Raw genomic sequence first — 115,343 nt, 5'->3', positions numbered from 1 at the left:
CGGCATCGACGTCGCGCGTGCCGCGCACGCGGCCGGTCTGCCCGCGATGTTCGTGACCGGCGAATGTCCCGAAGGTGGCCGCGCCGTTGCGGTGGGGTGTCTCGCCAAGCCGTATGTGCAACGCGATCTGCTCGCCGCGATCGACGCGATCGAGGCGACCCTTGCGGGCAAGGCGCCGAAACGGCTGCCGAGCGGTTTCACGCTGTTCCGGCCGGTGTGAAGTCGCCGCAAGTATCGATCTAAGCATCTTGCCGCTGGAACCATGATCTCGTAAGTCTCGGTCGCGATGTGGGGACATCGCGATCCGGGGGGATACATGCGACACGGACTATTCGCGGCGGCGCTCGCCGCCTGTCTTCTGGCGGGCGTGCCCGCGGGCGCGCAGGAAAAGTCCGGCAGCAAGCCGGGTTTCACCCTGCCGCCCGGCTCGGCCAAAATTCTGCTGATCCGCCCCAGCATCACCGTCGGCGCGCAATCGACCGGCGGCATGTTCGAACCGAACGCGGACTGGACCGCGCAGGCGCGCGACAATCTCGGCGCGGCGCTCGCGGTCGCGCAGCAAGGGCTCGGCAATGCGGTGATCGTCGCCGAGGAGCCGATCGGCCCGGCCGCCACCACCTTGGCGGGATACCGCGCGCTGTTCTCGGTGCTGGCCGATTCGGTGATCCGATATCAGTTCTTCCCCGGCAATCGCCTGCCCACCAAGAAGCGCAAGGGCGCGTTCAAGTGGACGATGGGGCCGGGGGTCGCCGAGATCGCCAAGGGCACCGGCTGCGATTACGCGCTCTTCATCTTCGATGAGGACCAATACGGCTCGACCGGCCGCAAGCTGCTCCAGGTGTTCGCGGCGATGGCCTATGTCACGGTCAAATCGGGCGAGCATCGCGGCTATGCGGGGCTGGTCGATCTGCGCAGCGGCGATCTCGTCTGGCTCAACGCCGATCAGCAGATGGGCGGCGACGTGCGTACGGCGGACGGCGCCCAGAAGCGTGTGCGCCAATTGCTCGAGAATTTTCCGGGCAGCACGCCCACCGCCGCGCCGGCCGCGCGGTGATGCCGCGGCTGCGCCGGTTCGCGCTGCTCGGCGCGGCGGCGGTGCTCGGTATCGCGGCGAGCGTGCCCAGGCCGCCGCTGCCGCCCTATGCGGGTGCTTACGAGCCGCAGAGCGTCGACGAGCGCGGGCTGTGGATGCAGCTCGACGAGGCCGAGCGAACGCTGCGCGATTCGGCGTTCGTCGTGAAGGACGCTACGCTCACCGGCTACGTTCGAGCGGTGTTGTGTCGGACGGTTGGGGTCGAACGCTGCATGGGTACTCGCGTCTATGTGATTCGCGATCCCGAGTTCAACGCCTCAATGACGCCAAACGGCACGCTGGTCGTGAACACGGGATTGTTCATGCGGGTACGCGACGAAGCCGAACTGGCAGCGGTGCTCGGGCACGAATTCGCACATTTCGAGCAGCGCCACGGTTTGCACCGCTTCCAGCACAGCCGATCGATGACCGATGTCGCAGCATGGATGGGTGTGATCGCCGCCAGCGGCGCCTCCTACCAAATCCGCAGCGCTGCGGTTGACGTGAGCCATTCCACGATCGGATCGATCTTCGCGTTCAACCGCGACGAAGAACGCGAGGCCGACATGCTCGGCGCGAAATACATGCTCGCCGCCGGCTATGACCCCAAAGCGCTCCCCGATATCTGGACCCGCGCGATGGACGAGGCCGATGCGACATCGTTCGGGCGCAAGCAGAAGAGCCACCGCTACGATCGGCTTTCGTTCTTCGCCAGCCACCCCACCAATCTCGAACGCGCGACCTATCTGCGCGGGCTCGTAGCGGGAATGGGGCAGGGGGATACCGGCCACGACGCGCTGCGCACCGCAATCAAGCCGCTGCGCGGCGCGTTCATCGCCGATCAGCTCAAGCTCAATGATTTCGGCGGCACCGAATATCTGTTCGGCCAGCTTGCCGGCGACGCGTGGGACGCGGAACTGCTCCGCGCGCGCGGCGACCTGTACCGCGCGCGCGGCAATCCGCGCGATCTCGTCTCGGCCGCCGGCTTCTACGCCCAGGCGATCGCGCTCGATCCGGCCGATGCCGATGCGTATCGCGGCCTCGGCCTCGCGCGGCTCCGCGGCGGCGACGCGCAAGGCGCCGAGGCGCTCAAACGCTATCTCGCGCTGCGCCCCGACGCGCCCGACCGCGCGATGATCCAGGCCCTGCTGCCATGAAGGTTCGAGTCATGACCCTGAGAAAAGCCGCCCCGGTCCTCGCGCTCACCGCGCTGCTCCTGTCCGGCCCGCCCGCGCACGCCGGCAACACGCTGATCGCGAAGGCGCAGGCCGTCGCCGTCGCCAAATCGGCGCTGACGATCACGCCCGATCGCGAGTGGAACAAGATGGGCGCGCGACCGGGGCGCAATTCGGAGACATGGACGCTCGACGGCGACGGCCTCAACGACGTCACCTTCTACGGCGGCATCGAGACCGATCGCACCCTGTTCCGCGAGGTCAACAAACGGGTGAAGCCGCTGCCGCGGTTCAGCGCGACGATGCTGTTGCCCGATATCCCCGCGCTGCTCGAAAACAGCTATCGCATCGCGCTCGCCACACCGCTGATGACGATCGAGAGCGTCGCGCCTTGCACCTTCGCCGGCGCGAAAGGCGTAACCTTCACCTACCGCTTCACGCGGCCTGACGAGGAAGTCCGCCGCAAGGGCGAGGGATATGCCGCGATCATCGCCGGCAAGCTCTACATGGCGACCTTCGAAGCGCCGGACATCTATTATTACGACCGCGACATCGCGAGCTTCCGCGCGCTCGCCGCCAGCGCGCGGATCGGGGCGACGCCGAACCCGTGAAGGTCATGACGGGGCGCGTTACTGCGCGTCGCTATCCTGGTTCTTCACGACGCCGCCGGTGCCGCCGACGCCGTCGGCCTCACCCTGCCGCGCCAGCGGGTCCGGCTCGGGGCCGCCTTCGCCGCGCTCGACCGCGTCCTTGCGCGCCTCGACGATCTGCTGGATGTCGCTGCGCTCATCCTCGCGGGGCGGATAGGCATCGGGGGATTCCGGCGCGCCGCTCATGCGAAATCTCCAAGGTCGGTCGGCTGGCCGGGCGCGACGGCGGGGTCGCTGGTCGGCATCGGCGCCGGCACGTCGATATCGGGCGTGGTCGGTGTCACCTCGGGCGGCGGGGTTTCGGGTGTGCCCGGTTGGGTCGGCTGCGGGGGCAATTCGGTCGGGGGCGTGGTGGCCATCGGCTTTCTCCTCGTGTTCGGTATCAAACGAACCGGCCGCCCGCGAAGTTTCACGAAGATTTCACGGGCGTGACGGCGTGGCTTGCTCCGCCGCCGATCCTTGCTATAGACGCCCCCCACACCGGCGGTGTCCCATGCGGGCGTGGCGGAACTGGTAGACGCAGCAGGTTTAGGTCCTGCCATCGCAAGATGTGGGGGTTCGAGTCCCTTCGCCCGCACCAGTCGCCGCCGCGTGTGCAAGGGCCACCGCGATTCCGATTCGTGAAGAGGCCTGAGAAGACCCATGCAGACTGTCGAGACGCTCAACGAGGGGCTCAAGCGCGCCTACACCCTCACCATCACGGCCGCCGAGATCGATTCGAAGGTCGATGCCGAGCTGAAGCGCGTCGCACCGCAGATCCGCATGCCCGGCTTCCGCCCCGGCAAGGTTCCCGCCAACCTCGTGCGCAAGATGCACGGCCCCGCGCTGACCCAGGACGCGCTCAACTCGGCGATCCAGGAAGGCATCCAGACGCTGATAGCCGAACAGCGGCTGCGTCCGGCGATCCAACCGTCGGTCTCGCTCGACGAGGGTTTCGAGATCGGCAACGATGCCGAGGTCAAGGTTTCGCTGGAAGTGCTCCCCGACGTGCCGGCTCCCGCGATCGACGGCCTCAAGCTCGAGCGCCTGACCGTGCCGGCCGGTGAGGCCGAAGTCGATGCGCAGGTCGCCAAGTTCGCCGAGCAGCAGAAGAAGTGGGACGACGCGCCCGAGGATCATGAGGCCGCGCAGGGCGATCTTGTCACCGTGGATTTCGTCGGCAAGACCGCCGACGGCGTCGCCTTCGAGGGCGGCACCGGCACCGACATGGGCGTCGAGATCGGCTCGGGCCGGCTGATCCCCGGCTTCGAGGACCAGCTCGTTGGCGTGAAGCAGGGCGAGGAGCGCGTGCTCAACGTGACCTTCCCGGCGGATTATCCGGCCGAGAACCTCGCCGGCCAGCCCGCGACGTTCGAGATCACCGCCAAGAAGGTGCAGACTCCGGGCGAGACGGTCATCGACGACACGCTCGCCACCTCGCTCGGCCTGGAAAGCCTCGATCAGCTCAAGGGCTTGCTCAAGGGCCAGATCGAGCAGGAGCTCAATGGCCTCACCCGCACGCACATGAAGCGCAAGCTGCTCGACCAGCTCGCCGAGGGCCATGATTTCGAAGTGCCGCCGACGATGGTCGAGGCCGAGTTCGACCAGATCTGGCAGCAGCTCCAGCACGAAGCGACCCACGAGGCCGATCCGGCCGCCGCGCTTGAGGAGATGGAGAAGGAGCGCGACGATTACCGCAAGATCGCCGAGCGTCGCGTCCGTCTCGGCCTGCTCCTGTCGGAGATCGGCCAGGCCAATGGCGTCGAGGTGACTCAGCAGGAAATGAACCGCCTGATCGCGCAGGCCGCCCAGCAATACGGCCCCGAGGATCGCCAGCGCTTCCTCCAGTACATCCAGCAGGAGCCGATGGCCGCAGCCCAGCTCCGCGCGCCGCTGTACGAGGACAAGGTCGTCGACTTCCTGTTCGAAAAGGCCGAGATCACCGACCGCGAAGTCACGCGCGAGGAGCTTCAGGAAGCGATCGAGAGCGAGGACGGCTTCGCGAGCGGCACGCACATCCACGACCATAACCATGACCATGACCACGGCGATCATGACCATGACGGCCACGACCATCACGACCACGATCACGCCCATGGCGACGATCATGGCCATGACCACGCCGACGCGACCGAGCTGAAGGCCGACGATTCGGCCGATCCCGCCCCGGCGGAAGCCACCGCCGAGGAACCGGTCAAGAAGGCCGCGACCAAGAAGCCGGCCGCCAAGAAGGCAGCGCCCAAGGCCGAAGGCGAAGCGGGCGAAGCCGCCGCCGAGCCCAAGAAGCCGGCCAAGAAGGCTGCCGCCAAGAAGACCGAAACCGAGGCGTGAGCCCCGACAGCCCCGCCTGCATATTTACGTGCGGGCGGGGTAGGCGCTTTACCGTCGGGACTCTGGTCGCCCCGGACGCGCTCCCGGGGTGACGGTTGTGGTCGGGGCGGCGTCTCGATTATCCTGACGCTTGATTTGCTTCAGCCTCTGGAGGGCGCGCTTGCCAGAACCCCGCATCGCCGTCCTGCTCCCCTGCTATAACGAGGAAGCCGCGATCGCGGCGACGGTGGCCGGGTTCCGCGCCGCGCTGCCCGGCGCGGACATCTACGTCTACGACAACAACAGCCGCGACCGCACCGTCGAGGTCGCGCGCGCGGCGGGCGCGATCGTCCGTACCGAGCGCATCCAGGGCAAGGGCGCGGTGGTGCGGCGGATGTTCGCGGATGTCGACGCCGACGTCTATGTGATGGCGGATGGCGACGCGACCTATGACGCCGCCTCGGCGCCGGCGATGGTCGCACGGTTGCTCGGCGAACAGCTCGACATGATCGTCGGCGCGCGCATCACGCAGATCGAAGCGGCGTACCGGCGCGGCCACCGCTTCGGCAATGCGGTGCTGACCGGCATGCTCGCGCGGCTGTTCGGGCGTAGCTTTACCGATATCCTGTCGGGCTACCGCGTCTTCTCGCGCCGCTTCGTCAAGAGCTTCCCCGTGCTCTCGGCGGGGTTCGAGATCGAGACCGAGATCAGCGTCCACGCGCTCGAGTTGCGCATGCCCGTCGCCGAGGTGGCGACACCCTATTACGAGCGGCCCGAAGGCTCGGCCTCCAAGCTCAGCACCTATCGCGACGGCTTCCGCATCCTGCGCACCATCCTAACGCTGTACCGGATCGAGCGCCCCGTGCTGTTCTTCGGCGCGATCGGCGCGGTGCTGGCGCTGCTGGGGCTGCTGCTCGCGGTACCGCTCGTCATCACCTACATGCACACGCATCTCGTGCCCCGCCTGCCGACCGCGGTGATGGTGACCGGCCTGATGATCCTGGCTGCGCTGTGCCTGTTTGCGGGGCTGATCCTCGACACCGTAGTGCGTGGCCGGCGCGAGATGCGCCGGCTCGCCTACCTCTCGCACCGCGCGCCGGGCGTTGAGAGGCGCGAGGGCTGAAACTTCACATACCGTTCGCCCTGAGCTTGTTGAAGGGCGTGCCAACCAGCGCGGCGTGCTGGACACGTGCTTCGACTGCGCTCAGCACGAACGGCAGGGCACACTTGCCAAGTCCCGGCGGAGTGCCGATGTAGGCGACCGCAAGGGCATAAAGGACGTACAGAACATCATGCGCAACCCGTTCGACACCGGCGATTTCATGGCTCCCCTCAGCGCGGCGGGGCTCGTCGCCCAGCAGCCGACTCAGGCCGGCCTCGTTCCCATCGTCATCGAGCAATCCAACCGCGGCGAGCGCAGCTTCGACATCTATTCGCGGCTGCTGCGCGAGCGGATCATCTTCGTGACCGGCGGGGTCGAGGATCACATGGCCTCGATCATCACCGCCCAGCTTCTGTTCCTGGAATCGGAAAACCCGAAGAAGGACATCTTCATGTATATCAACTCGCCGGGCGGTGTCGTCACGGCGGGCATGGCGATCCATGACACGATGCAATATATTCGCCCGCGCGTCGGCACGGTTTGCATCGGCCAGGCCGCGTCGATGGGCAGCTTCCTGTTGTCGGCGGGCGAGCCGGGGATGCGCGTCGCGCTCACCAACTCGCGGATCATGATCCACCAGCCTTCGGGCGGCGCGCAGGGCATGGCGAGCGACATCGAGATCCAGGCGCGCGAGATCCTGCGGATGCGCCATTTCCTCAACTCGCTCTACGCCAAATACACCGGCAAGACGCTCGAGGAGATCGAACGCGCGATGGACCGCGACAACTTCATGTCGGCGGAAGAGGCCAAGGCGTTCGGGCTGATCGATCAGGTGTTCGACAAGCGCCCGGCGATCGCCGACGACGGCGCCACCCCGCCGGCGCTGCCCGCCGCCTGAGAACCGGGGTCGCTAGGCGCTCCGCCGCCGGTTGGCGGCGGCGGGGCGTCGCGTCCGTTCGGGATATGATCCGCCCGGATGGGCGGTGCCGCGCCGCTTGTTACGCCGCAAACTGTGCCCATATCACCTCTCATCAGGCCGTAACCGCCGGGGCAAAGCGATATTCGGCATTGCCCGATAGCCGGAAACGCGCCTAGTCTGTTATGCTTTCGTCCCCACAAGGGGCATTGGGACACGAGATTTTATGACCAAGCTGAGTGGCGGCGACTCGAAAAGCACGCTGTATTGCTCCTTCTGCGGCAAGTCGCAGCACGAGGTGCGCAAGCTGATCGCCGGGCCGACCGTGTTCATCTGCGATGAGTGCGTCGAGCTGTGCAACGACATCATCCGCGAGGAGACCAAGTCGGCGCTGGTGTCGAAGAAGGATGGCGGCGTGCCGACTCCGCAGGAGATCTGCGATGTCCTCGACGATTATGTGATCGGCCAGAAGCGCGCCAAGCGCGTGCTGTCGGTGGCGGTCCACAACCATTACAAGCGGCTCAACCACGGCCAGAAGGGCGCCGACGTCGAGCTCGCCAAGTCGAACATCCTGCTCGTCGGCCCGACCGGATGCGGCAAGACCCTGCTCGCGCAGACGCTGGCGCGCATCCTCGACGTGCCGTTCACGATGGCCGACGCGACCACGCTCACCGAGGCCGGCTATGTCGGCGAGGATGTCGAGAACATCATCCTCAAGCTGCTTCAGGCCTCGGACTACAACGTCGAGCGCGCGCAGCGCGGCATCGTCTATATCGACGAGATCGACAAGATCAGCCGCAAGGCCGAGAACCCCTCGATCACGCGCGACGTGTCGGGCGAGGGCGTTCAGCAGGCGCTGCTCAAGCTGATGGAAGGCACCACCGCGAGCGTGCCGCCGCAGGGCGGGCGCAAGCATCCGCAGCAGGAGTTCCTCCAGGTCGATACGACCAACATCCTGTTCATCTGCGGCGGCGCGTTTTCGGGGCTTGAGAAGATCATCGGCGATCGTCTGCAGGGCAAGTCGATCGGCTTCGGCGCCTATGTCGCCAGCCCCGAGGAGCGCCGCACCGGCGAGACGCTCAAGTCGGTCGAGCCCGAGGATCTGCTCAAGTTCGGCCTGATCCCCGAATTCGTCGGCCGCCTGCCGGTGATCGCGACGCTCGAGGATCTCGATGTCCCCGCGCTGGTGACGATCCTCACCGAGCCGAAGAACGCTTTGGTCAAACAGTATCAGAAGCTGTTCGACATGGAGACGGTCAAGCTCGGTTTCACCGAGGACGCGCTCACGCAGGTCGCCAAGAAGGCGATCGAGCGCAAGACCGGCGCACGCGGGCTGCGCTCGATCCTCGAAGGCATCCTGCTCGATACGATGTTCGATCTGCCCGGCATGGACGGCGTCGACGAGGTGATGATCGACAAGGACGTGATCGAAGGCCGCAAGGAACCGATCCGCGTCTATGCGAAGAAGGACAAGGCGGGGGCGGGCGCGGCCTAACCCGCCCTGCCTTCGAAGCCCTTTGGAAGAGCGGTCTGCCGGCGCAGGCCGCTCTTTTCGTTTCCTTGGTATCGGCTCCAACGCGGGTCGCGAAATCCGTGCTTCGACTTCGCTCAGCACGAACGGCGGGTGGCGAAACGTCACCTTTCTTCACCGTTCGCGGGCAGTCAAACGTGAGCCTCCTTCACCGTTCGTGCTGAGCGAAGTCGAAGCACGTGTCACGAGCGCGCCGCTTTCAAAGGCACGCACTTCGACTTCGCTCAGTGCGAACGGTGGGGACATAGTGGCATCACTGCGCCTTGCGCTGCGCGTCCCGCCACGCTTGATACGCCTCCACCGCCGCCGAGCGCCGCAACACCCGCGCGTCGGGGTCGATCACGACATGCGCGCCGGCGGCCACCGCGATGCGGCCGGTGCCATTCGCCATCGCCAGCCGGACCGTCCGCCCGGCGACCCGCACCGCCAACGGCATCGGGAAGGGCCGCCCGCCCGGTGCCGCCCAATGCAGGTTCAGCGCGCCGTCACGCCGCTCGCTCAGCAGATCGGGCAGCGCGGCCTGGCGCAAATAGACGTCGAAGAACCAACCGTAATCCTTGCCGGTCACGCGCGTGACGATCGCCTGATAGTCGGCGCTCGTCACGAAACGCGGGGTGAAATTGCCCGGCTTGGGATCGCTCCGCCCATAGACCGCCAGCCGGGTCACATCGCGAAACGCGCGGTCGCCGATCAGCCAGCGCAAGGTGTGGAGCATCCACGCGCCCTTGTAATAGATGTCCTGCCCCGGGCCGCCGCGATCGATCCGGTAGACATCCTCTTCGGTGCGGGACGCGCCCGAAACCATCGGCCGCAGATTGGTGATCTTGTTGCGCTGGTCGTCGAGCATCGTCGCGTAGCGGGCATCGCCCTCGCGCCACAGGCCGTAGAACGGCTGCATGTAGGTCGCATAGCCTTCGTGCAGCCAGAAATCGTCCCAGTCGCGCGCGGAAAGCTGGTTGCCGAACCATTCGTGCGCGAGCTCGTGCTGGAACAGCCAGTCGAAACCCTCCGGCGCCTTGGCATAGCCGTTGCCATAGGCGTTGATCGTCTGGTGCTCCATGCCCTTGTGCGGGGTCTCGACCACGCCGAGCTTTTCGTCGCCGAAGGGGTAGGGGCCGATCTCGCTTTCGAAGAAGTCGAGCGTCGGCGCGAACTCGGCGAACAGCGCGCGCGCCTGCGTGTCCTCGCCGGGCAGGTACCAGTAGAAGAGCGGGATCGTGTTGCCGAAGCGGCTCTTGTAGCTGCCCGAGAGTTGCTCATAGGGGCCGACGTTGAGCGCGATGCCGTAGGTCGTCGGGTGTTTGACGCGCCAGTTCCAGGTGGTGCGGCCGTCGGCGAGCGTGTCCACGCCGAGCAATTTGCCGTTGGAGGGCGCCTTCAGGCCCGCAGGCACGGTGATGTGCAGCGTCGCGACGCCAGGCCGCCCGGTCGGGAAGTCGAGGCACGGCCAGAACAGGTCGCAGCCATTGCCTTCGGCGGTGGTCGCCACCCACGGGTGGCCGTCGGGGGTCTTGGCCCAGACGAAGCCGTCGTCCCACGGCGCCTTCACCGCGACATGCGGTGTGCCTGCGTAGGTGATGCGCGCGCTCACCCGCCCGCCCGCCGCCACGCGATGCGGCAGCGTGATCGTGAGCTTGCCCTCCGGGTTGCTCCAGGCGCGCGCCGGTAGCGCCACGCCGTCGATCGCGACCGCACTGACCGGCAGGTTGCGGTCGAGATCGATCAGCAACCGATCGAGCGGCGCGCGCGCGGTGAAGCTCAGCGTCGCCACGCCGGCGATCCGCTCCGCTTCTGGGAACACTTCGAATCGCAGATCGGCCGCGTCGAAAGACAGTTTCGCCTGCTCCGGGTCGATCGGGCCGCCCGAACGCGCGGTCTGCGGTGTCAGTGCGGGTTCGCCCGGACCGGGCAGATCGGCCGCGCCGAGCAGCAGCGCCGCCGCCGGCAGGACCGCGGTGGGTATCCTCATGCCCCGTTCATCGGCGAACGGCGATTGATGGAAAGCGCGCACACACCATATAAGGAAGAACAAGGCGCGTCGTTCGCGTTCCCCGGAGTTTCCATGACCCAAATCTACCCTGTTCTGCCGCTACGTGACATCGTTGTCTTCCCGCACATGATCGTGCCGCTGTTCGTCGGCCGCGACAAGTCGGTCGCGGCGCTGGAAGCGGCGATGGCCGCCGACAAGGAGATTTTCCTGGTCGCGCAGCTCGATCCGGCCGAGGACGACCCCGATCGCGACGACCTCTACGACATCGGTGTCACCGCCACCGTGCTGCAATTGCTCAAGCTGCCCGATGGCACGGTGCGCGTGCTGGTCGAGGGCAAGAAGCGTGCGAAGTTCAGCGATCTCGCAACGTCCGAGGGCCATCTGACCGCCTCGGTCGATCTGCTGGAGGGTGATGCCGGCGCCGACGATCTCGCCGAGGCGGAGAAGCAGGTGACGCATGAGGTCGCCGCGCTGATGCGCTCGGTGATCGATCAGTTCGAGAATTACGCCAAGCTCAACCGCAAGCTGCCGGCGGAAACCGCAGTACAATTGAGCGAGATCGAGGAGCCGAGCCAGCTCGCCGACTCGGTCGCGGCCAACATCTCGGTCAAGGTGTCGGACAAGCAGGCTTTGCTGGTGGAGACCGACCCGGCCAAGCGGCTGGAGATGGTGTTCGCCTTCATGGAAGGCGAGCTCGGCGTCCTCCAGGTCGAGAAGAAGATCAAGAGCCGGGTCAAGCGCCAGATGGAGAAGACCCAACGCGAATATTACCTCAACGAGCAGTTGAAGGCGATCCAGCGCGAACTCGGCAACGAGGGCGAGGAAGGCGAGGGTGACGAGATCGCCGAGCTGACCCAGAAGATCGCGACGCTCAAGCTCTCGAAGGAAGCGCGCACCAAGGCGACCGCCGAGCTCAAGAAGCTCAAGACGATGGCGCCGATGAGCGCCGAAGCGACCGTCGTGCGCAACTATCTCGACGTGCTGCTCGGCCTGCCGTGGGGCAAGAAGTCCAAGATCAAGCGCGACATCTCGGCGGCGCAGGCGGTGCTCGACGAGGACCATTATGCGCTGGAGAAGGTCAAGGATCGGATCATTGAATATCTCGCGGTGCAGGCGCGCACCAACAAGCTGAAGGGGCCGATCCTGTGCCTCGTCGGGCCGCCCGGCGTCGGCAAGACCAGCCTCGGCAAGTCGATCGCCAAGGCGACCGGGCGCGAGTTCATCCGCCAGTCTTTGGGCGGGGTCCGCGACGAAGCGGAAATTCGCGGCCACCGCCGCACGTATATCGGCTCGCTGCCGGGCAAGATCGTGACCAATCTCAAGAAGGCCGGCACCAGCAACCCGCTGTTCCTGCTCGACGAAATCGACAAGCTTGGCCAGGATTTCCGCGGCGACCCGGCCTCGGCGCTGCTTGAGGTGCTCGATCCCGAGCAGAACAGCAAGTTCAACGACCATTATCTGGAGATCGACATCGATCTGTCGGACGTGATGTTCGTGACGACCGCAAACACGCTCAACCTGCCGCAGCCGCTGCTCGACCGCATGGAGATCATCCGGCTCGAAGGCTATACCGAGGACGAGAAGGTCGAGATCGCCGAGCGTCACCTGATCGGCAAGCAGATCGAGGCGCACGGGCTCAAGGACGGTGAGTTCACGCTCACCACCGAAGGGCTGCGCGCGCTGATCCAATATTACACGCGAGAGGCGGGGGTGCGCACGCTGGAACGCGAGATCGCCAAGCTCGCGCGCAAGGCCCTGCGCCGCATTCTCGAAGGCAAGGACGAGACCGTCACGATCACGCCCGACAACATCGCCGACTTCGCGGGCGTGAAGAAATATCGTCACGGCCTCGGGGAAGAGGAGAATCAGATCGGTGCCGTCACTGGTCTCGCCTGGACCGAGGTGGGCGGCGAGTTGCTGACCATCGAGAGCGTCACCGTGCCGGGCAAGGGCGCCGCCAAAGTGACCGGCAAGCTCGGCGACGTGATGAAGGAGTCGATCGAGACGGCGTTCAGCTTCGTCAAGGCGCGGTCGCCCAGCTACGGCATCAAGCCGAGCCTGTTCGCGCGCAAGGACATCCACATCCACCTGCCCGAGGGTGCCGTGCCCAAGGATGGTCCGTCGGCGGGCGTGGGCATCGTCACCTCGATCGTCTCGACCCTCACCGGTGTTGCGGTGCGCCGCGAGGTGGCGATGACCGGCGAGGTGACGCTGCGTGGCCGCGTGCTGCCGATCGGCGGCCTCAAGGAGAAGCTGCTCGCGGCGCTGCGCGGCGGCATCACCACGGTGCTGATCCCGCAGGAGAATGAGAAGGATCTCGCCGAGATCCCGGCCAATATCCGCGCGGGGCTGAAGATCGTGCCCGTCAGCCATGTCGACGAGGTGCTGCGCCTCGCGCTCACCGCGCCGATCGAGCCGATCTCGTGGACCGAGGAGGATGATCTCGCCGCGCAACCGCCGGTGGGCGTCGCCCCGATCGGCGGCGAGCGTCGACATTGATCGTTAACGCGGCGGAAGAGACGGAATTCCGCCGCGTTTTGTCGGGGTTGAACGCAAATTGCTTTGACAGCCCCGGCCCGCCTGTCGTTACTGGAATACCGGCTTTTTGAGCCGAGAATCAGTTTCCATTGTAACGGGGGTTCCGCGGGCATGAACAAGCAGGAGTTGATCGGCACGGTTGCCGACGCATCCGGTCTCGGCAAGGGTGATGCGAGCAAGGCGGTCGAGGCTGTGTTCGACGCGATCTCCGAGGCGTTGAAGAAGGGCGACGAGGTGCGTCTGGTGGGTTTCGGGACGTTTTCGGTGAGCAAGCGCAAGGCATCGACCGGCCGCAACCCGCGCACCGGCGAGCCGATGACGATCAAGGCGTCGTCGCAGCCCAAGTTCAAGGCGGGCAAGGGCCTCAAGGATTCGGTGAACTGACGACGGGAATGTGCCGGAGGGGCTGGACAAGCCCCGATGGCCTGTCTTAAGAGGCACGGAACAGGGCGGCGGCGAGCCGCCCTATTTCGTTGGCGAAAGCCGATGAAGCATCGCGGCCCCACCGGGGTAGAGGCGATGGGCGCGTAGCTCAGCGGTAGAGCACACCCTTCACACGGGTGGGGTCACAGGTTCAATCCCTGTCGCGCCCACCATGCCGAACGGCATGGTGATCCGCCGCCGCAGCGCGTGCGGAAAAGGTTCACACGACCGACCTGTGACTGTAACACATCTTTCCTAGCGGGTGCGCACGGTTGCCGGGGTGGTCTGTTCAGAATGCGATTGGTTCTCGATCCGCGCGCACGGGCGCTGTCGCGCCGGCTACCGCGGGTCACGGTCTATTCGGCGGCCGAGCTGGCGCTGATCGCGGTGCTGGCGGTGCAATGCGCGCGGCTGGCGTGGGCGGTCGTCACCCCGGTCGCCCCGCTCGGTGACTGGCGGCCGGCGGGAGTCTCGGTGCCCGGCGCGCCGGGCGACGTGCTGCGCGGCTTCGATCCGTTCTTCCGCCTCTCGGGCGACGACGCGCAGCCAGCGACCGTCACGTCGCTCGAATTGACATTGTTCGGCACGCGGATCGACGGCGCGATGGGCGGCGGCTCGGCGATCATCGCCGGGCCGGACGGCGTGCAGAAGAGCATCGCGGTCGGGCAGGAGGTCGCGCCCGGCGCGACGCTCAAGGCGGTCGCGTTCGATCATGTCACGATCGACCGGGGCGGCGCGGTCGAGGATCTGTTCCTCGCCCAGGGCGATGCCGGCGCCGCGCCGCCGCCCCCGCCCCCATCCGCACCGCTGCTCGCGCCCGGTGCGCCGGCGGCGGGGCTGACACTTTCGCAGCTTCGCGCCGAGACCGGCATCATCCCGCGTGTCGATGGCGGCCGGGTCAGCGGCCTCGTCGTGCGCCCGCAGGGCGGCGCGACCGCGTTCCGCCAGGCGGGGCTCCGCGACGGCGACGTCGTCACCGCGATCAACGGGCGGCCGGTCGGCGGAGCGGGCGATCTCGAACGTCTCGGCGGTCAATTCGCCGGGGGCGGCACACTCTCGGTCACGGTCGAACGGGGCGACCAGACCCTGCCGCTCGCCATCACGATAGCAGGTCCATGAAGAAACTGATTCTCGCTCCCTTGCTCGCGCTCGCCTGCGCCGGCCCGATTGCCGCGCAGACGACGATGAACGTGCGCGACGCCGATGTCCGCGCCTTCATCGCCGATGCCGCGCGCGTGACCGGCCGGACCTTCATCATCGACGCGCGTGTGCAGGGGAAGGTGACGGTCGTCACAGACCGGCCACTCACCCGCTCCGAATATTTCGAAGTGTTCCTCTCGACGTTGCGCGCCAACGGCCTCGTCGCGGTGCCGACCTCGAACGGCGCGTTCCGCATCCAGCCGATCGACAATGCCGCGTCGCAGCCGAGCCGGGTCGGAACCGGCGGCGCGGCGCGCAACAGCCTCGTCACCGAAATCGTCCGGCTGCGCTCGATCGACGCCGCCTCGGCGGTCGATACGGTGCGCGGCCTCGTCAGTACGCAGGGTTCGGTCACGGCAAATCGCGGCGGCAATTCGGTCGTCATCGTCGATTTCGCCGACAATGTGCGCCGCGTGCGCGAGGTGCTGCGCCGGATCGACACGGACACCGCGGCCACGCGCGTGATCGCGCTCAAGAACGCCGGCGCGCGCGAGATCGCGAGCGCGCTCCAGGCACTCACCGGGCAGGGGAGCGGGGCCGGCGGGTCGGCGCAACCCGGCAGCCCGTCGGCGGTGAGCGTCGTCGCGGTCACCAGTTCGAACGCGGTCGCGCTGCGCGGCGACGCGGCGAGCGTCGCGCGGCTGGCGGCGGTCGCGCAGGATCTCGATGCGCGCGCCAAGAACGGCACCGAGATCAAGGTGGTCTTCCTCGAAAATGCCGATGCCGAGCAATTGCTGCCCGTGCTCCAGCAGCTCGTCGGCCAGGCGCCGACGCCGGTGCAGACCCAGCAGCTTTCGCAATCGACGTTCGGCGGCACCGGCGGCGGCGGGTCGAACGGCTTCGGCGCGGGATCGCCCAACACCAACATCGTACCCCCGCAAAGCCAGCCGGTGCAGACCGGCACCGCGCCGGCCCAGGCCGCCGTCACCGCCGAGGGCGGCAAGACCGCCGCGGTCGTCACGCGCTTCGCCGGCGCCAATGCGATCGTCATCGCCGCGCCGGCCGAGGTGCAGCGGCAATTGTCCGAAGTCGTGCGCCAGCTCGATACGCGGCGTGAGCAGGTGCTCGTCGAGGCGATCGTCGCGGAAGTGTCGGATGCGACCGCGAGCAAGCTCGGGGTGCAGTTCCTGCTCGCCGGCCTGCCCGGCAGCGGCATCCCCACCTTCGCGACCAGCTACAGCAACTCCGCGCCCAATCTGCTGACGATCGCGGGCGCGGTCGGCGCGCGGTCGCTCAACACCACCACGACCACCGTCAACGGCAACACCACCGTCACCACCACCAACAATGCGGTGAGCGACGCGCTCGCCCAGTCGGCGCTCACCTCGATCCTCGGCGCGACCGGCGGGTTCGGCGGCGGCGTCACCAACATCGGCAAGAACGCGATCTTCGGCGCGATCATCAATGCGGTGAAGTCCGACACCACGTCGAACCTGCTGCAAGCCCCGTCGCTGACCACGCTCGACAATCAGGAAGCGCGCATCCTCGTCGGCCAGGAGATTCCGATCACGACGGGCCAGGCGCTCAGCCAGAATTTCGACAATGCCTTCCGCACGGTCCAGCGCGAGAATGTCGGCATCCAGTTGCAGGTCCGCCCGCAGGTCAATTCGAGCGGGTCGATCAAGCTGATCCTTCACCAGCAGGTCAGTTCGGTTGCCGGTCCGGTCTCCAGCGACAATAGCGATTTGATCCTCAACAAGCGTGAGGTCGAGACGACGATGACGGTCGATGACGGCCAGATCGCGATCATCGGCGGCCTGCTCAGCGACGATGAGCGCCGCACGATCGAGAAGGTGCCCCTGCTCGGCGACATTCCCGCGCTCGGCCAGTTGTTCCGCTCCAAGGCGAAGCAGCGCACCAAGACCAATCTGATGATCTTCATCCGCCCGACCGTGCTGCGCACGCCCGAGGACACGCAGCGGCTCACCTCGCAGCGCTACGGCTATCTGCGGCTCCAGCAGGGCCAGCAGAACCCGGTGGATGAGCCCTCGATCGACGAGCTGGTGCGCGATTACATGGGCGCCGCGCCGCCGATCCCGAGCGCGCCCGTGCCCGGCAACATCGAAGACCCGCGCATCGGCGTGCCCGTGGTCAGAAACTCGACGCAGATCGTCCGACCGGAGAAATGAAGATGGCCTCGGTGCTCGACCTTGCCGAACCCGCAGCCCTGCCCGCCGGCGTCGTCACCATCCCTTATGCGTTCGCGCGGCGCTTCGGGGTGGTGCTCGGCGATGCCGCCGACGGGCATCTCTCCGTCGCGATGCGCGAGGGCGGCGATCCCAGGGTGCTGCTCGAACTGCGCAGGCATCTCGCCCAGCCGTTCGACATCGGCATCGTGCCGGCGGATGCGTTCGATCGCCTCCTGTCCGATCGTTACGCGATGGACGGGCAGGCGGCCGCGATGGCGGCGGGCGGGATCGGCATGGCCGGCGAACTCGACATCCTCGCCGGCGACCTGCCGACCGCCGACGACCTGCTCGACACCGCCGACGATGCGCCGGCGATCCGGCTCATCAACGGCATCATCGCCGACGCGGCGCGCAACGGCGTGTCCGATATCCACATCGAGCCGTATGAGACCGGCCTCGTCGTGCGGATGCGGATCGACGGCGTGCTGCGCGAGACGCTGCGGATGCCGCCGCACGTCGCGCCGGTGGTGGTTAGCCGCGTGAAAGTGATGGCGCGGCTCGACATCGCCGAGCGGCGCATCCCGCAGGACGGACGCATCGGGCTGACGCTCGGCGGGAAGCTGCTCGACGTGCGCGTCTCGACGCTGCCGAGCCGGGCGGGAGAGCGTGTGGTGCTGCGCATTCTCGACAAGGAGAACGCCGGCATCACCCTCGACGTGCTCGGTATGACCGATGCGATGAACGCGATGCTCAAGGCGACGCTGACCGAGCCGAACGGCATCGTGCTCGTCACCGGGCCGACCGGATCGGGCAAGACGACCACGCTCTACGCCGCCTTGCGCCTGCTCAACGACGGCAGCCGCAATATCCTGACCGTCGAAGACCCGGTCGAATATGCGATCGACGGTGTCGGCCAGACCCAGGTCAACCCCAAGGTCGGGCTCACCTTCGCGGCGGGGCTGCGCGCGATCCTGCGGCAAGACCCGGACGTGGTGATGGTCGGCGAAATCCGCGATCGCGAGACCGCCGAAATCGCCGTGCAGGCGTCGCTGACCGGTCACCTCGTGCTCTCGACCGTCCACACCAACGACGCGGTCGGCGCGATCACGCGGATGCGCGACATGAAGATCGAGCCGTTCCTGCTCGCCTCGACGCTGCGCGCGGTGATCGCGCAGCGGCTGGTGCGGCGCTTGTGCGAGCAATGCCGGCGGCCGGTGCAGGCATCGGGCTCGGTCTCGGCGCTGCTCGGCTTCGATACCGGCACGGTCGTCTATGAGGCGGTCGGCTGCGACGAGTGCGGGCATAGCGGCTTCAAGGGGCGGATCGGCGTGTTCGAGGCGGTACGGATCGACGAAACGCTGCGCCGCCTCATCAACGACGGCGGCGACGAATCGCTGATCGCGCGCCACGCCTTCCTCCACGCGCAGAACCTCGGTGCGGCGGCGCGGCAATTGGTGCGCGAAGGCAAGACCACGCCCGAGGAAGCGGTACGCGTGTCGCGGCGCGACATGGCGGATGTCGAGGCGCCGCTGGTGGTTGAGCCAGAAACGGTCGATCGTGGCTAACCTTCCTTCTTGCTCCCCTCCCTGGAAGGGAGGGGCTGGGGGTGGGTCGGTTCGGGGCCGGCGCTGCGTTCCAACGAGAGCTACCCACCCCCGACCCCTCCCTTCCAGGGAGGGGAGGAGATAAGTGCCTGACTTCGACTATCTCGTCGTCGACACCAAGGGCCGCGAGGTGCGCGGGCACGTCGCCGCGCCCTCGCTCGACTCCGCGCGCGCCATGCTCGATCGCAAGGGGCTGTACGTCCTAAAGCTCGAACCCGGCTCATCCCTGCCGCCGCGCGGCAAGGCGCTCTTCTCGAACGTCCGCATTGGTCGCCGGCGGATGAGCACCAAGCAGCTCACGCTGTTCACGCGCCAGCTTGCAACGCTCAACCGCGTCTCGCCGCTCGAAGAGGCGCTGCGCACGATCACGCGCCAGACCGAGCAGGACCATGTCCGCGACATCGTCCATGCGGTCCACGCCGGCGTGGTGGAGGGCCGCCGCCTCGCCGATTCGATGGCGCGCGAGCCGAAGAGCTTCCCGCCGCTCTACCGCGCGATGGTCGCGGCGGGCGAGCGGTCGGGCGCGCTTCCCGAGATCCTCGAACGGCTCTCCGCGCTGCTGGAGCGGCAGGCCGAGATCAACGGCCGGATCGTGACCGCGCTCGCCTATCCGTGCGTGCTCGCGCTGGTGGCGACCGCGGTCGTCACCGCGCTGATGATGTTCGTCGTGCCGCAAGTGGTCGAACAGTTCGACACCGTCGGCCAGCAATTGCCGCTGCTGACGCGGATCGTGATCGGCGTGTCGCACGCGCTGGTGCGCTGGTGGTGGCTGATCGCGCTGATGATCGTGCTGGGCGGCATCGGCTTCTGGCAGGGGATGAAGCGCCCGGGCATCAAATATGCGTTCGACAGCCGGCTGCTACGCCTTCCTCTGCTCGGCCGGCTGCTGCGCGATCTCCACGCGGCGCGGATGGCGCGCACGCTCGCGACGATGGTGTCGAGCCGGCTGCCGCTGCTCGACGGGCTGGTGCTGACCTCGGGCACGATCCACAACGCTCGGCTGCGGCGCGCCACCGACGAGATCGTCGAGTCGATTCGCGGCGGCGGCAGCCTGTCGGCGGCGATGCTGCGCGCCGGCGTGTTCCCGCCGCTGCTGACCTATCTGGTCGCCTCGGGCGAGGCCGCTGGGCAGCTCGACGAGATGCTCGCGCGCGCCGCCGATTATCTCGAGCGCGAGTTCGACCGTTTCACCGCGACCGCGCTGTCGTTGCTCGAACCGCTCATCATCGTCGTGATGGGGGGTGTCGTCGCCACGATCGTGCTATCGATCCTGCTGCCGATCCTCCAGCTCAACACGCTGGCCGGCCAGTGACACGAATGAGGACCATCATGAATCGCAAGGCCCCGATCCGCAAGCGCCGCCCCATGCAGGAGGGCTTCACGCTGGTCGAACTGATGGTGGTGATCGTCATCATCGGCCTGCTCGCCGCGATCGTCGTCATCAACGTGTTCCCGAGCGGCGACAAGGCGCGCATCACCCGCGCCAAGGCCGATATCGCCACGATCGAACAGGCGCTCGAACTCTACAAACTGTCGAACGGCGCGTTTCCGTCGACGTCCGATGGTCTGAACGCGCTCGTCAATGCGCCGGCGGGCGTCGATGCGTCCAAATACCAGAAGGGCGGCTATCTCAAGAAGCTGCCGCTCGATCCTTGGAACCGCCCCTATCTCTATGCCTCCCCCGGCCAGCACGGCGAAGCGGATGTCTGGACGCTCGGCGCGGACGGCAAGGATGGCGGCGAGGGCGTCGATGCCGATATCGGTAGCTGGGAGTAACCGGCACGCCACGCGCGAGCGCGGCTTCACGCTGGTCGAACTGATGATCGTCGTCACGGTCATCGGCCTCGCCTCGGCGGCGGTGGCGCTGAGCCTGCCCGATCCGCGCGGCCGGCTCGCCGACGAGGCGGCGCGTTTCGCGCTGCGCGTGCGCGCGGCGCACGATCTCGCCATCGTCCAGGCGCGTCCGGTCAGTATCTGGGTGACGGCGGCGGGCTATGGCTTCGACGTGCGGCGCGACGGGACATGGCAGGCGATCTCGGACAAGCCGCTGCGGGTGACGCAATGGGGCGCGGGCACGCAGGCGGCGACCGGCATCGCCGGACGCGACCGAATCGTGTTCGATTCGACCGGCCTCGCCGACCGCCCGTTCGACGTGCGTCTGCTCCGCGACGGGCAGGCGAGCGACGTGCATGTCGGCGCGGACGGGACGGTGCGGGTCGGTGGATAAGCGCGTCGCCCCCCGTTCGTCCCGAGCGAAGTCGAGGGACAGGCGTCGGGCGCAGGTGTCTCGACTTCGCTCGACACGAACGGTTGGAGAGCGGGGCTTCACCCTCATCGAGATGATGGTCGCGCTCGCGGTATTCGCCCTCGCCGCGCTCGCGCTGATCCGGCTCGAAGGCGCGACGATCCGGGGTGCCGGCATTCTCGACACCACGCTGACCGGGCAGATCGTCGCCCGCAACGTCGCGATCGAGGCGGTGACGGACGCCAAGCCGCCCGCGCTCGGCATCGCCAACGGCGTCGAGCAAAATGGCGGCAGGGCGTGGAACTGGACCCGCACCGTCGCCGCGACCGGGGATGCGCGAATCCTGCGCATCGACGTGACCGTCACCGACCGCGATGGCCGCTCGGCGGGCAGGCTGACGATGATCCGATCGGGGCGAGGCGCGTGACGATGCGCGTTTCGTCACGCCGGACTGGTTCCGGCAGCCGCCGACCCGTAGGCGCGGTGGCGTCCGATCGTGCGGAGCCGTGGACCCCGCAACCCGTCTGGGATGACAACCGGGGCCAGTCCGGCTTCACCCTCGTCGAAGTGATGATCTCGCTGCTGATCTTCGGCATGCTCGCCGCTGCCGGGGTCGCGTTGCTGTCGTTCAGCGTGCGCGCGCAGGGCGTCATGGCGGGCAAGCTCGATGACACGTCGGCGCTCAATCGGCTCTCCGCGATGCTGCAGGCCGATCTCGCGCAGGCGTCGCTCCGCCAGACCCGCAATGACCGTGGCGATCCGGTGCCCGCCTTCACCGGCGAGCGCGATTGGGGCGCCAGCCCGATGCTGCGGCTGGTGCGCGGCGGCTGGAGCAATCTCGACGGCGCCCGCCGCGCCGGCTTGCAGAAGGTCGAATACCGGCTCGACGGCGACACGCTCACCCGCGTCGCCTATCCGATGCTGGACGGCGCCGCGCCATATCCGGCGACGGCGATGCTCTCGGGAGTCCGGCGGGTCGCGCTGCGCTACCGCATCGACGGCGCGTGGAGCGACCGCTGGGAGGGATCGCCGCGCGCCCCGCTGCCGCAAGCGCTCGAAATGCGACTGACGCGCGGCGACGGCACCGAATATCGCGAGCTCTTCCTCGTCGGCACCGGCTATGGCGAGCGTGCCGGTGGCTGAGCGCAAACCTTCCGAGACCGGCGCGGCATTGCTGACGGTGCTGCTCCTGGTCGCGGTGATCGCCGTGCTCGCGGCGACCGCGCTCGAGCGGCTGCGCATCGCCACCAGGCTCGGCGGCAATGCCGTCGCGCTCGATCAGGCGCGTGCCTTCGCGGAGGCGGGCGAGGCGCTGGCGGTCGACCGGATCAGCGATCTGCTCGGGCGGGAGGGCACCCGCGTGTCGCTGGCCGGCGACTGGAGCGACACGCCGATCCCGCTGCCGGTGACGGGCGGCGTCGCCACGCTCCGTATCACCGACGGCGGCAATTGCTTCAACCTCAACGGCCTCGTCATCAAACAGTCCGATGGCAGCTATGTCGCCAATCCGGCGGCGGCGGTGCGATTCGCAACGCTCATCCGCCTCGTCGGCGCGCCCGCGCGCTCGCCGGAAGGGATCGCGGCGGCCGCGACCGACTGGATCGACAGCGACACACAGGCGCTGAGCGGCGGCGCCGAGGACGGCGACTATGGCGGGCTCGAAACGCCGTACCGCACCGCCAACACGCTGATGGCCGACCCGAGCGAACTTCGCGCGGTGATGGGGGTCACGCCCGAAATCTATGCGGCGCTGCGCCCGTGGGTCTGCGCGTTGCCGGTCGCGGAGCCGGCGCGAATCAACGTCAACACGGTGCTGCCCGAACAGGCGCCCTTGCTCGCGGTGTTGATGCCCGGCACGCCCAATGTCGCGGCGGTGCGGCGCGCGCTGCTCGGCAGGCCCGCCGCCGGCTATGACGATACCGCCAAGTTCTGGCATTCGTCCGCGTTCGGCGCGGCGGGCGATATCGGCGATGCGCCGTCGACGAGCGCGGTCACGACCCGATGGTTCGCGCTGCGCGCGGATGTCCGCGTCAACGGTACCGATCTTCAGCAAAACAGCCTGATCGACGCATCCACGCTTCCCGCACGGCTCGTCTCCCGGCAATGGGGTGAGCTGTCATGAGCGAAACCCTCATCCTCTTCCTGCCGAGCGGCACCGCGCCGTGGCGGTGGCTTCGCGTCAGCGGCGGCGTGGTCGCGGCGCGGGGCGAGGGGGTGCCGGCGCTCGCGCCCGAAACCACGCCGCTGGTGGTGACGCCCGCCGACGCGGTGACGTTGCATTGGGCCGAACTCCCGGATCGCTCGGCCGCGCAGGCGGTGACGGCGGCGCGCATCCTCGCCGCCGAGGCGAGCGCCGCGCCGCTCAACGATCTCCATGTCGCGGTCGGCCGCGAGGGGAGCGGCAGCGAGCGGCCGATCGGCGTCGTCGCGCTGTCGCGCATGCGCGGCTGGCTCGACATGCTCGCGGCGAACGGTGTCGACGCCGGCGCGCTCCTGCCCGCCCCGCTGCTGCTGCCGCGCCCCGAAAGCGGCTTCGTCGCCGCCGATCTGGGCGGCGAGACCATCGTGCGCGGCGCGACCACGGGCTTCGCCGACGAGGCCGGGCTCACCGAACTGCTCACCGGCGGGATCGCCCCCGAGCGGCTGGAGGGGGCAGAGCTCGACGCGGCGATCGTCGCGGCGGTGGCGGCGCCCGCGCTCGATCTGCGGCAGGGCGTGTTCGCCCGCCGCGCGCGGTTCGCGATCGATTGGGCCTTGGTGCGGCGGCTCGGCTGGCTCGGTCTCGGGATTCTCGGCGCTAGCTTGGCGATCTCGGTCGTGCGGATCGTGAAGTATGATGTCGCCGCCGCCGATCTGGAACAGCGCGCCGATCTCGCCGCGCGCGCCGGGCTGCCGCAGGGCGAAACCGTCAACGACGCCGCCCGTCAACTCGACGCGCGCCTCGTGCGGCTGCGCGGGCCGGGGCTGGGCTTCAGCCGCACCGCCGCGACCGTGTTCAGCGCGGTGCGCGCGGTGCGCGGCGCGGAGGTGACGAACCTCGCCTTCGCGTCCGATGGCACGCTTCGCGTCGGCATTGCGGCGGAGGGCGAGGGGGCGGTGACCGATCTCCAGCAGCGGCTTCGCGCCGCCGGCCTCGCGGTCGATCCCGGTGCGGCGCTCACCGCCTCGGGCGGGCGCGTCACCGGAACGCTCACGGTGAAGCCGCGATGATCGCCGCCCTCAAGCTCTGGTTCGACGCGCGCACGCTCCGCGAGAAGCGACTCCTGATCGCGATGGCGGCGCTGTTCGTCATCACGATCGTCTGGGCATTGTATCTGCCGATCGGCGATGCGCTGTCGTCGGCGAAGACCCGCTATACCGATGCGGTGATTCGCTTCGGGGAGACGCAGACGCGCGTCCGCTCGGTCGAGGCGCTGCGCAGGAGCGGCGGCGCACAGCTTGCCGGCCCGCTCGACACCGTCATCCGCGACCGCGCCAGCGAGGCGGGATTCGATCTCGCCAGCGTCGGCCCGGCCCCCGGTGGCGGGGTGCAGGTGGCGATCGCCAAGGCCAAGCCCGCCGCGCTGCTCGGCTGGATCGCTGCGCTCGAAGGCGGCGGCATCCTCGTCGAGTCGCTGTCGGCGACCGACAATGGCGACACGACGGTGGCGGTGCAGATGACGGTCAAGGCGCAAGGCCAATGAAGCGTATCCGCCTGACGACCGGCCCGGTCACGATCTTCGGCGCGGTGTTCGTGGTGGCGGCGCTCGCCTTGCTGCCGATGCGCGTCGCGCTTGGCGCGATCGGGGTGGGCGAGCAGGGGTTGAGTGCGCGCGCGGTGGAGGGCAGCGTCTGGAGCGGCACGCTGCGCGAGGCGCAGGTCGGGCGCGTGGCGCTCGGCGATCTGCACGTCGCGGTGTCGCCGCTCGCGCTGCTCGTCGGGCGCGCGCGCGTCGCGCTGAGCGGAAAGACGACCGATCTCGGCCGCAGCATCGACGGCGCGATCGAGATCAGCCGCCATAGTTTTGGCCTCTCCGGCATGACCGCGACCGTTCCCACCGGCAATATCTTCGCGCCCGCGCCGATCTCGGGGCTCGATCTCGACTCGGTCGATGTCCGCTTCGAGGGCGGCGACTGCGTGCGCGCGAGCGGCCGCGTGAAAGCGTCGCTCGACGGCGAAATCGGCGGTGTGGCGATGGGGCAGGGCATGGCGGGCGAAGCGCGCTGCGACGCGGGGGCGTTGCTGCTCCCGCTCGCCAGCCCAGCCGGGGCCGAGAGCGCCGTGCTGCGGCTGTGGCAGGACGGGCGCTATCACGCCGATCTGACGATCCGTTCCGATGATCCGGCCGCGGCGGACCGGCTCGCGCGCGCCGGATTTCTGCGCGGCGACAAAGGATATGTGCTTTCGATCGAAGGCAGGCTTTGATGGCCTTGACGGCGCCCCCCCGCGCCCGCTAGGAGCGCGCCTCTCACGGCGACCGTAGTTCAATTGGTTAGAGCGCCGGCTTGTGATGCCGGATGTTGCGGGTTCAAGTCCCGTCGGTCGCCCCATTTTCCCGCATCGGGTTCAGCGCTCCAGCAGGCGCGGCATCAGCTCCACGAAGTTGCACGGCTTGTGCCGGCTGTCGAGCTGGTCCTTTAGAATGCCGTCCCATCCGTCCTTCACCGCGCCGGTCGAGCCCGGCAGCGCGAAGATGTAGGTGCCGCGCGTCACGCACGCGCATGCGCGCGATTGCACGGTCGACGTGCCGATCGTCTGGTAGCTGAGCCAGCGGAACAGTTCGCCGAACCCGGGGATCATCTTTTCGGCGACGCGCTCGATCGCCTCGGGGGTCACGTCGCGTCCGGTCACGCCGGTGCCGCCGGTGGTGATGATGCAATCCACCTGCGGATCGTCGATCAGCGCGTGGAGGCGCGCGACGATCGTGTCAGCATCATCCTTCACGATCCGCCGCTCGGCAAGGACATGCCCGGCCTCGGTCAGCCGCGCGACCAATGTGTCGCCCGATCGGTCGTCGGCGGGCGTGCGCGTGTCGGAGATGGTGAGAACCGCGATCCTGACCGGCAGGAACGCGGCGTTCAAATCAATTGGCACTGGCGACCGAGACCGGCCGCACGCCCGACGAGGTCATCCGCACCGCCGTCGCGCCCGGCAGGCCGGGGAAGCGCGGCCACAGCCCCTGCGCGAGCGCGGCGCGGCTCGGCGATGCCTTCTTGCCGGTCTGCCCCTCATAGACCCAATAGTTGCGCAGCACGGTCGTCACGTACCCGCGCGTCTCCCAATACGGGATCGATTCGATGTAGAGCAGCGGATCGCCGCCATCGCGTGCCTGTGCGTTCCAGAGCGAGACCGGCAACGGGCCGGCATTATAGGCGGCGATCACCTTGGGCAGCAGGCCGCCGGTGCAGGACTGGTCGCGCAATTGCTCGAGATAGGATTGGCCCACCTCCATGTTCGCGCCCGGCCGCGAGAGCGCGGCGCGGTCGTAGCTGCGGCCGTGCTTGCGCGCGATGTCGCTCGCGGCGGCGGGCATCACCTGCATCAGCCCGAACGCGCCGGCCGGGCTGGTCACGGTGGTGCGGAAGCGCGATTCCTGGAGCGTGTGCGCGAACACCAGCGCCTTATCGACGCGCCAGCCGCCATCGGGCGTCCAGTTGGGCGAGGGGAAGCGTGCCTCGACCGGCGGCGTCGCGCCGACCGGCCCGTTATGCGACAGCCACACCAAGGTCGCGGGCAGGTTGAGCGCCTCGGTGAAGCGCACCAGCGCGGGGAATTCGGACGGATCGCCGATCCGCGCCTGCTGGCGGATCACTTCGTCGGCGAGGTCGTTCTCGCCGATCTCGGCGAGCGCGGCGGCGACGTGGATGTTGGGACGGCGCGAGAGCACGTCCCAATCGCGTGCCAGCGTCGCCGTGCCGGCGCGCGGCAGCGGGTCGCGCATCCCCAGCGCCTGCCGCGACAGCAGCCCGTAGAAGGTCTCGCCATATTGCGCGGCGCTCTTCAGCCGCGCCTCGATCCGGTCGGGCCGTGCGCAGACCATGTCGGCACGCGCCGCCCAATACAGCCCGGCGGCACGCAGCTCGACATCGGACGCCCGCGCGGCGACGGTTTCGAAGCCGGTGCCGGCGGCGGTGCAGTCATGCTGGCGCCACGCCGCGAGCGCACCGACCCAATTGCCCTGTACCGCCCATTCGCCATAGCCCGAGGCGGCCTTGGCCGCCATCGCGCGCGCGTTTACGTCGTCGCCGGCAAGATAATACATCCACGCCACGCGCTGCTGCCATTCGGTCGTCGCGTCGCTCGACAGGCCCTGCATCGATTCGAGCAGGGCCTGCGCCGAGGCGCCGTCATCGGCCTTCACGAACGGCTGCATGCGGATCGCGAGTTCGCCGGCGACCATGTCGCTCTTGATCGCCTTAGCGCGCTGGCGCTGCGGCGCGCCGTCGATCCAGGCGAGCTTGCGCGCCAGAGGCAGCGCGGGCAGCCCGACGCCGCCGCGTGAGGAGGCGAGCGTGTAGATCTGCTGCGCCTGCGGCAGTTCGGGCGCATCGGCGAGCAATTTCATCAGCGGATCGAGATCGGCCTTGGGCGATCCCTTCGCGGTGACGAGTTCGGCGCGGGCGATCGCATGGAGCGGGCCGGGCTTCATCGCGTCGAGCTGGAGCCGCGCGTCCTGCCATTTCTGCGCGCGGATGCTGGCGAAGACCGCGCTGTAGCCGGCGCGCTGCTCTGCATCGAGCTGCGCGGGAACGGCGGCGAGGGGGCTCGCGGCGGCGCTCGCCGTGGTGGGAAGCGCCGGTTCGGCGAAGGCGGCGACGGGCAGCAGGCTAAGCGTACAGGCGAGAATGAACTTCGCGGTCACGATCCGGTTCCCCCGATCAACATCTGTAAATCTCTCCAGGCTTCCGCTTTTTGCGCTGGCCTTTCGAGCAGGAGGCGGGGATGGAAGCTCGCCACCGCCTCGGTCCTCTGCTCGTCTATGGCCGGAAAATGGTTAACACGGCGTAAACTGCCCCGCGCGCGCGCGACATCCATCGCAAGCAGCGCTCGGCTCGTCGCATTGCCGAGGATTAGCAGCCGCTTAGGCGCAACCAAAGCGACATGATGGCGTGCGATCTCGGCGAGCCGTTCCTCGACTTCGGGCGCGATCCGCCCCGCCAGCGGCCGCACGGTGCAGAGCGTCGCGAGATACACCGTGTCGCGATTGTGCCCGATCGCGGCGAGCATCCGGTCGAACAAGCGCCCGGCCGCGCCGTCGAGAAGACGATCGACATCGTCGCGTTCGGGCGTATCGACCAACACCATCAATTCGGCGCCCGGCGATCCCTGCGCGGCGATCGGGGTGCCACCGGTCCATCCCGCCTCCGGGGCATCCGGCCCGGTTCGCCACGCTAGGAAGGCGTCGAGCGTGGTGGGGAGCGGAACAACGACCGGCGCGACGGGTTGATTGGCGACGACGCGTTTGACGGCGGGCGGCGGCGCGGGCGCGGCGAACCAGTCGCGCGAGCTCTCGTCGGCGAGTGCCCCGATGCCGGCGTCTTGCCACCATTCCAGCGCGCTCGCGACCGCGTCCTGCCACATGATATTTTGGTCGGCCCCCATACCGCCTTAGACTAGCATGTTGACGTAAAGGTCAATTCGCTGGCACGCGCAAATGGATAAGGCGTTGCGGCGGCGCGACGAGCACGCCGGAACGGCGCCACGTGAGGGAGATGATGATGAGCGAACGGGAGTCGATGCCATATGACGTGGTGATCGTCGGCGCGGGGCCGTCCGGCCTGTCGGCCGCGATCCGGCTGAAGCAACGCGCCGCCGAACAGGGTGCCGAGCTGTCGGTCTGCGTGCTCGAAAAAGGCTCGGAGGTCGGCGCGCACATCCTCTCGGGCGCGGTGATCGATCCGCGCGCGCTCGACGAGCTGATCCCCGACTGGAAGGAGAAGGGCTGCCCTCTCGCCGAGGTGCCCGTCACCGACAATCAGCACTGGATTTTGTCCAAGACCGGCAAGTTCGCGGTGCCGCACGTCATCACCCCCGGCTTCATGCACAACAAGGGCACCTATACCGGCAGCCTCGGCAATCTGTGCCGCTGGCTGGCGGCGCAGGCGGAGGAACTCGGCGTCGAGATCTTCCCCGGCTTCGCGGTGGCGGAAATCCTGTTCGACGAGAGCGGCGCGGTGAAGGGCGTCGCCACCGGCGACATGGGCGTCGCGCGCGACGGCACGCACAAGCCCGATTATACGCCGGGCCTCGAACTCCACGCCAAATACACCTTCTTCTCCGAAGGCGTGCGCGGGCATCTCAGCAAGGAGATCATCCGCAACTTCGATCTCGCGAAGGACGCGCAGCCGCAGGTGTACGGCCTCGGCATCAAGGAATTGTGGGATATTCCGGCGGAGCAGCATGTGCCCGGCCGTGTCATCCATACGCAGGGTTGGCCGCTCAAGGAAACGCCGGGGTCGAACGGTGGCGGTTTCCTGTACCATCAGGCGGGCGGACAGGTCGCGCTCGGCTTCGTGACGTGGCTGAGCTACACCAACCCCTATCTTTCGCCCTTCCAGGAAATGCAGCGGTGGAAGACGCATCCCGAGATCGCGGCGATCCTGAAGGGCGGCAAGCGCGTCTCCTATGGCGCGCGTGCGATCAGCGATGGCGGGTTGCAGTCGCTGCCCAAGCTGGCCTTCCCCGGCGGCGTGCTGATCGGCGATAGCGCCGGCTTCCTCAACGTGCCGCGCATCAAGGGCACGCACACCGCGATGAAATCGGGCATGATGGCCGCCGAGGCGGCGGTCGATGCGATCCTGTCGCAACGGCAGCATGACGAGCTGAGCGCCTATCCCGAGGCGTTCGAGCGGAGCTGGGTCAAGGCGGAACTGTCGGTCGTCCGCAACGTCGTGCCGCTCGTCGAGAAGTTCGGCGAGACGCTCGGCGCGGGCCTCGCCAACGTCACGATGTGGCTGGAAAGCTGGGGCATCAAGATGCCCTTCACGATGAAGCACCACCCCAACCACAAGAGCCTGTGGCGCAAGGATCAGGTCAAGCCGATCGACTATCCCAAGCCCGACGGCGTGCTGACGTTCGACCGGCTTTCCTCGGTGTTCCTGTCGAATACCAATCATGAGGAGGACCAGCCGGTCCACCTAACGCTCAAGGATCCGAACGTGCCGGTCGATTACGATCTGCCGATGTATGACGAGCCGGCGCAGCGCTATTGCCCGGCGGGCGTATATGAGATCGTCGGCGTCGAGGAGGGCGACCCCAAATTCGTCATCAACGCGCAGAATTGCGTCCACTGCAAGACGTGCGACATCAAGGATCCGACACAGAACATCAACTGGGTGGTGCCGGAGGGGGGCGGCGGCCCGAACTATCCGAATATGTGACGCGCCGGGCGAGGCGCAGCGCCGCTGCGCCTCGCCGTAAGGTGCGTCCGGCCGGCCGCGCTCCAGCGCCGACCGACGGCGTGGCTTCGCCACGCCGCGCGCTTCGTCACCGCCGGACTTGCTCCAAAGACCACTGTCCCGCAAAAGCCGCAGCATGACCCAGACGATCGTCGAAACGGCCCCCGCGAAGATCAACCTCGCGCTCCACGTCCGCGCGCGCCGGGCGGACGGCTATCATGAATTGGAAACGCTGTTCGCCTTCCTTCAGGACGGCGATGAACTCCGCTTCACCCCCGGCCGGAGCACCTTCGAAGTCGAGGGACCATTCGCCGCCGCGCTGAGCGGGGAAGGCGACAATCTCGTCCTGCGCGCCGCGCGCGGTTTCGCGGGGGCGTTCGGCGTGCCGGCGGAAGGCGCGTGGGTATTGGAGAAGAACCTGCCGGTCGCCTCCGGCATCGGCGGCGGATCGGCGGATGCCGCCGCCGCGTTGCGGCTGCTCGCGCGCGTCCACGGCGTCGCGCGCGACGATCCCCGCCTGTTCGCCGTCGCCGACGCGCTCGGCTCGGACGTGCCGGCCTGTCTGCTCGGGCGCCCGGCGCTCGGCACCGGGCGCGGCGAGAAGCTCGAGCCGCTGGAGGATCTCGGCGCGGTTCCGGTGTTGCTGGTCAATCCCGGCATCGCCGTTTCGACCGGACCGGTCTTCAGGGCGTGGGACGGGGTCGATCGGGGCGCGATCCCGGCGGGCGGGACGATCGCGCGCGCGCGCGCCGGGCGCAACGATCTCGAAGCGCCCGCGCGCGCGATCGCGCCAGGAATCGGCGACGTGATCGATCTGCTCGCCACGACCGGGCCGATGCTCGCGCGCATGTCGGGGTCGGGCGCGACCTGCTTCGCGCTCTACGAGGCTGAGCAGACACGCGCAGCGGCGGCCGCCACTGTCCGGGCGGCGCAGCCCGGCTGGTGGTGTCTCGAATCGCGACTGTCGTGACACTTTTCCGTCCCGCGACGGTACGCCATCGGTTCAACACCGGAGCGGATTAACGCGAATCCGCCACTGGCATCGGACTTGCTACGCTGACGCCGACCGGGTCCGCCGCCTACGCGCGGCGCGCCCGCCGATGGTCCTCGGTCCGTCCGCGCGCCATTGCTGGGAGGCGGCGGACATGGTTCCGCCGCCTCTTGGCGCCCGCTTTTCACGCGGACCGCGCAACAGACTTGCGCCCGAGGCCCATCCCGCGACATAGGGCGCGCATCATGAGCAATGTTTTCGACAAATCCCGTCTGCCGAGTCGCCACGTCTCGGTCGGTCCCGAACGCGCGCCGCACCGCAGCTATTATTATGCGATGGGCATCCCCGAGGAGGATATCGCCAAGCCGTTCGTCGCGCTGGCGAGCGCCGGCAACAACAGCGCGCCCTGCAACACCACGCTCGATGCGCAAGCGGACGCCGCCCAGCGCGGGGTGATCGCGGGCGGCGGACTGCCACGCCGGTTCAACACCATCACCGTCACCGACGGGATCGCGATGGGCCATCAGGGCATGAAGTCCTCGCTGGTCAGCCGCGAGGTGATCGCCGATTCGGTCGAACTCTCGGTACGCGGCCATTGCTATGACGCGCTCGTGGGATTTGCGGGTTGCGACAAATCACTGCCCGGCATGATGATGTCGATGCTGCGGCTCAACGTGCCGTCGATCTTCGTCTACGGCGGCTCGATCCTGCCCGGCCGCTTCCATGATCGCGACGTGACCGTGGTCGATGTGTTCGAAGTCGTCGGCAAATATGCCGCCGGCACGTGCCCGCTGAGCGAAGTCCACGAACTCGAAAAGGTTGCGTGCCCCGGCCACGGCGCCTGCGGTGGCCAGTTCACCGCCAACACCATGGCGTGCGTCGGTGAGGCGATCGGTTTGTCCTTGCCGAACAGCAACATGACGCCCGCACCTTACAGCACGCGCGAACAGATCGCGGTCGCCGCCGGCGCGCAGGTGATGGAGTTGATCGCCCGCAACCTCCGCCCGCGCGACATCTGCACGCGCGAGGCGTTCATCAACGCCGCGCGCGTCGTCGCCGCGACCGGCGGCTCGACCAACGCCGCGCTCCACCTGCCCGCGATGGCCAATGAAGCGGGCATCGACTTCGACCTGTTCGATGTCGCTGAGGCTTTCAAAACAACGCCTTACATCGCCGACCTCAAACCCGGCGGCAAATATGTCGCCAAGGATATGTACGAGGCGGGCGGTGTCTACATGCTGATGAAGACGATGCTCTCGGGCGGGTTCCTCGACGGCAATTGCATCACCGTCACCGGCAAGACGCTGGGCGAGAACATCGACGAGGTGACGTGGAACCCCGACCAGAAGGTCATCTACGACATCACCACGCCGATCACCCCGACCGGCGGCGTGGTCGGCCTGCGCGGCAGCCTCGCCCCCGACGGTGCGATCGTGAAGGTCGCGGGCATGCACCGGCTCGTGTTCGAAGGCCCGGCGCGCTGTTTCGATTGTGAGGAGGATGCCTTCGCCGCCGTCGAGGCACGCGAGATCAACGAGGGCGAGGTGATCGTCATCCGCTACGAAGGCCCCAAGGGCGGCCCCGGCATGCGCGAGATGCTCTCGACCACCGCTGCACTATACGGACTCGGCATGGGCGAGAAGGTCGCGCTCATCACCGACGGGCGGTTCTCGGGCGGCACGCGCGGCTTCTGCATCGGCCATGTCGGCCCCGAGGCCGCCGAGGGTGGCCCGATCGCGCTGGTCGAGGATGGCGACGCGATCCGCATCGACGCCGAGGCGGGCACGATTGACCTGCTCGTCGCCGAGGATGTGCTCGCGGCGCGCAAGGCGGCGTGGCGGCCGCGCACCAATGATTATCAGGCGGGCGTGCTGTGGCGCTATGCGCGCAACGTCGGCCCGGCCTATAAGGGCGCGGTGACGCATCCGGGGGCCAGGGCCGAAACGCATGTCTATGCGGACATCTAGCGCGATATTGCTGCCGCTCGCGCTCGCCGCCTGCGGTGAACGCACCGCCGACACGGACACCCTCGCCACGGTCGAGGCGCAGCAGCGCGCCGCCGCCGATGACGACGGTTTGATCGAGTGCGCGCCGAAGGGCGCCGGCAGCTTCACGCGCGCTTGCACGGTCGATCGCACCGAGAGCGATCAGGGGCTGGTGCTGACGGTGCGCCACGCGAGCGGCGCGTTCCACCGTCTGCTCGTCACGAAGGACGGGCGCGGCGTGGTCGCCGCCGACGGCGCCGAGCCGGCGGTGGTGACGATCCTCGGCCCCGGCCGGATCGAGGTCGCGCTGAGCGGCGACCGCTACCGCCTGCCCGCGACCGTGAAGGGCGCGGCGAAACCGTCATGATTCGACCCGAAGGCCAGCCGATCCTCACCGCCGCCGCGATGCGCGCGGCGGAGGAGCGCGCGATCGCCGCCGGCTCCAGCGTTACCGCGCTGATGGAGCGCGCCGGCGCCGGCGTCGCCGAGGCGGTGCGCCGGCTCGCGGGCGGTGCGCCGGTGCTGGTGCTGTGCGGGCCGGGCAACAATGGCGGCGACGGCTATGTCGCGGCGCGCGTGCTCAAGGCGCGCGGCGCGGAGGTACGGGTGGCGGCGCTCGCCGACCCCAGGACCGAGGCGGCGAGCGCCGCGCGTGCCGCCTGGGGCGGCCCGGTCGCGCCGCTCGCCGAGGCGGGCGATGCGCCGATCGTCGTCGACGCGCTGTTCGGGACCGGGCTGACCCGCCCGCTCGACGATGCCGTGGCGGGGGTGCTCGGCCGGGCCGTGCGCGCCGCACGCTTCGCGGTCACGGTCGATCTGCCGAGCGGCGTCGCCACCGACACCGGCATCGAACTTAGCCCGTCGCCCGATTTCGCGCTGACGCTCGCGCTTGGCGCGCTCAAGCCCGCGCATCTGTTGCAGCCCGCCGCCGCACGGTGCGGCGCGGTGCGGATCGTCGACCTCGGGTTCGCCCCGTCGAGCCGCGACGGCGTGCTGGCCAAGCCCGAGATCGCCGCGCCGACCGCCGCCGATCACAAATATTCGCGCGGGCTGGTGGTCGTGATCGGCGGCGAGATGCCCGGTGCCGCCCCCCTTGCCGCCGAAGCGGCGATGCACGCCGGCGCGGGCTATGCGCTGCTGTTCGGGGATCACGCGGTATCGGCGCCGCACGCGCTGGTTCGGCGCGAATGGTCGGCGGATGCCTTCGCCAAGGCGCTCGAGGGCAAGCGCGCGGACAAGACCGCGATCGTCGTCGGGCCGGGGCTGGGCAGGGGCGACACGGCCGCCGCGCGGCTCGCCGCCGCGCTCGCCAGCGCATACAAGCTCGTCATCGACGGCGACGCGCTGCACCTGCTCGACGATGCGGCGTTCGCGCGTATCAAGGCGCGCGCGTGCCCGGTCGTGCTCACGCCGCACGCGGGCGAGTTCGCGGCGCTGTTCGGCGCTTTCGCCGGCAGCAAGATCGACGCCGCGCGCGACGCTGCCGTGCGCTCGGGCGCGATCGTCGTGTTCAAGGGGCCGGACACCGTGATCGCACACCCCGATGGGCGCACCAGTGTCGGCTTCGGCGCGAGCCCGTGGCTGTCGACCGCCGGCACCGGGGACGTGCTCGCCGGCACGATCGCGGCGATGCTGGCGGCGAACACGCCCGCGCCCGCCGAGGCGGGGGTGTGGATGCACGGCGAGGCCGCGCGCCGGCTCGGCGCCGCGTTCATCGCCGACGATCTCGCGCATGAACTTTCGGCGGTAAGGGCATCGCTATGAGCGAGCCGATCGTGCGCGTCGCGGCGCGCGGCGAGGGCGTGACGGCAGACGGCCGCCACGCCGCTTTCGCCGCACCCGGCGACACGCTGACCGACACGGGCGAGATCGTTCCCGGCCCGCACCATCAGACCCCGCCGTGCCGCCACTTCCCCGCGTGCGGCGGCTGCCAGCTCCAGCATCTCGACGATACCGCCTATGCGCGGTTTATCGTCGATCGCATCGCGGGTGCGCTCGCCGCGCAGGGGCTGGAGGCGCCGATCCGCGCGCCCTTGCTCTCGCCGCCGCGCAGCCGCCGCCGCGCCGCGCTGCAGGCGGAGGCGCGCGAGGGGCGGGTGCGGATCGGCTTCAGCGAAAATGCCAGCCACGCGATCGTCGATCTCCAGGAATGTCATATCCTGTTGCCGGAAGTGTTCGCGATTCTCGCGCCTTTGCGAAAACTGCTCGCACCTTGGCTGAAGAAGGGGCGCCGCGCGCGCCTGCATCTCACCGAGGCCGATCAGGGTATCGACCTGCTCATCGAGGGCGTCGAGGCCGAGGGGCTGGCGGCCGCCGAGGCGATCACCGCCTTCGCGCAGGCGAACGGCGTCGCGCGGCTTTCGATCGATGCGGGGCTGGGGCCGGAGACGCGGTGGGAGCCCGAGCCGCTCACCATCACGCTCGGCGGCGCGCCGGTGCCGATGCCGCCCGCCGCCTTCCTGCAAGCCACGCGCGAGGGCGAGGCGGCGCTGGTCGCGGCGGTGCGTGAGGGTGTCGGCGAAGCGCGCACGATCGCCGATCTGTTCGCGGGGCTCGGCACCTTCGCTCTGTCGCTGCGCGGCAAGGTCTATGCGGGTGAGGCCGCGCGCGACGCGATCCTGGCGTTGAAGGCCGCCGCCGCGCGGGCGGGGCGCACCGTCTTCGCCGATCACCGCGACCTGTTCCGCCGTCCGCTCACCAGCGCCGAGTGCGACCGGTTCGACAGCGTCGTGCTCGATCCGCCGCGCGCGGGCGCGCGCGAGCAGGTGGCGCAACTGGCCGCGTCTCGCGTGCCGGTGATTGTCTATGTTTCCTGCAATCCCAGCAGCTTCGCGCGCGATACCGAGATTTTGTGTCAGGCGGGATATCGGATCGATTGGGTGCAGCCGGTCGGCCAGTTTCGCTGGTCGACGCATGTCGAACTGGCCGCCCGGCTGAGCCGATAACTTCGTCCCGGCGGGGGGCTGGCGATGGTCAATAATCCGCGCGCAGGAAGTACAGTCCGTCCGAAGGCGCGTTGAATCCCAGTGCGGTGCGGTCGCGGGCTTCCAACGCGGCGGTGATGTCGTCGGCGGTCCATTTGCCTTGCCCGACCAGCGCGAGGCAGCCGACCATCGAGCGCACCTGATGGTGCAGGAACGACCGTGCCGAGGCCGACACGATGATCCGGTCCCCGCTGGCGCTCACGTCGAGCCGGTCGAGCGTCCGCAGCGGGCTGTCCGCCTGGCAATGCGCCGAGCGGAAGGTGGTGAAATCATGCCGCCCGATCAGCCGCCGCGCCCCATCCGCCATCGCGGCGATGTCGAGCGGCTGCGGGATGCGCCAGGCCAGCCCGCTCTCGAACGTCAGCGGCGCGCGGCGGGTGACGATCCGATAGGCGTAATGGCGCGCCACGCAGGAGAAGCGCGCGTGCCAGTCATCCGCGACCACGTCACAGGCCAGGATCGCGACCCGATGCGGGCGCAGCTTGGCGTTGAGCGCCTCCATCAGCCGGAACGGCGCGATCTCGCGCGTGATATCGAGGTGCGCGCGCATCCCCGTCGCATGAACGCCGGCGTCGGTCCGTCCGGCGGCATGCACCGCGACCGTCTCCCCGGTGATGGCGTGCGCGGCGGTCTCGATCGCCTCCTGAACGCTCGGTCCATGCGCCTGGCGCTGCCAGCCCATGAACGGGCGCCCGTCATATTCGACGGTGATCGCGAAGCGCGTCATGCCGTGTCGCCCCGACGTGGGCCGGATAGGAGGCGATCGGCTCGTGAAACCATGCAGCGGCCCCGGCCTGCGCGGGGGCGACGGATATGGATCATAAGTGTGTGCCCGCCGGAATCGGGAAGCCGCGCAGAAACTCGTCCGCCGTCACTACGCCGCGCCCCGCACGCTGGAGCAGGGTAGGCCGGATTTCACCCGCACCGCAGGCGATGGTGAGCGCGGTATCAACCACAACACCGTCGCCCCGGCGAAGGCCGGGGCCGCTGCCGTCTGCCGGCGCGCTTTCCTCAAGGCGGCCCCGGCCTGCGCCGGGGCGACGAACCTCGCACGCCAGCACCTTCACCCGCTCGCCCGCCACTTCGAACCACGCCCCCGGCGCCGGATTGAACGCACGCACCTGGCGCTCGACCTGTTCGGCGCTCTGCGACCAGTCGATCCGCGTCTCGGCCTTGTCGATCTTGGCGGCATAGGTGACACCATCCTCAGGCTGCGGCACCGCCGGATAGGCGTCCATATCCGCCAGCACCGTCACCATCAGCCGAGCGCCCATCGCGCTCAGTTCGTCGGTCAGCACGCCCGCCGTCTTGTCCGCGATCGGTGTGCGCTCTTCCAGCCGCACCGGGCCAGTGTCGAGGCCGGCCTCCATCTGCATGATGCACACGCCGGTCTCGGGATCGCCGGCGAGGATCGCACGCTGGATCGGCGCGGCGCCGCGCCAGCGTGGCAGCAGCGACGCATGGACGTTGAGGCAGCCGCCGCGCGGCGCATCCAGCACCGTACGCGGCAGGATCAGCCCATAGGCGGCGACCACCCCGACATCGGCATCCAGTGCGGCGAACGCGGCCTGCGCCTCGGCGTCGCGCAGGCTCACCGGTGTCCGCACCGCGATCCCCAACGTTTCCGCCGCGCGCGCGACGGGGGTGGGCGTCAGCGCCTTGCCACGCCCGGCACGGCGCGACGGCTGGCTATACACCGCCGCCACCTGATGCCCCGCATCCACGATCGCGCGCAGCACCGGCACCGAGAAATCCGGGGTTCCCATGAAAATGATCCGCATGGGCGATGCTGTGGCCGCTTGTCGGGGGGCACTGCAACCCCCTATCTGTTCCGTGATGGCCTCTCCCGAAATCGACGCGCTCACCCAGGCGCTTTCCCGCCTGCCGGGTCTCGGCCCGCGCTCGGCGCGGCGCGCGGTGCTGCATCTGCTCAAGAAGCGCGAGGGCGCGCTCGGCCCGCTGCTCGCCGCCTTGACGGCGGTCGAGGCGCGGCTCACCGATTGTCACATCTGCGGCAATGTCGATACCACCGATCCGTGCGGCATCTGCGCCGACCCGCGTCGTGACGCGCGCGCGTTATGCGTGGTCGAGGAGGTCGCGGACCTGTGGGCGCTCGACCGGTCCCGGCTGTTCCCCGGGCGGTATCATGTCCTCGGCGGTCGGCTCTCGGCGCTCGAAGGTGTCCGTCCCGAGGATCTCGCGATCGACAGTCTCGTCCGCCGGATCGAGGCGGGCGGCATCGACGAAGTCGTGCTCGCGATGAACGCGACGTTGGAGGGGCAGACGACCGCGCATTACATCGCCGAGCGGATTGAACGGTTCGCGGTGCGCGTCACGCAATTGGCGCACGGCCTGCCCGTCGGTGGCGAACTCGATTATCTTGATGAGGGAACCTTGGCGCAGGCGCTGCGGGCGCGGCGGCCGGTGGCATAGCGCCAAAACGAAAGGGGGCGAGCTTTCGCCCGCCCCGAAACGCATCAGCAGCCGTTGCGGCGGTTCTGCGCCGCGTCATGCTTCTTGTCGAGGTGACGGCCGAGCAGCGCACCGCCCACGCCACCGGCAACCGTGCCGAGCACGCCGCCGCCGAGCACGTTGCCCAGCACCGCGCCGCCCGCGCCGCCCGCGATCGCGCCGGTCGTACCCGACGAGCGGCGGCAGTCCTGGTAATAGGTACGGTGATGCCGCTTGTACCGGCGCGCATCGGCGGCCGACGGCATCGCGATGCCCGAGGCGACCAGCGACACGGCGCTCAGCGACATGAGGATTTTACGCATTTAACACTCCCATCTGACCTTGGTACGGCTACGAAACGTCCGCAGCCGACCAAGGTTTCATGAAGTAGCGTAGATTAATCGGAGCTGGCGCGTCCGTTAATCGAAGTTCGCGCCCCAGCGGCGCTTGGTGCGGGTCTTCCACAGGCCGCGATGATAGGCGTCGGACGCCAGCAGCGGCATCACCGAGCCGGCTTCGGCGAACACCATCTGTTCGATGCCCGTGTTGACCTTGCCCCAGCTCGCCGCTTCCTGCAGCGTCGAGGACGAGCAGGCGCCGTCACGCACGTCCGCAACGGTGATCTGCACCGCATATTTGTGGACCTGCACGTCGTCGTGACCGAGGATTTCGGCGCAGACCACGGTATCCTGGATGAAGTTCTTCGGCACGCCGCCGCCGATCATCAGCAGGCCGGTGGTGCCAGCCTTGATCTTGATGTCGGTCAGCTCGCGGAAGTCGGCGATCGCGTCGAGCACCATGTACGGCTTGCCCTCCTTGGCGCGATCGACCTGATGCTTGACCAGACCGAAGCCCGCCGACGAATCGACGAACGCCGGGCAGAAGATCGGCACGTCATGCTCATAGGCGAGCTTGACGAGGCTGTTCTCCTTCTTGCCGTTCGCGACGAGATACTTGCCCATCTCGCGGATGAACTCGCGGCTCGAGTACGGGCGCGGCTCGAGCGAATTGGCGATCTCGTAGATCGTGTGGTCGCAGTCCTGAAGCTGCTCCTCGTCGATATACGTGTCGTAGATCCGGTCGATCAGCAGCGAGCGCAGCGTGTCGTCGTCGGGCACTTCAAGCGCCTGATAATGCTTGTGGCCAAGCCCTTCGAAGAAATCCATGTCGACGATCGACGCGCCGGTCGCGACGACGCCGTCGATCATGTTGTTGCGCAGCAGCTCTGCATAGAGGTCCATGCAGCCGCCCGCCGAGGTCGACCCGGCGATGACGAGGAAGATCGAGCAATCGGGATCGGCGAGCATCTGGTTGTAGATGTCGGTCGCGCGGCCGAGATCGCGGCTGGTGAAGCTCATCTTCTTCATCGCGTCGACGATCGGGCGCGCGTCGAACTTGGTGATGTCGATATGCTCGACGGTGGTGGAGAGCAGCTCCGCCTTGCGGTTGGTGTTGAGTGGTTCGGTCATGGGGACTCCCAATCGTCTCATGAACCGCCGTCGTTGAAGGGGACGCGGAAACCCATGCGGAGGCGGCACGCCGAAGCGTGCCGCCCCTAACCGGTTAAATCTATGAAAAGCCTGTTACAGCTTGACGACGTTCGACGCGACCTGTGCGGGCGCTTGATCGTAGAGCGAGACCATCGGCTCGTCCGCCACGATCACCGTCTCGTCCGATCCGAACCCGTTGAAGGCGGTCCGCATCGCCGAACCATAGGCGCCGAGCATGCCGATCTCGAAATAGTCGCCGGCCTTGATGTCGGCGGGAAGATAGAACGGTCCCGCCATGTAATCCATGTCGTCGCAGGTCGGGCCATAGAAGCTGAACGGCATCAGCTTGGCATGGCTGTCGGGCTCGCGCAGCAACTGGGTCGGGAAACGCCAGTCGATATGCGCCGCGTCGAACAGCGCGCCATAGGCACCGTCGTTGATGTACAGTTCATCGCCACGACGCTTTTCGACGCGCACCAGGATCGAGCTGTATTCCGCGCACAAGGCCCGGCCCGGTTCGGCCCACAGTTCGGCCGAATAGCTGACCGGCAGCGATTCGAACGCACGGTGGATCGTCTCGAAATAGCGCTCGAGCGGCGGTGGCTCCATGCCCGGATAAGACGAGGGGAACCCGCCGCCGACGTCGATCACGTCCACGGTGACCGCCGCTTCCACGATCGCCGCACGAACGCGCTCCATCGCGTTCGCATAGGCTTCCGGGGTCATCGCCTGAGACCCGACGTGGAAGCAGATGCCCAGCGCATCGGCGACCTGACGGGTGCGGAACAGCAGTTCCTTGCTCTCGCTCGGGCCGACGCCGAACTTCGAGGCGAGGCTCAGCTTCGAATGTTCGGACGAGACGCGGATGCGTACGCACAACGTGAGGTCTTCCGCTCCTCGTGTCGCGCGGACGATCTTGTCCAGTTCCTCGATCGAATCGAGCGAGAAGGTGCGGACGCCGTGCGTGAAATACGCCTCGGCGATCGCTTCCTCGGCCTTGACCGGGTGCATGAAGCACAGGGTCGCGCCCGGCAGCGTGCGCGCGACGAGCCGCACCTCGGCGATCGAGGCGACGTCGTACTGCGTGATGCCGCTATCCCACAGAATCTGCAGGAGTTCGGGCGAAGGGTTCGCCTTCACGGCATACATCGAGCGGCCCGGAAACTTCTCGACGAAGAAGCGGGCGGCACGCGATGCGGCGTGCGGACGAACGAGCGTGACCGGCTGGACCGGCCCGTGCTTAGCGATATCGACTCCGGTGACGGTGGTCGAGTTGGTGGTCGCTAACCCCAGCGCGCGATGATGCTTGTGCAACTCAAGGGACCTCCAATGTCGTGAGACAAGACGAAAAAAGCTGCCTTGCGGTTGGAAGTCCCATGGGGCAGCGGAAGCGCGAGATAGGGTCGGCGTTTTGGGATGTAAAGCGGTTTTAGACGCTCGGAGATAATATGTGACGATTTTACGACAGCCGACCCGCGCCGGGGTGCGCGACGCCGCCGCCAAAGTGGCCACGGTGGTACCGCCAACGCCGTTGTTTGTGACCGAAGTTCAAGGAGTTGCGGTGGCTTTCAAGGCCGAATCGCTGCAGCCGATGGGTGCGTTCAAACTGCGCGGCGCATGGCACCGGCTGACCGCGATCGACGCCGAATCGCGCGCGCGCGGGGTGGTCGCCTTCTCGTCGGGCAATCATGCGCAGGGGGTCGCATGGGCGGCGAAGCGGCTGGGCATGCCGGCGCTGATCGTGATGCCGGCGGATGCGCCGCGCTCCAAGCGCGAGGGCACGCTCGCGCTCGGCGCGGAGATCGTCTCCTATGACCGCGCCACCGAAAGCCGCGAGGCGATCGCCGCGCGACTCGCCGAGGCGCGCGGTGCCGTGCTGGTGCCGAGCTTCGATGATCCGTGGATCATCGAGGGGCAGGGCAGCGCCGGCATCGAGGCGGCGCAGCAGATGGCCGAGCGTGGGCTGGGGCCGGTGACGCAAGCGCTGGTGCCATGCGGCGGTGGCGGACTGGCGGCGGGTATTACGCTCGCGCTGCCCGACGCGAAGATCACCGTGGTCGAGCCCGAGGGCTGGGACGATATGCGCCGCAGCCTGGAGGCGGGCTGGATCGAACCGGTGGGCGAGGGCGCACCGCCGACGGCGTGCGATGCGCTCCAGACGTTGCGTGTCTCTCCGCTGACCTTCGATGTGCTGTCACGGCGCGGCGTGGAGGGCGTGGCGGTCAGCGAGGCGGAGATCCGCACCGCGCAACGTTGGGCGGCGGAACGGCTGCGGCTGGTGGTCGAGCCCGGCGGCGCAGTCGGACTGGCCGCGCTGCTCAGCGGCAAGGTCGCGCCGGTGCCGGGGATGCTCGTGGTGCTGTCGGGCGGCAACGTCGATCTGGCTGCCTATGGGCGGGTGCTCGCGGGGCTGGATTAGGCAAGAGCCGCAGCGTCATATTCTCCCGCCCGTCGCCCCGGCGCATGCCGGGGCCGCTGAGTCATGGAGGGTGCGGGCAGTCACGTAGCGGCCCCGGCCTACGCCGGGGCGACGGGGTTCGATCGTACGCCGGGACAAAGCTCAAGCCGCGTCCCGGCTTTCAAAAGGTAGCAAATCGGCGGTCCCGATCCGCTACCGCGCCTCACCGGATCGGCGAGTTCGGATCGAGCCGCATATCGAGATATTTGTCCACCGATCCCATCAACTCCGGCATCTCATGCTCGAAGAAGTGGTTCGCCTTGGGGATCGTGTCGTGGTGGATGGTGATGTGCTTCTGCGTGCGCAGCTTGTCCACCAGCTTCTGAGTCGCGGCCGGCGGCGAGACCTCGTCATTCTCGCCCTGGATGATGATGCCGCTCGCCGGGCAGGGCGCGAGGAAGGTGAAGTCGTACATGTTCGCGGGCGGCGCCACCGAGATGAAGCCGCGGATTTCCGGGCGGCGCATCAGCAACTGCATGCCGATCCACGCGCCAAAGCTGAAGCCGGCGATCCAGGTGGTCGAGGCTTCGGGATGGAAGCTCTGCACCCAATCGAGCGCGCTCGCCGCGTCGGACAGCTCGCCGACGCCATTGTCGAACGTGCCCTGGCTCTTGCCGACGCCACGGAAGTTGAAGCGCAGCGTCGCGAAGCCGCGCCGCTGGAAGGTCTTGTAGAGTTCCTGCACGATGCGGTTGTTCATCGTGCCGCCCGCCGTCGGGTGCGGATGCAGGATCATCGCGACCGGCGCGCGCGGGCGCGGGGCGGGGGAGAAACGGCCTTCGAGGCGGCCGTCAGGGCCGGGGAAAATGACTTCTGGCATCGAACCTGCTGACAAAAAATCGGGGCGCGTGCGGACACGCGGAAGTTGTGCGCTATATAGGCACGACGCGCCAAGGCGCAATCATTGTGAACCGGAGCCTGACTTGGCCGACCGCCTCTATCTCGATCACGCCGCCACGACGCCGATGCTTGAGGCGGCGCGCGCGGCGGTGGTCGAGGGGATGGCAGGCTGGGCCAATCCCTCGTCGCCGCACGCCGAGGGCCGTGCCGCGCGCGCCGCGCTGGAACGTGCGCGCGGCCAGATCGCGGCGGCCTATGGCTGGCGCGGCGAGACGCTGCTGACCAGCGGCGCGAGCGAAGCGCTAGCGATCGCGCTCGGCCGCTCGGTGCCGGCACGCCGGCTGATCGGCGCGACCGAGCATGACGCGGCGATCCGCGCCGCCCCCGGCGCGGCGATGATCCCGGTGACGGCGGACGGGCTGATCGACGGCGCGGCGCTGGCGGAGCTGTTGGCGTCACCAGCGCTGGTCGCGGTGCAATGGGCGAACAGCGAGACCGGCGTGCGCCAGCCGATCGCGGAGATCGCCGCGATCGTCCACGCGGCGGGCGGGTTGCTGCTGGTCGATGCCGCGCAGATGCCGGCCGGGGTCGACCCCGCGCTTGTCGAGCACGCCGATTTCATCGCGATCTCGGCGCACAAGCGCGGCGGCCCGCCCGGCACCGGCGCGCTGCTGGTGCGCGACCTCGCGACACTGACGCCGGTGGGCGGGCAGGAGCGCGGCTATCGCGCCGGTACCGAGAACCTGCCCGGCGCGCTCGGTCACGCCGCGGCGCTCGCCGTACCGGAGCCGGTCTCGCACTATGCGGCCCTGCGCGAGAGGCTGGACGATGCGATCACGCGCTCGGGCGGCGATGTCGTCGCGCGCGCCGCGCCGCGCCATCCCGCGATTGGATCATATCGGATGCGCGGTCTCGCGGCGGCGACCCAATTGGTGCGCTTCGACATGGCGGGCATCGCGGTCTCGGCGGGCAGCGCCTGTTCGTCGGGCAGCATGAAGCCGAGCCATGTGCTGACCGCGATGGGCTGGACCGGCGAGGCGACGCGCGAGGTGATCCGCGTTAGTTTCGGGCGCGCCACCACGGCGGAGGACGTCGACCGTTTCGTCGCCGCCTGGCGCGACATCGCGCGCGGCGTACGCGCGTTCGCGGCGTGATCTACCTCGATTATCAGGCGACCACGCCGCTCGCGCCGGAGGCGTTCGACGCGATGCTGCCGTGGCTGCGCGAGGATTTCGCCAACCCGCATTCCGCGCACGCCGCCGGCCGCAAGGCGCGGGCGGCGGTGGAGGCCGCGCGTGCCGAGGTCGCCGCGCTGCTGCCGCCCGGCGGCGGCGTCAGCTTCACCAGCGGCGCGACCGAGGCGCTCAATTGGGCGATCAAGGGCACCGCCGGCGACATCGTCACGCTCGCCACCGAACATGCGGCGGTGCTCGATACCGTCGCCTACGCGCGGTCGCAGGGGCGCAAGGTCACCGTGCTCCCGGTCGGCGGCGACGGTCTGGTCGATCTCGATCGCGCCGCCGAGGCGATCATGCCGGGCACCGGCCTCGTCGCGGCGATGCTCGTCAACAACGAGATCGGCGTGATCCAGCCGGTCGCGGCGCTCGCCGATCTCGCTCACGCGGCCGGCGCGGTGATGCTGTGCGACGCGGTGCAGGGCTATGGCCGGGTGCCGATCCCCGCGCATTGCGATCTCCTCGCCGTGTCCGCGCACAAGATTCACGGGCCGAAGGGGATCGGCGCGCTGTGGATGCGCGACGGCATCGCGCTGGCGCCGCTGCTGCACGGTGGCGGGCAGGAGGCGGGTGGACGATCAGGCACGCTGTCCCCCGCCTTGTGCGCGGGCTTCGGCGTCGCGGCGCGGCTGGCGCGTACCGGTGGAGCGGAAGACGCCGCGCACGTGGCGCGGCTGTCCGCCGCCGCGCTGGCGCGGTTCGATGCGGCGGGGTGGGCGCTCAACGGCAGCGCCGACCAGCGTTACAAGGGCAATCTCAACATGCGGCGCGATGGGGTGGATGTCGCGCGGCTGATGTCGGAGCTGCGCGACATCGCCTTCTCCGCCGGGTCCGCCTGCGCCAGCGGTTCGGGGCGGTCGAGCCATGTGCTGCGCGCGATCGGGCTGAGCGATGCGCAGGCGCGCTCGAGCATCCGCCTCGGCTTCGGCCGGTATACGCGGGAGGACGATGTGATCTTGGGCGTGGATCGCATCATCGCCGCCGCGCGGGCGCAATGGGGCGCGGCATGATCACGGTCACCTTCATCGGCGCCGATGGCGCGCGCGCCACCGCGCAAGCCGCGCCCGGCGATCGGCTGCTCGAAGTCGCGCAGAATGCCGGCCAGCCGCTCGAAGGCACGTGCGAGGGGCAAATGGCGTGCTCGACCTGCCACGTCATCGTCGATGCCGCCGATTTCGCGCTCTTGCCGCCCGCCAGCGAGGAGGAGGAAGACCTGCTCGATCTCGCGAGCGGGGCGACGCGCCACAGCCGGCTCGCCTGCCAGATCACGCTCGAACGGCCGATCACGGTCACCATTCCGGGTGAATCGCGGAACATGCAGGGCCGCTGATCATTTCGCTCCCGTGCCCTCAAGGCATAAAGGAGCGAATGCCATGAAGTTGAAGCTGATCCTGTCGGCGTGCCTCGCCGTCGCCACGCTCGCCCCGGTCGCCGCCACCGCGCAGACCCACGAGCGCGTCGTCCGCGAGCGGACCGTCGTCCGGCATAGCGTGCGCCATAATGATCGCCGCCCGGGCTGGCGCCACCAAACCCGCCGCGTCTGCCGGATGGAATGGCGCCACCATCGCAAGGTCCGCATCTGCCGCACCGTGCGCTGGTAATTCCGCGCCACCACGGGCGCGCCGCGAGAGGCGGCGCGCCCGATCCGGCGATCCGCACTTGATCCCGGCGCGTTACCCCGCCATATGCGCGGCGGGAGTCGGGCGGACGTGGTCGTCGCCAACTTGGTCAGGGCCGGAAGGCAGCAGCCACAACGATTTCGCCACGGGTCGTCCGGCTCCTACCACATCTCTCTCCAAACGGTTGAACAGCGCTCTTCCGGGTGCGGCGCGGCGGGCCTATGGCCGGCCAGCATCTTTCCCGAAGGACCAGCCGTGGCGATCACCCCATCCACTTTGACCAGCGCCCTGGCGGAGCGTTTTTTCCTACACCTCTCCGCTCCGGACGCGCTCGCCCTGCTGGATCGTCCGTCCTCCGAATGGACGGCTTTCGCGACATCCTGGGATCGTCTCGGCCCCGATCGCTACATGGCCGACGGCGGCCGCTACCGCCGCCGCCGCCACGCGACGTTCGAGGTCCGCGCCGGCGCGCTCCGCCGCAAGCCGCACCAGCCGCACTTCCAAAGCCGCGATTACAACCCGCTCAACGGCGACGTGCAGCGCTGGTTCGATCCGATCGAGCCCGCCATCGCCGACAGCGCGATCCTGCGCGCGATCTTCGAGCGCTTTACGCCGGTGTTCGACACGCTCGACGAGCGTGGCGCGGGCGCGGCATGGCACAGCGAAGTCCACCAGTTCCGCATCGAAACTTCGCCCGCCGAACTCGGCCGGCCGACGCCCGAGGGGCTGCACCGCGACGGCGTCGACTGGGTCTTCGTCATGCTGATCGCGCGCGAGAACGTCGCCGAGGGCGTCACCGAAATCGGCGATAATGAAGGCAATCCGCTCGGCCGCTTCACACTCGGCGCACCCGGCGAGTCGGTCGTGCTCGACGATCGCCGCATCCGCCACGGCGTCACCCCGATCGTCGCCCGCGACGGCACGCCCGCCCACCGCGACGCGCTCGTCGTCACCTGGCGCGCCGACTGACACGAAGCGGCAGGAACGGAGCCGGTGCCCGGCGGTTGTGACGATGCCCCTCGCGACGGGCGGCGCACAAATGGGGCAAAGGTGGACAGACAAGGGCGCGATGCCGTCAATCCGTGGCACATGCCGTTCGCGGCCTGGCGCGCCGTCGCGCAGCGGACCTGGGGCGAAGCGGGATCGGACAATATCGGCCTGATCGCCGCCGGTGTCGCCTTCTACGGGTTCCTCGCGCTGGTCCCGCTGCTCGGCGCGACCGTGCTCGTGTACGGCATCGCCGCCGATCCTCCAGCGGTGACGCACGACATCACGAAGCTGGCCTCGGTGATGCCGGCGGACATCGCCAGGTTGATCGGCGAGCAGTTGATGAACGTCGTCGAGACCTCCGACGGCAAGAAGGGGCTCGGCCTGCTCATCGCACTCGCGCTCGCGTTGTTCGGTGCGCGCAATGGCGCGGGCGCGATCATCACCGCGCTCAATATCGTGTATGAAGAGAAGGAGACGCGCAACTTCATCCACGTCAACCTGCTGGCGCTGATGATGACGACGTTGGCGGTCATCATCGCGATCCTGGCGCTGGCGGCCATCGCGACCCTCGGCTACCTTGAGGCGTTCATCCCCGACGCGCCCGGTCTTCTGGTCGTTGCCGGCAAGATCGTCGTCTGTGGCCTCCTCATGCTGGTCGGGGCGGCCGTCGCTGCGAGCTTGTATCGTTACGGCCCGGCACGGCGTCGCGCGCGGTGGATATGGCTCACGCCGGGGTCGCTTCTCGCGGCCTTGATGTGGCTGGCGCTCACGATGGGCTTCGGCATCTACGTCGCCAACTTCGGCAACTACAATGCGACCTATGGATCGCTCGGCGCGGTCGTGGTCACGCTGACCTGGCTGTACGGGTCGAGCTATATTCTGCTGTTTGGAGCGGAACTCAACGCCGAACTCGAACATCAAACCGCGCGCGACACGACCGGCGTGGGCGCGCCGATCGGCGAGCGCGGCGCGTGGGTGGCGGATCACGTCGCCGACGACGGGTGTACGGGCGATGATACGACCGAGGCCCGCATGGTGGGCATTGTCACGCGGGAGCCGTCGTGGAACCCATCGTCGGTGCCGAGCGCTATCGTCGTCAGCCGGATCGCCGCGCGGGCGGGCGGCTTTGCCGGGTTGCCGAACGGCAGCCTTGCCACGACGGTAGCTGCGACCGTCGGCCTGTCCCTGCTGCGCAAAGGAAAGGCGTGGCCGAGTATGGCGGTGCTCGGCGGCACCGCCGCGCTCGTCTGGCTGCGCCGCCACCGACCAAGGACCATGCGATGATCAAGGCGATCTTCTTCGATGTCGACGGTACGCTCGTCGATAGCAACGAGCAGCACGTCACCGCATGGCATGATGCGTTCGCGGAACAGGGGCTTCGGATCGCGCGCGACGCGATCCGTGGACAGATCGGCAAAGGCGGCGATCTGTTGGTCCCCGCGCTGGTGCCGGACGCCAGTGACGCGTTGCGACAGACGCTCTCGGAGCGCCACGGCGCGCTGTTCAAGCGCGCGCACCTCGATGACGTGAAGCCGTTTCCGGCCGCCGCGGCGTTGGTCCGGCACGTCCACGAAAGTGGCCGGCAAGTCGTGCTCGCATCCTCCGCCGACGCGAAGGAGGTCGCGCATTACGTCGAACAGCTCGGCATCGGGAGCGCGCTGCACGCCACGACCACGATCGACGACGCCGAAACATCGAAGCCGGCAGGCGACATCTTCGCGGCTGCATTGGAGAAGGTGAAGCCGCTGACGCCGGACGAGGTGATCGTCGTCGGCGATACGCCCTATGATGTCGAAGCGGCGGCCAAATGCGGGATTCGAACGGTCGCGGTGCGATCGGGTGGCTTCCCGGATGCTGCGTTGCGGGAAGCGGGCGCGATCGCGCTGTATGACGATGTCGCCGAATTGCTCGCGCGCTTCGACGAGTCACCGCTGAACCGGTGAAGACAGGCCGCCGATCGACCACTCGATTGTCGATCCGGAGCCGGCTAGGGGCTCCGCGGGGAAATCGGGAGATCAGGGTGTCTGACGCGCGGTGTATCGGTCGCAAATGTTTCGAAATGGCGGACCAGGAAACGTTCGCGCGGCTTTCGGGGGATCGCAATCCGCTCCACCTCGATCCGCTCGCGGCGCGACGTACGCAGGCCGGTGTCGTGGTGGTGCATGGCGTCCACGCGATGCTCTGGGCGCTCGATTGCTGGTTGGAAGCTGTTCCCTCTGCCTCCGTGGCCGCGATCGGCGCGCGCTTCGACAAATTCGTGGAAGTCGGCGCTCGGATCGAAGCGCGCGCGAGCACGACTCGCAACGGCACGCGCCTGGAGATATATTCGGGCCGGTCGCGGCTTGCCGTCTTCAACGTCCGACACCAAGCGCCGGAGATCTCAATCCGGGAGGACGATAGCGGGTTCTCCCCGCCGAACGTGATCGACATTCCGGCGGAGCCGAGACCGCTCGATTTCGACGATGCCGCGCGGGCGGCGGGCGTAATGCCGGTGCGGCACATCGCCCCGCATTTCGCCGCCTTGCGCCGCACGATCGGCGATGCCGCCGTCGATGGCTTAGCGGGCTTGTCCACGCTTGTCGGGATGATAGCGCCCGGATTGCACTCGATCCTCGCCGGCCTCGATATCACGTTCGATGAACGCGTGATGTCCGCCGCGGGCATCGCCTTTCAGGTGGAACGCGCCAGACCCGACGTCAGGCTACTCGACATCGCCGTGCGGGGCCGCGGGCTGGCTGGCACGGTGAGAACGTTCGTGCGGTCGCCACCGGTCACGCAACCCACGATGCGGGACATGCGCGCGATGATCGGCGCCGAGGATTTCGCGGGCCGCACCGTGCTCGTCATCGGCGGATCGCGCGGACTTGGCGAGTTGGCCGCCAAAGGCCTCGCGGCGGGCGGCGCCACGGTGACGATTAGCTATCTCGTCGGCCGAGCCGAGGCTGAGGCGGTGCGGGCCGATATCGTCGCGAGCGGTGGCCGATGCGAAATCCTGCGCTACGACGCGCTCCAGGATCCGTCGCTCCAGCTTGAAGGTGTGATGGGGGATGTGGAGCAACTCTATTATTTCGCCACCACCAAGATTTTCGTTCGTACCGAAGACGCCTTTGATCCCGAGATCTTCCAGCGCTTCTGCCAGGTCTATGTAGAGGGCTTTTCGCGCATCTGCGCCTACTTGTCCAAGCGGGGCCGGAGCGTGCGCGTCTTTTATCCATCATCGGTCGCGGTAACAGATCGCCCGCAGGCGATGACCGAATATGCGATGGCCAAAGCCGCCGGCGAAATCCTGTGTGCCGATATCCGCCGGTTCGTCCCGCAGGTCGACACGATGATGCGGCGTCTTCCTCGCCTCCTCACCGATCAGACCGCGGGCACGGCCTGGATCGAGACCCCCTCGGGTGTCGACGTGATACTCGATGTCGTCCGCGAGATGAGCCGTTAGCCCATCACTGCCGCGCGACGCTCCAGCGATCGACGCTGAGATGGCCGACACCCTTGACCGGTTCGACGCCGAGCGAGATTCCCCAAAGCCACTCGTCGCCTGTGATCGTCATGTTGGCGCGTAGCCAGGTGAGCGCCGCCAGCATGTCGAGCGTGCCGGCGCGGATGTCTTGCGCGCGTTCGGGACCGAACATGCAGAACTTGTCCTCGATCCGCACCGCCCAACGCATCCCGTTAGGATCGACGAACACCCCCACCGGGCGCGCGTTCTCGAACCAGGTGCGCGATGACTGGGGCATGTGCAGGAACCAGCCGATCTCGAGCACCTTCGCGTCGGGGTCTGTGTCGCTCGATCGCAGATACACTTCGGACAGCACGTTGCCGTCGCCATTGCCGTTGGTGATCGTCCAGGCGAACGCCTGACGGAATTCGCGCACGTCGCGAACGCGCTTGGGAGGCACCGCCACATCGGGTTCGCCGCCGTCGTAGTTGCCGTGCATCACCGCGCTATACGCCCATACGCCGGGTCCGTTGGTCGGGCCGAACGGGGGCCAGCGCCAATAGAATTGCGTGTCGTTAGGGAATTTCTTCAGGTTGACGACGATATGATCGGCTCGCGGCGCCCAAAGCTTGGTCAATGCGGTCATTTCGCCGCCCCACGGCTGCGAATAGGCGAAATAGGGCCCGCTCGTGAACGGCGTCTTGGCCGGCACCCGGACATGCCCCTCGGGCGCGGATGGGACGGTCGCCCACACGATCGCGGCGACACTCGCCACGAGGACCACCATGACGCCCAGCGCGATCCGCAGCAGCGCCCCTATGTTGACCTTACGCATCTGTGGACCCCGTTCTAGTCTGGCGAGCCGTTCGACCCGTATCGTCTGCGAAACCGCAGGTCACCCACTTTATCAATGTCATGAGCCGGCGCCGAAGCCGCGAGCGCTTGCTTTGCCGGCGGCGACGGATAAAGCGCCGGGGATACGGCATGTGAACCGAACGCGAGGCGCTGAACCAGAATGCGGACACGGCTCGACTGGCTGCTGACCAGCGCGGACATTCCCTATCTGACGTCGGACGAGTCCCTGCCCGATAGCGCGCTCGCCGAGCAGGTCCGGCAGTTGGCCCAGTATGAACTCGGCTTCTCCCAGATCTTCAAACTCGACCGCCGGTTGCGCAAGATCGCTGATCCCGCCCGCTATGCCGGTGTCTTGGCGCCGCTTCGGCTCGCGGTGCTCGGCGCCTCGACGCTCGATCATCTGCTGCCGGCGCTGCGCGCGGTGGGTGCGCGCCACGGGTTCCTGATCGACTGTTATCTCGCGCCATATGGTCAATATCTTCGCGAGATCGCGGATCCGGCTTCGGCTCTGCACGCCTTCGCGCCGGAGGTCGTGCTGTTCGCGCTCGATGCCACCCACCTCGTCGGCGAGCAGATCAGCGATGCGCCAGACGCCGCGCTCGATGCGACGATGGAGCGTCTTCGCGCGGCGTGGCGTGGCGTGATCGCGGGGTTCGGGGCGCAGGTGATCCAGCAAACCGTTCTGCCGCGGATGTTGCCGCTGATGGGCTCGAACGAGCACGCGCTCCCCGGATCGCCGGCGCGGATGGCCGCTGCGCTGAACGCGCGTCTGCGCACGGCCGCCACCGAGGAAGGCATCGACCTGCTGGCGATCGACGATGCTGCCGTGCATGACGGCCTCGCCGCGTGGCATGATCCGGTGTTGTGGCTGAAGGGCAAGCAGGAAATCTCGCCGGCGGCGGCCCAGCATTATGCGGACCTGGCGTTGCGGCCGGTCTTGGCGCGGCGCGGGCGTTCCGCCAAATGTCTGGTGTTAGATCTCGACAATACGCTGTGGGGCGGTGTCATCGGCGACGACGGGTTGGGCGGAATCGTGCTCGGGCAGGGCAGCGCGGAAGGCGAGGCATACCTGTCGTTGCAACGCTACGCGCTCGATCTGATGAAACGCGGCGTGCTGCTCGCGGTCTGCTCGAAAAACGACGACGCCGTCGCGCGCGCGGCGTTCGAACAGCACCCGGAGATGCTTCTGCGTCTCGACCATATCACCAGCTTCGTCGCCAATTGGGAGGACAAGCCGACGAACCTGCGCCGCATCGCCGATGAGATCGGCATCGGCCTGGATTCGCTCGTGTTCGTCGATGACAATCCGTTCGAGCGCAATCTCGTCCGCAGCGCGCTGCCGATGGTGCGCGTGCCTGAACTGCCCGAGGATGCGGCGCTCTACGCCGGAACGCTGGCGCGCGCCGGCTATTTCGAGGCGCTGGCGGTCACGCGGGAGGATCGCGAGCGTACCGCTTTGTACGCCGCCAATGCCGCCCGCGAGAAGACCCGTGCGAGCGGTCTCGACATCACGAGCTACTTGGAAAGCCTCGACATGGTGCTGGAATGGCAGCGCTTCGACGCGGCCGGCCAGCAGCGGATCGTGCAACTGGTCAACAAGACCAACCAGTTCAACCTCACGACGCGCCGCTACACCGACGCGGAGATTGCCGCGCTCATCGCCGATCCGAACGCGCTGGCGTTGCAGTTCCGGCTCCGCGACACCTTTGGCGACAATGGTGTCATCGCGATCGTGATCGGGCATCTCACGCCCGGCGGCGAGCTCGATCTCGAAACCTGGCTGATGAGCTGCCGCGTGCTCGGGCGTGGTGTCGAGACCGCGTGCCTGGGAGTCGTCGCTGGCGAGGCGAAGCGTCTGGGTGCGACGGCACTGCTCGGGCGTTACGTGCCGACCGAGCGTAACGACATGGTCCGCGAGCATTACCCGAGATTGGGTTTCGTGGCGGACGGCGCGGATCACGGCGAGACGCGTTGGCGCTTCGATCTTGACCGTCCGCTGCCCGACGCGCTTAATATCAGCGTGAACGACATTCGGGGGAGCGCGACGTGAGCGATCGGCGGACGCGCGGATGAAGGCGGCGGCAAAGCAGTTCGTACTCCTGCTCAATCTCGTCCGGCTCTGGCCCACGCTTTTGCTCGTCGCGTTCAGCAGGGCCGGCGCGCCGATCCGCGCCGACATCCGCCGCTGGTGCACTATCCTGTTTCACGAGGAGCCGACGGGTTTCGCCTTACTCCATCGGCACATGTATTTGATGGTGTTCTTCAGGGAGTATCGCAACCTCGCCTATCTGCGGTTGCCGGGTTCGCGCGCCTATCGCTGGATGATGCCGCCGCTCGCCAGCCTCTATCTGGACATCCCCGATCTCGGCCCTGGGTGCTTCATTCAGCACGGCTTCTCGACGATGGTCGCGGCGGAGCGGATCGGTGCGAATTTCTGGCTCAACCAGCAGGTAAGCATCGGCTATTCCAATGACGACGATTGCCCGACGATCGGAAACGATGTCACCGTGCGGCCTGGCGCGAAGATCGTCGGCAAGGTGAGGATCGGCGACGGCGCCACAATCGGCCTCAACACGGTGGTGACCGGGAACGTGCCGGCTGGCGCCACCGTGTTCGGTGTTCCCGGACGCGTCATCTGGCGTAACCGTGCCGATGGCTGACACTCTTTCCAACGGTATCGAAAAGGACGAAGCGATGCAGCACGACGAGATTGTCGAGGAACTCACCGGCATCTTTCGGGACATTTTCGACGACGACGATTTGGTCTTGCGCGACGACATGACCGCCGCCGATGTCGCGCGGTGGACCTCGCTCAGCCATATCAATCTGATCCTCGCCGTCGAAGACGCCTTCGACATCAAGATCGGTTCGGGCGATATCGAGAAGCTGACCAACGTCAGGGCGCTGCTCACACTGATCGAGCGCAAGGCCGCGCGCTGACGTTCACGATGGGGTGGTCGTATTCGGCACGGTCACGACGGGATAGGGGCATCTCATGCTGATCACGAACCTGGCCACGATCTCCGATCTTCTCGCCTGCCCGGCGTGCGGCGCCCGGCTCGACGTGCCCGCCGACGACGGACCCGTGACGTGTGCGGCGGTCGATTGCCCCACGGCATCGTTCGATCAGGTCGGCGGTCAGGATGTGCTGATCGAATTCAGCGGCAGCGTGCTCGACCGCGAAACCATGCTGGCGACCGGCGGTGCAAGCGTCTGGAAGCGTGATCGGTTGCGCTGGTGGTTCGGGCGGATCGTCTACGGGATCAACCCGATCGCGCGCCATTTCGCGCGCACCGTCATCGCCGAGCTCGAACGATCGCCGCGCGAACGGCCGCTTGTCCTCGTCATCGGCGGCGGCGCGATCGGCAGCCGCGCCGAGCCGCTCTACGAATCCGACAAGGTCGGGGTGGTGGCGTTCGACATCTATGCCTCGCCCAACATCACCTTTCTGGCCGACGCACACCGCATTCCGCTCAAGGACACCAGCGTCGACGCGGTCTGGATTCAGGCGGTGCTCGAACTGACAGTCGATCCGATCCAGGTCGTCAGCGAAATCCGCCGCGTGCTGCGCCCGGGCGGACAGGTATTCGCGACGACGGCCTATCTGTGGTCGGTGTGCGAGGGCGCCTATGATTATTCTCGCTGGACCCCGAGCGGCCTCCGCTGGATGTTCCGGCATTTCGACGTACTAGCGCTTGGCAGCGCATCGGGACTGGGCACCGGCGTGCTGCTCGCGCTGCGGGCACTCGCGCAGTCCTTGCTACGCAGCAAGAAAGCCGGGCACGTCGCGACCTTGCCGTTCTTCTGGCTGCGCTTCCTCGATCGCTTCACCGGCACCCGCGTCGCGCTCGACGCGGCACCGGCGCTGTTTTTTCACGGGCGCCTGGCGGATCAGCCGATCGACGTCCCCGAGTTGGTGCGGTTCTACGATGACCAGATCGCGCTGGAGCGTGAGGGCCGGCGCGTCAGGGAAGGGTGACCCTGGCAAGCGCCGCCGGTCAGGCGAACAGATCGGGCCTGCGCACCCGCAGCGCAAGCAGCAACGTGACCAGCTTGCCATCGGGAAGACGACTATCCTCGTACCTTGCCCAAAGTTCGGCCAACGGGATCTCGTGAACGGTGATGTTTTCGTGTTCTTCCGCAAGCCCGCCGCCTGACGCGATCCGGTCGGTATCGGCATATGGGGCAAGGAAATAGTCCAGCCGTTCGGTCGCGTTGCTTGGCATCGGCCAGATGCAGCCGACGTGATCGAGCGCGTCGAGGCGCACGCCGGCTTCCTCCATCGCCTCGCGGCGCGCGCATTCCTCGGGATCGTCGCTGTCGAGCTTGCCGGCGATCGCCTCCAGCATGTTGGGGAAACCGAGGAGGGTGACCGGCGCGCGCGGCATCGAGACGGTTAACGCCATGCCGGTCGCGGGGTTGTAGGGGAGTACTACGACGGCCTTGCCAAGTTCGATGACGTGCCGGTCGAACGTCACGCCATCGGGCGTGCGCAATCTCACCATCACCAGGTTGAGCCAACCTTGATAGATGGAACGGACGGAGTCGATCGCGAACATGGCGCGGCCTATGCCATCGCGCCATGCGCTACGCCACAATAAGCTCGGCCGCAGATCGTCAGGCTATCGGAGGAGCGGGCGCACCTTGGGTACGCGCGCGCGATCGATGGCAGGGACAACGGCGGGCCGAGGGTCGCTCGGCCCGCCGTGTGTCCGCAATCGTGAGCTTATTGCGGCGAGGTGCCGCCGCCCGTGCCGCCAGTGCTGCCCATCGGGCTGGTGGTGGTGCCACCGGCCGTGCCGCCCATCGAACCGGCAGTGCCGCTCGTCGAACCGGTGGTACCGCCCATCGAACCGGTGGTATCGCCGGTGGAACCCGTCGTGCCGCTCATGCCACCCATTCCATTTTGACCGGTCGACGACGAACCGGTCGATCCCGAGCCATGACGGCCGCGATGCGATGAGCCGCTTTTCTTTGAAGATGAGCTTCCCGTCGTCTGATCGGTCCCCGACTGCATCGACTGACCCGAGGTAGACCCCGTCGATGATTGTGTTCCGCCCATGGTGCCCGACCCGCTGGTCGATTGCCCCGTTGAGCCAGTGGTCGATTGTGCCAGAGCGGCGGCGGGAAGTAATGCGGCGATAGCGGTGGCGAGAAGTACATTGCGCATCTTGGGAAATCCTCTTCCGTGTGATGGCATGAACCGGCAAGCCAGTGTGATCGTTCCGATTTTTCTTACTGTCTTAAGTTAAGAGTAGCTGCGGCAAAGGCCGCGGTGTCACGGCTCGCGTTCAGGCGCGGCGCTATTGATGCGTCGCCCGATCCTTATCGGGCGACGCTTTCCGCTCACGCGGTCTCGTCGGCTTTGCGGCGGGTGCGCTTGGCGGATGCCGCGTCGGGTTCGCCCGTGGCCGATGCCTCCTCGGGAGCATGTGCCGCGCCGCGGCCCTTGCGGCCGAGGCCGATCCGCTGCGCCATCGCCCGCCGCGCGAGTGAGTAATTCTCGGAAACCATCGGATAATCCGGCCGCAGGTTGTAGCGTTCGCGATACTGCACATCCGTGAGGCCGTGGGTCGAAAGATGGCGGCGCAGTGTCTTGTACGGTTTGCCGTCTATCATCGAGATGATGTAATCTTTCGAGGCGAGCGATTTGCGAACCGATACGGCGGGCGTGAACGCATCGGCGGCCGGAGTTTCTTCGCCTGTGGTCTCCGTCGCGCTCGATCCCGAATCGAGTTCGAGGAGGGTGCCGTGCATCGTGCGCAGGAACGCCGGCACATCTTCCGCCGACACGCGGTTGTTCTGATTTCCAAGCCATGCGATCGTCAGTTCGGTCGCGAGTTCGATGGGGTTCAAGGTTTCTTCAGCCATGACACTGTGTCCATATGATCGAGCGGCGATGGACGCGCGCTGCGGGCGAGGGGTTGATTTGTAGCCTGTCTCTTATGTCCAACGTCTCACGACAATGCAAATGGTTGCTCGCGGTTTATATTGGAGGAGTATGCCACGCGAGTGTCTTGTAGGCGTATGAGCGCTACCTGAACTTGTCCTGAAAGAGTTTGATCGCGTTCCTTGGAGCATAAAGGCCTAGGCGGAAATCGGTGTGACCGACTTCATCTTTAGCACGCCGTCGGCGAGCGGTCGGAGCGCTTCTGCCAAATCAACATATATTCCAGCGGTTTGCATCATGCCCTGCGCGCGAGGAGGCTGGACCTTTCCCCTGCCGCCATGAGACGATCGTGCGGATATTGTTTTCGGTAGCGCTAACAGTTTCGGTGAGCCGCTGCTAAGCGGAGGGGCCGGCAAACGGCCACGGATTCGGGCGTGCGAACGGGAGGATAGCGGAATGAAGAGGGTTTTCGGTACGGCGCTAGCACTGGCTGCGGTGCTCCCCGGCTTCGCGGCACGAGCGCAGGGCGATCCGCTCGCGCCGACCGGCCGCTGGTCCGCCTATACGTCTGGCCACGCGCAGACCCCGCCGATGGGCTGGAGCAGTTGGAACGCCTTCGCCACCGACATCGACGAGGCCAAGATCATCGGCTCCGCGCAGGCGCTGGTCGACAGCGGGCTCGCCGGCAAGGGGTATCGTTACGTCAATATCGACGATGGCTGGTGGTCGAAGCGCCGCCTCACCGATGGCAATCTCGTCATCCGCACGGCGCGCTTCCCCTCCGCCGTCGCGGGCACCGACCTCCCGACCTTCCGGCCCTTCACGGACCGGGTCCATGCGATGGGGCTCAAGGTCGGCATCTATTCCGATCTCGGCCGCAACACCTGTTCGCAAGCCTATTCGCCTGACGACACCGATCTGCCCAAAGGCACCGTGCAGGAGCGCGAAGTCGGGCTGTACGGGCATATCGACCAGGACATCGCGCTGTTCTTCTCGAGCTGGGGTTTCGACTTCATCAAGGTCGATGGTTGCGGGCTGCGCGCCTATGGTGTCGATAGCGAGAAGGTGAAGTCCGGCGCCTATCGCGCGCTGAAGCCGCTGCTCGACATGGACTCGGTCGCGCGCTCGGACATTCCCGCCGTCCAGGCGCTGTTCCGCCAGATCAACGCAGCCTTGGTCCGCAACAATCCCGATGGCGACTTCCTGCTGTCGTTGTGCATCTGGGGCGCGGGGAACGTGCGCGCCTGGGGCAAGGATTTCGGCAGCCTCTCGCGCACCAGCGATGACATCAACCCGACATGGGGCCGCATGCTCACCAATTTCGACAGCGCCGCCAAGCGCGCGTTTTACGCGCATCCAGGCTCGTGGAACGATCCCGACATGCTGTACATCGGCAAGGGCGATTTCGACGCCAACCATGTCACCGAAGCCCGCTCGCACCTCTCGATGTGGGCGATGATCGACGCGCCGCTGATGATCGGGATGGATCTGCGCAGCGCGCCGAAGGCGCTGCTCGACGTGTTCGGCAACGCCGATGTGATCGCGGTCAACCAGGACGTGGGTGGTCATCAGGCGGTGGTCGCGTTCGACAGCGACGAGGTACAGACCTTCGTCAAGACGCTGAGCACCGGTGACAAGGCGGTGGCGATCTTTAACCGCAGCGCCGCACCCATCGACGTCGATCTCACCGCCGCGCAGATGAAGTTCCGCGCCGACGCCGACGTCGCGCTCACCGATCTGTGGAGCGGCGCGCGCAAGACGTTCCGCGGCATGGCCAAGCTGCACCTCGAGCCGCACCAGACGCTGATGTTCAAGGCGAAGGGCGCGCGGATCCTAGCCGATGGCCTGTACCTTTCCGAACAGCCCGGCAATGTCAATCCGGCGATCGACGGCGTGGTAGAGCCCGCGCCCGACCCGACCATCCACCGTTCCGCGACGGGCTGGCAGGGTACCAAGGGCAGCGGCGAGCGCCCGATCTACGCCGGTTGGGGCGGTGCGCAGGCCGACAGCGCGCCGTACGGCGAGGCGCTCCGTGTCGCCGGCAAGACCTTCGACACCGGCGTGGGCGTGCTCGCCAACTCGCGGCTCGAGGTGCGCAACCAGAACTATCGGCGCTTCGTCGCAACCGTCGGGGTCAATGATTCCGCGCGCAACCGGGCGGCGGTGACCTTCACCGTCTATGGCGACGGCAAGCCGCTCGCGACCAGCAAGCCGCTGGCATGGGGCGATGCCGGGCAGCAGCTCACCGCGGACGTCTCGGGCGTCAAGATCGTCGAACTCGTCGCACGATCGGCGATTGCCGATCCGGCCACGCTGCCGGTGACCTGGGGTGAGGCGGCGCTGCTCTCGCGCTAGGCGCTGCGCTTGGTGGCAAAGGCGACCAGTTCGTCCTGGAGGCGAAGCATCGGGGCGGGGTCGCCGAGCGCACGGTCGGCGGCGCGGCGCAGCGACGCGCGCTGACGCGCCCACGCCGCCTTGTCGCGCACCGCCGCCGCCCAGCCGATCGCACGGTCGACATAGGCATCAGGCGTGTCGGTGATGCCATCTTCGGCGCCGATATCGCGCAGCAGACCCGCCGCCATCCGCTGCCGCAGGAACCGGCCTTCGAGCGTCACGACCGGTAGCCCGCGCTGCACCGCCTGCAGCGCCGTCGTGAAGCCCGAAAAGGCCGGGCAATCCAGATACACGTCCATCGCGTCCAGATAGCCGTTGAACGCGCGCGCGGTCATCCAGGGCGCGACCTTGATGTAGCGATCGGGATCGAGGCCGGCGCGCGCGAACGCCCCTCGCAGACGCGCGACGAGGTGTTCGCCGGCCCAGCGTTGCCGGTTTGGCATGACCAGCCAGAATTCGCACGCCCCGCTGCCCGCGGCGATACGGGTCAGCAGCGAATCGTCGGCGGGATCGAATTTGATCGGCTGCTGGCACACGGCGAACCGGACCACGCCGGGCGTGCGCTCAGGCCCCGGCCAAGGCGCGCTCTGGTCGGCGCGCCACGCGATGCTCACCCCGGTGCGTGGCAAGCGCACCAGCCGCTCGCGATAGTGGCGATCAGCGTCCGGCCCCTCCAGCGCCGCACCGCTGAAGAACAGGTCGATCGTCGGCAGCCCGGTGGTGATCGGATGCCCCCAGGCGGCGGCCTGCACGTCGGCCAGACGCTGGCTCGCCAGCGCCCCGGTTACCGGGTCCATGCCGACTTCCGGGTACAGGATGATGTCCGGGCGATGCGCCGCGATGCGCGCGCGCCACGCCGCGACGCTCCGCTCCCCGCCGACGAAGGTATCGACGTTGGCCGCCGCCCACGCGGTGTGTTCGTCGGTGCGGGCGCCGGTGTGGAACACCGCGACATCGAAGCGCGCCCGGTCGAGATGGATCAGCAAACCTTGCAGGATGACGCGCCAGACCGGATGGTCGCGCACATGCGCGCTGACGATCAGCAGGCGGAGCCGCTCGGGCGGCATCGGTCGATCACGCAAGGTCTGCGGTGCGGCGACGAGATCGCCGTAGCGGCGCAGCGTGTCGGTCAGATCCGCCGGACGATAGGCGAGGTAGAACGGCTGGCTACGCCCGGCCGCGTCGCGCAAGCGTTCGGGATGGGGTGCGGCCCAGGTCGCCAGCGCGTCGAGCGCCGCCGCGAACGCGCCGGGTGTTTCCGCCGCCGCCGCCACGGTGGCCGGGATGATCGGGATCGCGCTCATCGCCAGCGCCAGCCGCGCGTCGCCGTGATCCGGCTGGAGCGCCAGCGCCTGCCGGTATGCCTCCGCCGCGGCCTCGGATCGCCCGGTATCCTGAAGCGCGTTGCCGAGGTTGGCATAGGCGTCGGTATAATCGGGCTTGAGCGCGACGGCGCGCCGGTAGTGTCCCAGCGCGGCCTCGACCTCCTCGCGCGCCACCAGCGCCAGTCCGAGGTTGTTGTGCGCGGCCGCCAGCGTTGGGTCGAGTTCGATCGCCCGCTGATATGCGGCAATCGCAGCTTCGCCCTGGTCGAGGGCGCGCAGGATGTTGCCCCGATTGACGTGCTTGCCGGCGTCGGCCGGCCGCAGCGCGAGCGCGCGGTCGATCGCGGTGAGCGCCGCGTGCGCCTCTCCCTGCTGCGACAGCAGCGCGGCCAGGCTCGCGTGCGCCTCGACGTGATTGGGTTGGAGCCGGACCGCTTCGCGATAGGCCGCGATCGCATCTGCATGCCTGCCGAGCCGGCCAAGCACGTTGCCGTGGTTGTTGTGAAACGCGGCGACACCCGCGTTCTGACCGATCGCACGCCCGATCAGATCACGCGCGGCGTCATCATGACCGCGCTGGTACGCGACGACGCCGAGCAGATGCAGCGCGTCGGCGTTGCGCGGCTCAAGCGCGAGCGCCGCGCGATAGCCTTGCTCGGCCTGCACCAACTGGCCAGTTTGGTGATGCCGCATCGCCGCCGTGAGCAGGTGTCGTGCTTGCGTCATCGCCTCGCCCGGACAGCCGCGCGGCGCGCGCGCGCGCGGCCTGCCCACACTCGTCTCGCGTGGTTCGTTCCTACCATTCGGGCGTGATACCGCGCCGACCGCGCGCGGTCACTTGCTCTTGAGATGCTGGCTGAAGAACGGGAGCACGAACTCCTGCACGCGCGTGGCGACGTTGCTGGTATGCGTGCCCGAATAGATCGTGAAGCTGTTCGCCACGCCGTAATCGTCGAGGATCTGGTGGAGTTTGGCGGCATCGACCTTGAGTCCGTCCTGATCGCCCACATCGATCGCGATCGCGCTGTACCGCTTCAAATTGCCGATATATTGATCGACGAACGCAAGCGGCGCGTTCGCGGCCCATTTCGCCAGTACGTCAGGCTGCGCGACGCCGTTCTTGGTGGGCAGATCGAGATAGAGCGGTGGCGCTTTGGGGTTGGGCGACCATGCCGCGGCGGCGGCAAGCTGGGCGCGCAGCATGAACGGCAGGTTGGCCGATTCCGCTGGCGACTTGAGCGCTTCGAGCGTGGCGGCCGCCTGCGGGTCGGCCGGCCCGGCGGCGCGGGCCGAGAGGCAGCATGGGCTCATCATGTAGATCGCGCCGAACATATCGGGATGCTTCATGCCGATCCGCGCGGTGCCATAGCCGCCCATCGAATGCCCGGCGAGACCACGGCTCTGCCGGTCGGCGATCGTCCGGTAATGCCCGTCGATATAGGTGATCAGGTCGCGCGATATGAACGTCTCGAAGTCGCCGGTGGTGACCGACCGCGAATACATCGAGCCGTTATGCACGGTCTTCGAATCGGGCAGGACGAGGATCATCTCCTTGGCACCCTTGGCGAACGCGCCGGCGCTCGCATCGACGAGGTGGATTTCCTTGCTCCACTGCTCGGCGCCGATCGAATAGCCGTGCAGCGCGTAGACCACCGGATAGCGGCGCTTGGGCGCCTTGGCATAGCTTGGCGGCAGCACCACGAGCACGTCGCGATCCGCCGATTCCCCCTCCAGATTGCCTTCGATCGTCGGGGCATGAACTTTGATGTGTTCGATCGTGACCGGGGGTGCGTTCGGCACGGCAGGGGGCGGATTGGTCGTGACCTGCGCGGAAGCGATCGAAGGCGCACAGGTGGCGAGCGCCAGTGCGAAATGCCAGGCTTTGGGCCGGAAACGGGTCGACGTGTGCATCGGATTGGTTCCTAACGGCGATGGAAGGGCAGGGTGGGGATCATGGCGCCTTGAAGGTCCAGCGGCCTTTGTCGCTCGCCGGGTCGAAGGTCGTGAGCGTCGGCGTGCTTGCCCCGATCGCGACCAGCGCGACATCCGGACGGCTCGCGGATTTGATCTTCGGGGTGATCCGGTACGATCCGTCGGTGAGTTGGTCGATCCGCCACAATTGTTCGGCTGCGCCGGTGAAGGTCGGGGTGGTCACCACCTCGTCGTTGGGCGTTGCCGCGAGCGCGCGTTCGGTGCCGGCGATGACGATCTTGTAATAGGGCGATCCGAAATAGCCGCCCGCATTCGGGGCCGGGGTGATCGTCCACTGCTGATGCGGGCGGATCATATATTCGCCGAGATCGACCGCGATCTTGTCCTTGGGCCATGTCGCCTGATCCTCGGCGAGCGTTTGGTCGGGCAGCGAGACGATCGGCGTGTCGGGCTTCGCGAAGAATGATTTGCGCGGATCGAACGCGATGCGCACGAAGTCCACGTTCACTTGCAGCGCGTTGCCGCTGCGCTCGGATGCGATCTCGTACGTGCCCGGCTTGAGGTTTTCGCCCGCGACCGGCCAGCCGTCACGCCAGAGCAGCGGCTGGATCGCCAGCACGCTGCGCCCGCTGCGGTCCATATCCGCCTCATAGTGCATCGAGAATTTCTGCACGCCGCCGCCGAGGTCGATCAGCCCGAAATGGCCCGGCCCGAAGGTCCGGCCGCGTCCGTCCACCACCAGCTTGCCGCCGCCCTTGAGCAGCGGCACGCCCATATTGTCGAGATACGGCCCCGTCACGCTCTTCGCGCGGCCGACGCGGATATTGTACGAGGAATTCGGCCCGTCGCAGCAGGTGCCGTGCGTGCCGAGCAGGTAATACCAGCCGTCGCGGTACATCAGCGCGGTCGCTTCCATGTCGATCGCGATATCGACGGGCTGGTTGCCGGCCAGCCGCGCGCCGGTTTTGGGGTCGAGTTCGACGAGGCGGATGAAACCGTAATAGGTGCCATAGCTCAACCAGAGCCGACCATCGACGTAAAGAAACGCGGGGTCGATCGCGTCGGCGTTTTCCACGCCGTCGGTGGAGGCAACGACGCCGACGTCGTGAAAGCCGAAATCGGGCGATTTCGGATCGAGCGACTTGGTCCACATCATCTTGATATTGCTGGCGTGGCCGCCGTTCATCCCGCCGCCACCGACCGCATAGGCGACATAAAAGCGGTCGCCGATCTTGATGACATCGGGGGCGAGCCCGCCGCCGGGGCGCTCGCCGCCGCTGTGCCAGATCCAGCCATCCTCGGAGACGAGCCCGCCGCCGCGCGTGCCGAACGTGTAATATTTGCCGTCGGATTCGGTGATGGTCGAGGGATCGTGGATGAACGGCTCGCCCGCGAGTTGCGCGCTTGCGGTGGCGGGCAGCGTCAGCGCGGCGACGAGGCCGGCCGCGGCGGTGGCGAAATGCCGCATGGTCGCTTCTCCCATCATTTCACGTCCACGCTGATGTCGCGGATCGGCTTGCCCGCTTCATCGACGAAGCGCACGCAGAAGTCGCTGAGTCCGGGCCCGTTGATGACCGCGCCGCGCAGCACGTTCCGCCCCTTGGTCAGCGTCAGCCGCGGCGAGAGCATGTCGTCCATCACCATCCGGCGGTCGCCGTACAGCGTCACCGCTTCCTTGCCGTTGAGCCACCACATCGAGGCCGCGTTCGACCCGACCGCGAGCCGCACGTTCTTGATCTCACGCGGGCTGTGTACCACCGTCACCGCCTGGAAGATCACGCCATAGGTCGGCTTGCCGAGCGCGGCGGCGAAGGTGAACAGCTTCACGTCGAACGGCACCGCATCGAACGCATGCCAGCGGAGCGGCGCCCCCGCCGTCACCGTTTCGCCGTCTTTCGGCAGCGCGGTGAACTGGCCGGGGAAATATTGTGTGGTCAGCGCGGTGCGGACGTAGCTGTTGGTGAAGCCCGAATTGCTGCGGTGGGGCTTGACGATCGGTTCCAGCAGCAACCAGCGCTGGAGGAATCCGTCCGCGTCGGGCGCCTTCGCTGCGCCGGCCGCCGGTTGGAAATACGGTGCGAGGCTGGGCGGGGTGGGGGAGTCGGCGTCGGCCGCACTCGCCAAACCCAGCCACGCCAACGCCACCACGATCGGCACTGCTTTGGTCATCTTCCGCATCCTTCCGGTGTTCACCGCCGCGCGAGCAGTCCGTTGCTGTCGAGCCACTGCATCATCGCTTCGAACCATCCGGTGCTGGTGGTGCCGCTCTTGCCGAGCCCGAAGCCGTGGCCGCCATGTTCGTAGAGATGGAACTCGACCGGGCGGTTGGCCTTCTGCCATGCGTCGATCAAGCCGAAGCCCTTGTGCGCGAACAGCGGATCGTCGCTGGCCAGCGCGGCGAACATCGGCGGCGCATCGGCGGGCACCGGCACGGCTTCCATCGACCCATAGATTGGCGCGATAAAAGCCGGCTTGGTGTCGGGCGCGGCAAGTGCCACCGCCATCGTCGTCATCGCGCCCGCCGAAAAACCGATCATGCCTATCCGGGTCGGATCGACTCGCCACGCGGCGGCGCGGCTCCGCACCAGCGCGAAGGCAGCGCGCGCATCGGCGATCTGGTCAGTGAGACCGGCGATGGCATCCTCGGGCTTGAGCCGCGAGTCCGACCGGCCCGCGCTCGCGAACATCGCCCCCACCGCCTGTTCGAACTGCGGCATCCCCGCCGGGGTCGGCTTGAGCCGGTATTTGAGCACGAACGCGGCGATGCCGCGCGCGGCGAACGCCTTGGCGACGCGCCAGCCTTCGTTCTCCATCGACAGCATCAGGAAACCGCCGCCCGGCGCGACGATCACCGCCGCGCCCGTCGCCTTGGCCGGATCTGGCAGGAACGGAGTGAGGGTGGCGGTGCTGACGTTGCGCGTCATCGCCACGCCATATTGGCTGAACCATGCCTCCGGCGCGGTCGAACCGGTGACGCCGCCGGTGTTAAGCACGATCGCGCCCGGCTCGGCGGGCGCGGCCATCGGCGTCATCCGCGCGTCTTGCGCGACCGCCGGCACCGTAACGGCAAACAGCCCGGCCGCCAGCACGCCACTGCGAAATGCTCTCATCCTTCGTCCCCTTCTTCTGTCTCAGTCCAGCAGGACACGGCGCGGCGTGCCTTCGGGGTCATCGACCATCCGGCACTGGCTATCGAACACCATCGTCTGGCAGCGCGTCGGGTCCGTTGGCGTCCAGGGGAGGCCGGGCTGGCTGGGGTTGCCGGTCCGCGCGAAGTTCGCCCAGGCGGTCGCCATCGTCCGCGCCAGCCGCTGCGCGTCGGGCGTGTTGCCGGTGCCCTGATCGCAGCGCGCCGTATTGTCGAAGCAGAACGCGAGCTCGGCGGTGTGCCACGCGCCTGCAACCCCATCGAGCTGCGGCGACTGCCACTGGAACAGATATTGATACACCGGCGCGGCGCGCTGCGCATATTTGAGCGCGACCATGCTCTGCACCCGGTTGCGGGCCGACAGCCCCTGCACGCCGTAGGACAAGGTGCGAATGGCCTTTTCGGGATGCGCCTGTTTCATAGCCGCGATCAGCGCATCGGCTTTGGCCGCGCCCATCTGCTTGGTCAGGTCAGCGCGCCACTCGGCTTCGCTCGGGTTCGACCCGAAGCGCATCCCTTCCTCGCTGACGTTGCCGATGATGACCGGGATGTCGCGCGAAACCTCCGGCGCGACCTCGGAGAAGGAGCGCACGTCGATGACCTTGCCGTCGAGCGTAGGCCCCCAACCGACCCTAGGCGTCGCCGAGGGACCGGGTGGGCCGCGCATCGGGCCGTTGATGTCGGTGGCGACCTTGTTGCCCGTATCGTAGAGCGTCTTCCAGTCCGCCTTCTGCAACGCGCCCATATCCCTAGCGCCCAGTTCGCGGATCAGCCGCCGTGAGAATTCGCGCGATTGCTCCGCCGCGGGGATCGCGCCGCCGCCCCCCGACTGGACCGCCGCCCGGTGGATCAGGCCCTTGCCGCTGCGCATGCCGAGCAACGTGGTGACCTTGGACCCGCCGCCCGATTGGCCGTAGATCATCACCTTATCGGGATCGCCGCCGAACGCGGCGATATTCTCCTGAACCCAACGCAAAGCGGCGACGCAGTCGGTCATGCTGACGTTGACCGACTTCTCATAGGCGCTGCCGCCGACGTCGGTGAGATCGAGGAAACCAAGCACGTTGAGCCGATGGTTGATCGACACCTGCACCACATCATGGTGCCGCGCCATCTGCGCGCCGTCGTGCGAGGCGAGTTCGTAGGACGAGCCGAAACTGTATCCGCCGCCGTGGAAATACACCATTACCGGGCGGTTTCCGCTCAGCGACGGCGTCCAGATGTTGAGCTTGAGCATGTCCTCGCCGAGGAAGCCGTCGTCCCATTGTTGCAGGAACGTGTGCTCGACCGCGCGGAAGCTGTGCAGCGTCTGCGGGCAGTTCGCGCCATACGCGAGCGCGGGATAGTCCTCGGTCCAGCGCTTGGGTGGTTTGGCCGGCAGCCAGCGGTTCTCGCCCGAGGTGTCATCGCCGTACGGTATGCCCTTGAAGGTGAAGACGCCCCCCGAGACATAGCCGCGCACCGGGCCATATTGCGTCTTGGCGATCGCACTGTGCGGCGTGGAACAGCTTCCCGCCGCCGGTGGCGCGGCGCGCCCCGCCGATACCGCGATCGGCGCTGCTGCCAGTCCGGCGCCCGCTAGCGCCGAGCCCAACAGCGCCTCGCGGCGGCCCAACAGCATGTCTGTCCGGATCATGCATCCCTCTCCCCATGTCGGCCGCTCGGTGGATGGCGGCTTGTCGTTGTCGTTTGGAACTGGTGGCCGCTCATCCGCCCCAAAAGGTTGGGGTGCCAACGTGGCACCCCTTAGGTGGGGGAAGAACAGAAACGGCAAAACGGATCGAGGCGACGCGGGCGCGAGGATGCAAGGTTCGGATGTCGGTACGGCGAAGCAATGTGTTCATACTCCTCCCCGAACGCGGCACCTGTTCTGGCTTCGTTACGCGCGTGACACAGGACTTGCGTCGCCCTGTTGATGATGATGGTATCGCTATCAAATTTTGTCCGCAAGCGCTTTCTCAACATGATCTTTTAATGGGCCGGGCGAGGCAACTCGGCACTATGATAGCGGTCTCGTCAAAGGCCTAGCGACGCGTCAGACCACGTAACTCAGCGCGAACACACCAGCGAGACCCGCCACCGATATGACCGTCTCGACCATCGACCAGGTCCGAAACGTGTCGGGGGTCGACGTGCCGACATAGCTCTTCACCAGCCAGAAGCCCGGATCGTTGACATGGCTGAAGAACACCGATCCGGCGCCGATCGCCAGCACCGTCAGCTCAGGCGATACGCCCGAAGCGGCGACGACGCCCGGCATGATGCCCACGGCGGTGATCGTCGCGACCGTCGCCGATCCGGCCGCAAGCCGTATCGCGACCGCCACCAGCCAGCCGAGCAGCAGCGGCGACACCGGATAGGCGAGCACCAGACGCGCGAGCAGATCGGACAGCCCCGCCGAGACCAACACCTGCTTGAGCGCACCGCCCGCGCCGATCGCGAGCAGAATCGCACCCGCGCCGCCCATCGTCTCGTGCCACACCGCGTCCTGCACGACCGCCTCGGCCAGCCGCCGCCCAAATAGCAGTGGCAAGGCGAGCAGGTTGGTGACCAGCAGTACCAGCACAGGATTGCGCGCCGCCCCCAGCAGGGCCGAGCCTGCGACGGCGGGCACGAGCTGCCCCAGCTCGCCGATCCCGATCAGCAGCACCGGCAACACCACGATCAGCAGCGAGACCGCGCGTGGCGGCGGTGTCAGATCCAGCGTGTGGTCGCTCAACACGCTCGGCGTGAGCCGGACGCCGGGCGCGACGATCCGCGCCAGCAACGGGCCGGCCAGCACCGCCACGGGAACGGCGAGGAGGATGCCGTACACCATCGTCAGGCCTAGGCTCGCATGCAGCGCCTCGACCGCCAGCAGCGGCCCCGGATGCGGCGGCACGAGCGCGTGAACCACGCCGAGCCCGGCCAGTGCCGGCATGATGAGCCGCAGCTTGGCGGCGTCATTGTCCTTTTCGTGCGGCATCGCCTCGGCGGCGGCGACCACGATCGGCAGCAGCAGCACCAGCCCGGTTTCGAAGAACAAGGGCAAGCCGATGATGATGGCGACCCCGAGCGTCGCCCACGGCGCTGCGCGAACGCCGGTCATGCGGAGGGCACTGGCCGCCAACGACGCCGCTGCGCCCGACAGATGGAGCATCGCACCCAGCGACAGCCCGAGCGCGACCACCAGACCGGTGCCGCCGATGATATCGCCGACGCCTTTCTGCACGGCCTTGCCGGTATCGGCGAGCGGCAGCCCCGCGAACAGCCCCACCGCGAACGCGCCGCACAACAGGCCGATGAAAGGGTGCAGCCGCACCCGCACGATCAACATCACGGACAGAACGATGCCCGCGACCGCCGCGATCACCAGCCGCCAGTCTTCACCGCTCATACGAAGCTACGCCGCCGGGCACATCGAATCGCCATCCATCCCCTCCATCCGTCGCGCGAGCTATATCGCCGGCCAGCCCATGTTTCGCGCTATGATTGCGCATTTACGACCATATGTCATGTTTACGTTAACATCCCTCGCTGCTACGGGGAAGTGGTTCGATCGACTGTGAAATCCGCAGCGCATCGCTGGTGCCGTTCGGCCCGCGCATCCGCGTGGCGCGGCGATTTGGGAGGATGACGATGAAGGCAGCGTTTCTGGTCGGCACGATGCTGGCCGCAATGGCGCCGACTGTTGCGGCGGCGCGTTCCACCTCGGTGTACCAGTCGCTTCCCGCCGATCCGCGCGCGGTGATCGTCAAGGGCGTCGGCGACGGGCGCGTGGACGATACCGCCGCGCTGCAACAGGCGATCGACGCCGCCGCCGCGCCGAACGCCGGCGGCCTGGTCTTCGTCCCGTCCGGACGCTACCGGATCAGCCGCAGCATTCTGCTGCGCTCGGGCGTGCGCGTGTTCGGTGTGGGCAAGACGCGGCCCGTCATCGTGCTCGGGGACAACACGCCCGGTTTCGCCAGCGGCATCGGTGCGATGGTCGCGTTCACGGGTGAAGACCAGTTCCGTTCGGGCAAGCCGGCGGTGCCGCCGCGGACGACCGTTCCGTTCGATCCGACGATCTTCGATGCAACGCAGACGACCTTCTATTCCGCGCTCTCGAACGTCGATTTCGAGATCGGCGAGGGCAATGCCGGCGCGGTCGCGGTTCGCTTCCGTGTCGCGCAGCACGCCTATCTGCGCCACATCGACTTTCACCTCGGGTCGGGGTTCGCGGGCGTCTATCAGGTCGGCAACGCCTGCGAGGATCTGCATTTCTACGGCGGGCGCTACGGCATCGTCACCGAGAAGACCGCGCCGATGTGGCCGTTCACGCTGCTCGATTCGACGTTCGAAGGGCAGCGCGACGCGGCGATCCGTGAGCATGAGGTCGGGCTGACCTTGGTCAACGTCGCGATCCGCGACACGCCGGTCGGGATCGAGATCGACCGGGGCTATTCGGACTTCCTGTGGGGCAAGGACGTCCGCTTCGAGAATATCGCCAAGGCGGGCGTGCTGATCTCGAACGAGAAGGACGTCCACACCAAGATCGGCTTCGACAACGCCGTCGCGCAGAACGTGCCGGTGTTCGCGCGGATGCGGGAGAGCGGTACTGTGGTGGCGGGGGCGGGTGCTCGCTACCGCGTGCGCGATTTCTCCTACGGGCTGAAGCTCGCCGGCCTCGGGCAGATGGGGGAATATGCCACCGACGCCGATATCGTCCCGCTCACGCGCATGCCCACCGCGCCCGCGCCGGCGATCCGGGCGATGCCGCCGGTTTCCGCTTGGGCGAACGCACATGATCTCGGCGCGAAGGGCGATGGTGAGGCCGACGATACCGCAGCGCTCCAGCGCGCGATCGACACGCACCGCGTGCTCTATTTGCCGGCCGGGCGCTACCGCCTCACCGACACGCTCAAGCTGCGGCCGGATAGCGTGCTGATCGCGCTCCACCCGGCACGCACGCGGCTGTTCCTGCGCGACGATACCCCCGCCTTCGCCGGTGTCGGCAGTCCCAAAGCGCTGCTGGAAAGCGCGAAGGGCGGCGATGCGATCGTCTCCGGGCTGGGGTTGTGGGCCGGTAGCATCAATCCCCGCGCATCTGCATTGGTGTGGAAGGCGGGTGCCGCCTCGATGGTCAACGACGTGCGGATCGAAGGCCCCGTGCTTCGCGACGGCACGATGCAGGCGCGCCCCGGCGATCCGCGCGTGCGCCAGGACGGGCAACCGGCGAGCATCTGGGTGACCGACGGCGGTGGTGGCACGTTCGCGGCGATCTGGTCGCCCAACACGCTCGCGTCGGCGGGTTTTCGCGTCTCGGACACCACCACCCCGGGCCATGTCTACGAACTCTCCGCCGAGCACCACTATCGGCATGAAATCGTGCTCGAGAATGTCGCGAACTGGGAGTTCCTCGGCCCGCAGACCGAGCAGGAGGTTCGCGACGGCGTCAACGCAGTCTCGACCGAGTTTCACGACACGCGCAACATCCTGTTCGCGAACTTCCACTCGTACCGCGTGACGCGCACCGCCAAGCCGATGGACACGGCGATCCGGCTGTTCAACTCAGGGGACATCCGCTTCCGCAACGTGCAGGTGAACGCCGAAAGCGGTTTCGCGAGCTGTGACACCAAGGGCTGCGGCACGTTCGCGCGGGCGAGCAAATATCCGTTCGACAGTGCGATTACCGACATGACTCGCCAGCAGCAGGTGCGTGAACGCGATTTCGCCAAGCTCGACGTGCCGGCCGCGCCCGGTGCCGCCGCGACGGCAAGCGCCGTGCCGGTCACCCAGGGCGTCGAGAAGCTCGCTGACGGCTTCTACTCGATCGCCGGCGCAGCGACGGATGCGAAGGGCAAGCTGTACTTCATCGACCGCTTCTTCAACCGCATCCACGGCTGGTCGCGGGCGGGCGGGCTGGAGACGATCGCCGATCTGCCGCTCGATCCGGTCAGCCTCGCGGTCGATCGCTCGGGCGACCTGATGGTGCTGTCCTCGGCCGGTCGCGATGGGACGGTGTACAGCATCGATCCCGCCAAGCCGGCGGCCGTGCGGGTGATCGCGCCGACGCCGGCCCGGCCGCATCCGTCGGCCACCACGCTGCTGCCGGGCAACGTCTGGGCGAACGGTGAGTTCGACGATCGCATCGATCCGAAAACCTACACCTATCCGACGCTCGCCGATTTCTTCACCACGAAGATGGGCGAGGCCAAGCCGCAGGAATATGTCTCGCCCGACGGCTCACTGGTGCTGCCGGCGTTTCGCGTGTGGAACCAGGGGCCGGACGACCAGCAAGGCTGGCGCTGGTCCGATCCGCTCGATGCCTACGGCCTCGTCGGCGCAGCGCCGGGTGCGCGCGTCACGCTGACCAACGCCTCGGAGAACCGCACCTACAGCGGTCTGGTCGGGGCGGGCGGGAGCGTCACCGACCTCAAGATCGTCGCGGATCGTGGCGGCGAGAGTGTCGCACGGGGCGCGGATGGGACGCTGTACGTCGCGAACGGGCAGGTGTTCGTCTATGCGCCCAGCGGCGCGCTGCTCCGCCGTATCGACGTGCCCGAGCGCCCGCTGCAACTGGTGCTCGGCGGCCGCGACGGCCGCACGCTGTTCATCCTAACCCACCACGCGCTGTTCGCGACCGAGGTGTGAAGGGGAAGCGGGCGGCGATGGAGCGCCGCCGCCCGCGCTCACCGCAGCGGCAGTTCGTAAATCGCCGCAGAGGTGGCCGGCACGACCAGCCCGCGCGCCGCGCCGCTGACCTTGGCTTCGCGGATCGTCACGCCCGCAGGCGCGCCCACCTTGTTCTCGGCGGTGAGCGCCTTGCCACCCAGCAGCCAACGCGTCCCGCCGCCGCGCAGCGTCGCGCCAGCGAGCGAAAGAGTCAGCCGCTGCGGCTGATAGGTCGCGTTGACCACGCCGACACGCAGCGTCTTGCCGTCGGGGGAGAGCCCCGCGATCACGTCGAGCGGGTAGGTCGGGCTGCCCGCCACCACCTTGGGATGGGCATAGCCGACCGGGTATTTCGGCTCGGGCTGCGGTGATGATCCGTCAACCGCGACCGGAATCGTGCCCGCGCCGAAATGCTCGCCGAACAGCTTGAACACCATGCCGGTCGCGTTGAGCGTCGCATCAGTCGGGGTGATGTCCATCGTCGAGACGCCGGTGGTGAACGCCGCCATCTTGAGGAAGTCGGTGTGGCGCAGCATCTCCTGCAACACCGTCGCATAGGCGAGCGATGACTTCAGCGTCGGCGGCCCAGCCATATAGGCATATTCGTCGATCGACAGGAACACGCCCGAATCGCGCAGCTTGGGGAAGCGTTGCTGGTAGATGCCCCATTCGAGCGCCTCCATGCGGACATGGTTCGACGGCGAGCGCACGAACTCCATCAGTTCGTCCTCGCGCGGCGCGTTGGGGCGCTCCTCGGCGCGATCGTACCAATGTTCGGTGATGCCCTGGAAGGTGCCCCAGGATTTGGCGAACAAGCCGCCCGTCCAGTCTTCCTCTGTACCGAACTTGGGCTGGATGCTCTCCAGCGAGGAATTCTGCTTCACGCCCTTGGGGTGAAGCTGGTCGGGCATCGCGCCCGAGGCGATCAGCACGATCGACGGATCGCGCGCGCGCATCTTGGCGGCGAAATCGTTGTGCTTGATCGTGTAGTAATCCAGCGAAGTCTTGCCGATCTGCCACCAGCCAAACGGCTCGTTGCCGATGTTCCACCATTTCACGCCATATGGCTCGGCATGGCCGTTGGCGGCGCGCTTGGCGCCCCAGTCGGTGGTCGCCGCACCGTTGAGATACTCGACCTCCTCGGCGGCGGAATTGGCGTCGCCCAGCCCGGCGTTGACGGTGACATAGGGTTCGACGCCGATGATCCGGCACAGGTCCATCCACTCGTCCATGCCGAGATCGTTGGTCTGCATCGCGCTCCACGCATGGTCGAACATCGGCGGACGTTTGTCACGCGGGCCGAGCGCCTCGTGCCAGTCCCAGTCGGACAGGAAGTTGCCGCCCGGCAGCCGCCAGAAGCCAGAGTTGAGCGACTTGGCGATCGCCGTGGTGTCGGCGCGCCAGCCGTTGATATTGTCCGCCGGCATCAGCGAGACCGCGCCAATCCGGAAACGCCCGGTGCCAGTGCCCGTGATCTCCAGCCGCGCATCCTTGGTGTCGGCGGTGGGAGTGAACGCGAAATCGGCCTGATGCCAGTCGCCAGCGGCGGAGGGCAGGGCGATGCTTTGCCGGTCCTCCGGTCGCGAACCCCAGACCAGCGCCACCGTCACCGCCGCGCCGGCATCGCCGCTGATCCACAGGTGCCCGGTATAGCGCTTGCCCCGAGCCACGCCGATGCCGTCCTGGCTCAGCCCGCGCGGGGTTGCGCCTCCGACGGCCACGCTCGCGCTCTGGGTGCCGACATAGGGTGCGGTCGTGTCCATCGTCACCGCATCATCGCCGCCGATCGGCCGCCATTTGCGATAGGTCACGCCGGGGCGGCCCTCGGCGTTGAGCGGCGGTGGCGTGTCGCGCGAGGCGGGAACGACGGGATAATAGAATTTGCGGTCGTCGAGCAGTTCGGCCCACAGCGTGCGATTGACCAGCCCGCCGATCGGCTCGATGAACATGCCATATTCGTGCGGGCTGACCGGCGTCGCGCGCCGCGCCGTGTCGATCCGAACCACCACCGGCTTTGGTGCCGCCGGCGCTGCGGCGACGGGGGCGCCCGTCATCAGAGCGGCGATCGAGGCGGTCGCAAGCATTGCTTTCATGGTCGTCATCCCATCAAGACAAAAAAAGGGGCGCGGCGGAAAGCCGCGCCCCATCAGAGGGGGGAGGTTACATCTTGAAGCGGACGCCCAGACGGAAGGTGCGGCCGAGCTGATCGTACAGCGACGGGTTGTTGAAGATCGTCGACGGTGCCGGATCGACATCGAACATATTGTCGATCTTGAAGTAGGCGGTGAAGTCCTTGGTGATATTGTAGCTGCCGCCCACGTCCATGTAGAAGCGGCCCGGATAGAAGTTGTTGTCGATCGTCGGGTGGTTGTTGTTTGAAACCGGGCAGGAACCGGCTTGGCAGACGATGTACTTGTTGCCGTAGGTGCCGTTGCTGAACCAGCGCTCCTGAAGCAGGAACGAGAACGAGTCGGTGTCGTAGCTCTGGACCGCCAACCACTTCCAGTTCGGCGTGTTGCCGGTGTTGTCGCCGGCCGAGTCGATCGGAATGGTGCCGGGCAAGCCGGTGTCGGTGACGAACTTCATCACGTGCGTGGCGAGCGCGCGCACCGTGAAATTGCCCGGCAGACCGAGCGGACGCTGCCAGCGATAGCTGGCTTCGATGTCGAAGCCCTCGGTGTCGATCGAAGCGAGGTTGAACGACTGCACATTGATGAAGGTCTGGCCGTTGGCGGGGTTCAGGTTGAACGCGCTGCAGGTCGAGGTGAGGATGTTCTGGAAGCAGAAATTGACGATATCGTTCGCGCTCAGGCCCGAGATGACACCATCGATCTTGATCTTGTACCAGTCGAACGACAGGTTCAGGCCCGGCAGCCATTTCGGATTGGCCAGGGTGATGCCAGCGGTCGTGTTGCGGGCGATTTCCGGCTTCAGCGCGGTGTTGCCGATCTGGTTCTGAACGACCAGCACGTTGGTCTTCGTGTACGGATCGAAGAAGTTCGGCAGCGTCTGCGTGACGGGTGCCGCGAACAGTTCGGACAGGTTGGGCGCACGCACGTCACGCGAGGTGACGGCGCGGATACGCAATCCGTCGATCGGCAGCGCCCAGGTGCCGCCGATCTTCCACGCCCACACCGTACCCGAGGTGCTGTAATCGGTGATGCGCACCGCACCGTTCAGGTTCGCCTTGCCGAGCGCTTCCGAGTCGGCGAGCGGCACGTTCGTCTCGATGAAGCCTTCCTTGACGCTGTAAGCGCCGTGACCGTTCTTGTACGTGCCGGCATACCAGTTGCCATTGCCGCTGGCGTTCAGGATCGGATCGGCCGGATAGTCGCTGTTGGCCGGCGTGTTGGCGAAGCCCGCGCCGTACGGATCGGCGGTGACCTTGTAGAATTCATGACGGAACTCGCCGCCGAACGCGATCGAGAGCGGTCCTGCCCAGGTGCTGAACGGCGAGCCCGAGAAGTTGAGGCTCAGCACGTCCTGCGTCTGGCGGGTGCGCTGGTACGGGCCGTTATCCGGCATGATGTACTTCAGAGACTGGGCGGACGGGTTGCCGCCGAAGACGTTGAGCGGCTGGCAGCCGTTCGCGCGCGCGACGGGGTCGCGGCACACGATCGCACCGCCCAGCGAGATCGCATCGATCGCCTTGTTGAAGCGCGGGGTGAGCAGGATGTTGTTGACGTCAACGTTGGTATAGTTCGTGCCGTGCTCGCCGTAGATGTCGTACGACCATTCGCTGCCCGCGACCGCCACGCGGCCTTTCGCGCCGCCGACGAAGCGATACTGACGGCGATTGGTATAGACGCGCGTGTTACCAAGGGCGGCATTGCTGGTGCCGAACTGGAAGTTGGTGATGTTCGCGGTCCGGCACGCATCCGAAATCGCGGTGGGCAGGAACGCATTGTCGCACTGAATGGTGAGACCCGGCCTATTCATGCCGTTGACAGGCTGGTTGTTGGTCTTGACCTGGCCGACGTTGACGGTCGCGTACAGTTCGTTGTCAGGCGCGATATCGAACCCGACGCGGGTGTAGCCGCCTACGCGCTGGAGCGCCGACTGAAGCGAACGGCCCACATCGACGTTGCCCGACAGATCGCCGCCGAGGCAGAAGCCGCCATAGCAACCGTTCACGCCGCCCGCCGGCAAGCGCGTCGGCACGCCGTTCGAGCCATACTGGAACTGGAACGGTCGGCCCGACTGGTCGAACGCGATGCCCTGGAGCGGGCCGCCGGTGATGAGGCCGTATTTGGCGAAGCTGTTCGACTGAACGTTGTTGCGGATGATGAACTGCGGCGATCCGTCGTTGAGCACGCCGCGATCGATCATCGAGGTCTGGTCGAACCACTTGCGACCGCCCGCCATTTTCAGGCCGAAGTCGCCGCCATCGACGCCTTGGTCATGGGCATATTCGCCGCTGGCGACGACATGCAGACGGCCATCGAGGAAGCTGTGGCCGACCGCCAACTGCGCCAGGATCTGCTTGTTGTCGCCATAGGTGGTGATACCGCCCTGGAGATTGCCCTTGATGCCGGTGAAGCGCGTGTCGGTGATGAAGTTGACCACGCCGCCGACCGCGTCCGAGCCGTAGGAGGCCGAGGCGCCGCCGTTGACGACATCGACGCGCTGGACCAGCAATTGCGGGAACAGGCTGACGTCGGGCACGCCGGTCACGTTCGCGCCGACGACGCGCTGGCCGTCAAGCAGCGTCAGCGTGCGGATCGCGCCCACACCGCGCAGCGAGAACGAGCTGAGGCCCTGCTGGCCGCTCGACGTGCTGAACGTGTTGACCTGCGTGCCGGTCGAGCCTTGCAGCGACGGCAACTGCGCGATCGTGTTGAAGATGTTCGGCTGCGCGTTCTGCGCGATGTCCTGCGCGCTGATCACCGTCGTCGGTGTGGGCGCGGTGAAGCCGCGCGTCGCGATGCGCGAGCCGGTTACGACGATGTCGCGTGCGGCGGAGTCGGACTGGGCGGGCGTCTGCGCGTCGAGCGTCGCGGGCGCTTCCGCAGCGGGTTCCGGGGCCGATTGCGCCGGTGCTTGCGCGAACGCCGGCAAGGGCAGACAGGCGATGACCGCCGCCAACGATGCGCCACGCAATAGGGATGAGCGGCAATCCAAAGCTTTCAACGACATGTATATCTCCCCTGGCCTGTAAGGCGTGTTTCTTGCTTCTTCCGGACGCGAAACCGAGGACCGGAGCGGTTGGTGATTCTGCACCGCGCGGACGTCAGCCGCGCGCCTGCGCTTGCATCTTCGCCGATTCGCCGTGAGGCGATCGCGGTCACTTGATCGGGCGTGACAGCGTAGCGTGATGCTGCAATGCTGAAGGAATGTGTTTCAGGTATTTTCTCCCCTTTTCGTAGCCATTACTAGTCCCATGTGCCGTTGGACCGAGCATCATGGCGTCAACGGCGGCTTTGCTTTTGTGCGCCGCACAATGTTTACGTTAACATCTTCGAATTAGTCCTACTAGCGATGCTTGTCAAGGCGATGTGACCTCGGCTAGTGCAAGCGTCAGGAGGGCGTTACGCCAGAAACGGTCGTCAGGATCGTTTTCGGAGCCGCCGCCGCCTTGTGCCGCATGTCCATCAGGGCGCGGCGATGTTTACGTTAACGGAGTTGCCCCTTTGCGTTCCGCCCGCATTCCAAAGCTGCGCTGGACGATCATCGCGTTGTTCGTCGGCGCGATGATCCTCAATTACCTCGCGCGCTCCGTGCTCGGCGTCGCCGCGCCGGTGATCCTCGCGGAACAGCACATCAGCACCCAGCAATATAGCTGGATCACCGGCGCGTTTCAGGTCGGGGTCATGCTTCAGCCGCTGGCGGGATATTTGCTCGATGGCGCCGGGCTGCGAATCGGCTTCTTCCTGTGCGCGATGGTTTGGTCGCTGGTCACGATGGCGCATGTCTTCGCGGCCGGCTGGCTGAGTTTCGCCGGCCTGCGCGGGTTGCTCGGCCTCGCCGAGGGCTCGGCGCAACCGGCGGGGCAGAAGCTGGTGGCGGAATGGTTCCCGGCGCGCGAGCGCGGTGCAGCCGGCGGCATCTACAATATCGGCGCGTCGTTCGGCGCGGTATTGGCGCCGCCGCTGGTCGCCTGGGCGGTGATGATGCAGAGTTGGCGGCTCGCCTTCGTCGTCGCGGGCGGGCTCGGCGTCGTCTGGTGTCTGGCGTGGCTCGCCTGGTACAACACGCCGCAGCGGCATCGCCACTTGAGCGAGGCGGAGCGGGAGCATATCGCCGCCGGCCAGGAGACGCGCCTCGCGGCCGACTCGGCGCGTCCTTCCATTCTGTCGCTGCTGCGTCGCCGCGATCTGTGGGGTATCGCGCTGCCGCGGCTGCTGGCCGATCCGGTCTGGGGCATGCTGTCGTTCTGGATGCCCTTGTATCTGGTGCGGGTGCGTGGGTTCGATCTCACCCAGATTGCGCTCTTCGCGTGGCTGCCGTTTCTCGCGGCCGATCTCGGCTGCCTCTTCGGCCCGGCGGTCGCGGCTTTCCTTCAGCGGCGCGGCGTGTCCCTGATCAACGCGCGGCGCGGCGCATTCACGCTCGGCGCGGTGATGATGACCGGAATGGCGCTGGTCGGCACCGTCGTCAGCCCCTACGCGGCGATCGCCTTGCTGTGTCTGGGCGGCTTCGCGCACCAGACCCTCTCTGTTACCGTTATCACGATGGCCTCCGATCTGTTCCGCCGCAACGAAGTGGCGACCGCCGCGGGGCTGGCCGGGCTGGCCGGCAACCTCGGCGTGCTGGTCTTCTCGCTGGTGCTCGGCGGGATGGTCGATCTGGTCGGTTACGAGCCGTTCTTCATCCTGCTCGGCCTTATGGATCTTATAGGAGCGATATTGTTGTGGACCTTGGTGCGTAAGCCCGCATGACCCGCCTTCAGAACCCCATCCTTCGCGGCTTCAACCCCGACCCTTCGATCGTGCGCGTGGGGGGCGACATCTACATCGCCACCTCGACGTTCGAATGGTATCCGGGCGTGCAGATCCATCACAGCCGCGATCTGGTGCACTGGCGCCTCGCCGCGCGCCCGCTGCGCCGCGCCGCCCAGCTCGATATGCGCGGCGACCCCGATTCTTGCGGCGTCTGGGCACCCGATCTCAGCTACGTCGACGGGAAATTCTGGCTCATTTACAGCGATGTAAAGCGCTATGGCCAGACCACGGTGAACGGCGCGTCCGGCGCGTCTCTGCGCGACTTTCACAATTATGCGGTGACGTGCGACCGGATCGACGGCGACTGGTCCGATCCGATCTACCTCAACAGCAGCGGCTTCGATCCGGCGCTGTTCCACGATGACGACGGCCGGAGCTGGCTGCTCAACATGTTGTGGGATCACCGGCCAAACCGGGGCCGCTTCGCCGGCATCGTGATCCAGGAGTTCGATCGCGCCGCGCTGCGGCTCATCGGCGAGGCGAAGCTGATCTTCACCGGCACCGAACGCGGCTTCACTGAAGGCCCGCATCTCTACAAGCGCGATGGCTGGTATCATCTGATGGTGGCCGAAGGCGGCACGGGCTGGGACCATGCGGTCGTGATGGCGCGATCGCGTTCGATCTTCGGGCCGTACGAAGTGCATCCCGATGGCGCGGTGTTGACGGCGCGCGGACGACGCGATGCGCCGATCGCGCGCGCCGGGCACGGCGATCTCGTCGACCTTGCCGACGGCACGACCTGGCTGACCTATCTCTGCGGGCGTCCGCTACCGGGGCGCGAGCGCTGTGTGTTCGGTCGGGAAACGGCGATCCAGCCTGTGCGCTGGGGCGAAGACGGCTGGCTGCGCACGATCAACGGCGATGCCGAGCCCGAGTTGGCGCCACAAGCGCCGGATCTGGCGCCTGTGCCCTGGCCGCAGCGCGTATGGGACGGTCGCTTCGATCAGCCCGATCTGCCTGAAGAGTTTCAGTGGCTGCGCACGCCCGATCCAAACGACCTGTTCAGCCTTACGGCCCGTCCCGGCCGCCTCCGCCTGTTCGGGCGCGAGACGGTCGGGAGCCACTTTCGGCAAGCGCTGGTCGCGCGTCGGCAGGAGCATTTCGACTATACGGCGACGACGCGTATGGAGTTCGCGCCGACTCACTTCCAGCAGGCGGCCGGCCTGATCTGCTATTACAACTCCACCAAATTCCATTATCTGAACGTGACGGTGGACGCTGGTGTGCGCCAGCTTCAGGTGATGTCGGCCCATCCTGAAATCGGATGCGAGACTAGCGTCGTCGTGCCGACCTTACCTGAAGGCGCGATAGAGTTGCGCGTGACGGTCGCCCTGGATGTGCTGCACTTCGCCTGGCGGGTGGATGGCTCCGAGTGGGAGGTCGTGCCGACGGCCTTCGACGCGAGCATCCTTTCCGACGAGGTGACGGCGCCTGGCATGCCGAACTTCACCGGCACCTTCGTCGGCATGGCGTGCCAGGATCTGTCCGGCACGGCGATGCCCGCCGACTTCGAATGGTTCCGCTATGCGGGAAAGGATTCGACCTCCGCTTAAGCGGGCCGAGCGGTGGACGCGCGCTTGACGATGCTATGGTCGAGCACGCGTTCGCGGCGTCGGCGCGCTTTCCGGTTGCTGCCGGTTGCTTCGGACGCGACCACGGCCAGCGCCTCGGCGGCGAGCTGGCGGAGTGGCTGGCGGATCGTGGTGAGTGGAGGCCACAGCGTAACCGCGGCGGTGGTGTCGTCGAACCCGACGACCGTGAGTTCGCGCGGCACGTCAAGTTGCCGCCGATGCGCGACCGATACGATCGCCGCCGCCATATCGTCGTTGCTCGCGAAGATCGCGGTTGGGGGCGAGGGACCGTCGAGTAATTGTTCGCCCGCGATCAGGCCGGAACCGTAGCTGAAGTCCCCCTGTGCCACTTTCACCTCGACGTTGGTCGCGTCGCGCACGGCATCGTAGAAGCCGGCCATGCGCTCGGCACTCGCGGCTTGATCGGGGTTGCCAAGCACGAAGCCGAGCCGCCGGTGGCCCAGTTCGAGCAGATATTGCGTCATCTCGCATGCTGCACGGCGGTCGTCGATGCGGACGCAGGTCGCGTCGGGCACATCATACGCCCCCACCGCGGCGAGCGGCCGCCCCAGGCCGCGCAGCACGTTCAACACGATCGGCGCCTCGCCGAGCGGCGGGGCGAGGATGATGCCCGACAGCCCCGACTCGGCGAGCTTCTCCAGCGCGGGCCGGTGCGGCGGTGCGCCACCTTCGCCTTTCAGCAGGATCAGGCGGGCGCCGCGCGTGGAGGCTTCCTCGAAGATGCCGGTGAGGAACTCGCTCATGAACGCGGCGCTTGGATTGGAATAGACCACGCCCACGCGCAATTCGGCCGCGGTGACGAGGCTGCGTGCGGCGGTGTTAGGGGTATAGGACAGCGCCTCGATCGCGCTTTCGACCGCTTCACGCGTTTCGGGACGGACTCCGTCCCGGCCGTTGATGACGCGCGACACCGTCATCGCGGAAACGCCCGCGCGCGCCGCCACGTCGATGATCGTGGCGCTGCGCACCGGACGATCGGGTTTCTCCACGCGGCCTCCCGGAGTTGATCTTGTATGTTCGTACGACATCGCGGAAATTTGGCAAGACGCGCGCCCTGTGACCCGGGGCGATCGCCGGCGTCAGCGTGCGGGAGGCCGGGATCTTTTCGCCGCCGTGCGTTCGAGCGCGCCGGCTTGTTCCAACCGCTCCATCGCCTCATGTTCGATCTGGCGCAACTCGCGGATCGTATCGACCAGCGCGACCTGCTGCTTTTCGAGATCGCTCAGCCGCTCGCGGACGCGTTCGGCGAGCCGCGCCATCTGCTCGACGTGCGCGGGATCGGCGTCGTACAGATCGAGAAATTCCACGATCTCTCGGATTGAGAAGCCGAGGCGCTTGCCGCGCAGGATGAGTTGCATCCGGCCGATGTCTCGCCGCGTGTAGACACGTGTGCTGCCGACGCGTTCGGGCTCGATCAAGCCTTTCCCCTCGTAGAAACGCAGTGTCCGCTGCGTGACCCCGAGCTGTTCGGCAACTTCTTGGATGCCTTTTCTTACACCGTCAGCAGGGGCTTTGCGGACCAATGCCCTGACACTTTCCAGATTTTCCGACGTATTCACCTGTCGCTCCACCCACACGGCATACTGCGCTGACGAACAGGAAGGCGCATTTGGGTCAAGATGTTTTCTCGTGCGACGCACGATTGGCCCTGTCTTCCGCGATCAGCTCTTTCTTGGAAAGTTTGCCGATCAGGGTTTTGGGGAGGCTGTCGCGGAACTCATACTCCTTGGGCATCTCGATCTTGTTGATCCGCGCCTCAAGGAACTGGCGGAGTTCCGCGACGTCGAGATGCTGACCCTCGTGAAGCGCGACGAACAGCTTTGGCGACTGGCCGCGATACGCGTCCGGGATGGCGATGGCGATCGCCTCCTTCACGGCTGGATGCTGGTACGTGGCATCCTCGATCGTGCGTGGATAGACATTGTAGCCGCCGCACAGGATGACATCCTTGATCCGATCGACCAGGAACAAATATCCGTCCGCATCGAGATAACCGATGTCCCCGGTGCGCAGTGCGCCATCGACAAAGACTGCGTCGGTGTCGGCCGGCTTTCCCCAATAGCCTTTCATGATCTGTGGCCCGCGTGCACAGACCTCGCCACGTTCACCCGTCGGCATGAGCCGTTCGGGCGCCACTGGGTCGCGAATCTCGAGGATCGTCGCCGGGAACTGCGGGCCGCAGCTATCCGGTTTGAGAAGCCCTTCGAGGGGATTGCAAGCGATGATGGGCGAGGCTTCGGACAGGCCGTAGCCTTCGACCACGCGGGCGCCGGTGCGGCGCTCGAAGGTCTCGCGGACTTCGTGGGGAAGCGGGGCGCCGCCTGAGATGCACGCGCGCACCCTCGAAAGATCGGGTATCTGCGCTTCCGGCAGTGCGTTGACAGCCGCGTAGATGGTCGGGACGCCGAAAAATTGCGTCGGCGGCTTGCGCTTCAGCGTGCGCAGCATTTGCGTCATGTTGAAGCGCGGCAACAACACCATCTCCGCGCCGATCTCGATCGAGAAGTTGAGTACGGTGGTGAGCGCGAAGACGTGGAACATCGGCAGTACGCCGAGTGTGCGTTCCTGAAGCGGACGGAGCCCGCCGACGTGCGCCAGCATCTGCGCGCTGTTGGCCGTGAGATTGGCGTGAGTGAGCATCGCGCCTTTCGGTACGCCCGTGGTGCCGCCGGTATATTGGAGCACCGCCACGTCGTCCGGGCGCACCGGGACGGACGTGGGCGCGGTTCTGTTGGCGAGCAGGGCACGCAGCGGCAGGTTTAGCTGCCGGTCGGCGATATGCGCGTGATCCTTGCGCTTTAGGAAGGTGAAGCCGAGTGCCTGTATCGTCGGCAGCATGTCCGCCATGCCGCACACCACGATCCGCTCGATCGTAGTGCCCTTTGCGACGGTTTCCACCTTGTCGTGGATCGCGCCGATATCGGGCACCGCGATCATGCGCGTGCCCGAATCGCGGATCTGATGATCGAGTTCCTGCTCGGTGTAGAGCGGGTTGAACTGCACCACGATTGCCCCGACCCGGAGCGCGGCGAAATACAGCACGACGAAATAAGGGCAATTGGGCAGGCAGAGGCCGAAGCGGTCGCCCGGCTTCAGCCCCTGATCCTGCAACCCGCGCGCGGCATGCGCGACGAGCGCGCCGAGCGCCCCGTACGTCCACGTTCGACCGAGGAAATCGATCGCGATCCGCTCCGGCCAGGTCGCCACCGCATGATCGAGCAGATCGGTGAGGAGGCGCGGGTGGATCGCGAACGGTTCGTTCACGGTGTCGGCGGGCGACGAGGCGAGGGCGGGCATCCTATTGTCTCCGTCAGAACCGCAGCCGGCCGCCGAGCGACAGCACGACCGCATGCGCGTTGGTCAGCGCGCCGTTGACCACGACCGGCGTTTGCGCGGGCGTGCCGACATAGGCTGCGGTAAGACGATCGATTTTCGCGTCCTTGAAGGTGATGTACGACGCCGCTGCATCGACCGTGAAGGACTTGCTCATCGCGTAGCTCGCGCCGCCCGCGAAGTTCCAGCGGTCGCTGTCGGGCACGCGCGCATCGCGGTTGCCGTCGCTTGTCGGACTTTCGTCGCGCTGCACGCCGGCGCGCAGCGTCAGCTTGGGCGAGACGGTGAGATCGACGCCGCCTGCATAGCTCCAGGTGTCGTGGTAATTTTCCGGCAGCGCGGTGTTGAGCGGACCGCCGAGCCGGATCGCGTCGAACTCGGACCAGCCGGTGCGGACCGCCTGCGCGTTGAGCGTGATCGCCGGCGTCACTGCCAGGCGTGCGCCGACCATCGCCTGCCAGGGCGTGCTGAACCGGGCAGTGGTGCGGATCGTGCGGTTCTGCAGGGCGAGCGGGCCGACAAGTCCGGTAATCGCCACCGATCCATCGAGGCGGTGCTTGATCGCCGACTTGTAGCTGCCGCCGATCGAGAAGGGTCCGACGTGATATTGCGCGCCGACGGTGTAGCCGAAGTCGATCCCGTTGCCCGACAGACGCTGTTCGCCGTCCGGGAGCAGCGGCGACAGATTGGGCAGCGCGTTCGACAGCGTGGCGTCGGAATATTCGATGTTCATCGATGCGCCGATCGCGAGATTGTCGGTGACGGCAAAGGCGACCGTCGGCGCGATGTCATAGGTGCGCAGCTTGGTCCGGTCGGCGCTGTAGCGCGCCCAACTGGTCGCGGGGTAATCGGTGGTGAAGCTGTACGGCGCGTTGATCGAGATGCCGACCGACAGGCGCGGCGCCACGCCGCACGCGAACGATCCGGCCGGGAGCACGCCATTGCGGATCGGGTTGCGCGTACGGGCGTCTCCACCCACGGCGGCGGGGGCCTGGCCGGGGCGAACGATCACCGTGCCCCGATCGACGACATTGCCGCGCGGCAGGATGGCGCTGACGCCGAGCGCGCCGGCGCAACCATCCTGCCAGCCGATCGCCGCCGGGTTCCACCAGATCGATTCCGGTCCCTGGTCCGCGACTTCGCCGGAAAAGGCGCGACCGGCACCCTTGACCGACTGTTCCTGCAAGTAAAAAGCGCTCGCATGCGCGACGCCACTGAAGGCCAGGAACATCACCGGCATCGTCGCCAGCGCGGAAGTCCTGCGGAATGTGTTCATGTACCTCTCCATCCTCTCGTCTTTTTTTAGTGAACCGGCGATCAGGTGATCACCGAATACGCGTCCACACCTGTGTCTTGCACAGCGGCCAGACGATGCAGCCCTTGAGCTTGATCTGGTCGGCGCTGGTGGGGGTGAGCGTGGCGTTGTAGGTGCCGCCGTCTTCGGCGTTGTAGATCGTGCCGCCGCTCCAGGCGCTTGGCTTCCAGGTGAAGCCCTTGAGGATCGTCAGCCCTTTTAGCGCGCGGGTGCGCAGGCTAGCGTCTTTGTTATGGATGTCCTTCAGGTGCGGGTCGGCGCGCAGGCCGTCCGATTCGATCAGGGACCCGCAGATCGACGTGCCGCATCGCGTGATTTCCACCACACCGTGCCGGGTAGGGGTTTGCCAACGACCGACCACGATGTCCGGGGTGGTCGCGGCAGCGGCGGCCGCTGCCAACAGTAACATCATCCTCTCTCTCCCAACCATTGCGTCCTGCCGGTTGTCCGGCGTGCTGGTCTCGGCGCTACGATTGCAACGCGAATCACTCTTTGCCGCAAAAATCAGTTGACGTATAGGTCAATTATCGCACCATTAGGGAATGATGCTCGGAAACACCGAGTCCCTACAACGATGGAGAGGCATGTTTGATGCGCGACGTGGTTATTGCGGGATATGCCCGCTCGCCCTTTCACCTCGCGGGCAAGGGCGCTTTGGCGCGCGTTCGACCCGATGATCTCGCGGCAACGGTGATTCGCGGGCTGATCGACCGGACAGGCGTTAAGGCGGAGGATATCGAGGACATCGTGCTTGGCTGCGCCTTTCCGGAAGGCGAGCAGGGTTTCAATATGGCGCGGCTGGTAGGTTTGCTGGCGGATTTGCCGCTCTCGGTTGGCGGCATGACGGTGAACCGCTTCTGCGGCTCTTCGATGAGCGCGATCCACATCGCTGCGGGGCAGATTCAACTGGGCGCAGGTGAGGCTTTCATCTGCGCGGGCGTCGAGTCGATGAGCCGGGTGCCGATGATGGGCTTCAACCCGCTCCCCAACCCGGTGCTGGCGAAGAAGAGCGCTGCCTATATGGGCATGGGCGACACTGCCGAGAACGTCGCCAACAAATATCAGATCACCCGCGCCCAGCAGGAGGCGTTCGCTGTGGCGAGTCAGGACAAGGCGGCGGCGGCGATGGCGTCGGGCAAGCTCGACGCCGAAATCGTGCCGATCCCGACCAAGGCGGGCGTTGTCGACAAGGATGGCACGCCGCGTCCCGGCACCACGGCCGAGGCCTTGGCAGGTTTGAAGCCGGCGTTCAGCCAAGAGGGCACGGTGACTGCGGGCACGTCGTCGCCGCTGACCGATGGCGCAAGCGCGGTGCTGGTGACGAGCGAGGAGTATGCGCGCGCCAACGGACTGACGATCCTCGCGCGGATCAAGTCGGTCGCCGTATCGGGGTGTCAGCCGGAGATCATGGGAATTGGTCCGGTCGAGGCGTCGCGCAAGGCGCTCAAGCGCGCCGGTCTTGATGCCGGCCAGATTGATGTGGTCGAACTCAACGAAGCCTTCGCCAGCCAGGCGCTCGCCTGCATCGGCGATCTTGGTCTCGATACGGCCAAGGTGAACCTCGACGGCGGCGCGATCGCGATCGGCCATCCGCTTGGCGCGACCGGTGCGCGCATCGTCGGCAAGGCGGCAGCTTTGCTCCAGCGCGAGGGCGGCAGATATGCGCTCGCGACTCAGTGCATCGGCGGCGGGCAGGGCATCGCCACGGTGCTGGAGGCGGTGGAATGAGCGATCCGATCAAAAAAGTCTGCGTCATCGGCGCGGGCACCATGGGCGCGGGCATCGCCGCGCAGGTCGCCAATGCCGGCATTCCGGTGCTGCTGCTCGACATCGTGCGTGATCCGGCGGACCGTAACGCCGTCGCGGCGGGCGCGGTCGCCAAGATGCTCAAGACCGAGCCCGCGCCGTTCATGTCGAAGGCGGCCGCGAAGCTGGTCGAAGTGGGCAACATCGAGGACGATCTCGCCCGCGTCGCGGAATGCGATTGGATCGTCGAGGCGATCGTCGAGCGGCTTGATCTCAAACAGCAGCTTTACACCAAGCTCGAAGCGGTGCGGCGGCCTGGAACGGCAGTATCATCGAACACCTCGACGATCCCGCTCGACCATCTCACCGAAGGACGCTCGGAGGCGTTCGCCCGCGACTTCCTCATCACCCACTTCTTCAATCCGCCGCGCTACATGCGCCTGCTCGAAATCGTGTCCGGCCCGGCGAGCGACGCGGCGTTGGTCGCGCGCGTGTCTGATTTTGCCGATCGCACGCTCGGCAAGACGATCGTGGTCGCTAAGGATACGCCCGGCTTCATCGCCAACCGCGTCGGCACGTTCTGGATTCAGGCCGCGCTCAATGCCGCCTTCGAACTCGGGCTGACCGTGGAAGAAGCCGACGCGATCGCGGGCAAGCCGATGGGTGTGCCCAAGACGGGTGTGTTCGGATTGGTCGATCTGGTCGGCATCGATCTGATGCCGCATCTCCAGAAGAGCCTCACCGAGACGCTGCCCAAGGATGACCCCTATCAGGCGATTTCGACGATCCCGCCCCTGATCGGCACGATGATCGCGGACGGCTATACCGGCCGCAAGGGGAAGGGCGGTTTCTACCGGCTCAACCGCGAGGCGGGCAAACGCAAGGAAGCGATCGACCTCACGACCGGCGCATATCGCCCGGTCATCACGCCACAATCGCTGCCCGGCGCGGCGGCGAAGGGTGATCTCGGCGCGCTGCTCGCGGTGCCGGGCACGACTGGCGCCTATGCTTGGGCGATCCTCGGCCAGACGCTCAGCTATGCCGCCGGGCTGGTGCCGGAGGCCGCCGACGACATCGTCTCGATCGATACCGCAATGAAGCTCGGCTACAATTGGAACTTCGGCCCGTTTGAACTGATCGACAAGATCGGTGCGGCGACGCTGGCGAAACGGCTGGCGGACGAGGGCAAGCCCGTGCCGGCGATCCTGACGCTGGCGGGTGAGCGCAGCTTCTACCGGGTCGAGAATGGCGTGCGCCAGCATCTCGGCCTCGACGGCGACTATCACGATGTCGTGCGACCCGAGGGCGTGCTGCTGCTCGCCGACATCAAGCTGATCTCCAAGCCGCTCGTCAAGACCGCGTCGGCGGCGCTGTGGGACATCGGCGACGGCGTCGCGGCGCTCGAATTCACCGGCAAGATGAACGCGCTCGACGGCGAGGTGATGGCGCTGATCGGCAAGGCGATCCCGATCGTCACCGAAAAGTTCAAGGCGCTGGTGGTCTACAACGAGGGCAAGAGCTTTTCGGCGGGGGCCAACCTCGGTCTCGCCTTGTTCGCGCTGAACATCGCCGCATGGGGCGAGATCGAAAAACTCGTCGCAGGCGGGCAGGAGGCGTACAAGGCGCTCAAATACGCGCCGTTCCCGGTGGTGAGCGCGCCGTTCGGCATGGCGCTCGGCGGCGGGTGCGAAATCCTGCTCAACAGCGATGCGGTGCAGGCGCATGCGGAAAGCTATATCGGCCTCGTCGAATGCGGTGTCGGGCTGATCCCCGGCTGGGGCGGGTGCGGCGAAATGCTCGACCGTTGGCGCAGCAATCCGGCGATGCCCAAGGGGCCGATGCCCGCGGTCGCCAAAGTGTTCGAGACGGTCTCGACCGCGACCGTCTCCAAGTCTGCGGCGGAAGCGAAGGAACTCGGTTTCCTGCGCCCAAGCGACGGCATCACCATGAACCGTGACCGGTTGCTCGCCGACGCCAAGGCCAAGGCGCTCGCGCTCGCCGAAGGCTATCAGCCGCCCGAGCCGCCCGTCTTCCGCCTGCCCGGTGCCAGCGGGCGCGTCGCGCTCGAGATGGCGGTGAAGGGCTTCCAGGCGCGCGGCCTCGCCACTGACTATGATGGCGTGGTGTCGGGCTTCCTCGCCGATGTGCTGACCGGCGGTGAGGCCGATCTGGTCGATACCGTCACCGAGGCGGACCTGCTCGCGCTCGAACGCAAAGGCTTCGCCAAGCTGGTGCGCGATGGTCGCACGCAGGCGCGTATCGAAGCCATCCTCGAAACCGGCAAACCGCTGCGCAATTGAGAGACTGAACCCATGCAAGTCTATGACGCTCCGCTGCGCGACATGCGCTTCGTTCTCAACGAGTTGCATCAGGATGACGGCTTCGGCGGCATCCCGGCGCTCGAGGAGTTCACCCCCGACCTCACCGATGCGGTATTGGAGGAAGCCGCGCGCTTCTCCCGCGAGGTGCTCGCGCCGATCAACCGTTCGGGCGACGAGGAAGGCTGCCAGTTTGAAAATGGCGTGGTCCGCACGCCGGAAGGGTTCAAGGAAGCTTACAAGCAGTTCGCCGAAGGCGGCTGGACGTCACTCGCCTCCGATCCCGAATGGGGCGGGCAGGGCCTGCCAGAAGCGGTGAGCAAGCTCGTCGAGGAGATGAGCTGCTCCGCCAACCTGTCGTTCGGCCTGTATCCCGGCCTCAGCCACGGTGCGGCGGTCGCGATCGAGGGGCATGCGAGCGAGGATCTCAAGCGCGCCTATCTGCCCAAGCTGGTGAGCGGCGAATGGTCGGGAACGATGTGCCTGACTGAGTCGCATTGCGGTACAGATCTCGGCCTATTGCGTACCCGCGCGGTGCCGCAGGAGGACGGCAGCTACCGCGTCACCGGTTCGAAGATCTTCATCTCGGCCGGCGAGCACGACCTGACCGAGAATATCATCCACCTCGTGCTCGCGCGCCTGCCCGATGCGCCGAAGGGGGTGAAGGGGATCAGCCTGTTCCTCGTGCCCAAATATCTGCCCAAGGATGATGGCAGCATCGGGCCGTCCAACGGTGTCGCGTGCGGCGCGATCGAGCACAAGATGGGGCTCAAGGCGTCCGCCACCTGCCAGATGAACTTCGACGACTCAGTCGGCTGGTTGGTCGGCGAGCCCAACAAGGGGATGGCCGCGATGTTCACGATGATGAACGCCGAGCGCGTCTCGGTCGGCATCCAGGGGCTCGGCGTCGGCGAGGCCGCCTATCAGGCGGCGGTGTACTACGCTAAGGATCGCTTGCAGGGTCGATCCTTGTCGGGCGTCAAGAACGCTGACGGTCCCGCCGATCCGATCATCGTGCATCCCGACGTGCGCCGCATGCTGATGACGATGCGTGCGTATAATGAGGGGTGCCGCGCGATCGCGGGGTGGGTCTCGCGGGCGCTCGATGCCGAGAAGCATTCGTCCGATCCCGAGGTCCGGCAGCGCGCCGCCGATTTCACCGCGCTGATGACGCCGGTGGTGAAGGCGCTGTTCACCGATCTCGGCCACGAGAGCGCGCATCTCGCGGTGCAATGCTACGGCGGTCACGGCTACATCCGCGAAAGCGGCGTCGAGCAATATGCCCGTGATGCCCGGATCGCGATGATCTATGAGGGTACCAACGGCATCCAGGCGCTCGATCTGGTCGGGCGCAAGATCGGCGCGCACACCGGGCGCTACCTGCGCAGCTTCTTCCACCCCGTCTCCGCCTTTATCGAGGAAAATAGCGGCGAGGGGCCGATGAAGCCGATGATCGACGGCCTCGCCCGTGCCTTCGGCGCGCTCCAGCTTTCCACCGCGACGATCGCGCAGCGTGGTCTCGCCGATCCCGAGGAAGCCGGTGCTGCGGCCAGCGATTACCTGCGGCTACTCGGCCTCGTCGCGATGGCGTATTGCTATGCGCGCGCCACCAAAATCGCCGGGTTGAAGCTGCTGTTCGGCACCGAGGAGAAGGCGTTCTACGATGCCAAGATCAAGACCGCGACCTTCTTCTACGAGCGGATTCTGCCGCAGACGGCATCGTTGTTCCTCCAGATCAAGGCGGGCAAGAAGTCGATGATGGCGCTCGATCAGGACGCGTTTTGACGCTCCCGGCGGCCCTTTCGTCGCGACTAGCGATCCCGGCGATCGTCGCGCCGATGTTCCTCGTGTCGGGGCCGGACCTAGTCGTTGCCTGCTGCACGGCCGGGCTTCTCGGGACGTTCCCCGCGCTCAACCAACGCACGACGGAGGGTTTCGAGCAATGGCTTGAAGAAATCGCGGCACGGCTGACCGCCGTGCCCCGTGCGGCACCCTTCGGTGTCAATCTGATCGTCCACAAAAGCAACACTCGGCTCGACGCCGATCTTGCGCGCATCGTTGCGCACAAGGTGCCGCTGGTCATCACCTCGCTAGGCGCCGTATCGGAGGTGGTGCGCGCTGTGCAGAGCTATGGCGGGCTGGTGTTGCACGATGTCATCAGCACGCGCCACGCCGAGAAGGCGGTCTCGGCCGGGGTCGACGGGCTGATCGCGGTGTGCGCCGGCGCGGGTGGCCATGCTGGTACGCTTAGCCCGTTCGCGCTCGTCTCCGAGATACGGACGTTCTTCGACGGACCGCTGGCCCTTGCTGGCGCGATCACCCAGGGGCGTCACATCGCGGCAGCGCGCGTGATGGGGGCTGATCTCGGCTATATCGGCTCGCACTTCATCGTCGCCGAGGAAAGCCTCGCGAGCGACGCGCAGAAGGCGATGATGCTGGACGCGCGCGCCGCCGACGTCGTCTATACGGACAGGGTCACCGGTGTGAACGCCAATTTCCTCGCGCCCAGCCTCGCCGCCGCGACGCTGCCCGACATGCATGGTGCCCTGTCGATTGCCGAAGAGGCGCGTGCTTGGAAATCGATCTGGTCGGCGGGGCAGGGCGTAGGCACCGCGTGTGCCGTGCGGCCCGCCGCCGAAATCTGTGCGGCGCTGGTGTCGGAGTATCAGGCGGCCAAAGGGATCGTCCTGTGACCGGCCTTGATGAAATTCGTGCGATGATCAGCGAGGGAAGACGCCCGCCGATGATGGAGTTGCTCGGCATCGACCTCGTGGAAATCGACAAAGGCCATGTCGTATTCGAGGCAACGCCGGGCGCGCTGCATTACAATCCGCTCGGGATCGTACACGGTGGCTTCGCGGCGACGATGCTCGATTCGGCGTGCGGCCTCGCGGCGAGCAGCGCGACCGAGGTGCCGATGACCTGTGTCACGCTCGAGATAAAGATCAGCTATCAATCCGCGTTGAGCGCGCGGACGGGCCGCGTTCGCGCGATGGGCCGATTGATCTCGCTGGGACGGCGTGTCGCCTTCACCGAAGCCCGTCTGGTCGATGAGGCCGAACGCCTTTGCGCGACGGCTACGTCAACCTTGCTGGTCTCCGAGCGTCACCGGAGTTCCTGAAGCTGGCGAGGCCCGGGCGCGTCCTCGTGGCTCGCAGATGGCCTTGGCAGCCCACGGCCTCCAAAAACCGCATCTATATACCCTATCGCAGCGACGTCTCGCGCTGAGCTGTATATGGTCATGCAGCTTTCGATTCGGGAGCGGCATTATAGGCGGGCAAGCTCTTGGGGAAACATGCGGAGAAAAGGGCGGCGGCCCTTGCTATGGATCGAGACGCGAAATCTTCACGCCCGGCGTTTTTGTCGTCGGCTCGGGAGCCCGATGATCGCATGTTCGGGGGGGTGTCATGAACGATGCCACATCGATCGAGGCGCTCTTTGTCGAGAGCTTCAACCGTGATCTTGCCGCACTCGACTGTCCAGCGCGTGTCTCGACTCCGCTTGGCGATAACCCGGATCGGGTTCTGGAACTTCATGATCCGGAGGGGCGCTTTTTGTGTTTCGTCCCTGAAAGCAGCTCGCCGGAAATGGTGAAGATCGCGTATCGCCTGTACCTGCAAGGTCTCCACATCGGTGAGCAACTCGCTTGGGCAAAGCTGCAAAGGATGGTTGGTACCACCTTCGATTTGGCCAATTGATTCAGCCGTATAGCCGATAACGGCCTCCGCTTGCTCCCGCCATGCTCTCGGGCGTGCCGATCACATCGGAGCGGATTAGCGGCTTCCTCCGGCGATGGTTGCGCCGAACCGCGCGCGATTGTTCGTAGTCGAGATTTCGGCGGGCGTCCCATCGAGCGTGAGCGTGACGGAAAGTGTTTCCGGCGTGGCGCCGCGCGGGAGGGCGAAGCGGACACTCGTCGTTTTCGGAAGCAGATCGGAAGGCGCGTCCAAGGCCGGGAACCGTGCCGTCGCGATCGCCCGGCCCGCTTGGTCGGTCAATGTCGCGGTGCCGGCCGGCGTGGGTTTCGCCCCAAGGCTATGGATGGTCGCGATCAGGCCCGCGCCTCTCACCGCGAGATCGTCCGCGGACAGGCCGATGTCGGTGCGGGTGCGCGGTTCCTCACCCGCCGCCGCCAGTGTGAATTCGAACACGCTGGTTTGCCGAGGCGGCAGCGCGAGCGCGACGGAAGCGCCCTGTTCCAGACCGATCGGCGTCGCCGCGGATGGCACATCGGCGTGGTCGTCGTCATTGGCGTCGATTCCGCCCGTCATAGACCAACGGCCCGCGGCTACACCGTCGCCGATCATGGTCGCGGTGATCGGGCGATCGGTCAGATTATAGGCGATGACCTTGAAGTGGCGCGGGTCGCCGGCCGGGATCAGGAGCGCGACGTCTTCGGCGGTTGCGGCGGGGCCGAATTGCCAGCGGACGAGATTGCCGGGCGCATAGGCGTTGCGGCGGTGGGCGACGCCGCCGAGGCGGGTGCGCTGAAGCAGCTCGATCGGCACGCTGACGCGATCCGACCAGAAATGCCCCTCGGTCAGCAGGTGCATGCGCTGGCTGTCCGACTCGATTTCGGCGCCGAACAGATCGGCGAGGATCGTCTTGTCGCCGGTGCTTTGCCAGCGGACGAAGCGGGCGAAGTCGGCGTCGGTGCTGCCGCCAAGATTGCGATCGTTGTCCACGCCGGCCGCGGTGACGGTGCCCGCGGCGATCTGTTGGACGAGGGCCGGTCCGCCGGGGAGGCGCGTCAGGAGATCGGGGTTGAGGCGGGAGAGGGCGGCGAGGTTGTGATGGGTCAGGTCCGCCGTGATCGGGCGAAGGTAGCGACCGTCGTGGGTCCAGGTCCAGGCGGCCCAGAAGACGTTGGCGGCGCTGACCACGCCGGTGCCGCGGGTCGCGTCGGTGGCCCATTCGATCTCGGACGGATAGGTCCAGCTTCCGTCGGGCGCCTGTTTGCCGTGGGCGAGCCAATCGTCGAGCAGCGGCAGCAGCGCCGCCTTCACCGCGGGCGCACCGTTGTAATCGGCGAGCAGCAGGCCGGGGTGGGTGATGAGCAGGCTGTAGGGACGCTGCCAGCCCCACACGCCTTCGCGCACGATATCGGTGCCGCTGTAATAGCTCGACACGATATGATGATGCCCGGCGGGGTTGGCCGCGATCAGGCGCGGATAGTTGCGCGCCACCGCCATCGCGCGTTCGATCGCGGTGGGATCGCCGGGGCTGAGCTGGAGCGACTGCGCGACCGAATTGATCCCCTCTTCGTAGCTGTGCAGTTCGTCGGCGCGGATGCGGCTCAACCCGTCCGACCACATGCCGTTGGCATAAGTCGCGTCGAGCACGCGGCGCTGCGAGGCGGCGAGGCGGGCGGGTTCGACGCCCATCAGCGCGAGCGGCACCCATTGGTTGACGAGATCGGTGTCGTCGGAAAGGCCGCCGCCGAACTCGCCGTCGGCGATCTGGCGGTTGTCGATCCACCAGTCGACGAAGCGGCGGTAGAGCTTGAGATCCTCGCTCTGGCGGGACGCCCAGAGCGGCACGCCGGCGGGCGGGGTCGGCTGGGTGAAGGCCGCATAGGGCTGATTGGGGTTCTTCTCGACCCAATAGGCGCGCGCGACCGCATTGTCGGGATCGACGCGCAGCACGTCCGATATGTCGCGCTCGAAGCGATCCCAGACCGGATAGGCGCGCGTGTTGGGCTGTTCCTCAACCAGAAAGGCGAGGTTGTCGCGCGCCTGTTCGAAGCGGTCGGCGACATGCTCGGGCTTGGCGGCGACGGCGGGCTTGTAGAGCAGGCGGACACGCGTGCCGTCGAGCTTGGCGGCATCGAAGCCGCCACCGGCGGCGGCGATCGTGACGTAGAGGCTCGCGCCGGGCGGGAGGATGCGGTCGCGCGTGTCGAGCCAGAGCGTGCGCGCCTCGTGCGGCTTCACCGAGACGTTGATGTCGAGCAGATCGCGGTCGGGCCAGGTCGGGTCTTTGACGCGGATGTTGAGCGGCAGCAGCCCGCCGTGAGTCGGCTGCACGTCGAGCGCGGGCAGGTCGATCGCGAGGCCGTCGAGGCCGACATTCATATTCTCGGTGCCATAAGCGAAGCGCGAGATCGCGCCACCGGGCCGGCTGTCGCGGAAATCACCGGGGATGAGGATGTGGACAAGTGGCAAGCCGCGCGGCGCCGGTGCGGCGGCGGGCTTGCGCGGCGCGCCGGCGGGGAGCGCGACGATCGTCGCGCGTTCGTCGGCGGTGTAGCGTCCGGCGATCGTCCGGCGCAGTGTATCGAGCGCGGGGTAGCTGGCGGGATCGGCCTTTGCATCGAGCGTGTAGCTCATCACCACGGGATCGTCGGGGACGGCGCCGGCGGTCACGTCATAGGCGCCGATCTCCTCAATCGGGGTTTCCTGCGCGATGTTTTCGAAGCGCAGCGTGCCACCGCGACGTTCCCTGGCGAGCGCGGTCGAGGTCCGCTCCAGCCCGGCTGGGCGCGTGAGCAGCGTGCCGCCCAAGTCGCTGAGCGTGCCATAGGCCGGGCCGTTGATCTCGATCCGGTTCCACGGCTCGTCGGGCAGGGTGAGCGTGTAGGTCTTGCCGCCGGTCGAATAGACGTTCCAGTCGGGCAGTTCGAAATAGTCGTGCCGACCCGGCAGGCGCGAGCGGTTATAGACACCCGGCCATGTCGTCTCGCGGATGCCGTCGGCGCCACGGAACATCCGCTCCTTCTGGTCGCGCGTGTCGACGAATTCGACCTTGCGGATTCGCGTTTCCGGGCTGGCGAGATAGTCGGGCGCGGTGCGGGTCCAGCCGTAGCGCAGCCACCATTCGTCGCGGGTCGTGGCATCGGCGAGCGAGCGGGGCGGGGCGGCGGGCACCGCCGGCGCCTGCGCGGCGGCGAGCGCGGCGACCTGCGCATCGTCTAGCCGGTGATCGTAGATGCGAATCTCGTCCATGTCGCCGGAACGGATGTAATTATACTGGCTCTGCACCTGATACGGCGAAACGATGCGCTGGAACGGACCGAAGCCGAACAGACCGCCATCATAGACCGCCTTGCGATTGGCCTGCGCGACCGGTTTGCCGTCGATCCACAGCTTCACGCCGGTCGTCTCGTCCCACGCGAAGGCGACGTGAATCCACGTGGTCGGCGACGGCACGGAATCGATCTTGAACGAAACGCGGGTGCGGGCGAGGCCGGTATCGGTGACGAAGGCGTCGAAGCCGTGGCCGTTCCAGTCGATCCGGCCCCAGGCCATGTCCCAGCTCGTGCCGTCGCTGTCGCCGATGCGGAACAGCGGGAATGGGGTGGTGCCGAGCGGGGTGCGCGGGCGGAAGAAGAACGACAGGGTGCCGCGCTGCGCGATGATGTTGCCGGGGGCGGACCAGGCGAGGGCGAGCTGGTCCGCGAGCGAGAGCGCCTGGCCGACGCGGCCGTCGGCGACGGTCTTGACGCCATCGGCGAAGATCGGGGTGGCGAGACCGACGGCGCGCTCGGCGGTCGCGCCCGTCTCCCCCGATAGCGCGAACAGCAGCCCCGCGTCGTCGCGCGCGGGCGCCTGCGCGAAAGCGGGCGCGGCGAGACAGGTCGTGGCTGCCAGGAAAACGCGGAAGCGGGGTGCTTTCATGCCGGAATGTCTCGCCTGCGGTTTGATGGAAAGAGGGAGGGGGTGGGGGGTGCCCCCTCCAGGGGGGAGATGATGTCGGGGGATGTCGGGGCGCGGTTCACCGCGTCTTTCGATCGGTTTCGATTACCCATGAGAGTCGAACGTCTCCATCGCGCCGCTCGGGGGCGCGTGGACACTGAACCCGTTCGTGCCGAGCGCAGTCGAAGCACGGTCCAGAGCGCGCGGCGCTTGGCACGCACTTCGACTGCGCTTAGTGCGAACCGGTGGGAGGTGTTCATTCTAGAACTTCACACCGGCGCCGGAATCGATCTGACGATTCGAACTCTTCTTTACCGCCGCTTTGCGCCGCGCGCGCACCAAACCCGCTCGTGCTGAGCGCAGTCGAAACATGACCCAGAGTGCGCCGCTTGGCACGCACTTCGACTTCGCTCGGTGCGAACGGGTAGGAGGCGTTCATTCTAGAACTTCACACCCACGCCAAAATAGATCTGGCGCCCCGTATGCGTGTTGATGAACGGGCTGTTGCGATCCGACCCCTGATATTGATCGACCGCCGCGTCGGTGAGGTTGAGGCCCTGCATCGTGATCTTGAGGTAATCGTTGACCTGATAGGACAAATTGGCGTCGATCGTGGTGATCTTGCTCTGCCCGTTGACGTCGTTGCCGGTGTTGCCGCCGGGCACGCTGACGAGGAAGCCGCCGCGATAGGCGATCGAGCCGCGGATCGAGAATTTGCCGTCGTCGAAATAGGCGGTGGCGTTGGCGGCATTCTTCGACAGGCCGACCAGAGCCGCGGTGGTGGTGAGGATCGGCACGCCGTTCGCGCTGGTCAGCACGTAATTGATCTTCGACGTGACGTGCGTGTAGTTCGCCAGCACGCCGAAGTGGTTGAGCCATTCGGGCAGGAAATTGAGCGGCAGGGCGGTCTGGCCGTTGATCTCGAACCCTTTGAGCGGCCCGCCGGGCGTGTTGAACGGGCGGCGCGACGTGAAGATGTCGGTCGGCGCGGTGGTCGAATTGGCGAGCAGCACCGGATCGAGCCCGAGCTGGTTGAACGGCAGATCTTCCTGAAGCGTCTGAATATAGGTGCTGATCTTCTTGTAGAAATAGGCGACCGAGAGCAGTGAATCGCGCGTCGGATACCATTCGGCGGCAAGATCGAGCGTCTTGGCCTTGATCGGATCGAGATTGGGATTGCCGACCGTCACGCTGCGCGCGCCGGTGACGGTGATCGAGCCGCCGGGGGTGAGATTGCCGAGATCGGGCCGGGCGATCACCTGCGAGGCGCCGAGGCGGAAGATCAGCGTGTTGATCGGCGAATAGGCGAGGTTGAGCGAGGGCAGCCAATTGTCATAGGTGCGTTTGGCGGTGACGAGGACGGGCGCGGTGCCGACGAGCTGATAGCCGTTCGAAGCCTGCGACGTCTGGACGTAGCGCACGCCGATGTCGCCGCGCAGCGGGAAGCCGAACAGGCGTTCCCCGTCGAATTCGACCTGCCCGTAGCCGGCCTTGTCATCCTCGGTGACGCCGCGGATGTTGCCGCGCGCGCTGGTGTTTTCGACACCGTTCTGCGCGAAGGTGCCGGTGTTCGAGAAGATGTCGAACACCTTCACGAACTTGTCGAGATCCGGCGTAACCCAGGATGTCGGCGTCGGCGCGGGGACTTTGAAGCCTTCGCCGAAGCCGGTCAGCACGCGGGTGAGATCGGCGACGGTGGTGCCGGCGGGCAGCGCGGGCACGAGCAGCGAGTTGACCGCGCGGCCGGTGGCGGAGGATTTGAACTCGAAGCGCTTGTACGAGCCGCCGATCTTGAGATTGAGGCCATCGAGCAGCTTCATGTTGCTCTGGATGTTCGCGTTCTTGAAAGTGTTGATCGAGCTGCTGGTGCTCAGCCGGATTTCGGACGTGTTGTTGATGAAGCCGAAATTGGCGGGATTGGTGACATCGAAGCCGTAATCGAGGATCGGGTGACGGCTGTCCTGCCGATAATCCCAGCTATAATTCTGGCTGTTGGGCCGATCGATCGTCAACGTAGTGTCGATCGGGACTTCGAGATCGGATTTGGAATATCCGATGCCGCCGGTCACCGTCCACCAGCTCGCCAGATCCTGCCGGCCGTTGAGCGTATATTGCTGGAACTTGGTGGTAAAATCGGTGTAGCGCGTCTCCGAGCGGATATCGACATTGTCGAACACGCCATAGACGAGATCGCCCGCGCCATTGACTTCCGCCTGACGCACCGCCGTCTGCGGCTTGCCGTTGTTCGAAAGCGCGCGGCTGAACGAGAAGGCTTCGATGAAGTTCTCCTCGCGCGTGGCGTGATAGTTCGAATAGAGCGCGTCGAAGGTGAGCAGGGTGTGGCTGCTCGGCTGCCACTGGATCGAGCCCGTCAGCCCGAGCCGCTTCTGATCGTGCGTGAGCCGGCCGTATCGCGGGAGGCGGGGCGCGTGGACCGCCGTGCCGCCCCCGGCGTTGACGGTGTTGTAGGCGGCGACATTCTCGGGCGTGTTGGCGGGGCGGGGCACGCCGGTCGAACAGGCGGTCGCGGTGGTGCCGTTGGCGGCGGAGAGCGGCGGGTTGGCGGGTGCGTAGCCGACCGGCGCGCAATAGCCGCCGTTGGTGTTGGTGGTATCGAACCCGACCGAGCCCGCGCCGTCCTCATATTTCCGGCTGCGCGAATAGGCCGCCGAAACGAGCACGCCGACCGTGTCGTCGAAGAATTTGGTGGTGAACAGCCCCGCGAGGCGTGGGTCCACCGCCTTGCGCAGATCGTTGTAATTGCCCTGCACCGAGGCGGCGACCGTGGTCTTCTTGTAATCGAGCGGGTGCGCGGTCTGCAGATCGACGGTGGCGCCGAGCGAGCCTTCGTCGATCTCCGCCGATTGCGTCTTGCGCACGGTGATCGCGCTGAACAGCTCCGAGGCGAAGACGTTGAAATCGAAGCCGCGCCCGCGGTTGGCGCCGCCCGAGCTGTCGGTCGAGGTGGTGGTGCTGAGCGCCTCCATGCCGTTGATGCGGATGCGCGTGAACTGCGCGCCGAGACCGCGCACGGTGATGCTGCGGCCCTCGCCGGCATCGCGCCCGATCGACACGCCGGGGACGCGCTGGATCGATTCGGCGAGGTTGTTGTCGGGGAATTTGGCGATGTCCTCGGCCTTGATGACGTCGATCGCGCCGATCGCCTCGCGCTTGGCGTTGATCGCCGAGGCGAGGCTGGCGCGGAAGCCGGTGACGATGATGTCTTCGGTCTGGGTGTCGCCGGGCTGGGCGGTGGCGGTCTGGCTGCCGGCCTCGACGCTGGCGGGCGCGGGCGCCGACGGGGTGGTGCCGGGGCCGGGATCGGCGGGCGGCGGCGTGGTCTGCGCGGCGGCGGTTCCGGCCGCGAGTGCGAGGACCGACGCGCAGAGCGCCAGCCGGGTGATGTGAGATGTCATCGCGTTTCCCCTCCTGTGGTCATGTCGCCGTCGGCCGGTGGTGCGGCGTCTGTCAGGCGTGGCGGTGATGTCGTGTCGCGGTCAGTTGCTCCGGCGCCGGTGCTTTGGGCGAGCGGTGTCATCGACTCTGGCAGGGCTGCTGTCGTGCGGTGTCGTCACGATATTTTCCCTTTTCTCCGCGCGGTGACCATCGGCGGAGGCGCGGAACCGCGGCGCGCGGGCGTCGCCGCGCGATTCGAATCCTGGTGCATCCTCATCCGAACGATCGCGTCGGCGCGTCGTTTTTCCTGTTGTTGGACCTTGATTTCATATTTTGGCACCGGTGTCATCAACTTTTTTCGAGCGCCGCGGGCGCGCTGCCGCACCGGCTTCGATACTAATTTTCTATTAAAATTCTGATTGTTGTGGCTATGTGCATACTTTGTTAACCAAAATATGATTTCTGTGATGCGCCGGAAATCTTCCAGCGGGGCATGACATGACGGATGACGTGAGCAGACTGCTTGAGCAGCTAGGGCAGCCGGATCTCGAGTATCGCGTTTTCGCGGACAAGGTCGAGACGCCAGGCTATTGGCCGATCTTTCGGCTGATCCACGCGCATCCCGCGCTCGCGCGGCTGCCGGGTGCGCAGCGGCGTTCCTACCCCGCGGAGCGGGCCGCGCCGTCGGGCGAGGGCTGGTCCGGCGCCGATCGCCGCGTTGGCGGGCCGGGCAAGCTGTTCCGCCGCTATGGCGAGGCGCAGGCACCGGCCGCGCCCGAGCCGGAAGCACCATCGGACGACATTCGCGGCCTGCTTCGCCGCCTTTCGGAGTAGAGCGGCGATGATCGTGCTTTTCCATTCCCCCAAGGGCGGCGTCGGCACATCGGCGGTCGCCGCCAACCTCGCGCTGGTGCTCGCCGAGCGCGGCGTGTTCGTGACGGCGGTGGACCTGACCGGGCAGGGCGCGCTCGCGCTGTGCCTGGGCGACAGCTCCGGCGTGATCGACCGCAGCCGCCAGGCCGAGGGCGACGCGGCGATGATCGTCGCCGGGGTGCGCGTGATGGCGCCCGGCGCGGACCGCACGGCGGCCGAGATCGTGGCGGCGATCCAGTCGCACGAGGACGAGGATGGCGACGGGGTCGTGATCGTCGATATCGGATCGGGCGACCGCCACGCGCTCGACCTGTTGCTGCCGCTCGCGGCGCTGCGGCTGTGCGTGCTGACGCCGGACCCGGCGGCGCTCGCCGCGCTGCCGCTGGTGTATCGCGACGTGCAGGCGACGCGCGACGACCGGACGTTCTTCCTGCTCAACCGCGTCGATGACCGGCTGCGGCTCGGCCGCGACATCGCGACGATGCTGCGCGGTCTGCTCGGCGACCGGCTGCTCGGCACGATCCGGCGCGACGAGGCGGTCGGCGAGGCGCTGGCGATGCTGGAGACGCTGGCGAGCTTCGCGCCAGCGAGTGCCGCGCTCGCCGACTTCCGCGCGATCGCCGGACGGCTCGTGCCCGAACGCGCGGATGCCGCCCAGCCCGAGCGCGGCATCGCATGACCGCCACCGCCACCGCCACCGTCGCGGGCGCGCAGGAGGACGCCACTCCGCCCGCGATGCCGCGCGCCGTCTTGTGGCTGATCGCGATCGTCGCCGCGCCGATCGTGATCTGCGCCGTCGTGGTGCCGCTCGACCTGCGCGAGCAATGGATGTTCGCGCTCGCGATGATTGCGGCGGTGCTCGTCATCAACCGCCTGAAGGGGCGGCGCATGACGCTGGCGATCTGCCTGCTCTCGGCGCTGGTTTCGACACGTTACATCTGGTGGCGAACCACCGCGACGCTGGAGTTCGGCACGCCCGTCGAGTTCGCGCTCGGCATCCCGCTGTATGTCGCCGAACTCTACGCCTGGCTCATCCTGATCCTCGGGCTGGTCCAGACCGGCTTCCCGCTCGACCGTCCGCTGGTGCCGCTGAAAGGCGAGCCGCGCCGGTTCCCGAGCGTCGATGTCTACATCCCGACCTATAACGAGAGCCTGAGCATCGTTCGCACCACGGTGTTCGCGGCGATGGCGATGGATTATCCGCCCGACCGGTTCCGCGTGTTCATCCTCGATGACGGGCGGCGCCCCGAATTCCGCGACTTCGCGCGCGAGGCGGGCTGCGGATATCTGACCCGATCGGACAATCTCCACGCCAAGGCGGGCAATTTGAACGCCGCGATGAAGCGCACCGACGGCGACCTGATCTGCGTGTTCGACTGCGATCACGTGCCGACGCGCGCGTTCCTTCAGGTGACGGTCGGCTGGTTCCAGGAAGACCCGAAGCTCGCCGTCCTGCAGACGCCGCACCATTTCTACTCGCCCGATCCGGTCCAGCGCAACGTGACCGCGGTGGGCGACATGCCGGGCGAGGGCGAATTGTTCTACGGCGCGGTGCAGAGCGGCAACGACCTGTGGAACGCGACCTTCTTCTGCGGTTCGTGCGCGATCATCCGCCGCAAGGCGCTCGAACAGACCAACGGCTTCGCGGGCGAGACCGTGACCGAGGACGCGCACACCGCGCTCAAGCTGCAACGGATGGGCTGGAACACCGCCTATATCAACGCGCGCCTGTCGGCGGGCCTCGCCACCGAGCGGCTGGTGCTGCACATCGGCCAGCGCATCCGCTGGGCGCGCGGCATGACGCAGATCTTCCGCATCGACAACCCGATGCTCGGGCCCGGGCTGACCCTGCCACAGCGGCTTTGCTACCTGAACGCGATGCTGCACTTCCAGTTTCCGCTGCCGCGCATCATCTTCCTGACCTCCCCGCTCGCCTATCTGATCGCCGGGCAGAACGTGATCCATGCTTCGGCGGCGATGATCTTCGCCTATGCGGTGCCGCACCTGTTCACCTCGACGACGTCGAGCGAACGCCTGCAAGGCTCCGAGCGGCGCCCGTTCTGGGGCGAGATCTACGAGACACTGCTTGCCTTCCACCTCGCCAAGCCGACGGTGCTGACGCTGTTCAACCCGCACAAGGGCAAATTCAACGTCACCGACAAGGGCGCGACGCTGGAGAAGGGTTTCTTCGATTACCAGACGCTGCGCCCGCACTTGATCTGCGCGGGGCTGCTGATCCTCGGCATCGCGATCGGCTTCGTGAAGCTGCTGTTCCCGCTGACCTTCAACGTGCAACTGAGCACGCTGTTGCTCAATACGGCGTGGACGATGTTCAACCTGCTGATCCTCGTCTCGGCGATCTCGGTCGGGCGCGAGACGCGGCAGACGCGCGACGCGGTCCGCTTCGAGGCGGCGCTGCCGGTCTCGCTCTATTTCGACGATGGCTATGTGGTCGACGCGACCACCATGAACGTGTCGATGAGCGGCCTCGCGATCCGCGCGCCGGAGCGTTTCGACGTGACCGGGCGGGCCGTGACCGATGTCGGCTTTCGGATCGGCGAGCGTGCCTTCACGGTGCCGGTCGAGACGATCAAGGTCGCGTCGGGCATCGCCCGCGTGCGCTTCCCCAAGCTGGCGATCGACGAGGAACGCCGTCTGTCGGAAGCGCTGATGGGACGCGCCGACGCCTGGCAACACACCACCCATCACAAAACCGAAACGAGCTTTCAATCGATGAGGGATATCGCCAAAATTTCCGCCTCCACGCTGGTCGCCGGTGGCGGATCGGTGCGCAATCCGCGCCAGCTCATCGGCGCGATCAGCTCGGTGATGGTCACGATGTTCCTGATCGCGCTGGCGCTCGGCATCCTGGGCGGCGTCGCCAACGCCGCGAGCATGCCCGTGCAGGCGCAAGCCGCCGCGGCCACGACGGCGGCGGCCGAGGCGCCGGGCAGCCATGCGCTGCACTTCACGCTGAAGGATTTGCGCGTCCAGAGCCGTATCCGATTGCAGGGCACCCAGGGCGAAGTCGGCATTCCGTTCGGCCTGCGCCATGACGAGGTGGTCTCGGCCGCGCAACTGACGCTCAACTTCGCGTATTCCCCGGCGCTGCTGGGCGATCTCAGCCAGCTCGTCGTGCTGGTGAACGGCGAGGTGGTGCGCAGCATCCCGCTGTCGTCCGACACGGCGAACGGCGTCGCTGTGACGATCCCGGTCGAGCCGGCGCTCTTCACCGCCGGGGACAATCAGATCAACCTTCGCCTCGTCGGCCATTATGCGCGCGATTGCGAAGACCCGCTCAACAGCACGCTGTGGGCGAACATCAGCAACACGCGATCGGCGCTCGACCTGACCGTGCAGAAGCTGCCCATGCAGCGCGACCTGTCGGCGCTGCCCGCGCCGCTGTTCGACCGTTCGCAGACGCAGGCGCTCAAGCTGCCCTTCGTCTTCGCCGGCTCGCCGAGCAACGCCGAGCTTCAGTCCGCCGCCGCCATCGCCGGTTGGCTGGGGGCCGAGGCGAGCTATCGCAATTTCCAGTTCAAGCCGGTCGCGGGCGTGCTGCCGGTGGGCAACGCCGTGGTGTTCCTCACGCCAAACCGGAGCGTTCCGGGTATCGCCATGCCGCAGATCGACGGGCCGACGCTCGCCATCGTCGCCAACCCGCGCGATCCGTTCGGATCGCTGCTGCTGGTGATGGGCCGCGACGACCGTGAGCTGAGGCTCGCCGCCAATGTCGCCGCGACCAGCGGCGGCGCGCTGAGCGGCGCCTCGGCATCGGTGAGCGGTGCGCGCGTGCCCGTGACCGACCGGTACGGCGCGCCGCGCTGGCTGAGGACCGACCGTGCGGTGCAGCTCGGCGAGATCGTGCGGCCGCACAGCCTGCAAGGGCAGGGGCTGCCGCCGGGGCCGCTCACCGCCGATTTCCGGCTCGCACCCGATCTGTTCTACTGGCCGCGCACCGGCGCCCGGCTCAACATCGGCTATACCTATCCGGTGGCGCCGTGGCTCGACCGCCAGCGCTCGCGGCTCGATCTGTCGCTCAACGGCCAGTATCTCAAGACCTTCCGGCTCGCCGAGGCGAATTGGTGGGGCCGGATGTGGGGTGCGGGCGGCACGACCTCGCGCCACGACACCGGCAATGCGATCCTGCCCGGCTATGCGCTGTTCGGGCAGAACCAGATCTCGCTCTATTACGACCTTCAGGTCGCCGACAAGAAGCGCTGCTCGGGCACGTTGCCGACCAATGTACTGGTCGGCATCGACCCGACCAGCACGATCGACCTGACTGGCGTGCAGCACGCCGCGCTGATGCCGAACCTCGCGCTGTTCGCGGGCGCGGGCTTCCCGTTCACGCGCACGCCCGACCTTGGCGAGACCGTGGTCGTCATGCCGGCCAGCCCGACGGCGAGCGAGGTCGAGACCTTCCTCGCGCTGATGGGCCGGTTCGGCGATGCCACCGGCGTCGCGCCGACGCGGCTGACGGTGGTGCGCAGCATCGACGGCAACGATCTGACCGGCTACGACATTCTCGTCGTCGGCAGCCCGGCGCGGCTCAACGTCGGCAACCTGTTCGAAGGCGCGCCGGTGCATTGGAGCGGCGGCCGCATCGAGGTGGCGCAACGCTCGGCGATCAGCCGCGCGTGGGATTATTTCAGCCCCTATGCCGAGGCGATGCCGTCGAACGTCGACCAGTCGCTGCTCGCGACCGCCGGCTTCCAGGGCGTCACCAGCTTCCATTCGCCGTTCGATCCCGACCATAGCGTGGTGGCGGTGCTCGCGACCCAGCCCGACGCGTTGCCCGACCTCATCAACGGGCTCGCCGATCGCGACATCAACGCGCAGATGCAGGGCGATCTCGCGCTGTTCAGCGGCGACCGGATCACGAGCTTCCGTGTCGGCGGGGTATATTGGAGCGGCTCCCTGCCCTGGTGGCTGCGCAGCGGCTTCTGGCTGAGCCAGCACCCGATGCTGCTGGCGTTCTCCGGCGTGCTGGCGGCGCTGCTGCTGTCGCTGCCGCTCTACCTGTTCCTGAAGGCGCAGAAGCGCCGCCGGCTCGCCGGCGTGAAGGAGTGACCGTGATGGCTTCGCGTACCGTCCTGAAGATCGCGATGTGCGTGGCGATGGCCACGGGCGCGGCGGTGCCCGCCCAGGCCGCGCCGTCCGCGATCGATACCCTGCTCAGCCAGGCGCGCTACTGGAATGCCAAGGGGCGGGCCGACCTCGCCCGCGCCGCGCTGAACCGCGTGCTGGCGATCGACCCCAACAACGCCGAGGCGCGCGCGGCGCTCGCGCGGCCGACCGCGCCGAAAGCGCCGCCCAAGCCGGTCGCGAAGCCGGCCGCCGCGCCGACGGCACCCGCGCCGGCCGCGCGCGCGCCGGCGCGAGCGAAGCCGAGCGACAGCGGTGGCGACGCGCGCGCGGCCGGTTTCGCCGCGCTGAACAGCGGCAAGCTCGATGTGGCGGCGGCGCGGTTCCAGGCGGCGCTCAAGGTGCAGCCGGGGGATCGCGACGCGCTCGGCGGGCTGGGGTTGGTGCGTCTGCGCGCCAAGAAATTCGCCGAAGCGCGCGATCTGCTTACGCGTGCGTCGGCGGGCGGCAACGCCGGCAAATGGGCGACCGCGCTGGCTGCGGCGCAATTCTATGGCGACATGGACGACGCGCGCGCCGCGCTGAACGCCGGGCGGCTCGACCAGGCCGAGCAGATCGCGCGGCGGCTCGCCACCTCGGACTTCAAGGACCGCGACAACGCCAACCTGCTGCTCGGCGAGATCCTCTCGCGCCAGGGGCGGACCAGCGAGGCGGCGACGGTCTATGCGCAGGCGGGCGCGGCGGGGGCCGCGAGCAGCGGCGCGCTGCGGGCGCAGGCGGCGCGCGCGCAGGCGCAGCAGCTTGCCGCGACGGGCGATCTGGCGGGCGCGGTGAAGGCGTTCCAGACCGCGGTCGCGGCCGATCCGTCCGATCCGTGGGTCCGCTATCAATATGCGATCTTCCTCGCCGATCAGGGCCATCAGGGCGACGCCGCCGCCGTCATCGCGCCGCTCGCGGCGATGAACACGCCCGAGGCGCTGTACGCAGGCGCCTTGTTCTACGATCATGTCGGTTCGCCGATGACCGCGGCGGCGCGCATGGCGCAGATTCCGGCCGAGCAGATGACGCCGGAGATGCGTGAGTTCGCGATCACGATGAAGACGGGCGAGGCGATCGACCGTATCAAGGCGATGCAGGCGCAGGGGAATATCGGCGGCGCGCTGGCGGGGGCGCGTGCGCTCGCCGCCGGGCCGCAGGTCTCGGTGCGGACGCTTGGCGCGGTCGCCGATCTGCTGATGTCGATGGGCGACGAGGCGGGCGCGCAGGCGCTGGCGCAGCGCGCGGCGGCGATGCCGCTGGCGGAGCCGGGCGACTATCAATCAGTGGTGGGGGTGCTGGCCCGGAGCGGGCAGGACATCGAGGCGAGCACCCTGATCGCCCGGTTCGGCGGCTCGGCGGACAGTGGCGCGATCGCGCGGCTCAACGCGGTGCTGGCGGCCAATCAGGCCGACCGGATGCGGCTGGCCGGGCAGAACGCGGCGGCGTTCGACGTGTTGCGCAGCGCCTATGCGAACGCGCCGCAGGACCACGACATCCTCGGCGCGCTCGCGCGGTTGTATCAGGGCGGCGGGATGCCGGGGCAGGCACAGCAGGTCTATGCGATGCTGATCGCGCAGAAGGCGGACGATGTCGGCGCGCTTTCGGGCTATGCCGAAGCGGCGGCGGCGGCGCGCGATTATGACAACGCCGGACAGGCGATCGAGCGCGCGCTGACGATCGCGCCGCGCAACGCCGATGTCTATCTGGCGGCGGCGCGGGTCGAACAGGCGCGCGGGCATAAGGGCGCGGCGCTCAAATATCTCAAACAGGCGCGGGCGCTGGCGGGCGGCGACGCCGGGCTGGCGAACGGCGCGCCCTTCGAAGGCGGCAACCCCTTCGCCAACGCGAGCGGCAACCCGTTCGCCGGCGGGGCGGCGGCGGCGCCACCCAATCCGTTCGCGCTGCCCGCGCGACCGAGCGGCGGGGGCGGCGGACGCTTCACGCCGGTCGGCGCGCCGCTTCCGCCGGTAGGCGGCGGGTTCGGCCCGGCCAATCCGTTCGGGCAATTGCCGGCCGCGCGGGCGGGTGGCGCCGCCGACCCGACGCTGGCGCGGATCGATCGGGAAATCGCCGCGCTCGCCGGTGAGGCCGGATCGACGATCGAGGCCAGCACCAGCTATCGCAACCGTTCGGGCGAGGCGGGGCTCAGCAAGCTGAACCAGATCGGCGCGACGGTGACCGCGAGCACGCATATCGGCAACGCCAAGATCAGCGCCTCGGTCTCGCCGGTCGTGCTCGACGCGGGCAGCATGTCGCGGTCCGGTCTCGCGCGGTTCGGCACCAATCCCACCGCCGAGGCGACCGGGATCGTCAACCAGGCGGTGTCGCAGTTGACGCTGGCCGACACCCAGCACGATGCCGGCGTCGCCGCCTCGGTCGCGATCACGGTGGGCGCGCTCAAGGCCGATGTCGGTGCGACGCCGATGGGCTTCCGCAAGACCAATGTGGAGGGGGGCGCGAGCTTCACCCCCAAGCTCGGCGATCATGTCACCGTCGGCATCCACGGCGAGCGCCGCGCGGTGACCGACAGCCTACTCTCCTATGCCGGCACGATCGATCCGGTGAGTGGGCTGCCCTGGGGATCGGTGATGCGCAGCGGCGGCGGCGGATCGCTCTCCTTCGACACCAACGGCAGCGGCATCTACGCGGACGGCGCCTACCATCGCTACGACGGCGTGAACGTGCGCGCCAACCGTGCGTTCGAGGGCAATATCGGCGGCTATATCAACATCTACCGCGAAGGCGGGACCAGCGTGACCGGGGGCGCGAACCTCAATTACCAGACGTTCGATAACAACCAGAACTACTTCTCATACGGGCACGGCGGCTATTTCAGCCCGCAGAGCTTCGTTGCGGTGGCGTTCCCGCTGCATTATCGTACCGAGAAGGGCAATTGGAAGGCGGGCGCGGATTTCTCGCCGGGCTTCCAGAGCTATCAGCAGGATGCGGTGCCGGTATATCCGACGCTGCCCGCCGCGCAGGCGCAACTCGATACGCTGAAGGGCAGGAACACCGACGTGCGCTCCAGTTACGACAGCCTGAGCAAGAGCGGCTTCGCCTTCGCGGGCTCCGCCTCGGGTTCGTATCGGGTCGGCGGCGCGACCGAGATCGGCGGCGAGGTGAAATATAACAGCTTCGGCGTCTACAACGAGTTTCAGACGTTGTTGAGCATTCGCCAATCGCTGAGCGGCTCCGGGAAATGAACGCATGATCGACCCTACGACCGCCCGCGCGCCCGCCAACGTGACCAGCCTTCTGCTCGAATTGCTGTTGACCGAGGTGCGCGAGACCGCGCAGCCCGACGAGGAACTGGCGTTCCTCCACTCGGTCGGCTTTCAACTGGCGGCGCGCTATCCGTTGCAGTCCTCGGGCAGTCTGGAAGCGGTCGAGGCCGAGTTGAACGACCTGTTCCAGCACCTCGGGCTGGGGACGGTGCGACTGTCGGTGACGAAGGACGGCATCCACATCCGCCATCGCCTGCTGCCGGTGGATGGGCTCGAGCAGGACGGGGCGTGGCGGGGGGCGTTGCCGCGCATTCTGCAAGGCGCCTATGACGCCTGGCTGCGCTCGCTGGGCAGCGGCCCCAAGCTGCACACGACGATCGTGTCGAGCGACGGCTTCACCTTCGAATTCCGGCACGGGGCATGACGATGTCGCAGGATCGTCGTAGCTTCATCGGCGGATTGATGCTGGCGGGGATGTTGCCCGGCGGATGCGCGGTCGCGAGCCCGCCGCCCAAGATCGGCGGGCCGTGGGCGGCCTTCTCGGCGCGGTTCCTCTCGCCCGAGGGGCGGATCATCGACACCGGCAACGGCGGCATCAGCCATAGCGAGGGGCAGGGCTATGGCATGCTGCTGGCGGAGGCGGCGGGCGATCGGGCCGGGTTCGACCGGCTGTGGACGTGGACGAGCCACTTCCTCTCCCGCACCGATGCCCGGTTGTTCTCCTGGCGGTTCGATCCCGCCGCGGCCAACCCGGTCGCCGACCCGAACGACGCGAGCGACGGCGATATCCTGATCGCCTGGGCGCTGCTGCGTGCCTCCGTGCGCTGGCGGGTGGATGAATATGCGCGGCAGTCCGCCGCGATCCGGGGCGCGATCCGCAAGCATCTGATCCGCCGGATCGGCACGCGGACGGTGCTGCTGCCGGGGATACAGGGGTTCGAGACGCCGGGATTGCTGACGCTCAATCCGTCCTATTACATCTGGCCCGCGCTCGATGCGTTCCTCGCCGCCGACGGCACCGCGGCATGGGGCGCGGTGGTGAGCGATGGCGAACAGATCCTCGCCGAAGCGCGGTTCGGCGCGCACAAGCTCATCACCGACTGGATCGAGATCGACACGGCCGGCGTGCGCCCGGCGCGCGGCCGGGCGCCGCAATTCGGCTTCGACGCGGTGCGCGTTCCGCTCTACCTCGCCTGGGGAAAGCGCAGCGGCGCGCTGGCGCCGTTCCGGGATTTCTGGAGCGACTGCCTCGCCCGGCACGTCATGATACCGGCGTGGGTCGATGTCACCAGCGGTGCGCAGGCGCCCTATGCGCTGTCGGACGGGGGAATGGCGGTGGCCGATATCACGCTGGGCCGGAAGCCGCGCGCCGCGCGGGGCGGCGACTATTTCTCGACCGCGCTGGGCGCGCTGGCGGCGCTTGCGGCGGCTTGATCCGCCCGCGAGGGGAGTGTTCGATGGCACGCATCGCCTGGTGGCCCGCGCTGCTCTTGCTGGCAGGCTGCGGCGGCCCGCAACGCCCCCCGCCGGCGCGGTTGATGTTCGGCGGCTTGCCCGTCGCCGGCAGCCTCGCCGACGCTAAGCGTGCCGGCTTCATCGATTGCGTGCAAAGCGACGCGGTGAGCATGCGATGCCGCAAGCACAAGGTCATGTTCGAGGGCACCGGGCCGTACGAAGCCGCGGTCGATCTCGCCGGCGGCGACGGCGGCGGCGGCTTCGGGCTGGTGACTGTGTGGCACGACACGGATCAATATGCGGTCTATGCGATCACCGACGTGCTGGAAAAGCGCGGCTGGCAGAGTTGCAATACCGCCACCGGCGACCACGGCGACCAGATGATCTATTCGAAGAAAGGCGCGCGTGTCGGCGTCTTCATGGACCTGAGCTATTGGGGCAAACGCCGCGTGCGCGTGATCCCCAACTGGAACAAGCGCGAGCGGCGCTGCTGAGGGCACGCAACCCGTGGCGGTGGCGATGGTTCTTGTTCGCGTATCGCACGGCTGCCCGCCGCATTGCGGACACAGGCCGGCGGCATGACCGCGAGCGATTGACAGGTGCGGAGATCGTGTTGCGTCCTTTTCCCTTGCTATGTCTCGCCGGGCTGTTCGCGCTGGCTTCGGCTCCACCGGCGCGCGCGGCAACCTCCTCGTTCGATCTGATCGGCCCGCGTCTTCACATCATGGTGACGCATGACGGCACCCAGCTTCCGCTGCAACGCGTGCCGAACCTTTCCGAAGGCGATCAGGTGTCGATCAAGCTCGACCTGCTCCCGAGCCAGACCGAACATTACCGGCTGGTGGCGGCATTCCTGCGCGGGACGGTGGAGCGCCCCGATAGCAAATGGTTCCACGAGGCGTTGAGCTGGAAACCCAAGGACGCCGAGCTTTCGCTGACCGTCCCCAAGGGCGCGCAGCAGATGGCGCTGTTCATCGTGCCCGAGCGCGGCGGCAGCGCGGGCGCGATCAGCAGCGCGGTGCGCAAGCAGCCGGGCGCCTTCGTGCGCGCGGTGCAGGAACTCAACCAGGCCTCGCTCGACCGCGCGCGGCTCGACACCTTTCTGCACACGATGCTCAAGACCGAGCGCGCGGCCCCGCAGACGGTCGCGGCGATCTCGCCGGTGCTCGCGCGCAGCCTCGCGATCCGGCTCAAATCCGAATGCCTCGAACAACCCGCCGAGCTTCAGGCGGCGTGCCTCACCGTCGATCGCGAGACGCTGCTGCTGGCCGACACGCACAGTTCGGCGCTTGCCGACACGCTGGCGGGGACGCCGACCGACCTCGCCTTCCAACTCAGCGCGACGCCGCAGGCGGGCTATGGATCGTACAGCTCGTACATCGGCGTGGTCCGCGATCTGTTCCGGCTGGTCGGTGCGTTCCAATCGACCCAGTTGCAGTTCATCCCCGCGCTGGCGCGGATGGATGATGGCGCGGTGACGGTGCTGCTCAACACGCCGGTGTCCTTCGCCAAGCCGGCATCGGTGATCGTGCTGGCGTTGCCGGCGATCGAAGCGCCCAAGCCGCCGCCGCTGCGGCGTTCCGATCCGGCGGCGTTGTGCGCCGCGCCGGGTTTCGTCCTGCCGGTCGAGGGGGCGCCGCTGATCTACGCGACCGATTACGCGCACGACATGAAATTGCGGCTGAAGCGCGCGGACGGGACGCCGGTGGACATCCCGCTGCGCGCCGATGCGAGCGCGGGCGGGTTCGTCGCGGACGGCGCGGTGCCGGCCGGCGCGCTCGGCGCGTCCACCTCGGGCCAGGTGCATGGCGAATGGGGGTTCGCGGCGTTCGACGGCCCGAGCTTCGTGCTCTCCAGCCCCGGCGAGACCGCATGGAAGGCGCCCGATCGCGGCGCGCTGGTGGCGGGGCGTACCAATCAGCTCGATCTGACCGGGGGCGGGGCGGGGTGCGTCACCGAAGTCGAGATGCGGCGCGGGGACGGCGCGGCGCAGCCGGTGACGTGGAAGCAATCCGGGCCGAACGGCATCGTGGCGACGCTGCCGCTGGAGAAGATCGACGCCGGGGCGATGTCCATTCTCATCCACAGCAAGGGGGCCGCGGAGCCGGCGGTGGTGACGCTGCGCGTCTTCCAGGAGACGGGCAGCCTCGACGATCTCACCGTGTATGCGGGCGACAGCGAAGCCTTGCTGACGGGCACGCGGCTCGATCAGGTGCTCGGTGCGACGCTCGGCAAGCTGGCATTGCAGCCGGGCACGCTGACGCGGGTCGGCAAGCAGGACCGGCTGACGCTGCGGCTCGCCGACCCGGCCGCCGCGCCGACGCTGGTCGCGGGGAAGGCCGAGACCGCCGACGTGGTCTTCGCGAACGGGCGGCACAGGACCGTGTCGGTCACGATCGCGCCGCCGCGCCCGGCGGCGACACTGGTTCGGGTGACGGCGCAGCCGGCGGCGCGCGAGGGCGGCCGGCCGATCACGCTCGCCACACCCGATGTGTTCGCGCAGGACGCCCGCGTCGCCTTCGCCTTCCACCTCGATGGCGCGGCGACACTGTCCGGCCGGGAGACGATCGAGATCGCCACCGCCGATGGCCGCGCGAGCACGACGATCACGGCGGGGAAGGGCTATGATCTGCAGGACGAGAAGACCGGCATCGTCTCCTTCGTACCGGCGGACGCGCTCGGCCCCGCGGCATTCGGGGCGGTGCGGTTCCGCACGGTGCGTGACGGCACCGCCTCGGCCTGGGTTCCGCTCGGGACGGTCGTGCGGTTGCCCGAGATCCGCTCGGTCGCCTGCTCGGGGAAGGCGTGCCGGATCACCGGCGAGCGGCTGTTCCTCATCGCGAAAATCGGGGCGAGCGCGACCTTCGAGCCGGGGCACGACGTGCCCGACGGCTTCGTCGGCACCGAGATCCCCGCCGCCGCGGGCGCGGACGGGCGCATCTCGCTGCAATTGCGCGATGCGCCGCAAGCTGTGGCGACGGTTGGGGCGCGTTGAACGCACGCGCCGCGCACAGGATCCTTCCGGCCAGCGTCCCAGAAGCGAAAAAAGTGGAGGGGGCGCAAAAAAGGGCTTGCCGACTCGGTGCAGCCGCCCTATTTGCCCGCCTCCACACAGCGGCACCCCACACGGGATGCTTCTGACGGTCAGCAAAAGACCAGCGTTAGGCTTCCCTCGCAAGGGGGTTAGGTTGGGCGTCGGTATTTTGCGCTCTTTGACATTGTTGGTTTAGATGAAGGGACATGTGGGCGGCGGCTTGCGGGTTCGGGCGTTTTCAAGGCGTTCGGTACTCGTTTAAAGCTATGCTGGCTCACAAGTCCTTCACGTATCCATACGTAAGAATTTGTGCAGACCATGCTCCTTGAGATGCACTTTCCTGACGGGTTATTCCGCTCGCTGGGGAGGTTACATAAACTTGAGAGTTTGATCATGGCTCAGAATGAACGCTGGCGGCATGCCTAACACATGCAAGTCGAACGAGATC

General features: G+C 67.4%; 92 protein-coding genes, 3 tRNA genes, 1 rRNA gene and 1 other RNA gene (1 of these 97 running past the window's edge). 65 read left to right on the top strand and 32 right to left on the bottom strand.

What is annotated here, in order from left to right; all coding sequences use genetic code 11:
* The 4 genes from BLS81_RS11265 to BLS81_RS11250 all read left to right on the top strand — a co-directional run.
* Positions 1 to 220, top strand: partial view of a response regulator gene (locus BLS81_RS11265; protein WP_093223914.1) — the 3' portion only. It extends 209 nt beyond the left edge of the window; only the last 220 of its 429 coding nucleotides appear in the window; its start codon lies beyond the left edge, outside the window; it ends in the stop codon at positions 218 to 220.
* Between the two features lie 96 nt (positions 221 to 316).
* Positions 317 to 1,054 carry a hypothetical protein gene (locus tag BLS81_RS11260; protein WP_176787137.1) on the top strand — a complete coding sequence of 246 codons (738 nt, stop codon included), beginning with the start codon at positions 317 to 319 and terminating at the stop codon, positions 1,052 to 1,054.
* Positions 1,054 to 2,229 (top strand): M48 family metallopeptidase, encoded by a 1,176-nt coding sequence (locus BLS81_RS11255; protein ID WP_093224252.1) that lies wholly within the window; start codon positions 1,054 to 1,056, stop codon positions 2,227 to 2,229. The genes BLS81_RS11260 and BLS81_RS11255 overlap by 1 nt, the downstream gene beginning before the upstream one ends.
* An 11-nt stretch (positions 2,230 to 2,240) precedes the next feature.
* Positions 2,241 to 2,858, top strand: coding sequence for a hypothetical protein (locus tag BLS81_RS11250; protein ID WP_093223912.1), 618 nt, complete (start codon positions 2,241 to 2,243; stop codon positions 2,856 to 2,858).
* Between the two features lie 18 nt (positions 2,859 to 2,876).
* Here BLS81_RS11250 and BLS81_RS11245 read toward each other — a convergent pair whose 3' ends face one another.
* Both BLS81_RS11245 and BLS81_RS20770 read right to left on the bottom strand, forming a co-directional pair.
* Positions 2,877 to 3,083: a hypothetical protein gene (locus tag BLS81_RS11245; RefSeq protein ID WP_093223910.1), complete on the bottom strand. Its 207-nt coding sequence runs from the start codon at positions 3,081 to 3,083 to the stop codon at positions 2,877 to 2,879.
* A complete protein-coding gene (locus BLS81_RS20770) occupies positions 3,080 to 3,256 on the bottom strand; it encodes a hypothetical protein (protein ID WP_176787136.1) in 177 nt (58 codons plus the stop codon). Before BLS81_RS20770 ends, BLS81_RS11245 begins: the two co-directional genes overlap by 4 nt.
* A gap of 136 nt (positions 3,257 to 3,392) precedes the next feature.
* On the opposite strand from BLS81_RS20770, the gene BLS81_RS11240 reads away from it, so the two are divergent.
* The 5 genes from BLS81_RS11240 to clpX all read left to right on the top strand — a co-directional run bounded on the left by BLS81_RS11240 (position 3,393) and on the right by clpX (position 8,699).
* Positions 3,393 to 3,477: transfer RNA gene (locus BLS81_RS11240), tRNA-Leu, on the top strand.
* A 62-nt stretch (positions 3,478 to 3,539) separates the two neighbouring features.
* Positions 3,540 to 5,207: a trigger factor gene (gene tig / locus BLS81_RS11235; protein WP_093223908.1), complete on the top strand. Its 1,668-nt coding sequence runs from the start codon at positions 3,540 to 3,542 to the stop codon at positions 5,205 to 5,207.
* A 160-nt stretch (positions 5,208 to 5,367) separates the two neighbouring features.
* Complete coding sequence (locus BLS81_RS11230; RefSeq protein WP_176787135.1) at positions 5,368 to 6,309, top strand: glycosyltransferase family 2 protein; 942 nt, start codon at positions 5,368 to 5,370, stop codon at positions 6,307 to 6,309.
* A 169-nt stretch (positions 6,310 to 6,478) separates the two neighbouring features.
* Entirely contained in the window at positions 6,479 to 7,186 is a 708-nt protein-coding gene (clpP, locus tag BLS81_RS11225; RefSeq protein ID WP_093223906.1) for an ATP-dependent Clp endopeptidase proteolytic subunit ClpP, read from the top strand.
* A gap of 244 nt (positions 7,187 to 7,430) precedes the next feature.
* Positions 7,431 to 8,699 carry an ATP-dependent Clp protease ATP-binding subunit ClpX gene (gene clpX / locus BLS81_RS11220; protein ID WP_093223904.1) on the top strand — a complete coding sequence of 423 codons (1,269 nt, stop codon included), beginning with the start codon at positions 7,431 to 7,433 and terminating at the stop codon, positions 8,697 to 8,699.
* Positions 8,700 to 8,988: 289 nt separating this feature from the next.
* Here the strand turns inward: clpX and BLS81_RS11215 are convergent, their stop codons facing one another.
* Complete coding sequence (locus BLS81_RS11215) at positions 8,989 to 10,704, bottom strand: M1 family metallopeptidase (RefSeq protein WP_093223903.1); 1,716 nt, start codon at positions 10,702 to 10,704, stop codon at positions 8,989 to 8,991.
* Between the two features lie 93 nt (positions 10,705 to 10,797).
* Here BLS81_RS11215 and lon point away from each other — a divergent pair, with 93 nt between their 5' ends.
* The 16 genes from lon (at position 10,798) to BLS81_RS11135 (ending at position 25,394) form a co-directional block, all read left to right on the top strand.
* Entirely contained in the window at positions 10,798 to 13,224 is a 2,427-nt protein-coding gene (gene lon / locus BLS81_RS11210) for an endopeptidase La (protein ID WP_093224249.1), read from the top strand.
* Between the two features lie 150 nt (positions 13,225 to 13,374).
* Entirely contained in the window at positions 13,375 to 13,647 is a 273-nt protein-coding gene (locus BLS81_RS11205) for an HU family DNA-binding protein (protein WP_093223901.1), read from the top strand.
* A gap of 137 nt (positions 13,648 to 13,784) precedes the next feature.
* Positions 13,785 to 13,859: transfer RNA gene (locus BLS81_RS11200), tRNA-Val, on the top strand.
* 121 nt (positions 13,860 to 13,980) lie between these two features.
* Positions 13,981 to 14,805, top strand: a complete 825-nt coding sequence (locus BLS81_RS11195) for a type II secretion system protein N (protein WP_093223899.1) — start codon at positions 13,981 to 13,983, stop codon at positions 14,803 to 14,805.
* Positions 14,802 to 17,015, top strand: a complete 2,214-nt coding sequence (gene gspD / locus BLS81_RS11190; protein ID WP_093223897.1) for a type II secretion system secretin GspD — start codon at positions 14,802 to 14,804, stop codon at positions 17,013 to 17,015. Before BLS81_RS11195 ends, gspD begins: the two co-directional genes overlap by 4 nt.
* Before the next feature lie 2 nt (positions 17,016 to 17,017).
* Positions 17,018 to 18,580, top strand: coding sequence for a GspE/PulE family protein (locus BLS81_RS11185; protein WP_093224248.1), 1,563 nt, complete (start codon positions 17,018 to 17,020; stop codon positions 18,578 to 18,580).
* 124 nt (positions 18,581 to 18,704) lie between these two features.
* Positions 18,705 to 19,931 (top strand): type II secretion system inner membrane protein GspF, encoded by a 1,227-nt coding sequence (gene gspF / locus BLS81_RS11180; protein WP_093223895.1) that lies wholly within the window; start codon positions 18,705 to 18,707, stop codon positions 19,929 to 19,931.
* Between the two features lie 17 nt (positions 19,932 to 19,948).
* Positions 19,949 to 20,395 (top strand): type II secretion system major pseudopilin GspG, encoded by a 447-nt coding sequence (gene gspG / locus BLS81_RS11175; RefSeq protein ID WP_176787133.1) that lies wholly within the window; start codon positions 19,949 to 19,951, stop codon positions 20,393 to 20,395.
* Positions 20,370 to 20,846, top strand: coding sequence for a GspH/FimT family pseudopilin (locus BLS81_RS11170; RefSeq protein ID WP_093223893.1), 477 nt, complete (start codon positions 20,370 to 20,372; stop codon positions 20,844 to 20,846). The genes gspG and BLS81_RS11170 overlap by 26 nt, the downstream gene beginning before the upstream one ends.
* Before the next feature lie 55 nt (positions 20,847 to 20,901).
* Entirely contained in the window at positions 20,902 to 21,291 is a 390-nt protein-coding gene (gspI, locus tag BLS81_RS11165; RefSeq protein ID WP_256326199.1) for a type II secretion system minor pseudopilin GspI, read from the top strand.
* 56 nt (positions 21,292 to 21,347) lie between these two features.
* Positions 21,348 to 22,007: a type II secretion system minor pseudopilin GspJ gene (gspJ, locus tag BLS81_RS11160; RefSeq protein ID WP_256326198.1), complete on the top strand. Its 660-nt coding sequence runs from the start codon at positions 21,348 to 21,350 to the stop codon at positions 22,005 to 22,007.
* Complete coding sequence (gspK, locus tag BLS81_RS11155; RefSeq protein ID WP_256326197.1) at positions 22,000 to 22,986, top strand: type II secretion system minor pseudopilin GspK; 987 nt, start codon at positions 22,000 to 22,002, stop codon at positions 22,984 to 22,986. The genes gspJ and gspK overlap by 8 nt, the downstream gene beginning before the upstream one ends.
* Positions 22,983 to 24,074 (top strand): type II secretion system protein GspL, encoded by a 1,092-nt coding sequence (gene gspL / locus BLS81_RS11150; RefSeq protein ID WP_093223886.1) that lies wholly within the window; start codon positions 22,983 to 22,985, stop codon positions 24,072 to 24,074. Before gspK ends, gspL begins: the two co-directional genes overlap by 4 nt.
* On the top strand, positions 24,071 to 24,547 hold the full coding sequence (gspM, locus tag BLS81_RS11145) for a type II secretion system protein GspM (protein WP_093223884.1): 477 nt from the start codon (positions 24,071 to 24,073) through the stop codon (positions 24,545 to 24,547). Before gspL ends, gspM begins: the two co-directional genes overlap by 4 nt.
* Complete coding sequence (gene gspN, locus BLS81_RS11140; protein ID WP_093223883.1) at positions 24,544 to 25,269, top strand: type II secretion system protein N; 726 nt, start codon at positions 24,544 to 24,546, stop codon at positions 25,267 to 25,269. The genes gspM and gspN overlap by 4 nt, the downstream gene beginning before the upstream one ends.
* A gap of 48 nt (positions 25,270 to 25,317) precedes the next feature.
* Positions 25,318 to 25,394, top strand: a tRNA-His gene (locus tag BLS81_RS11135).
* Positions 25,395 to 25,410: 16 nt separating this feature from the next.
* Here BLS81_RS11135 and moaB read toward each other — a convergent pair.
* Genes moaB through BLS81_RS11120 form a run of 3 tightly spaced genes read right to left on the bottom strand, consistent with a single transcriptional unit; the run spans position 25,411 to position 28,446 of the window.
* Positions 25,411 to 25,938, bottom strand: a complete 528-nt coding sequence (moaB, locus tag BLS81_RS11130; RefSeq protein ID WP_093223881.1) for a molybdenum cofactor biosynthesis protein B — start codon at positions 25,936 to 25,938, stop codon at positions 25,411 to 25,413.
* The gene (locus BLS81_RS11125) at positions 25,928 to 27,706 is read right to left on the bottom strand and encodes a lytic transglycosylase domain-containing protein (protein WP_093223880.1); all 1,779 of its coding nucleotides are present in this window, start codon (positions 27,704 to 27,706) and stop codon (positions 25,928 to 25,930) included. The genes moaB and BLS81_RS11125 overlap by 11 nt, the downstream gene beginning before the upstream one ends.
* Entirely contained in the window at positions 27,703 to 28,446 is a 744-nt protein-coding gene (locus BLS81_RS11120) for a uracil-DNA glycosylase family protein (RefSeq protein WP_093223878.1), read from the bottom strand. The genes BLS81_RS11125 and BLS81_RS11120 overlap by 4 nt, the downstream gene beginning before the upstream one ends.
* 116 nt (positions 28,447 to 28,562) lie before the next feature.
* Here BLS81_RS11120 and BLS81_RS11115 point away from each other — a divergent pair, with 116 nt between their 5' ends.
* The 6 genes from BLS81_RS11115 (at position 28,563) to BLS81_RS11090 (ending at position 36,163) form a co-directional block, all read left to right on the top strand.
* Positions 28,563 to 30,224, top strand: a complete 1,662-nt coding sequence (locus BLS81_RS11115; RefSeq protein ID WP_093224245.1) for an electron transfer flavoprotein-ubiquinone oxidoreductase — start codon at positions 28,563 to 28,565, stop codon at positions 30,222 to 30,224.
* 154 nt (positions 30,225 to 30,378) lie between these two features.
* Positions 30,379 to 31,212, top strand: coding sequence for a 4-(cytidine 5'-diphospho)-2-C-methyl-D-erythritol kinase (locus tag BLS81_RS11110; RefSeq protein WP_093223877.1), 834 nt, complete (start codon positions 30,379 to 30,381; stop codon positions 31,210 to 31,212).
* 266 nt (positions 31,213 to 31,478) lie between these two features.
* Positions 31,479 to 33,200, top strand: coding sequence for a dihydroxy-acid dehydratase (gene ilvD, locus BLS81_RS11105; RefSeq protein WP_093223875.1), 1,722 nt, complete (start codon positions 31,479 to 31,481; stop codon positions 33,198 to 33,200).
* Positions 33,187 to 33,585, top strand: coding sequence for a hypothetical protein (locus tag BLS81_RS11100; RefSeq protein WP_338061600.1), 399 nt, complete (start codon positions 33,187 to 33,189; stop codon positions 33,583 to 33,585). Before ilvD ends, BLS81_RS11100 begins: the two co-directional genes overlap by 14 nt.
* Positions 33,582 to 34,982, top strand: a complete 1,401-nt coding sequence (locus BLS81_RS11095) for an NAD(P)H-hydrate dehydratase (RefSeq protein ID WP_093223872.1) — start codon at positions 33,582 to 33,584, stop codon at positions 34,980 to 34,982. Before BLS81_RS11100 ends, BLS81_RS11095 begins: the two co-directional genes overlap by 4 nt.
* Positions 34,979 to 36,163, top strand: a complete 1,185-nt coding sequence (locus BLS81_RS11090) for a class I SAM-dependent RNA methyltransferase (RefSeq protein WP_093223871.1) — start codon at positions 34,979 to 34,981, stop codon at positions 36,161 to 36,163. The genes BLS81_RS11095 and BLS81_RS11090 overlap by 4 nt, the downstream gene beginning before the upstream one ends.
* Before the next feature lie 28 nt (positions 36,164 to 36,191).
* Here BLS81_RS11090 and truA read toward each other — a convergent pair whose 3' ends face one another.
* On the bottom strand, positions 36,192 to 36,929 hold the full coding sequence (gene truA, locus BLS81_RS11085) for a tRNA pseudouridine(38-40) synthase TruA (protein WP_093223869.1): 738 nt from the start codon (positions 36,927 to 36,929) through the stop codon (positions 36,192 to 36,194).
* Positions 36,930 to 37,020: 91 nt separating this feature from the next.
* The gene (gene fmt / locus BLS81_RS11080) at positions 37,021 to 37,983 is read right to left on the bottom strand and encodes a methionyl-tRNA formyltransferase (RefSeq protein WP_093223868.1); all 963 of its coding nucleotides are present in this window, start codon (positions 37,981 to 37,983) and stop codon (positions 37,021 to 37,023) included.
* 55 nt (positions 37,984 to 38,038) lie between these two features.
* Here fmt and recR point away from each other — a divergent pair, with 55 nt between their 5' ends.
* Positions 38,039 to 38,635: a recombination mediator RecR gene (recR, locus tag BLS81_RS11075; RefSeq protein WP_093223866.1), complete on the top strand. Its 597-nt coding sequence runs from the start codon at positions 38,039 to 38,041 to the stop codon at positions 38,633 to 38,635.
* A gap of 44 nt (positions 38,636 to 38,679) precedes the next feature.
* Here the strand turns inward: recR and BLS81_RS11070 are convergent, their stop codons facing one another.
* The 3 genes from BLS81_RS11070 to BLS81_RS11060 form a co-directional block, all read right to left on the bottom strand.
* On the bottom strand, positions 38,680 to 38,976 hold the full coding sequence (locus BLS81_RS11070) for a hypothetical protein (protein WP_093223865.1): 297 nt from the start codon (positions 38,974 to 38,976) through the stop codon (positions 38,680 to 38,682).
* Between the two features lie 96 nt (positions 38,977 to 39,072).
* On the bottom strand, positions 39,073 to 40,122 hold the full coding sequence (locus tag BLS81_RS11065) for a 1,9-bis(guanidino)-5-aza-nonane synthase (RefSeq protein ID WP_093223863.1): 1,050 nt from the start codon (positions 40,120 to 40,122) through the stop codon (positions 39,073 to 39,075).
* Positions 40,123 to 40,236: 114 nt separating this feature from the next.
* Positions 40,237 to 41,457: a type III PLP-dependent enzyme gene (locus BLS81_RS11060; protein WP_093223862.1), complete on the bottom strand. Its 1,221-nt coding sequence runs from the start codon at positions 41,455 to 41,457 to the stop codon at positions 40,237 to 40,239.
* A 169-nt stretch (positions 41,458 to 41,626) separates the two neighbouring features.
* On the opposite strand from BLS81_RS11060, the gene BLS81_RS11055 reads away from it, so the two are divergent.
* Positions 41,627 to 42,562 carry a threonine ammonia-lyase gene (locus BLS81_RS11055; RefSeq protein ID WP_093223860.1) on the top strand — a complete coding sequence of 312 codons (936 nt, stop codon included), beginning with the start codon at positions 41,627 to 41,629 and terminating at the stop codon, positions 42,560 to 42,562.
* Between the two features lie 202 nt (positions 42,563 to 42,764).
* Here the strand turns inward: BLS81_RS11055 and BLS81_RS11050 are convergent, their stop codons facing one another.
* On the bottom strand, positions 42,765 to 43,421 hold the full coding sequence (locus BLS81_RS11050) for an alpha/beta hydrolase (protein ID WP_069205844.1): 657 nt from the start codon (positions 43,419 to 43,421) through the stop codon (positions 42,765 to 42,767).
* A gap of 103 nt (positions 43,422 to 43,524) precedes the next feature.
* Between BLS81_RS11050 and BLS81_RS11045 the strand changes: the two genes are divergently transcribed.
* The 9 genes from BLS81_RS11045 (at position 43,525) to BLS81_RS11010 (ending at position 50,727) form a co-directional block, all read left to right on the top strand.
* Positions 43,525 to 44,595 (top strand): cysteine desulfurase family protein, encoded by a 1,071-nt coding sequence (locus tag BLS81_RS11045; protein ID WP_093223859.1) that lies wholly within the window; start codon positions 43,525 to 43,527, stop codon positions 44,593 to 44,595.
* Complete coding sequence (locus tag BLS81_RS11040; protein ID WP_093223857.1) at positions 44,592 to 45,686, top strand: cysteine desulfurase family protein; 1,095 nt, start codon at positions 44,592 to 44,594, stop codon at positions 45,684 to 45,686. Before BLS81_RS11045 ends, BLS81_RS11040 begins: the two co-directional genes overlap by 4 nt.
* A complete protein-coding gene (locus BLS81_RS11035; protein WP_093224243.1) occupies positions 45,683 to 46,006 on the top strand; it encodes a 2Fe-2S iron-sulfur cluster-binding protein in 324 nt (107 codons plus the stop codon). Before BLS81_RS11040 ends, BLS81_RS11035 begins: the two co-directional genes overlap by 4 nt.
* Positions 46,007 to 46,049: 43 nt before the next feature.
* Complete coding sequence (locus tag BLS81_RS11030; protein ID WP_093223856.1) at positions 46,050 to 46,277, top strand: hypothetical protein; 228 nt, start codon at positions 46,050 to 46,052, stop codon at positions 46,275 to 46,277.
* A gap of 91 nt (positions 46,278 to 46,368) precedes the next feature.
* An RNA gene (gene ffs / locus BLS81_RS11025) (signal recognition particle sRNA small type) lies at positions 46,369 to 46,463 on the top strand.
* A gap of 87 nt (positions 46,464 to 46,550) precedes the next feature.
* The gene (locus BLS81_RS11020) at positions 46,551 to 47,264 is read left to right on the top strand and encodes a 2OG-Fe dioxygenase family protein (RefSeq protein WP_256326196.1); all 714 of its coding nucleotides are present in this window, start codon (positions 46,551 to 46,553) and stop codon (positions 47,262 to 47,264) included.
* Between the two features lie 81 nt (positions 47,265 to 47,345).
* Positions 47,346 to 48,569: a YihY/virulence factor BrkB family protein gene (locus BLS81_RS21100; RefSeq protein ID WP_256326195.1), complete on the top strand. Its 1,224-nt coding sequence runs from the start codon at positions 47,346 to 47,348 to the stop codon at positions 48,567 to 48,569.
* A complete protein-coding gene (locus tag BLS81_RS21095) occupies positions 48,566 to 49,228 on the top strand; it encodes an HAD family hydrolase (protein WP_256326194.1) in 663 nt (220 codons plus the stop codon). Before BLS81_RS21100 ends, BLS81_RS21095 begins: the two co-directional genes overlap by 4 nt.
* Before the next feature lie 116 nt (positions 49,229 to 49,344).
* Positions 49,345 to 50,727 carry an SDR family NAD(P)-dependent oxidoreductase gene (locus BLS81_RS11010; RefSeq protein ID WP_093223853.1) on the top strand — a complete coding sequence of 461 codons (1,383 nt, stop codon included), beginning with the start codon at positions 49,345 to 49,347 and terminating at the stop codon, positions 50,725 to 50,727.
* 4 nt (positions 50,728 to 50,731) lie between these two features.
* Here BLS81_RS11010 and BLS81_RS11005 read toward each other — a convergent pair whose 3' ends face one another.
* Positions 50,732 to 51,562: a hypothetical protein gene (locus tag BLS81_RS11005; RefSeq protein WP_093223851.1), complete on the bottom strand. Its 831-nt coding sequence runs from the start codon at positions 51,560 to 51,562 to the stop codon at positions 50,732 to 50,734.
* A 180-nt stretch (positions 51,563 to 51,742) separates the two neighbouring features.
* Here BLS81_RS11005 and BLS81_RS11000 point away from each other — a divergent pair, with 180 nt between their 5' ends.
* The 4 genes from BLS81_RS11000 to BLS81_RS10985 are packed head-to-tail and all read left to right on the top strand — an operon-like array spanning position 51,743 to position 55,561.
* Positions 51,743 to 53,632 (top strand): HAD-IIIC family phosphatase, encoded by a 1,890-nt coding sequence (locus BLS81_RS11000; protein ID WP_093223850.1) that lies wholly within the window; start codon positions 51,743 to 51,745, stop codon positions 53,630 to 53,632.
* 19 nt (positions 53,633 to 53,651) lie between these two features.
* A complete protein-coding gene (locus BLS81_RS10995; RefSeq protein ID WP_093223848.1) occupies positions 53,652 to 54,242 on the top strand; it encodes an LbetaH domain-containing protein in 591 nt (196 codons plus the stop codon).
* Positions 54,235 to 54,522, top strand: a complete 288-nt coding sequence (locus BLS81_RS10990; protein ID WP_256326193.1) for an acyl carrier protein — start codon at positions 54,235 to 54,237, stop codon at positions 54,520 to 54,522. The genes BLS81_RS10995 and BLS81_RS10990 overlap by 8 nt, the downstream gene beginning before the upstream one ends.
* Before the next feature lie 55 nt (positions 54,523 to 54,577).
* Positions 54,578 to 55,561, top strand: coding sequence for a class I SAM-dependent methyltransferase (locus BLS81_RS10985; RefSeq protein WP_093223847.1), 984 nt, complete (start codon positions 54,578 to 54,580; stop codon positions 55,559 to 55,561).
* A gap of 19 nt (positions 55,562 to 55,580) precedes the next feature.
* Here the strand turns inward: BLS81_RS10985 and BLS81_RS10980 are convergent, their stop codons facing one another.
* From BLS81_RS10980 to BLS81_RS10970, 3 genes are all read right to left on the bottom strand, one after another.
* The gene (locus BLS81_RS10980) at positions 55,581 to 56,141 is read right to left on the bottom strand and encodes an NUDIX domain-containing protein (protein ID WP_093223845.1); all 561 of its coding nucleotides are present in this window, start codon (positions 56,139 to 56,141) and stop codon (positions 55,581 to 55,583) included.
* Positions 56,142 to 56,308: 167 nt separating this feature from the next.
* Complete coding sequence (locus tag BLS81_RS20765) at positions 56,309 to 56,473, bottom strand: hypothetical protein (RefSeq protein ID WP_176787130.1); 165 nt, start codon at positions 56,471 to 56,473, stop codon at positions 56,309 to 56,311.
* 455 nt (positions 56,474 to 56,928) lie between these two features.
* Positions 56,929 to 57,453: a Ros/MucR family transcriptional regulator gene (locus tag BLS81_RS10970; RefSeq protein ID WP_093223842.1), complete on the bottom strand. Its 525-nt coding sequence runs from the start codon at positions 57,451 to 57,453 to the stop codon at positions 56,929 to 56,931.
* A 475-nt stretch (positions 57,454 to 57,928) separates the two neighbouring features.
* Between BLS81_RS10970 and BLS81_RS10965 the strand changes: the two genes are divergently transcribed.
* Positions 57,929 to 59,827, top strand: coding sequence for an NPCBM/NEW2 domain-containing protein (locus tag BLS81_RS10965; protein WP_093223841.1), 1,899 nt, complete (start codon positions 57,929 to 57,931; stop codon positions 59,825 to 59,827).
* Here BLS81_RS10965 and BLS81_RS10960 read toward each other — a convergent pair.
* From BLS81_RS10960 to BLS81_RS10930, 7 genes are all read right to left on the bottom strand, one after another.
* A complete protein-coding gene (locus BLS81_RS10960; protein ID WP_143023353.1) occupies positions 59,824 to 61,917 on the bottom strand; it encodes an O-linked N-acetylglucosamine transferase, SPINDLY family protein in 2,094 nt (697 codons plus the stop codon). The two genes, BLS81_RS10965 and BLS81_RS10960, sit on opposite strands and share 4 nt — an antisense overlap.
* 108 nt (positions 61,918 to 62,025) lie before the next feature.
* Positions 62,026 to 63,102: an alpha/beta hydrolase gene (locus BLS81_RS10955; protein WP_093223838.1), complete on the bottom strand. Its 1,077-nt coding sequence runs from the start codon at positions 63,100 to 63,102 to the stop codon at positions 62,026 to 62,028.
* Between the two features lie 40 nt (positions 63,103 to 63,142).
* Positions 63,143 to 64,606 (bottom strand): family 43 glycosylhydrolase, encoded by a 1,464-nt coding sequence (locus BLS81_RS10950; RefSeq protein ID WP_256326192.1) that lies wholly within the window; start codon positions 64,604 to 64,606, stop codon positions 63,143 to 63,145.
* On the bottom strand, positions 64,606 to 65,292 hold the full coding sequence (locus BLS81_RS10945) for an acetylxylan esterase (protein ID WP_256326191.1): 687 nt from the start codon (positions 65,290 to 65,292) through the stop codon (positions 64,606 to 64,608). The genes BLS81_RS10950 and BLS81_RS10945 overlap by 1 nt, the downstream gene beginning before the upstream one ends.
* 20 nt (positions 65,293 to 65,312) lie before the next feature.
* Complete coding sequence (locus BLS81_RS10940; protein WP_093223835.1) at positions 65,313 to 66,233, bottom strand: alpha/beta hydrolase; 921 nt, start codon at positions 66,231 to 66,233, stop codon at positions 65,313 to 65,315.
* Positions 66,234 to 66,254: 21 nt separating this feature from the next.
* Positions 66,255 to 67,907: a carboxylesterase/lipase family protein gene (locus BLS81_RS10935; RefSeq protein ID WP_093223833.1), complete on the bottom strand. Its 1,653-nt coding sequence runs from the start codon at positions 67,905 to 67,907 to the stop codon at positions 66,255 to 66,257.
* Positions 67,908 to 68,306: 399 nt separating this feature from the next.
* Positions 68,307 to 69,647, bottom strand: a complete 1,341-nt coding sequence (locus BLS81_RS10930) for a GntT/GntP/DsdX family permease (RefSeq protein ID WP_093223832.1) — start codon at positions 69,645 to 69,647, stop codon at positions 68,307 to 68,309.
* 236 nt (positions 69,648 to 69,883) lie between these two features.
* On the opposite strand from BLS81_RS10930, the gene BLS81_RS10925 reads away from it, so the two are divergent.
* Positions 69,884 to 72,886 carry a glycosyl hydrolase family 28-related protein gene (locus BLS81_RS10925; protein WP_093223830.1) on the top strand — a complete coding sequence of 1,001 codons (3,003 nt, stop codon included), beginning with the start codon at positions 69,884 to 69,886 and terminating at the stop codon, positions 72,884 to 72,886.
* Positions 72,887 to 72,924: 38 nt separating this feature from the next.
* Here BLS81_RS10925 and BLS81_RS10920 read toward each other — a convergent pair whose 3' ends face one another.
* The gene (locus tag BLS81_RS10920; RefSeq protein WP_256326190.1) at positions 72,925 to 75,000 is read right to left on the bottom strand and encodes an alpha-L-arabinofuranosidase C-terminal domain-containing protein; all 2,076 of its coding nucleotides are present in this window, start codon (positions 74,998 to 75,000) and stop codon (positions 72,925 to 72,927) included.
* Positions 75,001 to 75,067: 67 nt separating this feature from the next.
* A complete protein-coding gene (locus BLS81_RS10915; RefSeq protein WP_093223829.1) occupies positions 75,068 to 78,043 on the bottom strand; it encodes a TonB-dependent receptor plug domain-containing protein in 2,976 nt (991 codons plus the stop codon).
* Positions 78,044 to 78,537: 494 nt separating this feature from the next.
* Here BLS81_RS10915 and BLS81_RS10910 point away from each other — a divergent pair, with 494 nt between their 5' ends.
* Both BLS81_RS10910 and BLS81_RS10905 read left to right on the top strand, forming a co-directional pair.
* Positions 78,538 to 79,785 carry an MFS transporter gene (locus tag BLS81_RS10910; RefSeq protein WP_256326189.1) on the top strand — a complete coding sequence of 416 codons (1,248 nt, stop codon included), beginning with the start codon at positions 78,538 to 78,540 and terminating at the stop codon, positions 79,783 to 79,785.
* A complete protein-coding gene (locus BLS81_RS10905) occupies positions 79,782 to 81,401 on the top strand; it encodes a glycoside hydrolase family 43 protein (RefSeq protein WP_093223827.1) in 1,620 nt (539 codons plus the stop codon). The genes BLS81_RS10910 and BLS81_RS10905 overlap by 4 nt, the downstream gene beginning before the upstream one ends.
* On the opposite strand, the gene BLS81_RS10900 is transcribed toward BLS81_RS10905, so the two are convergent.
* The 5 genes from BLS81_RS10900 to BLS81_RS10880 form a co-directional block, all read right to left on the bottom strand.
* Entirely contained in the window at positions 81,398 to 82,429 is a 1,032-nt protein-coding gene (locus BLS81_RS10900) for a LacI family DNA-binding transcriptional regulator (protein WP_093223826.1), read from the bottom strand. The two genes, BLS81_RS10905 and BLS81_RS10900, sit on opposite strands and share 4 nt — an antisense overlap.
* Before the next feature lie 90 nt (positions 82,430 to 82,519).
* The gene (locus BLS81_RS10895; RefSeq protein WP_176787152.1) at positions 82,520 to 82,963 is read right to left on the bottom strand and encodes a MerR family transcriptional regulator; all 444 of its coding nucleotides are present in this window, start codon (positions 82,961 to 82,963) and stop codon (positions 82,520 to 82,522) included.
* A gap of 91 nt (positions 82,964 to 83,054) precedes the next feature.
* Positions 83,055 to 84,737, bottom strand: coding sequence for a long-chain-fatty-acid--CoA ligase (locus tag BLS81_RS10890; RefSeq protein WP_093223823.1), 1,683 nt, complete (start codon positions 84,735 to 84,737; stop codon positions 83,055 to 83,057).
* A 13-nt stretch (positions 84,738 to 84,750) separates the two neighbouring features.
* Positions 84,751 to 86,049 carry an OmpP1/FadL family transporter gene (locus tag BLS81_RS10885; RefSeq protein WP_093223821.1) on the bottom strand — a complete coding sequence of 433 codons (1,299 nt, stop codon included), beginning with the start codon at positions 86,047 to 86,049 and terminating at the stop codon, positions 84,751 to 84,753.
* 49 nt (positions 86,050 to 86,098) lie between these two features.
* Positions 86,099 to 86,500: a DUF2147 domain-containing protein gene (locus BLS81_RS10880; protein ID WP_093223820.1), complete on the bottom strand. Its 402-nt coding sequence runs from the start codon at positions 86,498 to 86,500 to the stop codon at positions 86,099 to 86,101.
* Between the two features lie 179 nt (positions 86,501 to 86,679).
* Here BLS81_RS10880 and BLS81_RS10875 point away from each other — a divergent pair, with 179 nt between their 5' ends.
* The 6 genes from BLS81_RS10875 (at position 86,680) to BLS81_RS10850 (ending at position 93,850) form a co-directional block, all read left to right on the top strand.
* Positions 86,680 to 87,816, top strand: a complete 1,137-nt coding sequence (locus BLS81_RS10875) for a thiolase family protein (RefSeq protein WP_093223818.1) — start codon at positions 86,680 to 86,682, stop codon at positions 87,814 to 87,816.
* Positions 87,813 to 90,134 (top strand): 3-hydroxyacyl-CoA dehydrogenase/enoyl-CoA hydratase family protein, encoded by a 2,322-nt coding sequence (locus tag BLS81_RS10870; protein ID WP_093223817.1) that lies wholly within the window; start codon positions 87,813 to 87,815, stop codon positions 90,132 to 90,134. Before BLS81_RS10875 ends, BLS81_RS10870 begins: the two co-directional genes overlap by 4 nt.
* Before the next feature lie 12 nt (positions 90,135 to 90,146).
* Complete coding sequence (locus tag BLS81_RS10865; protein ID WP_093223815.1) at positions 90,147 to 91,937, top strand: acyl-CoA dehydrogenase C-terminal domain-containing protein; 1,791 nt, start codon at positions 90,147 to 90,149, stop codon at positions 91,935 to 91,937.
* Positions 91,934 to 92,845 (top strand): NAD(P)H-dependent flavin oxidoreductase, encoded by a 912-nt coding sequence (locus BLS81_RS10860; RefSeq protein ID WP_093223814.1) that lies wholly within the window; start codon positions 91,934 to 91,936, stop codon positions 92,843 to 92,845. The genes BLS81_RS10865 and BLS81_RS10860 overlap by 4 nt, the downstream gene beginning before the upstream one ends.
* Positions 92,842 to 93,273: a PaaI family thioesterase gene (locus BLS81_RS10855; protein WP_093223812.1), complete on the top strand. Its 432-nt coding sequence runs from the start codon at positions 92,842 to 92,844 to the stop codon at positions 93,271 to 93,273. Before BLS81_RS10860 ends, BLS81_RS10855 begins: the two co-directional genes overlap by 4 nt.
* A 286-nt stretch (positions 93,274 to 93,559) precedes the next feature.
* Positions 93,560 to 93,850, top strand: coding sequence for a hypothetical protein (locus tag BLS81_RS10850; protein ID WP_093223811.1), 291 nt, complete (start codon positions 93,560 to 93,562; stop codon positions 93,848 to 93,850).
* A 75-nt stretch (positions 93,851 to 93,925) separates the two neighbouring features.
* Here the strand turns inward: BLS81_RS10850 and BLS81_RS10845 are convergent, their stop codons facing one another.
* Together BLS81_RS10845 and BLS81_RS10840 are read right to left on the bottom strand one after the other, a co-directional pair.
* The gene (locus tag BLS81_RS10845; RefSeq protein ID WP_093223809.1) at positions 93,926 to 97,768 is read right to left on the bottom strand and encodes a LamG-like jellyroll fold domain-containing protein; all 3,843 of its coding nucleotides are present in this window, start codon (positions 97,766 to 97,768) and stop codon (positions 93,926 to 93,928) included.
* Between the two features lie 458 nt (positions 97,769 to 98,226).
* The gene (locus BLS81_RS10840) at positions 98,227 to 101,202 is read right to left on the bottom strand and encodes a TonB-dependent receptor (protein WP_093223808.1); all 2,976 of its coding nucleotides are present in this window, start codon (positions 101,200 to 101,202) and stop codon (positions 98,227 to 98,229) included.
* A 490-nt stretch (positions 101,203 to 101,692) separates the two neighbouring features.
* Here BLS81_RS10840 and BLS81_RS10835 point away from each other — a divergent pair, with 490 nt between their 5' ends.
* The 9 genes from BLS81_RS10835 to BLS81_RS10795 all read left to right on the top strand — a co-directional run.
* Entirely contained in the window at positions 101,693 to 102,016 is a 324-nt protein-coding gene (locus BLS81_RS10835; RefSeq protein WP_143023351.1) for a hypothetical protein, read from the top strand.
* A gap of 7 nt (positions 102,017 to 102,023) precedes the next feature.
* Complete coding sequence (locus BLS81_RS10830; RefSeq protein ID WP_176787129.1) at positions 102,024 to 102,734, top strand: cellulose synthase operon protein YhjQ/BcsQ; 711 nt, start codon at positions 102,024 to 102,026, stop codon at positions 102,732 to 102,734.
* A gap of 56 nt (positions 102,735 to 102,790) precedes the next feature.
* Positions 102,791 to 107,128, top strand: coding sequence for a UDP-forming cellulose synthase catalytic subunit (gene bcsA / locus BLS81_RS10825; protein WP_093224236.1), 4,338 nt, complete (start codon positions 102,791 to 102,793; stop codon positions 107,126 to 107,128).
* A gap of 5 nt (positions 107,129 to 107,133) precedes the next feature.
* On the top strand, positions 107,134 to 110,385 hold the full coding sequence (locus BLS81_RS10820; RefSeq protein ID WP_143023350.1) for a cellulose biosynthesis protein BcsC: 3,252 nt from the start codon (positions 107,134 to 107,136) through the stop codon (positions 110,383 to 110,385).
* 4 nt (positions 110,386 to 110,389) lie between these two features.
* A complete protein-coding gene (bcsD, locus tag BLS81_RS10815; protein ID WP_093223802.1) occupies positions 110,390 to 110,830 on the top strand; it encodes a cellulose biosynthesis protein BcsD in 441 nt (146 codons plus the stop codon).
* Positions 110,827 to 111,840, top strand: a complete 1,014-nt coding sequence (locus BLS81_RS10810; RefSeq protein WP_093223800.1) for a family 8 glycosyl hydrolase — start codon at positions 110,827 to 110,829, stop codon at positions 111,838 to 111,840. The genes bcsD and BLS81_RS10810 overlap by 4 nt, the downstream gene beginning before the upstream one ends.
* A 23-nt stretch (positions 111,841 to 111,863) precedes the next feature.
* Positions 111,864 to 112,355, top strand: a complete 492-nt coding sequence (locus tag BLS81_RS10805) for a hypothetical protein (protein WP_093223799.1) — start codon at positions 111,864 to 111,866, stop codon at positions 112,353 to 112,355.
* A 116-nt stretch (positions 112,356 to 112,471) separates the two neighbouring features.
* On the top strand, positions 112,472 to 114,856 hold the full coding sequence (locus BLS81_RS10800; protein WP_371128276.1) for a hypothetical protein: 2,385 nt from the start codon (positions 112,472 to 112,474) through the stop codon (positions 114,854 to 114,856).
* Positions 114,857 to 115,270: 414 nt separating this feature from the next.
* A 16S ribosomal RNA gene (locus tag BLS81_RS10795) occupies positions 115,271 to 115,343 on the top strand; the annotation flags it as partial.

Origin of the sequence: Sphingomonas sp. NFR15 (assembly GCF_900103265.1) — a bacterium.
In the GTDB taxonomy this organism is placed as follows: domain Bacteria; phylum Pseudomonadota; class Alphaproteobacteria; order Sphingomonadales; family Sphingomonadaceae; genus Sphingomonas; species Sphingomonas pollutisoli.
The sequence above is the reverse complement of the archived record's forward strand: the minus strand, read 5'-3'. Positions and strand labels throughout refer to the sequence as shown.

What these genes read in the sequence shown, in the direction of transcription:
- BLS81_RS10970 (WP_093223842.1), bottom strand. Translation starts at nt 57,453, where the DNA reads ATGGCTGAAGAAACCTTGAACCCCATCGAACTCGCGACCGAACTGACG.
- BLS81_RS10980 (WP_093223845.1), bottom strand. Translation starts at nt 56,141, where the DNA reads ATGTTCGCGATCGACTCCGTCCGTTCCATCTATCAAGGTTGGCTCAAC.
- recR (WP_093223866.1), top strand. Translation starts at nt 38,039, where the DNA reads ATGGCCTCTCCCGAAATCGACGCGCTCACCCAGGCGCTTTCCCGCCTG.
- BLS81_RS10945 (WP_256326191.1), bottom strand. Translation starts at nt 65,292, where the DNA reads ATGACCAAAGCAGTGCCGATCGTGGTGGCGTTGGCGTGGCTGGGTTTG.
- BLS81_RS10830 (WP_176787129.1), top strand. Translation starts at nt 102,024, where the DNA reads ATGATCGTGCTTTTCCATTCCCCCAAGGGCGGCGTCGGCACATCGGCG.
- BLS81_RS20765 (WP_176787130.1), bottom strand. Translation starts at nt 56,473, where the DNA reads ATGAGCGGCACGACGGGTTCCACCGGCGATACCACCGGTTCGATGGGC.
- BLS81_RS11250 (WP_093223912.1), top strand. Translation starts at nt 2,241, where the DNA reads ATGACCCTGAGAAAAGCCGCCCCGGTCCTCGCGCTCACCGCGCTGCTC.
- BLS81_RS10885 (WP_093223821.1), bottom strand. Translation starts at nt 86,049, where the DNA reads ATGAACACATTCCGCAGGACTTCCGCGCTGGCGACGATGCCGGTGATG.
- BLS81_RS11000 (WP_093223850.1), top strand. Translation starts at nt 51,743, where the DNA reads ATGCGGACACGGCTCGACTGGCTGCTGACCAGCGCGGACATTCCCTAT.
- fmt (WP_093223868.1), bottom strand. Translation starts at nt 37,983, where the DNA reads ATGCGGATCATTTTCATGGGAACCCCGGATTTCTCGGTGCCGGTGCTG.
- lon (WP_093224249.1), top strand. Translation starts at nt 10,798, where the DNA reads ATGACCCAAATCTACCCTGTTCTGCCGCTACGTGACATCGTTGTCTTC.
- BLS81_RS11185 (WP_093224248.1), top strand. Translation starts at nt 17,018, where the DNA reads ATGGCCTCGGTGCTCGACCTTGCCGAACCCGCAGCCCTGCCCGCCGGC.
- BLS81_RS11005 (WP_093223851.1), bottom strand. Translation starts at nt 51,562, where the DNA reads ATGCGTAAGGTCAACATAGGGGCGCTGCTGCGGATCGCGCTGGGCGTC.
- tig (WP_093223908.1), top strand. Translation starts at nt 3,540, where the DNA reads ATGCAGACTGTCGAGACGCTCAACGAGGGGCTCAAGCGCGCCTACACC.
- gspN (WP_093223883.1), top strand. Translation starts at nt 24,544, where the DNA reads ATGAAGCGTATCCGCCTGACGACCGGCCCGGTCACGATCTTCGGCGCG.
- BLS81_RS10920 (WP_256326190.1), bottom strand. Translation starts at nt 75,000, where the DNA reads ATGAAAGCAATGCTTGCGACCGCCTCGATCGCCGCTCTGATGACGGGC.
- BLS81_RS10915 (WP_093223829.1), bottom strand. Translation starts at nt 78,043, where the DNA reads ATGTCGTTGAAAGCTTTGGATTGCCGCTCATCCCTATTGCGTGGCGCA.
- BLS81_RS11050 (WP_069205844.1), bottom strand. Translation starts at nt 43,421, where the DNA reads ATGCCAGAAGTCATTTTCCCCGGCCCTGACGGCCGCCTCGAAGGCCGT.
- BLS81_RS10890 (WP_093223823.1), bottom strand. Translation starts at nt 84,737, where the DNA reads ATGCCCGCCCTCGCCTCGTCGCCCGCCGACACCGTGAACGAACCGTTC.
- BLS81_RS10940 (WP_093223835.1), bottom strand. Translation starts at nt 66,233, where the DNA reads ATGAGAGCATTTCGCAGTGGCGTGCTGGCGGCCGGGCTGTTTGCCGTT.
- BLS81_RS11110 (WP_093223877.1), top strand. Translation starts at nt 30,379, where the DNA reads ATGACCCAGACGATCGTCGAAACGGCCCCCGCGAAGATCAACCTCGCG.
- BLS81_RS10880 (WP_093223820.1), bottom strand. Translation starts at nt 86,500, where the DNA reads ATGATGTTACTGTTGGCAGCGGCCGCCGCTGCCGCGACCACCCCGGAC.
- BLS81_RS11010 (WP_093223853.1), top strand. Translation starts at nt 49,345, where the DNA reads ATGGCGGACCAGGAAACGTTCGCGCGGCTTTCGGGGGATCGCAATCCG.
- BLS81_RS11205 (WP_093223901.1), top strand. Translation starts at nt 13,375, where the DNA reads ATGAACAAGCAGGAGTTGATCGGCACGGTTGCCGACGCATCCGGTCTC.
- BLS81_RS10845 (WP_093223809.1), bottom strand. Translation starts at nt 97,768, where the DNA reads ATGAAAGCACCCCGCTTCCGCGTTTTCCTGGCAGCCACGACCTGTCTC.
- BLS81_RS10950 (WP_256326192.1), bottom strand. Translation starts at nt 64,606, where the DNA reads ATGGGAGAAGCGACCATGCGGCATTTCGCCACCGCCGCGGCCGGCCTC.
- BLS81_RS11255 (WP_093224252.1), top strand. Translation starts at nt 1,054, where the DNA reads ATGCCGCGGCTGCGCCGGTTCGCGCTGCTCGGCGCGGCGGCGGTGCTC.
- BLS81_RS21095 (WP_256326194.1), top strand. Translation starts at nt 48,566, where the DNA reads ATGATCAAGGCGATCTTCTTCGATGTCGACGGTACGCTCGTCGATAGC.
- BLS81_RS10985 (WP_093223847.1), top strand. Translation starts at nt 54,578, where the DNA reads ATGCTGATCACGAACCTGGCCACGATCTCCGATCTTCTCGCCTGCCCG.
- BLS81_RS11120 (WP_093223878.1), bottom strand. Translation starts at nt 28,446, where the DNA reads ATGGGGGCCGACCAAAATATCATGTGGCAGGACGCGGTCGCGAGCGCG.
- BLS81_RS11065 (WP_093223863.1), bottom strand. Translation starts at nt 40,122, where the DNA reads ATGACCGAACCACTCAACACCAACCGCAAGGCGGAGCTGCTCTCCACC.
- BLS81_RS10960 (WP_143023353.1), bottom strand. Translation starts at nt 61,917, where the DNA reads ATGACGCAAGCACGACACCTGCTCACGGCGGCGATGCGGCATCACCAA.
- truA (WP_093223869.1), bottom strand. Translation starts at nt 36,929, where the DNA reads ATGACGCGCTTCGCGATCACCGTCGAATATGACGGGCGCCCGTTCATG.
- BLS81_RS10870 (WP_093223817.1), top strand. Translation starts at nt 87,813, where the DNA reads ATGAGCGATCCGATCAAAAAAGTCTGCGTCATCGGCGCGGGCACCATG.
- BLS81_RS10955 (WP_093223838.1), bottom strand. Translation starts at nt 63,102, where the DNA reads ATGCACACGTCGACCCGTTTCCGGCCCAAAGCCTGGCATTTCGCACTG.
- BLS81_RS10850 (WP_093223811.1), top strand. Translation starts at nt 93,560, where the DNA reads ATGAACGATGCCACATCGATCGAGGCGCTCTTTGTCGAGAGCTTCAAC.
- BLS81_RS10990 (WP_256326193.1), top strand. Translation starts at nt 54,235, where the DNA reads ATGGCTGACACTCTTTCCAACGGTATCGAAAAGGACGAAGCGATGCAG.
- BLS81_RS11100 (WP_338061600.1), top strand. Translation starts at nt 33,187, where the DNA reads ATGCGGACATCTAGCGCGATATTGCTGCCGCTCGCGCTCGCCGCCTGC.
- BLS81_RS11070 (WP_093223865.1), bottom strand. Translation starts at nt 38,976, where the DNA reads ATGCGTAAAATCCTCATGTCGCTGAGCGCCGTGTCGCTGGTCGCCTCG.
- BLS81_RS10820 (WP_143023350.1), top strand. Translation starts at nt 107,134, where the DNA reads ATGGCTTCGCGTACCGTCCTGAAGATCGCGATGTGCGTGGCGATGGCC.
- ilvD (WP_093223875.1), top strand. Translation starts at nt 31,479, where the DNA reads ATGAGCAATGTTTTCGACAAATCCCGTCTGCCGAGTCGCCACGTCTCG.
- BLS81_RS10905 (WP_093223827.1), top strand. Translation starts at nt 79,782, where the DNA reads ATGACCCGCCTTCAGAACCCCATCCTTCGCGGCTTCAACCCCGACCCT.
- bcsA (WP_093224236.1), top strand. Translation starts at nt 102,791, where the DNA reads ATGCCGCGCGCCGTCTTGTGGCTGATCGCGATCGTCGCCGCGCCGATC.
- clpP (WP_093223906.1), top strand. Translation starts at nt 6,479, where the DNA reads ATGCGCAACCCGTTCGACACCGGCGATTTCATGGCTCCCCTCAGCGCG.
- BLS81_RS10810 (WP_093223800.1), top strand. Translation starts at nt 110,827, where the DNA reads ATGACGATGTCGCAGGATCGTCGTAGCTTCATCGGCGGATTGATGCTG.
- BLS81_RS10805 (WP_093223799.1), top strand. Translation starts at nt 111,864, where the DNA reads ATGGCACGCATCGCCTGGTGGCCCGCGCTGCTCTTGCTGGCAGGCTGC.
- BLS81_RS11170 (WP_093223893.1), top strand. Translation starts at nt 20,370, where the DNA reads ATGCCGATATCGGTAGCTGGGAGTAACCGGCACGCCACGCGCGAGCGC.
- bcsD (WP_093223802.1), top strand. Translation starts at nt 110,390, where the DNA reads ATGATCGACCCTACGACCGCCCGCGCGCCCGCCAACGTGACCAGCCTT.
- gspM (WP_093223884.1), top strand. Translation starts at nt 24,071, where the DNA reads ATGATCGCCGCCCTCAAGCTCTGGTTCGACGCGCGCACGCTCCGCGAG.
- BLS81_RS10965 (WP_093223841.1), top strand. Translation starts at nt 57,929, where the DNA reads ATGAAGAGGGTTTTCGGTACGGCGCTAGCACTGGCTGCGGTGCTCCCC.
- BLS81_RS10925 (WP_093223830.1), top strand. Translation starts at nt 69,884, where the DNA reads ATGACGATGAAGGCAGCGTTTCTGGTCGGCACGATGCTGGCCGCAATG.
- BLS81_RS11090 (WP_093223871.1), top strand. Translation starts at nt 34,979, where the DNA reads ATGAGCGAGCCGATCGTGCGCGTCGCGGCGCGCGGCGAGGGCGTGACG.
- BLS81_RS11260 (WP_176787137.1), top strand. Translation starts at nt 317, where the DNA reads ATGCGACACGGACTATTCGCGGCGGCGCTCGCCGCCTGTCTTCTGGCG.
- BLS81_RS10875 (WP_093223818.1), top strand. Translation starts at nt 86,680, where the DNA reads ATGCGCGACGTGGTTATTGCGGGATATGCCCGCTCGCCCTTTCACCTC.
- gspG (WP_176787133.1), top strand. Translation starts at nt 19,949, where the DNA reads ATGAATCGCAAGGCCCCGATCCGCAAGCGCCGCCCCATGCAGGAGGGC.
- BLS81_RS10865 (WP_093223815.1), top strand. Translation starts at nt 90,147, where the DNA reads ATGCAAGTCTATGACGCTCCGCTGCGCGACATGCGCTTCGTTCTCAAC.
- BLS81_RS11030 (WP_093223856.1), top strand. Translation starts at nt 46,050, where the DNA reads ATGAAGTTGAAGCTGATCCTGTCGGCGTGCCTCGCCGTCGCCACGCTC.
- BLS81_RS11215 (WP_093223903.1), bottom strand. Translation starts at nt 10,704, where the DNA reads ATGAGGATACCCACCGCGGTCCTGCCGGCGGCGGCGCTGCTGCTCGGC.
- BLS81_RS20770 (WP_176787136.1), bottom strand. Translation starts at nt 3,256, where the DNA reads ATGGCCACCACGCCCCCGACCGAATTGCCCCCGCAGCCGACCCAACCG.
- BLS81_RS10935 (WP_093223833.1), bottom strand. Translation starts at nt 67,907, where the DNA reads ATGATCCGGACAGACATGCTGTTGGGCCGCCGCGAGGCGCTGTTGGGC.
- BLS81_RS11195 (WP_093223899.1), top strand. Translation starts at nt 13,981, where the DNA reads ATGCGATTGGTTCTCGATCCGCGCGCACGGGCGCTGTCGCGCCGGCTA.
- BLS81_RS10840 (WP_093223808.1), bottom strand. Translation starts at nt 101,202, where the DNA reads ATGACATCTCACATCACCCGGCTGGCGCTCTGCGCGTCGGTCCTCGCA.
- BLS81_RS11095 (WP_093223872.1), top strand. Translation starts at nt 33,582, where the DNA reads ATGATTCGACCCGAAGGCCAGCCGATCCTCACCGCCGCCGCGATGCGC.
- BLS81_RS10930 (WP_093223832.1), bottom strand. Translation starts at nt 69,647, where the DNA reads ATGAGCGGTGAAGACTGGCGGCTGGTGATCGCGGCGGTCGCGGGCATC.
- clpX (WP_093223904.1), top strand. Translation starts at nt 7,431, where the DNA reads ATGACCAAGCTGAGTGGCGGCGACTCGAAAAGCACGCTGTATTGCTCC.
- BLS81_RS11035 (WP_093224243.1), top strand. Translation starts at nt 45,683, where the DNA reads ATGATCACGGTCACCTTCATCGGCGCCGATGGCGCGCGCGCCACCGCG.
- BLS81_RS11245 (WP_093223910.1), bottom strand. Translation starts at nt 3,083, where the DNA reads ATGAGCGGCGCGCCGGAATCCCCCGATGCCTATCCGCCCCGCGAGGAT.
- BLS81_RS11115 (WP_093224245.1), top strand. Translation starts at nt 28,563, where the DNA reads ATGAGCGAACGGGAGTCGATGCCATATGACGTGGTGATCGTCGGCGCG.
- gspL (WP_093223886.1), top strand. Translation starts at nt 22,983, where the DNA reads ATGAGCGAAACCCTCATCCTCTTCCTGCCGAGCGGCACCGCGCCGTGG.
- gspD (WP_093223897.1), top strand. Translation starts at nt 14,802, where the DNA reads ATGAAGAAACTGATTCTCGCTCCCTTGCTCGCGCTCGCCTGCGCCGGC.
- BLS81_RS10995 (WP_093223848.1), top strand. Translation starts at nt 53,652, where the DNA reads ATGAAGGCGGCGGCAAAGCAGTTCGTACTCCTGCTCAATCTCGTCCGG.